Annotated in this window: 81 protein-coding genes and 1 pseudogene (2 of these 82 running past the window's edge); 39 read left to right on the plus strand and 43 right to left on the minus strand. The window is 74.9% G+C overall.

Translation table 11 applies throughout. The annotated features are described in order from the left end of the window. The 5 genes from RVR_RS06850 to cobC form a co-directional block, all read left to right on the plus strand. Positions 1-115: the end of a cobyric acid synthase gene (locus tag RVR_RS06850; protein ID WP_202232990.1), read on the plus strand. 1,391 nt of this gene lie to the left of the window's left edge; 115 of the gene's 1,506 nt are visible here — the last part of the coding sequence; the start codon falls outside the window, past its left edge; the stop codon is at positions 113-115. Between the two features lie 98 nt (positions 116-213). After that, positions 214-2,331, plus strand: a complete 2,118-nt coding sequence (locus RVR_RS06855; RefSeq protein ID WP_202232991.1) for a putative cobaltochelatase — start codon at positions 214-216, stop codon at positions 2,329-2,331. Further along, positions 2,331-2,927, plus strand: a complete 597-nt coding sequence (cobO, locus tag RVR_RS06860; protein ID WP_202232992.1) for a cob(I)yrinic acid a,c-diamide adenosyltransferase — start codon at positions 2,331-2,333, stop codon at positions 2,925-2,927. Before RVR_RS06855 ends, cobO begins: the two co-directional genes overlap by 1 nt. Then, positions 2,924-4,480: a cobyrinic acid a,c-diamide synthase CobB gene (locus RVR_RS06865; RefSeq protein ID WP_202232993.1), complete on the plus strand. Its 1,557-nt coding sequence runs from the start codon at positions 2,924-2,926 to the stop codon at positions 4,478-4,480. The genes cobO and RVR_RS06865 overlap by 4 nt, the downstream gene beginning before the upstream one ends. Further along, positions 4,477-6,459 carry an Rv2231c family histidinol phosphate aminotransferase CobC gene (cobC, locus tag RVR_RS06870; RefSeq protein ID WP_237404608.1) on the plus strand — a complete coding sequence of 661 codons (1,983 nt, stop codon included), beginning with the start codon at positions 4,477-4,479 and terminating at the stop codon, positions 6,457-6,459. The genes RVR_RS06865 and cobC overlap by 4 nt, the downstream gene beginning before the upstream one ends. Here the strand turns inward: cobC and RVR_RS06875 are convergent. From RVR_RS06875 to RVR_RS06900, 6 genes are all read right to left on the minus strand, one after another. Then, positions 6,437-9,616 carry an ABC transporter substrate-binding protein gene (locus RVR_RS06875; RefSeq protein ID WP_202232994.1) on the minus strand — a complete coding sequence of 1,060 codons (3,180 nt, stop codon included), beginning with the start codon at positions 9,614-9,616 and terminating at the stop codon, positions 6,437-6,439. The genes cobC and RVR_RS06875 overlap by 23 nt on opposite strands. Positions 9,617-9,763: 147 nt before the next feature. Beyond that, the gene (locus RVR_RS06880) at positions 9,764-10,954 is read right to left on the minus strand and encodes an SCO1860 family LAETG-anchored protein (RefSeq protein WP_237404609.1); all 1,191 of its coding nucleotides are present in this window, start codon (positions 10,952-10,954) and stop codon (positions 9,764-9,766) included. Between the two features lie 252 nt (positions 10,955-11,206). Then, positions 11,207-12,307 (minus strand): amidohydrolase family protein, encoded by a 1,101-nt coding sequence (locus RVR_RS06885; RefSeq protein WP_202232995.1) that lies wholly within the window; start codon positions 12,305-12,307, stop codon positions 11,207-11,209. A 105-nt stretch (positions 12,308-12,412) separates the two neighbouring features. Further along, positions 12,413-13,756 (minus strand): SGNH/GDSL hydrolase family protein, encoded by a 1,344-nt coding sequence (locus RVR_RS06890; protein ID WP_202232996.1) that lies wholly within the window; start codon positions 13,754-13,756, stop codon positions 12,413-12,415. A gap of 262 nt (positions 13,757-14,018) precedes the next feature. Beyond that, positions 14,019-15,257: an NADAR family protein gene (locus RVR_RS06895; protein ID WP_202232997.1), complete on the minus strand. Its 1,239-nt coding sequence runs from the start codon at positions 15,255-15,257 to the stop codon at positions 14,019-14,021. Between the two features lie 75 nt (positions 15,258-15,332). Next, on the minus strand, positions 15,333-16,244 hold the full coding sequence (locus RVR_RS06900; RefSeq protein ID WP_430393221.1) for a GlxA family transcriptional regulator: 912 nt from the start codon (positions 16,242-16,244) through the stop codon (positions 15,333-15,335). Positions 16,245-16,623: 379 nt separating this feature from the next. Between RVR_RS06900 and RVR_RS06905 the strand changes: the two genes are divergently transcribed. Both RVR_RS06905 and RVR_RS06910 read left to right on the plus strand, forming a co-directional pair. Then, positions 16,624-18,114, plus strand: coding sequence for an MFS transporter (locus RVR_RS06905; protein WP_202232998.1), 1,491 nt, complete (start codon positions 16,624-16,626; stop codon positions 18,112-18,114). A 57-nt stretch (positions 18,115-18,171) separates the two neighbouring features. Further along, a complete protein-coding gene (locus tag RVR_RS06910) occupies positions 18,172-18,546 on the plus strand; it encodes a DUF488 domain-containing protein (RefSeq protein WP_202232999.1) in 375 nt (124 codons plus the stop codon). 169 nt (positions 18,547-18,715) lie between these two features. Here RVR_RS06910 and RVR_RS06915 read toward each other — a convergent pair whose 3' ends face one another. Next, a complete protein-coding gene (locus tag RVR_RS06915) occupies positions 18,716-20,245 on the minus strand; it encodes an aldehyde dehydrogenase (NADP(+)) (protein WP_202233000.1) in 1,530 nt (509 codons plus the stop codon). Between the two features lie 181 nt (positions 20,246-20,426). Between RVR_RS06915 and RVR_RS06920 the strand changes: the two genes are divergently transcribed. The 4 genes and pseudogenes from RVR_RS06920 (at position 20,427) to RVR_RS06935 (ending at position 24,128) form a co-directional block, all read left to right on the plus strand. Beyond that, the gene (locus RVR_RS06920) at positions 20,427-21,197 is read left to right on the plus strand and encodes an IclR family transcriptional regulator (protein WP_202233001.1); all 771 of its coding nucleotides are present in this window, start codon (positions 20,427-20,429) and stop codon (positions 21,195-21,197) included. A 110-nt stretch (positions 21,198-21,307) separates the two neighbouring features. Then, positions 21,308-22,144 carry a class I SAM-dependent methyltransferase gene (locus tag RVR_RS06925; protein ID WP_237404611.1) on the plus strand — a complete coding sequence of 279 codons (837 nt, stop codon included), beginning with the start codon at positions 21,308-21,310 and terminating at the stop codon, positions 22,142-22,144. An 83-nt stretch (positions 22,145-22,227) separates the two neighbouring features. After that, a pseudogene (locus RVR_RS06930) lies at positions 22,228-22,782 on the plus strand (SigE family RNA polymerase sigma factor); the annotation flags it as partial. Between the two features lie 461 nt (positions 22,783-23,243). After that, positions 23,244-24,128: a hypothetical protein gene (locus tag RVR_RS06935; RefSeq protein WP_202233002.1), complete on the plus strand. Its 885-nt coding sequence runs from the start codon at positions 23,244-23,246 to the stop codon at positions 24,126-24,128. A 227-nt stretch (positions 24,129-24,355) separates the two neighbouring features. Here RVR_RS06935 and RVR_RS06940 read toward each other — a convergent pair whose 3' ends face one another. Next, positions 24,356-25,606, minus strand: a complete 1,251-nt coding sequence (locus tag RVR_RS06940) for a hypothetical protein (protein WP_202233003.1) — start codon at positions 25,604-25,606, stop codon at positions 24,356-24,358. A gap of 118 nt (positions 25,607-25,724) precedes the next feature. Next, positions 25,725-26,657: a 5-dehydro-4-deoxyglucarate dehydratase gene (locus RVR_RS06945; RefSeq protein ID WP_202238444.1), complete on the minus strand. Its 933-nt coding sequence runs from the start codon at positions 26,655-26,657 to the stop codon at positions 25,725-25,727. 308 nt (positions 26,658-26,965) lie between these two features. On the opposite strand from RVR_RS06945, the gene RVR_RS06950 reads away from it, so the two are divergent. From RVR_RS06950 to RVR_RS06970, 5 genes are all read left to right on the plus strand, one after another. Beyond that, the gene (locus RVR_RS06950) at positions 26,966-27,907 is read left to right on the plus strand and encodes an NAD-dependent epimerase/dehydratase family protein (protein WP_202233004.1); all 942 of its coding nucleotides are present in this window, start codon (positions 26,966-26,968) and stop codon (positions 27,905-27,907) included. A gap of 168 nt (positions 27,908-28,075) precedes the next feature. Then, complete coding sequence (locus tag RVR_RS06955; RefSeq protein ID WP_202233005.1) at positions 28,076-29,128, plus strand: ABC transporter substrate-binding protein; 1,053 nt, start codon at positions 28,076-28,078, stop codon at positions 29,126-29,128. After that, positions 29,128-33,336, plus strand: coding sequence for an ABC transporter ATP-binding protein (locus RVR_RS06960; protein ID WP_202233006.1), 4,209 nt, complete (start codon positions 29,128-29,130; stop codon positions 33,334-33,336). The genes RVR_RS06955 and RVR_RS06960 overlap by 1 nt, the downstream gene beginning before the upstream one ends. Before the next feature lie 34 nt (positions 33,337-33,370). Next, positions 33,371-34,657, plus strand: coding sequence for a TerD family protein (locus RVR_RS06965; RefSeq protein ID WP_202233007.1), 1,287 nt, complete (start codon positions 33,371-33,373; stop codon positions 34,655-34,657). A 226-nt stretch (positions 34,658-34,883) separates the two neighbouring features. Then, a complete protein-coding gene (locus RVR_RS06970) occupies positions 34,884-35,528 on the plus strand; it encodes an HNH endonuclease family protein (protein ID WP_202233008.1) in 645 nt (214 codons plus the stop codon). A 124-nt stretch (positions 35,529-35,652) separates the two neighbouring features. Here RVR_RS06970 and RVR_RS06975 read toward each other — a convergent pair whose 3' ends face one another. After that, entirely contained in the window at positions 35,653-37,206 is a 1,554-nt protein-coding gene (locus RVR_RS06975) for a hypothetical protein (protein WP_202233009.1), read from the minus strand. 507 nt (positions 37,207-37,713) lie between these two features. Between RVR_RS06975 and RVR_RS06980 the strand changes: the two genes are divergently transcribed. From RVR_RS06980 to RVR_RS38560, 5 genes are read left to right on the plus strand one after another with little or no spacing between them, the layout of a single operon-like run. Then, on the plus strand, positions 37,714-40,821 hold the full coding sequence (locus RVR_RS06980) for an alpha-L-rhamnosidase (RefSeq protein WP_202233010.1): 3,108 nt from the start codon (positions 37,714-37,716) through the stop codon (positions 40,819-40,821). After that, positions 40,818-42,119: an extracellular solute-binding protein gene (locus RVR_RS06985; RefSeq protein ID WP_202233011.1), complete on the plus strand. Its 1,302-nt coding sequence runs from the start codon at positions 40,818-40,820 to the stop codon at positions 42,117-42,119. Before RVR_RS06980 ends, RVR_RS06985 begins: the two co-directional genes overlap by 4 nt. Next, entirely contained in the window at positions 42,116-43,027 is a 912-nt protein-coding gene (locus tag RVR_RS06990) for a carbohydrate ABC transporter permease (protein ID WP_202233012.1), read from the plus strand. The genes RVR_RS06985 and RVR_RS06990 overlap by 4 nt, the downstream gene beginning before the upstream one ends. Next, positions 43,024-43,923 (plus strand): carbohydrate ABC transporter permease, encoded by a 900-nt coding sequence (locus RVR_RS06995; RefSeq protein ID WP_237404612.1) that lies wholly within the window; start codon positions 43,024-43,026, stop codon positions 43,921-43,923. Before RVR_RS06990 ends, RVR_RS06995 begins: the two co-directional genes overlap by 4 nt. Before the next feature lie 9 nt (positions 43,924-43,932). Next, complete coding sequence (locus tag RVR_RS38560) at positions 43,933-48,693, plus strand: glycosyl hydrolase (RefSeq protein WP_202233013.1); 4,761 nt, start codon at positions 43,933-43,935, stop codon at positions 48,691-48,693. A gap of 69 nt (positions 48,694-48,762) precedes the next feature. Here RVR_RS38560 and RVR_RS07005 read toward each other — a convergent pair whose 3' ends face one another. The 3 genes from RVR_RS07005 to RVR_RS07015 form a co-directional block, all read right to left on the minus strand. Continuing rightward, positions 48,763-50,217: an FGGY family carbohydrate kinase gene (locus RVR_RS07005; protein WP_202233014.1), complete on the minus strand. Its 1,455-nt coding sequence runs from the start codon at positions 50,215-50,217 to the stop codon at positions 48,763-48,765. Between the two features lie 181 nt (positions 50,218-50,398). Then, entirely contained in the window at positions 50,399-51,415 is a 1,017-nt protein-coding gene (locus RVR_RS07010; RefSeq protein ID WP_202233015.1) for a 2-hydroxyacid dehydrogenase, read from the minus strand. A 13-nt stretch (positions 51,416-51,428) separates the two neighbouring features. Continuing rightward, positions 51,429-52,220: a DeoR/GlpR family DNA-binding transcription regulator gene (locus RVR_RS07015; RefSeq protein WP_202233016.1), complete on the minus strand. Its 792-nt coding sequence runs from the start codon at positions 52,218-52,220 to the stop codon at positions 51,429-51,431. Between the two features lie 283 nt (positions 52,221-52,503). On the opposite strand from RVR_RS07015, the gene RVR_RS07020 reads away from it, so the two are divergent. Together RVR_RS07020 and RVR_RS07025 are read left to right on the plus strand one after the other, a co-directional pair. After that, the gene (locus RVR_RS07020; protein WP_202233017.1) at positions 52,504-54,009 is read left to right on the plus strand and encodes an FGGY-family carbohydrate kinase; all 1,506 of its coding nucleotides are present in this window, start codon (positions 52,504-52,506) and stop codon (positions 54,007-54,009) included. Then, a complete protein-coding gene (locus tag RVR_RS07025) occupies positions 54,006-54,632 on the plus strand; it encodes a histidine phosphatase family protein (protein WP_202233018.1) in 627 nt (208 codons plus the stop codon). The genes RVR_RS07020 and RVR_RS07025 overlap by 4 nt, the downstream gene beginning before the upstream one ends. A 200-nt stretch (positions 54,633-54,832) precedes the next feature. Here RVR_RS07025 and dapD read toward each other — a convergent pair whose 3' ends face one another. Further along, entirely contained in the window at positions 54,833-55,810 is a 978-nt protein-coding gene (gene dapD, locus RVR_RS07030) for a 2,3,4,5-tetrahydropyridine-2,6-dicarboxylate N-succinyltransferase (protein WP_202233019.1), read from the minus strand. A gap of 144 nt (positions 55,811-55,954) precedes the next feature. Beyond that, positions 55,955-59,263 carry a family 78 glycoside hydrolase catalytic domain gene (locus RVR_RS38565; protein WP_202233020.1) on the minus strand — a complete coding sequence of 1,103 codons (3,309 nt, stop codon included), beginning with the start codon at positions 59,261-59,263 and terminating at the stop codon, positions 55,955-55,957. Positions 59,264-59,594: 331 nt separating this feature from the next. On the opposite strand from RVR_RS38565, the gene RVR_RS07040 reads away from it, so the two are divergent. Further along, positions 59,595-61,790, plus strand: coding sequence for an alpha-L-rhamnosidase-related protein (locus RVR_RS07040; protein WP_202233021.1), 2,196 nt, complete (start codon positions 59,595-59,597; stop codon positions 61,788-61,790). A 169-nt stretch (positions 61,791-61,959) separates the two neighbouring features. Here the strand turns inward: RVR_RS07040 and RVR_RS07045 are convergent, their stop codons facing one another. Continuing rightward, positions 61,960-63,843, minus strand: coding sequence for a DUF2264 domain-containing protein (locus RVR_RS07045; RefSeq protein WP_202233022.1), 1,884 nt, complete (start codon positions 63,841-63,843; stop codon positions 61,960-61,962). A gap of 274 nt (positions 63,844-64,117) precedes the next feature. Between RVR_RS07045 and RVR_RS07050 the strand changes: the two genes are divergently transcribed. From RVR_RS07050 to RVR_RS07060, 3 genes are all read left to right on the plus strand, one after another. Further along, entirely contained in the window at positions 64,118-65,824 is a 1,707-nt protein-coding gene (locus RVR_RS07050) for an MFS transporter (protein ID WP_202233023.1), read from the plus strand. A gap of 280 nt (positions 65,825-66,104) precedes the next feature. Beyond that, a complete protein-coding gene (locus RVR_RS07055; RefSeq protein WP_202233024.1) occupies positions 66,105-67,223 on the plus strand; it encodes a helix-turn-helix domain-containing protein in 1,119 nt (372 codons plus the stop codon). A 490-nt stretch (positions 67,224-67,713) separates the two neighbouring features. Next, positions 67,714-71,877, plus strand: a complete 4,164-nt coding sequence (locus RVR_RS07060) for a carboxypeptidase regulatory-like domain-containing protein (RefSeq protein ID WP_202238446.1) — start codon at positions 67,714-67,716, stop codon at positions 71,875-71,877. A gap of 104 nt (positions 71,878-71,981) precedes the next feature. Here the strand turns inward: RVR_RS07060 and RVR_RS07065 are convergent, their stop codons facing one another. From RVR_RS07065 to RVR_RS07115, 11 genes are all read right to left on the minus strand, one after another. After that, positions 71,982-73,304, minus strand: coding sequence for a ricin-type beta-trefoil lectin domain protein (locus RVR_RS07065; protein ID WP_202233025.1), 1,323 nt, complete (start codon positions 73,302-73,304; stop codon positions 71,982-71,984). Positions 73,305-73,512: 208 nt separating this feature from the next. Continuing rightward, complete coding sequence (locus RVR_RS07070; protein ID WP_202233026.1) at positions 73,513-73,956, minus strand: hypothetical protein; 444 nt, start codon at positions 73,954-73,956, stop codon at positions 73,513-73,515. Positions 73,957-74,266: 310 nt separating this feature from the next. After that, positions 74,267-74,986, minus strand: a complete 720-nt coding sequence (locus tag RVR_RS07075; RefSeq protein ID WP_202233027.1) for a DUF4232 domain-containing protein — start codon at positions 74,984-74,986, stop codon at positions 74,267-74,269. A gap of 274 nt (positions 74,987-75,260) precedes the next feature. Next, the gene (locus RVR_RS07080) at positions 75,261-75,620 is read right to left on the minus strand and encodes a metal-sulfur cluster assembly factor (RefSeq protein WP_202233028.1); all 360 of its coding nucleotides are present in this window, start codon (positions 75,618-75,620) and stop codon (positions 75,261-75,263) included. Continuing rightward, entirely contained in the window at positions 75,617-76,072 is a 456-nt protein-coding gene (gene sufU, locus RVR_RS07085; protein ID WP_202233029.1) for a Fe-S cluster assembly sulfur transfer protein SufU, read from the minus strand. The genes RVR_RS07080 and sufU overlap by 4 nt, the downstream gene beginning before the upstream one ends. A gap of 13 nt (positions 76,073-76,085) precedes the next feature. Further along, positions 76,086-77,336: a cysteine desulfurase gene (locus RVR_RS07090; protein WP_430393222.1), complete on the minus strand. Its 1,251-nt coding sequence runs from the start codon at positions 77,334-77,336 to the stop codon at positions 76,086-76,088. 23 nt (positions 77,337-77,359) lie between these two features. After that, on the minus strand, positions 77,360-78,124 hold the full coding sequence (gene sufC, locus RVR_RS07095) for a Fe-S cluster assembly ATPase SufC (RefSeq protein ID WP_202233031.1): 765 nt from the start codon (positions 78,122-78,124) through the stop codon (positions 77,360-77,362). A 7-nt stretch (positions 78,125-78,131) separates the two neighbouring features. Then, complete coding sequence (locus RVR_RS07100) at positions 78,132-78,449, minus strand: bifunctional 3-phenylpropionate/cinnamic acid dioxygenase ferredoxin subunit (RefSeq protein WP_202238447.1); 318 nt, start codon at positions 78,447-78,449, stop codon at positions 78,132-78,134. An 8-nt stretch (positions 78,450-78,457) separates the two neighbouring features. After that, positions 78,458-79,639 (minus strand): Fe-S cluster assembly protein SufD, encoded by a 1,182-nt coding sequence (sufD, locus tag RVR_RS07105; protein ID WP_202233032.1) that lies wholly within the window; start codon positions 79,637-79,639, stop codon positions 78,458-78,460. 62 nt (positions 79,640-79,701) lie between these two features. Continuing rightward, on the minus strand, positions 79,702-81,123 hold the full coding sequence (gene sufB / locus RVR_RS07110) for a Fe-S cluster assembly protein SufB (protein ID WP_202233033.1): 1,422 nt from the start codon (positions 81,121-81,123) through the stop codon (positions 79,702-79,704). Beyond that, the gene (locus tag RVR_RS07115; protein WP_202233034.1) at positions 81,120-82,016 is read right to left on the minus strand and encodes a helix-turn-helix transcriptional regulator; all 897 of its coding nucleotides are present in this window, start codon (positions 82,014-82,016) and stop codon (positions 81,120-81,122) included. Before RVR_RS07115 ends, sufB begins: the two co-directional genes overlap by 4 nt. 157 nt (positions 82,017-82,173) lie before the next feature. Between RVR_RS07115 and RVR_RS07120 the strand changes: the two genes are divergently transcribed. The 4 genes from RVR_RS07120 to RVR_RS37390 all read left to right on the plus strand — a co-directional run bounded on the left by RVR_RS07120 (position 82,174) and on the right by RVR_RS37390 (position 85,949). After that, positions 82,174-83,100 (plus strand): ABC transporter ATP-binding protein, encoded by a 927-nt coding sequence (locus tag RVR_RS07120; RefSeq protein WP_202233035.1) that lies wholly within the window; start codon positions 82,174-82,176, stop codon positions 83,098-83,100. A 13-nt stretch (positions 83,101-83,113) separates the two neighbouring features. After that, complete coding sequence (locus tag RVR_RS07125) at positions 83,114-83,917, plus strand: ABC transporter permease (protein ID WP_202233036.1); 804 nt, start codon at positions 83,114-83,116, stop codon at positions 83,915-83,917. A 136-nt stretch (positions 83,918-84,053) separates the two neighbouring features. Continuing rightward, entirely contained in the window at positions 84,054-85,745 is a 1,692-nt protein-coding gene (locus RVR_RS07130) for an MFS transporter (RefSeq protein ID WP_202233037.1), read from the plus strand. Between the two features lie 24 nt (positions 85,746-85,769). Further along, positions 85,770-85,949 (plus strand): hypothetical protein, encoded by a 180-nt coding sequence (locus RVR_RS37390; RefSeq protein ID WP_237404614.1) that lies wholly within the window; start codon positions 85,770-85,772, stop codon positions 85,947-85,949. Here the strand turns inward: RVR_RS37390 and RVR_RS07135 are convergent. Continuing rightward, positions 85,927-86,652, minus strand: coding sequence for a hypothetical protein (locus RVR_RS07135; protein WP_202233038.1), 726 nt, complete (start codon positions 86,650-86,652; stop codon positions 85,927-85,929). The genes RVR_RS37390 and RVR_RS07135 overlap by 23 nt on opposite strands. A 177-nt stretch (positions 86,653-86,829) precedes the next feature. Here RVR_RS07135 and RVR_RS07140 point away from each other — a divergent pair, with 177 nt between their 5' ends. Then, a complete protein-coding gene (locus RVR_RS07140) occupies positions 86,830-87,588 on the plus strand; it encodes a GntR family transcriptional regulator (RefSeq protein WP_202233039.1) in 759 nt (252 codons plus the stop codon). An 18-nt stretch (positions 87,589-87,606) separates the two neighbouring features. Here the strand turns inward: RVR_RS07140 and RVR_RS07145 are convergent, their stop codons facing one another. Continuing rightward, entirely contained in the window at positions 87,607-88,899 is a 1,293-nt protein-coding gene (locus RVR_RS07145) for a glycosyl hydrolase family 28-related protein (RefSeq protein ID WP_202233040.1), read from the minus strand. Between the two features lie 297 nt (positions 88,900-89,196). Here RVR_RS07145 and RVR_RS07150 point away from each other — a divergent pair, with 297 nt between their 5' ends. After that, complete coding sequence (locus RVR_RS07150) at positions 89,197-90,195, plus strand: COX15/CtaA family protein (RefSeq protein ID WP_237404615.1); 999 nt, start codon at positions 89,197-89,199, stop codon at positions 90,193-90,195. Positions 90,196-90,339: 144 nt separating this feature from the next. On the opposite strand, the gene RVR_RS07155 is transcribed toward RVR_RS07150, so the two are convergent. The 4 genes from RVR_RS07155 to RVR_RS07170 all read right to left on the minus strand — a co-directional run bounded on the left by RVR_RS07155 (position 90,340) and on the right by RVR_RS07170 (position 96,798). Further along, positions 90,340-91,518, minus strand: coding sequence for an amidohydrolase (locus tag RVR_RS07155; RefSeq protein ID WP_430393223.1), 1,179 nt, complete (start codon positions 91,516-91,518; stop codon positions 90,340-90,342). A 152-nt stretch (positions 91,519-91,670) separates the two neighbouring features. Then, entirely contained in the window at positions 91,671-92,006 is a 336-nt protein-coding gene (locus tag RVR_RS07160) for a hypothetical protein (RefSeq protein ID WP_202233042.1), read from the minus strand. Between the two features lie 352 nt (positions 92,007-92,358). After that, positions 92,359-95,460, minus strand: coding sequence for a GH92 family glycosyl hydrolase (locus RVR_RS07165; RefSeq protein ID WP_237404617.1), 3,102 nt, complete (start codon positions 95,458-95,460; stop codon positions 92,359-92,361). Positions 95,461-95,838: 378 nt separating this feature from the next. After that, complete coding sequence (locus RVR_RS07170; protein WP_202233043.1) at positions 95,839-96,798, minus strand: heme o synthase; 960 nt, start codon at positions 96,796-96,798, stop codon at positions 95,839-95,841. A gap of 295 nt (positions 96,799-97,093) precedes the next feature. On the opposite strand from RVR_RS07170, the gene tkt reads away from it, so the two are divergent. The 5 genes from tkt to pgl are packed head-to-tail and all read left to right on the plus strand — an operon-like array spanning position 97,094 to position 103,721. Continuing rightward, positions 97,094-99,181 (plus strand): transketolase, encoded by a 2,088-nt coding sequence (tkt, locus tag RVR_RS07175; protein ID WP_202233044.1) that lies wholly within the window; start codon positions 97,094-97,096, stop codon positions 99,179-99,181. Positions 99,182-99,216: 35 nt separating this feature from the next. Continuing rightward, complete coding sequence (gene tal, locus RVR_RS07180) at positions 99,217-100,335, plus strand: transaldolase (RefSeq protein ID WP_202233045.1); 1,119 nt, start codon at positions 99,217-99,219, stop codon at positions 100,333-100,335. Between the two features lies 1 nt (position 100,336). Beyond that, positions 100,337-101,881: a glucose-6-phosphate dehydrogenase gene (gene zwf / locus RVR_RS07185; protein WP_202233046.1), complete on the plus strand. Its 1,545-nt coding sequence runs from the start codon at positions 100,337-100,339 to the stop codon at positions 101,879-101,881. Beyond that, complete coding sequence (opcA, locus tag RVR_RS07190) at positions 101,878-102,942, plus strand: glucose-6-phosphate dehydrogenase assembly protein OpcA (RefSeq protein ID WP_202233047.1); 1,065 nt, start codon at positions 101,878-101,880, stop codon at positions 102,940-102,942. Before zwf ends, opcA begins: the two co-directional genes overlap by 4 nt. A gap of 38 nt (positions 102,943-102,980) precedes the next feature. Beyond that, positions 102,981-103,721: a 6-phosphogluconolactonase gene (gene pgl, locus RVR_RS07195; protein ID WP_237405257.1), complete on the plus strand. Its 741-nt coding sequence runs from the start codon at positions 102,981-102,983 to the stop codon at positions 103,719-103,721. A gap of 58 nt (positions 103,722-103,779) precedes the next feature. Here the strand turns inward: pgl and pgi are convergent, their stop codons facing one another. From pgi to RVR_RS07210, 3 genes are all read right to left on the minus strand, one after another. Beyond that, positions 103,780-105,438, minus strand: coding sequence for a glucose-6-phosphate isomerase (gene pgi, locus RVR_RS07200; RefSeq protein WP_202233049.1), 1,659 nt, complete (start codon positions 105,436-105,438; stop codon positions 103,780-103,782). 161 nt (positions 105,439-105,599) lie between these two features. Further along, on the minus strand, positions 105,600-106,364 hold the full coding sequence (locus RVR_RS07205) for a sugar isomerase domain-containing protein (protein WP_202233050.1): 765 nt from the start codon (positions 106,362-106,364) through the stop codon (positions 105,600-105,602). A 292-nt stretch (positions 106,365-106,656) separates the two neighbouring features. Beyond that, positions 106,657-107,832, minus strand: coding sequence for an N-acetylglucosamine kinase (locus RVR_RS07210; RefSeq protein ID WP_202233051.1), 1,176 nt, complete (start codon positions 107,830-107,832; stop codon positions 106,657-106,659). A gap of 58 nt (positions 107,833-107,890) precedes the next feature. On the opposite strand from RVR_RS07210, the gene RVR_RS07215 reads away from it, so the two are divergent. After that, the gene (locus RVR_RS07215; RefSeq protein WP_202233052.1) at positions 107,891-108,778 is read left to right on the plus strand and encodes a MurR/RpiR family transcriptional regulator; all 888 of its coding nucleotides are present in this window, start codon (positions 107,891-107,893) and stop codon (positions 108,776-108,778) included. A gap of 261 nt (positions 108,779-109,039) precedes the next feature. Here RVR_RS07215 and RVR_RS07220 read toward each other — a convergent pair whose 3' ends face one another. The 7 genes from RVR_RS07220 to RVR_RS07245 form a co-directional block, all read right to left on the minus strand. Then, the gene (locus RVR_RS07220) at positions 109,040-109,375 is read right to left on the minus strand and encodes an RNA polymerase-binding protein RbpA (protein WP_073497103.1); all 336 of its coding nucleotides are present in this window, start codon (positions 109,373-109,375) and stop codon (positions 109,040-109,042) included. A 228-nt stretch (positions 109,376-109,603) separates the two neighbouring features. Then, on the minus strand, positions 109,604-109,840 hold the full coding sequence (gene secG / locus RVR_RS07225) for a preprotein translocase subunit SecG (RefSeq protein WP_202233053.1): 237 nt from the start codon (positions 109,838-109,840) through the stop codon (positions 109,604-109,606). A gap of 126 nt (positions 109,841-109,966) precedes the next feature. Continuing rightward, positions 109,967-110,752, minus strand: coding sequence for a triose-phosphate isomerase (tpiA, locus tag RVR_RS37395; protein WP_237404618.1), 786 nt, complete (start codon positions 110,750-110,752; stop codon positions 109,967-109,969). A 6-nt stretch (positions 110,753-110,758) separates the two neighbouring features. Next, positions 110,759-111,973: a phosphoglycerate kinase gene (locus RVR_RS37400; protein WP_237404619.1), complete on the minus strand. Its 1,215-nt coding sequence runs from the start codon at positions 111,971-111,973 to the stop codon at positions 110,759-110,761. Positions 111,974-112,122: 149 nt separating this feature from the next. Beyond that, complete coding sequence (gene gap, locus RVR_RS07235) at positions 112,123-113,130, minus strand: type I glyceraldehyde-3-phosphate dehydrogenase (RefSeq protein ID WP_202233054.1); 1,008 nt, start codon at positions 113,128-113,130, stop codon at positions 112,123-112,125. Between the two features lie 257 nt (positions 113,131-113,387). Further along, positions 113,388-114,365, minus strand: coding sequence for a DNA-binding protein WhiA (gene whiA / locus RVR_RS07240; protein WP_202233055.1), 978 nt, complete (start codon positions 114,363-114,365; stop codon positions 113,388-113,390). Further along, positions 114,356-115,343: the 3' portion of a gluconeogenesis factor YvcK family protein gene (locus RVR_RS07245; RefSeq protein WP_202233056.1), read on the minus strand. The gene runs 32 nt beyond the window's last position; only the last 988 of its 1,020 coding nucleotides appear in the window; the start codon falls outside the window, past its right edge; its stop codon occupies positions 114,356-114,358. The genes whiA and RVR_RS07245 overlap by 10 nt, the downstream gene beginning before the upstream one ends.

Genomic DNA, 115,343 nt, shown 5'->3' on the forward strand with positions numbered 1-115,343 from the left:
GTTGGAGCGGCTGGCGGACCTGGTCGAGGAGCACGCCGACACCGCGGCACTGCTGCGGCTGGTCGAGCAGGGCCCGCCGCCCGGACTGCCGTTCCTTCCGCCGGGGGCGCCGTGAGACCGCCGCCGCCCCCGGCCCCCGGAGGACCCGGGCAGGGAACCGCAGGACCCGCAGGCCCCGCCGTCACGACTTCCGCTCGAAGGAGCGACCCTGGCATGAGTACCACCTACCCCTTCACCGCCGTCGTCGGGCAGGACGACCTGCGGCTCGCACTGCTGCTCAACGCGGTCTCGCCCGCGGTGGGCGGTGTGCTGGTGCGGGGCGAGAAGGGGACGGCGAAGACCACGACGGTGCGCGCGGTCGCCGCGCTGCTCCCGCACGTGACGGTGGTCCCCGGCTGCCGGTTCAGCTGCGACCCGGCGGCGCCGGACCCCCACTGCCCGGACGGGCCGCACGACCCGGCGCAGGACGGTGCCGAACGCGCCACGAAACTGGTCGAGTTGCCGGTGGGGGCCTCGGAGGACCGGCTCGTCGGCGCGCTGGACTTCGAACGCGCCCTCGCGGAGGGCGTCAAGGCGTTCGAGCCGGGGCTGCTGGCCGAGGCGCACCGCGGCGTGCTCTACGTCGACGAGGTCAACCTGCTCAACGACCACCTCGTGGACGTGCTGCTGGACGCCGCCGCCACCGGGGCGAGCTACGTGGAGCGCGAGGGCGTGTCGGTGCGGCACGCGGCGCGCTTCCTGCTGGTGGGCACGATGAACCCGGAAGAGGGCGAGCTGCGGCCGCAGTTGCTCGACCGGTTCGGGCTGACCGTGGAGGTCACCGCCTCGCGCGAGACCGACGAGCGGGTCGAGGTGGTGCGCCGCCGGCTGGCCTACGACGACGACCCGGAGCAGTTCGCCGCACGATGGGCGCCACAGGAGCAGCAGGCGCGCGAACGTATCGCGGCCGCGCGGGAGTTGCTGCCGTCGGTGCGGCTCGGGGACACGGTGCTGCGGCAGATCGCGGCGACCTGCGCGGCCTTCGAGGTGGACGGGATGCGCGCCGACATCGTGATGGCGCGCACCGCGACCGCGCTGGCGGCGTGGGCCGGCCGTACCGGGGTCACGGCCGCCGACGTGCGGCAGGCGGCACTGCTGGCGCTGCCGCACCGCCGCCGGCGCAACCCCTTCGACGCGCCCGGCCTCGACGAGGAGAAGCTGGACCAGGCGCTGGAGCAGGCGCGGCAGGAGGCGGAACAGGCCGAGGCGGAGGGCGCCGGACCCGACGACGGCCCCGAGCCCGACCCTGACCCGGACGGCGGCCCCGAGAGCGGCGGTCCGGACGGTGGGCCCGGCGGCGACGGGCCCGGCGGCGGTGGCGGGGTGCCGCCGCAGCGCGACCCCGCGTCGGACCCCGGCGACGGCTCCGCGGCGCCCGACGCCGGCCCGCAGTCCGCGTCCCCGCCGCCCGGCGAGGGCGCGCAGCCGGGGACGGGCCCCGGCGCGGCCCCCGCCGCGGGCGCCGAGCAGCCGCCGTCCGCCGCCGGGGAGCCGTACCGGACCCGGGCGCTGACGGTGCCCGGACTGGGCGAGGGCGCCGCCGGCCGGCGCTCGCGGGCCCGCACCGCGCAGGGGCGGACGACCGGGGCGGAGCTGCCGCACGGCCGGCTGGCGGCGCTGCACCTGACGGCGACGCTGCGCGCGGCGGCGCCCCACCAGCGGGCGCGGGGGCGCGACGGCACCGGCCTCGTGGTGCGCCGGCCGGACCTGCGGCAGGCGGCGCGGGAGGGCCGGGAGGGCAATCTCGTGCTGTTCGTGGTGGACGCGTCGGGCTCGATGGCCGCGCGGCGGCGGATGGGCGCGGTGAAGGGCGCGGTGCTGTCGCTGCTGCTCGACGCCTACCAGCGGCGCGACAAGGTCGGCCTGGTCACCTTCCGGGGCACGGGCGCGGAGCTGGCGCTGCCGCCGACGTCGTCGGTGGACGCGGGCGCGGCCCGGCTGGAGAAACTGCCGACCGGGGGCCGTACCCCGCTGGCGGCGGGACTGCTGCGGGCCCACGAGGTGCTGCGGGTGGAGCGGCTGCGGGACGCCTCCCGGCGGCCGCTGCTGGTGGTGGTCACCGACGGGCGGGCCACCGGCGGGGTGGAGCCGCTGCCGCGGGCGGCGCGCGCGGCCCGGCTGCTGGCCGCGTCCGGCGTCGCGTCCGTGGTAGTGGACTGCGAGTCCGGCCCGGTGCGGCTGGGCCTGGCGGGCGCGCTGGCCCGGGACCTGGGCGCCGCCGCCGTGACGCTGGAGGAACTGCGGGCCGACACGGTGTCCGCGCTGGTCAAGGACGTACGGAGGGCCGCGTAATGCCGCAGGGACAGCCGAGTGTGGTGCCGGACGACGGGCTGACCACGCGCCAGCGCCGCAACCGGCCGCTGACGATCGTGCACACCGGTCCGGGCAAGGGGAAGTCCACGGCGGCGTTCGGACTGGCGCTGCGGGCCTGGAACCAGGGCTGGCCGGTAGGGGTGTTCCAGTTCGTCAAGTCGGCGAAGTGGAAGGTCGGCGAGGAGCGGGCGCTGAAGGTGCTGGGTGCCTCCGGCGAGGGCGGCACGGTCGCCTGGCACAAGATGGGCGAGGGCTGGTCCTGGGTGCAGCGCGACCTCGCCTCCAGCGAGGAGGCGGCCCGGGAGGGCTGGGCGCAGGTCAGGCGCGACCTCGCGGCGGAGACCTACCGGCTGTACGTCCTGGACGAGTTCGCGTACCCGATGCACTGGGGATGGGTACCGGTGCGGGAGGTGGTGGAGGTGCTGCGGGAACGCCCCGGCACCCAGCACGTGGTGGTCACCGGGCGCAACGCGCCGGCCGAACTCCTCGACCACGCGGACCTGGTGACGGAGATGGGGAAGGTCAAGCACCCGATGGACAGCGGGCAGAAGGGGCAACGGGGGATCGAGTGGTGAGTGCTGGGACCCGTACGGAGTCCGCGGTCCCGGGGTCCGCAGTCCCGGGGTCCGCGGTCCCGAGGTTCGTGGTCGCCGCGCCGGCCTCGCGCAGCGGCAAGACGACGGTGGCCACCGGGCTGATGGCCGCGTTCGCCGCGCGCGGCCTCGCGGTGTCCCCGCACAAGGTCGGCCCGGACTACATCGACCCGGGCTACCACGCGCTCGCCACCGGCCGGCCCGGCCGCAACCTCGACCCGTACCTGTGCGGGGTGGACCGCATGGTGCCGCTGTTCCTGCACGGCGCGGCCGGGGCGTCGCTCGCCGTGGTCGAGGGCGTGATGGGCCTGTTCGACGGTGCCACCGGGCACGGTGAGCTGGCCTCGACCGCGCAGGTCGCCAAGGTGCTGTCCGCGCCCGTCGTGCTGGTGGTGGACGCCTCCGCGCAGGCGCGGTCGGTGGCCGCGCTGGTGCACGGCTTCGCCTCCTTCGACCCGGGGGTGCGGATGGGCGGAGTGGTGCTCAACAAGGTCGGTTCGGCGCGCCACGAGGAGATCCTGCGCGCGGCCCTGGAGGAGGTCGGCATCCCGGTGCTGGGCGCGCTGGGCCGCTCCGACGTGCTCGCAGTGCCGGCCCGGCACCTCGGACTGGTGCCGGCGGCCGAGCGGCGCGCGGAGGCGGTGGCGTGGGTCGGGGCGGTGGCGGACCGGGTGGCCGCGGGCTGCGACCTGGACGCCCTGCTGGCGCTCGCGCGCACCGCTCCCCCGCTGGCGGGCCCCGCGTGGGATCCGGCCGCGGCGGTGGCGGGGTCGGCTGACGGCGTGGCGGCGGGTGCTGGAGAGGCGACCGTCCCCGGCGGCCCGGCGGCGGACGGCCCGGCGAGGGGCGGTCCGGCGACAGGTGGTCCGGCAGACCGCGACGGAGCGGACGGCGACCTGGCGGGCCGGGACGGGCCGCGGCGCACGGGTGCCCGGCCCGTGGTCGCGGTGGCCCGCGGCGCCGCCTTCACCTTCGCCTACCCCGAGCACGAGGAGCTGCTGAGCGCCGCGGGCGCCGACGTCGTCGGCTTCGACCCGCTCACCGACGAGGCGCTGCCGCCCGGTACCCGCGGGGTGGTGATCGGCGGCGGCTTCCCCGAGATGTACGGGCCCGAACTGTCGGCGAACGGCGCGCTGCGCCGCGACGTCGCGCGCTTCGCCGGGCCGGTGGCCGCGGAGTGCGCCGGACTGCTGTACCTGGTCAGGGAGTTGGACGGGCACCCGATGTGCGGGGTGCTCGACGCCAAGGCGTGGATGGGCGCCCGGCTGACGCTCGGCTACCGCGAGGCGGTGGCCGTCGGCGACAGCGTGCTGGCCGCCGCCGGGACGCGGGTGCGCGGCCACGAGTTCCACCGCACCCGGGTCGAACCCGACGCCGGCCCGGCCCCGGCGTGGGGGTTCGTGCGCCCCGAGCGCCGCGTCGAGGGCTTCGTCCACCACCGCGTGCACGCCTCCTACCTGCACACGCACTGGGCCGCCGAACCCGCCCTCGCCCGGCGCTTCGTCGCCTCCTGCGCCGCGCGTCCGCCGCGATGAGCGGGCCCTACTACGTCGGCGTGGGCGCGAGCCGCGCGGCGGACGCTGCCGAGGTCCTGGCGCTGGTGCGGGCCGCACTGACGGAGGTGGCGGTGCTGGCGTGGGCGCGGGCACCCGAACCGGTACCGCTGCCGGTGCCCGCGCCCGCGGCGCCCGGGAACGACGCGGACGCGGCGGGCGACGGCGGCCCGCGGGACCCGTCGAGGGACCTGCCGCACCCGGCGTACCGGCGGGGCGACCAGCGGGGGCCGTCAACGCCCGGCCCGGGCACGGGGCTTCGGCAGGAGCAGTCGCGGGACCGGTCACCGGCCCACCCGGGCGCGGCACGTCCGCGCGTCGCACCGCCCCCGGTTCCGGCCGCCGCCACTGCCACCGGCCCGGACGGCCCGGACTCCGGTGCCGGCACCGGCAGGGACGTCCCCGCCTCCGGCTCCGGGCTCCCCTCGCACGGCGCTCTCCTTGTGGCGGTGCTGGCCACCGCCGCCGGGAAGGAGCGGTCCCCCTCGATCGCCGGCGCCGCCGCACGCCTCGGGGTGGAGGTGGTCGCCTTCGCCCCGGACACCCTCGCGCGGGTGGCGGTCCCGACACCGTCGGAGGTGGCGCTCGGCACGCTCGGCACCCCGTCGGTCGCCGAGGCCGCGGCGCTGCTCGCGGCCGGCCCGGGCGCCGAACTCGCCCTCACCAAGCGGAAGTCGGCGCACGCCACGGTCGCGGTCGCCGTCCGCGGCCCGCGGCGAGCCGTACCGTCCGCTGCCGTCCCGTCCGCTGTCCCGTCCGCCGCCCTGTCGGGCGCTGCCGCCGGGCCCTTGGCCGCCACCCCCTCCCCCGCCCCCGGCGCGTTCCGCGACCGCGGCCCCGCACCCCCTGGAGCACCCGACGTGTACCCCGACGGCCACGACCTGCGGCACCACGGCGACGCGGAGGTGGGCGACGGGCTGGTCGACCTGGCGGTGAACGTACGGCAGGGCACGCCCCCGGGCTGGCTGGTCGAGGTGATCGGCGGGACGCTGTCCGGCCTGGCCGCGTATCCGGACGGGCGGGCGGCCCGGCACGCGGTCGCGGCGCGGCACGGCCGGGCGGACGCGGAGGTGCTGCTGACCGCCGGCGCGGCCGAGGCGTTCGTGCTGCTGGCCCGGGTGCTGCGGCCCCGGCGCGCGGTGGTGGTGCACCCGCAGTTCACGGAGCCGGAGGCGGCGCTGCGGGCGGCGGGCCACGTGGTCGAGCGGGTGCTGCTGGACGCGTCCGACGGGTTCCGGCTGCACCCGGGCAAGGTGCCGGCGGACGCGGACCTGGTGGTGCTCGGCAACCCGACGAACCCCACGTCGGTCCTGCACCCGGCCGCGCTGGTCCGGGAGTTGGCCCGCCCGGGGCGCACCCTGGTGGTGGACGAGGCGTTCATGGACGCGGTCCCGGGCGAGCGGGAGTCACTGGCCGGAGCGGTCGGCCCCGACAGAGCGGTCGGCGGGGCCGGAGCGGCGGGCGGCGCCGGTACGGTGCCGGGCCTGGTGGTGCTGCGCAGCCTGACCAAGACGTGGGGCCTGGCCGGCCTGCGGATCGGCTACGTGCTCGCGGCAGAGGAGTTGATCGCCCAACTGGCCGCCGCGCAACCACTGTGGGCGGTGTCCTCGCCCGCGCTGGCGGCCGCCGGCGCGTGCGTGACGGCGAGCGCGGTCGAGGAGGCGGCGCGGGCGGCCCGGCAGGTCGCCGCGGACCGCGCCCACCTGCTGGCGCGGCTGCGGGAGGTGCCGGGGGTCCACGTGGCCGGGGACGCGCCCGCGGCGCCCTTCGTGCTGCTGCGCACCCCGGGCGCCGACCGGGTGCGCGCGGCACTGCGGGAGTCGGGCTACGCGGTGCGCCGCGGCGACACCTTCCCCGGCCTCGGACCGGACTGGCTGCGGGTGGCGGTGCGCGACCGCCGCACCACCGACGGGTTCGTCGACGCGCTGTGCGCCGTGCTCACTTCACGCCCAGCGCGGTGAGGTCGATCTCGCCGAGCACCTGCTGCTGGTAGACGTTGGTCAGCCGCGGCCCGCGGTAGACCAGGTGGCGGTCGTAGACGATCGGCACCGTCGCGGCGTCGGACAGCACCTGGGCGTCGATCTTGGTCCACGCCGTCTTCGCCGCCGACGGGCTGGTGAGCGTGTCGGCCTGGTCGATCATGCTGTTGAGGGTGCTGTCGTCGAGGGCCGCGTAGTTGGACTCGGAGCCGGGGGCGACGAGTTGCCGCAGGAAGCCGCCCCCGGTCGGGTAGTCGCCGACCCAACCGGTGTACACCATGCCCCACTTGGCAGCCTTGAGCTTCGTGGGCGACAGCAGCGTGTCGTAGAACGCGCCGGCGTCCATGGTCTTGACGGTGACCTTGATGCCGACCTTCGCCAGCGCCGTGGCGATCGCCTCCATGGCCTGCTGGCCCTTGGACGCGCCCGCGACACCGACCAGGGTGGTGCTGAAGCCGTCCGGCTTTCCGCACGCGGTCAGTTCGGTCCTGGCGTACTGCTCCTCGGCCTCCCCGGTGGTGGAGGAGTACATGTTGGCCTTGGGGTCGTGGCTGATGTTGGTGGGCGGCAGCATGGTGGTGGCGATGTCGCCGCCTTCGTACTGCCCGCCGAGCGCGGCCTGCACCTGCTCGCGGTCCACCGCGTAGGCGACGGCCCGGCGGCACAGGACGTCGTCGAAGGGCGCCTGGTCGGTGCTCAGGCTCAGATAGCGGGTGGCGCCGGTGTAGGCGAGGTCCGCGTCGGCCTTCCTGGACGGGTCGTTGATGACCTTCGTCTCGGTGTCGTCGTCGAGCAGCGACTGGGTGAAGTCCAGGTCGGCGCTGCCGTCGAGCACCGCCTGCTCGACGGCCTGCTGCGAGTCGTAGAGCTTCAACTGGTACCCGGTGGGCAGTTGGGAGCGCACCTGGTCGGTGCTGGCCTTCCACTCGGTGTTGCGCACCAGTTGGAGCGACTTGCCGGGGACGTACGCGGACACCTTGTACGGGCCGCTGGCCACCGGGTGCTCCTCGTAGTCCTTGCCGCCGCCGGTGTCGGCGCTCGGCGGCACCACGGCCCCGTCGGCCATGGCGAGGATGTACGGGAAGTCCGCGTAGGGCTTGGCGAGCGTGAAGACGACGGTGCCGTCGTCGGGGGTGGCGACCGACTTCAGCCCCATCCGGCCGGGGTCGCTGTCGTCGTAGGGGCCCGGGTAGTGCTGCCCCTCGTCGAGGAGGTCGGACAGGTAGGTCGAGCCGCTGGGGTGGACGTCCTGGTCGAAGGTGCGCTCGATGCCGTACTTGACGTCCTTGGAGGTGATCGCCGAGCCGTCCTGGAAGCGCAGGCCCTTCTTGAGGTGGAAGGTCCAGGTCAGGCCGTCGTCACTGACGCCGCCGGTGGTGGTGGCCAGGTCCGGCACCAACTGGCGGCCCTTGTCGCCGGGCGCGGGCGCGTAGCTGACCAGGCTGCGGTAGAGCAGCCGCTGGATGTTCCAGGCGCTGGGGTCGTAGGTGTCGGCCGGGTCCAGCAGGGCGTCGGGGAAGTTCGAGGTGGCCAGGTGGACGGTGCCGCCGGTCTGCGTGGACGGGCGCACGACGCCGTTGTTGCCGCCGTTGAACCCCGTGCCCGCCTTGCCGCCGTGGCGCTGGAGGGCGGCCTGCTGGTCCACCGGCGCGGACGTCGGCGGGTGCGGGTCGGGCCCCGGGTCCGGCTTGTCGCCGCCGAGGGCGCCGGTGGCCAGGACGACCGAGACGGTGATGCCGGCGACGGCGAGCCCGGCCACCCCGGTCAGGACCTTGCGGCGCGCGCTCCACCCGGGTGTGGGGGCGGGCGGTGTGTCGGACGGCAGGCCGACGCCCGCGGCGGGGCCGGCCGGCGGGCCCTGCCGCACGGCGGGCCGGTGCAGCGGCGGGGTTCCGTTGTTCACCGGCGGCGGGGTGCTCGGCTGGTACGGCGGGGGCAACGGCACCTGCGGGCTGCGGGAGTAGGCGGGGTGTTCGAGCGGCGCGGCAGCCGGGGTGCCGGCGCCCGCCGGGGTACCCGCGCCCGCCGGGTACGGCCCGGGTATCGGCTGCGCGGGCGGGCCCTGGGCGGGGAGCGAGGGCAGGGCGCCGCCGACTCCGAAGGTGGCGCGCGGGTCGGCGCCGGCGGGGGGCGCCGGCGGGGACGGCTGGGCCGACGGGCGGGCGGACGCGGAGCCGGGCGCGGACCCCGGCGCGGGCGCGGGGGTGGACCCGGGCGCGGGGGCGGCGGCCGGCCTCGGGGCGGGCTTCGCCAGACCGAAGTCGCTCGGGGGCAGCGTGGCCGGCCCGCTCAGGGTGGCGGAGCGGGCGGCGGTCAGCCAGGCCCACAGCCGCGCCCGGTAGACGCCGGCGTCGGCGGGGCGGTCGTCGGGCGACTTCGCGAGCGCGGCCATCACCAGGGCGTCGAGCTCCGCGGACACCCGCGGGTTGCGGGTGGAGGGCGCGGGCGGCGCGGAGTGGACGTGCCAGTACATCAGGCTCAGCGCGCTGCCGTCGTGGAACGGCGGCTTGCCGGTGAGCAGTTCGGTGAGCACGCAGCCGACGGCGTAGATGTCGCTGCGGGCGTCCACGTCACGGCCGTTGATCTGCTCGGGCGACATGTAGCTGGGGGTGCCGACCGAGGAGCCGGCGGTGGTCAGCCGGGTGTCGGTGTCCAGCACGCGGGCGATGCCGAAGTCGGCGACCTTGACCGCGCCTTCCTCGGTGACCATCACGTTGGCCGGCTTCACGTCGCGGTGCACGGTGCCGTGGCTGTGCGCGTGGGCGAGCGCGTCGAGGATGTCGCAGACGATCCGCACCGCCCGCTCGGGCTCGAACGGGGCCTGCTCGCGCACGAGTTCGGAGAGCGTGCCACCGCGGACGTACTCCATGACGAGGTACGGCACCACGGTGTCGCCGTCCCGGTACTCGTCCTGGTCGTGGACGGTGACGATGCCGGGGTGGTTCAGCGCGCCGGCCGCGTGCGCCTCGCGGGCGAACCTGCGGCGGGCGTCGGGGTCCAGCGCCAGTTCCGGCATCAGGGTCTTGATGGCCACGATCCGGCCCATCCGGGTGTCCCGGGCACGGTGCACCCGGGCCATCCCGCCGGAGCCGAGCAGCTCCGCGAGTTCGTATCTGCCCGCGAAAAGCCCGTCGCTCATGCCCGCCCGCCCTGTTGCCCCACCGTTGCCCCACCCGTGTCGTGCCCGTGGCGAGGCCGTCGGCCGTCCCCCGGACGTGGGGACCAGCCTACGGGGGCGGCGCCGTCACCGGTGCCGCCCCCCGCGCTTGTTACCGCCTTGTGGCGGTCACGCGTCACCGCCGGTGGGCGAACCGGCCGCGCGGCGGCGGCGGTTGGCGACGACGAAGGTCAGCGCGCCCGCGGCCACGAGTGCGGCGGCGCCGCCGGCGACGTAGGGGGTGCTGGAACTGGCGCCGGTCTCGGCGAGGTCGCCGGTGGAGGAGGTGTCGGCGACGGTCTGGGCGCCGGAGCCACCGGAGCCGCCCGAGGCGGAGGAACCGGACGACCCGGCGGAGCCCGAGGAACCCGAGGAACCGGCGGACCCGGCGGACCCGGACGACCCGCCGCTGCCCGAACCGCCGCTCGTGCCGCCCCCGTTGCCCGAGCCGCCGGAGGAGTGCCCGCCGGTCGAACCGCCGGTGTCCGCGCCGCCCGTGGACGAACCGCCGGAGGAGCCCGCCGTGGCCGCACCGCTGGACGAACCGCCCGTGGACGCACCCCCCGACGACGAGCCGCTGTCGCCCTTCGGGGTGCGGCAGGTGGCCTGCGCGAGCGTGATGTCGCCGGTCACGTGGGCGACGCCCAGGCTCAGCGGATCGATGTCGACCTTGAGGTGCAGGGCCGTGGCCGCCGCGGTGGCGGAGGTGGTGACGGCGTCGGTCAGCTCCAGGTCCACCTCACCGACGCCGGGGACGGCGACCTTGGTGGTGCCGATCGCCGACAGTTCGGTGCGCCTGCCGAGCACGGTCAGGCCGACCAGGTGCGAGGAGGCGGTCGGCCGGTGCCCGACCTGGCAGGTCGCGGTGGACGTCACCGCGTCCAGCTTGACCACGGACAGCAGCGGCAGCCCGGGCACGTGCAGGTCGGCCCCCACGATGTCGGCGACGCCCTGGGCCTTGTCGGGGCCGGTGGTGGCGTTCGCGGTGGCGGCGGAGGCGCGCAGCAGGTTCACGGCCCGGCCCGCCTCGACGCCGTGGCCGACCGTCACGGTCAGCGCGGTCTGCTTGGCGTCGGCCGGGGCGTGCACGTCGTTCAGCGAGACGTTCACGGGCACGTCCACGGTCCTGCCCAGCAGGGACACGTCCAGGCCCGCGCGCAGGTCCGTGGCCGTGGCGGCGCCGGTGTCGTGCGCGGTCGCGGGCACCGCCTGCACGGCCGGCGCGACGGCCAGCACGGCCCCGGCGGCGACGGCCGTGGCCGCGCCGAGGACGGCGGCCGAACGGCGTGCGGGCAGGCGGAAGTTGATGGTGCGGTACACGGTTGGGAAACCCCCACGTATGGGATGGCGCCCCCGGCGCGCGCTGATTGGGGACAGCCGCCGGGGACATCGACCCGGCAATGTTTACGCACTGAGAGTGAATTGACGGCTACACGACGCCAGTTCACCCAGAAGGGTGGTTTCCGTGCATTTCTTCGATTCCCGGCGTACGGCCGTTCTGCACCGTTCACCTCCGCGGGGGGCGCACTCCGGCTGCCGGTGCGGCGCGGGACCGCGCCGGGTGACGCGGGCTCAGGCCACGGTGCGGCCGCGCAGCACCACGCGGCGCGGCGCGGCGAGCACCCGGACGTCGGCGCGCGGGTCCTCGTCGAGGACCAGGAGGTCGGCCGGCGCGCCCTCCTCCAGCCCGTCCCGGCCCAGCCAGCGGCGGGCGTCCCAGGTCGCGGCGGACAGCGCGGCGGTGGTCGGCAGCCCGGCGCGCACCAGTTCGGCCACCTCCTCGGCGACCAGCCCGTGCGGGAGGCTGCCACCGGCGTCGGTGCCCGCGTAGACCGGCACGCCCGCGTCGTACGCGTCGCGCACGGTCCGGTGGCGGCGCGCGTGCAGCCGCTCCAGGTGGGCCGACCAGCGGGGGAACTTGGCGGCGCCGCCGGCCGCCAACCGCGGGAAGGTGGCGATGTTGACCAGGGTCGGCACGATGGCGACGCCGCGCTCGGCGAAGAGCGGGATCGTGTCGTCGGTGAGGCCGGTGGCGTGCTCGACGCAGTCGATCCCGGCGTCCACCAGGTCGGCGAGGGAGTCCTCGGCGAAGCAGTGCGCGGTGACCCGGGCGCCCTCCTCGTGGGCCGCGGCGATCGCCTCGCGCAGCGCGTCCGCGGGCCAGCACGGCGCCAGGTCGCCGATGCCGCGGTCGATCCAGTCGCCGACCAGTTTGACCCAGCCGTCGCCCCTGCGCGCCTCGCGCCGCACGTAGGCGGTGAGGTCGCCGGGCTCGATCTCGTGGGCGTAGTTGCGGATGTAGCGGCGGGTGCGGGCGATGTGCCGGCCGGCCCGGATGATCCTCGGCAGGTCCTCGCGGTCGTCGATCCACCGGGTGTCGGCGGGCGTTCCGGCGTCGCGCAGCAGCAGGGCCCCCGCCCCGCGTTCGGTCAGCGCCTGCTTCTCGGTGGTGGCCTCGTCCACGGCGCCGTGCGCGTCGAGGCCGACGTGGCAGTGCGCGTCCACCAGCCCCGGCAGCACCCACCCGGTGGCGGTCGCGGTGACCTCGGCGGCGGGCCGCCGGTAGGTGATCCGTCCGCCGACCACCCACAGTTCGTCCCTGACCGACGCGTCGTCCGGCCCGGCCAGCACCCGGCCCCGGACGTGCAGCACCTCGTTCGCTCCGGCTCCCATACCGGCACTGTACTGACCCGGGGCGGCCGCCCGGCAGGCCGCCGGCGCGGGAGCCGTGGCCACCGCGGGGCCGGCCCGCGGCAGGGGGCCGCCGCCGGCCGCGTGTCAGGAGACGAGCACGGACAGGTCGACCGCGTCGGCCATCGCCAGCATCCCCGCGTCATTGGGGTGCAGGTGGTCGCCGGAGTCATAGGCGGGCGCGAGGGCGTCGGGGTTCGAGGGGTCGCGGACGGCCCGGTCGAAGTCGACCACCGCGTCGAAGGCGCCGCTGCTCCTGATCCACTGGTTGACCTGCTCCCGGACCGCGTTCATCGCCGGGCTGAGCCGGCTGTAGGGCAGGATGGTCGCGCCGATCATCCGGACCCCGTCGGCATGGCCGCGGGCGATGAGGGTGCGGTAGCCGTCGATCAGGTTCCGCGCGGTCAGCGGGCCGCCGGCGCTGTTGAGGTCGTTGCTGAGGTCGTTGACGCCTTCGAGCAGGATGACGTCCTTGACGCCGGGCTCGCCGAGCGCGTCGTGGTCGAAGCGCTGCACGCCGCTGGGGCCGCGGTAGATCTCCGGCGCGGTGGTCAGCAGCCGGTTGCCGGCGATGCCGGCGTCGGTGACGCCGAGCCGCTGCCCGCCGGGCGCGCTGGCCAGCCGCCGGGCGAGCTGGTCGGGCCAGCGGCGGTTGGCGCCCGCGGTGGAGTGGTAGCCGTCGGTGATCGAGTCGCCGAAGGCCACCACGGTGGCGTGCGCGGTCGGCGCGACGACGTCGAGGCCGGACAGGTAGTACCAGGAGGTGCGGGTGCGGGCGTAACCCGCGGCGGAGTCGTCGGCGGCGTGGTCGACACCGTCGGTGGAGACGTAGGTCGTCTCGTACGCCTCGCGGTGGAAGGTGGAGGGGCCGGTGGTGCCCGACAGGTAGAGGCTGACCAGCAGGTTCTGGTCGGCGGCGACCCGCATCGGGATGACGTCGCTGTACTCCTCGCGGCCCGCGGCCACCGTGGTGGAGCGCGAGCCGCCGAAGGTCACCCGGTGGTGGGTGCCCGCGACCGCGCGGCCGCCGTCGTACTGCTCGGCGACGTCGGCGGCGCCCACCGTGAGCGGGCGGTCGCTGCGCAGGTCGGAGACCCTGATCCGCAGCCCGGAGCCGCCGATGCTGGTGTGCACCACCATCCGTACCGTCTGGTCGTGGAACGACGGGCCGCCCGCGCTCATCGCGCTCTCCCAGGCGCCGACCCGGCCCGGGTACGTCGCGGCGCTCTGCTGGGTGTCGGTGGCGGAGGAGGTGGCGCGGCCGTCCTGGGCGTCGTCCTGGCGGCCGCCGTGCGCGGTGGACACGAGCAGCGCGCCGACGGTCGCGGCGGCGACCACGCCGGCCGCGGGCGCCAGTACCGAGCGGCGCAGCGTCCGCCCGCGGGTCGCCCATGCGATACGGATACGGGTGGCGCGACGGGCGCGGGACATGCGGGTCTCCCCCAAGGTGGTTCCGTGCGGCCTGCTGTCGGCCGTATCGGACGCCCCGTGCCGGGCGGCGGTCCGTCGCATGTCTACAGCCCTTCCGAAAGCATATGCGGAGAACCGGTGAAGACCACATCAGCGTCCCACGGGCTCCCTCTCCCCACACCCGCGCGCGCCCGCCCCCGCGGGGAGCGGCGCCACCGGAACGGTGACGCGGCGCGGGGCCGTTCCGGTTCCTGCGGGCCCCCGGCCGCCCGGCGCAGGGCGCTCACCGGCCCTCGCCGACGGCTCCGGGGCAGGGGCCCGCGCCTCCCGTGCCGGTGCCTGTGTCCGCCCCCGCGGCGGTGCCCTCGCCCGTGCCAGGTGCGGTGCCCGCGGCGGGGCCCGCGACCGCGGTGGCGATCCCCGCCCGGTCCGCCTGGATCTCGGCCCTGACCAGTTCGAGCAGCCGTCCGGCCCAGTTGCGGCCGGTGCCCGCGTTGTCCCCCCAGAAGCGGGAGTCCATGTCGTCGTAGACCAGGGTCGCGTCGCCGGTGGCGAGCAGGATCTCCGCGAGGTCGGGGTGCTGGGCGTACTTGGCGCGCAGCAGCGACGCGAGGACGGCGGTCCTGGCCAGGTCCCAGCCGTCGCGGCGGGCCGCGCGGGCGGCGATGCCGGCGGCCGCGGAGCCGTTCGGGGCCGCCGCGATCTCGGCGCGGGCGTCCTGGTCGGCGGTGGACAGCGCCCAGTAGGCGTGCGCGGCCGAGGGGTACGCCGCCGCGCCGACCCGCACCGGCGCCGGGTAGTCGTGGCGCAGCGCGAGGTGGCCGGGGTCGGCGACCGGGTCGCGGGGGAAGGAGTGCGGGAGCGCGACCGCGGGCGCGTGCGAGGTGGGCGGGCCGTCGACGTGCTCGCGGGCGGTCCGGACGCCGGCGCCCTGCCGGGCCCGCTCCTCGAAGTAGCGGACGGCGCTGTCGTACTCCTCGGCGGTGACCTGCTCGTCGGGCCACAACTCGCCGCCGGGGCCGGCGATGAGCGCCTGGAGCGGCCAGTCCTTGCGGTCCATGTCGCTCAGCGCGAACTGGCGCTGGTGGGCGGGGATGGCGAGGTAGGCGGCGCGCAGTGCGGCGCGGTGGGCCTCGGTGGGATCGGCGAGGAAGGCGTCGACGGCGGCCAGGCAGCGGTCGGTCGAGTCGGGCCGCCCGTTCAACTCCTCGATGGTGTCGCGGACTTCGGCGAGCAGTTCCTCAGCGGTGAGCCAGGTCAGCGGGTCGGCGAACTTCCACGACGCGAGCATGTGCGCCGACGCCTCGGCGCCTTCGGGGAGTTCGGTCGCGACCCATCCGCTGCTCAGCTTCTCCGCGAACTCCTCCACGGTGACCAGTCCCCAGCAGTCCACCAGCCCGTCGGCGTAGATGAACAGGTCGGTCAGGTAGTAGCCGCCGCCGTTGCGGATGAAGGCGTGCCGCCAGGTGCCGGGTATGCGGACACCGTCCGCGGTGCGGTGAGTGGTTCGGGTGCCGGTCATCCCTCCATTGTGTCGAGTCCGGTGATCGCTCCGACCGGGGCCCGCCTCCCCGGCGGTGCGCCCGGACGGACCGGCTCACCCCGCGGGCAGGCGGGTGAAGGTGGCGCGGTAGTCGGAGGGGGTGAGGCCGACGCGGCGCACCAGGTGCTGGCGCAGCGAGTCGGCGGTGCCCAGGCCGCTGGCGCGGGCGACCTGGTCGACCGGAAGGGTGGTGGTCTCCAGCAACTCGCGGGCGCGGTCCAGCCGTTGGTGCAGCAGCCACTGCAACGGGCTGAGCCCGGTCTCGGCGTGGAAGCGGCGGCTGAGGGTGCGGACGCTGACGGCGGCGTGCCGGGCGAGGTCGGTCAGGGCGAGCGGGCGGTCGAGCCGGGTCATCGCCCAGGCGCGGGTCCCGGCGAGCGACGTGCCGGTCTCGGCGGGCAGCGGCGTGTCGGTGAACTGCGCCTGGCCGCCCGGCCGTACGGGGGCGACCAGGGCGAGGCGGGAGACGTGGTTGGCGACCGCGGCGCCGTAGTCGGTGCGCACCAGGTGCAGGCACAGGTCGATGCCGGCCGCGTAGCCGGAGGAGGTGAGGATGCGGTCGTCCTGCACGTAGAGCACGTCGGGCTGGATGACCACGTCGGGGTACTTCTCGGCGAACTGGCGGGTGTAGGCCCAGTACGTGGTGGCGTTGCGGCCGTCGAGCAGTCCGGCCTCGGCGAGCAGGAAGGCGCCGGTGCAGATGGAGGCGATCCGCTTCCCGGCCCGCCCGGCCTCCCGCAGCGCCCCGAGCACGCGCGGGTCCGGGTGCTCGGCAGCGCCGGTGCCGGCCACGATCACGGTGTCGGCGCGGTCGAGCGCGTCCAAGCCGCTGCGGATCACCACGTCGGCGCCGCCGCTGGTGGCGACGGTGCCGGGGTCGGGCGTGCACATCTCGACCTCGTAGCCGGGCCGGCCGTCCACCTCGACCTTCAGCAGCAGCAGTTCGGGTACGGCGAGGTTGAACAGCGAGACGGGCTCGGAGGCGATGACGGCGACGCGGTGCGGGCGCCGGCAGGTGAACGGCTCGACGGCGGGCGGGCGGACGCGGGCCGCCCCGGCTCCCCCGCCCTCCGTGGCTACCCCGCCCTCCGCCGGGCGCACGGCCGCTCCGGGGAGCACGCTCCCCCGGGACCCGGCGGCCGTCCCGGGCTCCATGGCCGCCCCGGACCCTGCGGCCGCCCCGAGCTCGATGGCCGCTTCGGACTCCGCGGCCGGCACGGACCCCGCAGCCGCCTCGGGCTCCGTGGCTGCTTCGGACGACCCCGTGGACACCATGGCCAGAACCTCCGGGAGTATGGCATTCGGGCCACTACTCTACGCGTCCGGCCCCCGGCACGCTGGGCGCATGCCAGAGGAACTCGTCACACCCGAACCCCCGCCCCCGCCGTGCCGGGAGCAACCGGACACCTCCCGTGCGCCGGCCGCCGACGGCGGCGACGGCGGCGACGGCGGCAGCACGCCGCCGGGTGGCGTCTCCCCCGCGCTGACCCTGGTCGCCGCGCTGATCGGGTTCTTCCTGGTCACCCTCGACGCCTCGGTGGTGAACGTCGCCCTCCCGGCCATGGGCCGCGAACTGCACGGCGGCCTGGCCGCGTTGCAGTGGGTGGTGGACGGCTACACGCTCGCCTTCGCGTCGCTGATGCTGTCCACCGGGGCGCTGTCGGACCGGGTCGGCGCGAGCCGCGCGTTCGCGGCCGGGACGGCGGTGTTCACCGCCGCGTCCGTGGCGTGCGGGCTGGCGCCCGACCTGGTGCTGCTGGTGGCGGCGCGGGTGGTGCAGGGCGGCGCGGCGGCCGTGGTGCTGCCCTCCTCGCTGGCGCTGGTCCGGCAGGCGTTCCCGGACGCCCGGCGGCGGGCGCGGGCCATCGCGGTGTGGGCGGCGGGCGGGTCGGTCGCGGTGGCGCTCGGCCCGGTGGCCGGCGGCGCGCTGACCACGGCGTGGAGCTGGCGGGCGGTCTTCTTCGTCAACCTGCCGGTGGGCGTGGCCGCGTTGGCGCTGTCGGCCCGGGTGGCCCGCTCGGCGAGGCGTCCGGCGCCGCTGGACCTGCCGGGGCAGGCCACCGCGGTGGTGGCGCTGGCCGCGCTGACCTACGCGGTGATCGAGGGCGGCGCCGCGGGCGCGGCGGCGGGCGCCGTCGGCGCGCTCGCGCTGGCCGGGTTCCTGGTGATCGAGGCCCGGCACCCGCACCCGGTGGTGCCGCTCGGGCTGTTCCGCAACGGCGCCGCGGCGACGGCGATCGCCTCGGGCGCCGCGGTCACGTTCGGGTTCTTCGGCGGGGTCTTCGTGCTCAGCCTGTTCTTCCAGCAGGTGCGCGGCCAGTCGGCGCTGACCGCCGGGCTGATGTTCCTGCCGATGACGCTGGTGATCTCGGTGATGAACGTGCTCTCGGGCAGGATCACCAACCGCTACGGCCCCCGGGTGCCGATGCTGGTCGGGCAGAGCGGGGCGGTGGTCGGGCTGCTGGTGCTGCTTCCGGTGGGCGCGGGCACGCCGGCGGTGCTGACCGCGGTCGCGATGGTGCCGCTCAGCCTCGGGGCGGCGCTGGCGGTGCCGGCGCTCACGGCCGCGGCGATGGGGGCGGTGCCCGCCGAGCGGGCCGGGATGGCGGCCGGCGTGCTCAACGCCGGCCGCCAGGTCGCGGGTGCGCTCAGCGTGGCGGTCTTCGGCACGCTGGTCGGCGACGGCACGCACTTCGTGGCCGGGATGCGCAGAGGGCTGCTGATCGCGGCGGTGCTGCTCGCGGGCGCCGCGCTGGCCACCGCGTGCGGCCTGCGCGGCGCGCGGGACGAGCCGGCCGGGGCGGAAGGCCGCAAGCTGGGAGGAGGCCGGGCGTGAGGCCGGGCGGAAGGAAGCGTCCCCGGCCCGGGGGCGCGAGGGCTGAGGAGGTCCGTCATGGCGTCCACCAGCGGGTTCCGGGTGCGCCGGGTCTACGACCCGCCCGAAGCCGACGACGGGACCCGGGTGCTGGTCGACCGGCTCTGGCCGCGCGGCCTGTCGAAGGAGTCCGCCGCGGTCGACGAGTGGCCCCGGGCCGTGACGCCGTCGGCTGGGCTGCGGAAGTGGTTCCACGCCCACGGCGACCGGTACGGCGAGTTCTCCGCGCGCTACCGCGCGGAACTGGCCGCACCGGACCCGGCCGGCGCCCTCGACCGCCTGCGCGGGCTCGCCTCCTCCCGGCCGGTCACCCTGCTGACCGCGGTCAGGGACCCCGACCACAGCCACGTTTCCGTGCTCCTGGAGGCTCTGCGCGGCGACTCCGCGCCGTGAGTGCCCTGAGCGAGGTGAGCGAGGTGAGCGCCGAATGCGCCGTGAGGGCGCCCGGCGGAAAGCGGAGGGCGGGAAGCGGAAGGCGGGAGGCGGGAAGCGGCGCCCCCGCGGACACCCCCGAGGGGCGCGTCCGAGGAGCGCCGCCGCGTCAGCGGCCGCCGCAAAGGCTTCAGGGGCGCCCCGTGACGCGCTGGGGGACCCGGTGCGGGTTGTCGTCGCGCAGCTCCGGGGGCAGGAGGGCCGGCGGGGTGTCCTGGTAGGCGACCGGCCGCAGCCACCGCTCGATCGCGGTGGCGCCGACGGACGTCGACGTCGAGGTGGTGGCCGGGTAGGGCCCGCCGTGGTGCTGGGCGCCGGTGACGGCGACCCCGGTGGGCCAGCCGTTGACCAGCACCCGCCCGGCGAGCGTGCTGAGCCGCGCCAGCAGCGCGGCGGCCGGTCCGTCCGCTGCCGCCGCCTCGTCGGCGCCGAGGTGCGCCGTCGCCGTGAGGTTCCCCGGCAGCCGGTCGAGGACCGCGTCGAGCTGGTCCTCGTCGCCGTAGCGGACGACGACGGTCAGCGGCCCGAAGCACTCCTCCAGCAGCAGGTCGTGGGCTCCCGGCCCGGCCAGCTCGGCGGCGTCGACCTCGACGTAGCCGGGGCGCACGGCGAGCGGGTCGGCGTCGCCGCCGGCGGCCACGGGCGCGGTGACGGCGGGCAGTTCGGCACGGGCGGCGGCGCCCCTGACGAAGTTCTCCCGCATCCGCCCGTCGAGCAGGACCCCCGTGGCGGCGTCCCGCGCGGCGCCGGTGAGCGCGGCGACCAGCCGGTCGCCGTCCGCGCCCCGAGGGGTGAGCACCAGGCCGGGCTTGGTGCAGAACTGCCCGCTGCCGAGGGTGAACGACCCGGCCAGGCCCGCGCCGATCCCCTCCGCCCGCTCGGCCGCCGCGGCCGGCGTGACCACCACCGGGTTCAGGCTGCCCAGCTCGCCGTGGAACGGGATCGGCCGGGGCCGGGCGGCCGCCGCGTCGAACAGCGCCCGCCCGCCGGCGACCGACCCGGTGAAGCCGGCCGCGGCCACCAGCGGGTGCCCGACCAGCTCGACACCGGCCCGGAAGCCGTGCAGCAGCACGACGGTGTCGGCGGGCAGGCCGACCGAGACCGCGGCCTCGCGCAGCAGGCCGGCGGTCAGCTCGGACGTGGCCGGGTGGTCCGGGTGCGCCTTGACCACGACCGGGCAGCCCGCGGCCAGCGCGCTGGCGGTGTCGCCGCCGGGCACCGAGAAGGCGAGCGGGAAGTTGCTGGCGGCGTAGACCGCGACGACGCCGAGCGGGATCTTGTACCGGCGCAGGTCGGGCCGCGGGATGGGCTTCGCGTCCGGGTCGGGGTGGTCGATGATCACGTCGAGGAACGCGCCCTCGTCCACCACGTCCGCGAAGGCGCGCAACTGGAAGGCGGTGCGGGCCAGTTCGCCGGTGAGACGGGGGGTGCCGAGCGCGGTCTCGGCGTCGGCGGCGGCGATCACCCGCTCGGCGTCCCGCTCCAGCAGCCCGGCGGCCGCGCGCAGCAGCCGGGACCGTAGGCTACGGTCCGCGAGGGCGGGCAGGGCGGTGGCGGCGGCGCGTACGGCTGCATCGACCTCGTCCGCCGTGGCCTCGACGGCCACCTGCTCGCGCTGCTTCCCGGTTCGGGGGTCCACGCTCCAGACTGGTACTGCCACCGGATTAACCTCCACGTTCGCCTGTCGCCCGCGTCCTGCCCGCGGCCGGTGCTCTTCGGTCGTCGTCCGTCGCCCGTTGTTCCGGTCTGCCTGTTCTCTATACTGAACAACGTCTTCACATGTGAATCTACGCCGGAGCCTACGTCCACGCGCCCCGGCCGAACAAGAGGGGTCAGACGCGATGGCTGCTGCCGACGGAGCCGGTTCCCAGGTCAAGTCCGCGGTCCGCACCGTGGAGCTGCTGGAGTTCTTCGCGGGCCGCCCCGGCATGCACAGCCTGGCCGCCGTGCAGGAGTCGGTCGGCTACCCCAAGTCGAGCCTGTACATGCTGCTGCGCACCCTGGTCGAGCTGGGCTGGATCGAGACCGACGCGACCGGCACGCGGTACGGCATCGGGGTGCGCGCGCTGCTGGTCGGCACCTCCTACATCGACGGCGACGAGGTGGTGGCCGCCGCCCGGCCCACCCTGGACCGGCTCTCCGACGAGACCAGCGAGACCATCCACATGGCCCGGCTCGACGGCACCAACGTGGTGTACCTCGCCACCCGGCAGTCCCAGCACTACCTGCGGCCCTTCACCCGCGTCGGCCGCCGGCTGCCCGCGCACTCCACGTCGCTCGGCAAGGCGCTGCTGGCCACGTACACCGACGAGCAGGTGCGGGGGCTCCTCCCGGAGACGCTGGAGCCGCTCACCGAGCACACGCACACCGACCGCGAGAAGCTGATCGAGGAGCTGGCGCTCATCCGCGAGCAGGGGTACGCGGTGGACCGCGAGGAGAACACGCTCGGGCTGCGCTGCTTCGGCATCGCGATCCCCTACCGGAGCCCCGCGCGGGACGCGGTCAGCTGCTCGGTGCCGGTGGCCCGGCTCACGCCCGGACACGAGCAGATGATCAAGGACACGCTCTTCGACGCCCGCGACCGCCTCCTGCTGGCCACCCGCCGCCTCTGAGGGCCCGGGCCGTCGCAGGCGGTCGCGGGCCGTCGCGGGCCGTCGCGTGCGGCTCCTTCCGACAGAAGGGGCACCGCGGCCGCGCGATGAGGGCGCCGTAGATTCTCGGTATGGCTGACGACACCGCGGGCGGGTCCCGCACCGAACCGCTCGACAAGTTCTCCCCCGACATGATCGCCACGTTCGCCTCATCCTTCGGCCCGGCGGCGGCCGCGTACTCCCGGCACCGCCCCGACTACCCGGTGAACGCGGTGCGCTGGGCGCTCCAGCCGGCGCTGGACGCCGGGCTCGGCGCGGACGACCGCACCCTGGACGTCCTCGACCTGGGCGCGGGCACCGGCAAGCTGAGCGCGGTGACCGCCGGACTCGGCCACCGGGTGACCGCGGTGGAGCCCGACGCGCGGATGCTCGCCGAACTGCGGGAGTACGCGCCCGGCGTCTCCGCGCTCCAGGGCGGCGCGGAGGAGATCCCGCTGCCGGACGGGTCGGTGGACGCGGTGCTCGTCGGGCAGGCGTTCCACTGGTTCGACCCGGACCGGGCGCTGCCGGAGATCGCCCGGGTGCTGCGGCCGGGCGGCGCGCTCGGCGCGCTGTGGAACACCGACGACGACCGGGTGGACTGGGTCGCCGGCCTCGGCCGGTCCCTCAGCAGCCGGCTCGGCTTCCTGACCTGGTCCAAGGAGCGCACCATCGTCTCCCACCCGGCCCTGTTCCCGGTCGAGGAGGGCTACTTCCCGCACGTCCAGCGGCGCAGCGCCGAGTCGCTCGTCGCGACGATCGCCACCCACTCGCACGCGCTGACCCGCGAACCGGCCGAGCGGGACGAACTGTTCGGGCGGGTGCGGTCCTACCTCGCCTCGCGCCCGGAGACCGCACAGGGCGAGTTCGACCTGCCGCTGATCACCGTCGTGCAGCGCTCCGTACGGCGGGGAATCGCCGGTTCCTGACCTCTGCCCACGGCCTTGTCCCGCTGCTACGCTCTCGCCGCGCCGTGGCGGGGAGGTCCGGGCAGGAAGGGGGAGCCGTGGGCATGTCCGTCGAGCACGGCGACGGGGCCGACGACGCGGCCGCCTTCCACGCCTTCTTCGAACGGCACTACGCCGAACTCGCCCGCCTGGCCCATCTGTTGACGGGCGAGGCGGACGCGGCGGACGACCTCGCGGCGGACGCCCTGGTGGCGCTGTGGCGGCACTGGGACCGGGTGCGGGGCGCCGAGCACCCGGTGGCGTACGCGCGCGGGGTGGTGGCCAACCTGGCCCGCTCGCGCATCCGCAGCGCGGTTCGGGAGCGGCGCCGGGTCGCCCTCTTCTGGTCCCAGCGCGCCGAACGCGTCACCGAGCAGCCGGACGTACCCGCCGTGCTGGACCTGCGGGAGGCGCTCCAGCGGCTGCCGTTCCGCAAGCGCGCGTGCGTGGTGCTGCGGCACGCGTTCGACCTCTCCGAGAAGGACACGGCCGAGGCGCTGGGCATCTCGGTGGGCACCGTCAAGAGCCAGACCTCGCGCGGGGTGGCGGAGTTGGAGCGGTTGCTCGCCCCATCGGGTGAGCGGCCCGCGGCGGCCCGGGGCCGGGACACGGCGGCGGCGCCGGCCGCCGTGGCCGTACGGGGGCCGGCACCCGGCCCGTCCGCCGGCGGTCCGGGGGCGGGGGCTCCGGCGGAAGGCGCTTCGGCGGCCGGCTCCCCGACGACCGGCTCCCCGACGACCGCCTGCCCGGCGGCGGCCCGCGCCGTTCCGGAGCCGGCCCTGGCTCCGGCCCCGGCTCCGGCGGCTCCCCCCGCCCCGGCTCCGGTGCGCGCGGCTGACACCGCGCCGGACACCGGGTTCCCGACCGGGCAGGCGCCCGCGCCCTCGGGCGACTGGGAGCCGGCGGCCGGCGAGGGCGCGGAGGCCGCCGCGGGACGGCAGGGACGTACGGGGGGAAGTGCGGCGGCCGGCGGGAGCGCTCCCGTGGCGGGGGCCGACGCGGAACCAGGCGCGGCGACACGGATACTGGGGTCGACGAATCCCACGACACGCCCGCGTACGCACACGGGACGGGGAATGTGATGGCCCAACTGCCGCATCTGCCGCGACAACTGCGCGAGGCGGCGGACGCGCACCACCCGGACCGGGAGCGGATGCTCGCCCGGGTGGAGCGCGCGATCTCAGCGCCCGACTGCGCCACGACGCTCCCGACCGCCGCGGCCGCCGCCACGCGGGAGCGCTCCCCCGCCCCCTGGATGCGGGTGACCGCGGTGGCCGCGGCCGTGGCCGGCGCGATCGCCCTCGGCGGGCTGGCGGTCGGCGCGGTCGGCGGCGACGGCACACCGGGGCGGGACGCGGTGACGTCCGGTGCGGCGACGTCGGCGACCCCGCGCCCCGCGCCGTCGGCCACCTCCGGCGGGGCGGCCGGGTCCGGCACGGTCGAGAAGCACCCCGCCTCCCGGCCCGTCCACTCGGCGCCGGGCGCCCGGCGCACCCCCGGCCGCGGGGCGGGCACGGCCTCCACCCCGGCGGCCGGCGGCGGCGCGCCCGCGGCGCCCGGCGGCGCCACGCCCTCCGCTCCCGCCGCCGGGGACGGCGGGGTGACGTCGAGCGGCAGCGTCGACCCGAGCAGCAACGCGTACTGGACCGAGGACGACGTCAAGGTCGCCGGGAGCGTGGCGCTGACCTCGCTCACCGTGGAGCTGCGCGTCTCCGGGCAGTCGGGCGAGGTCCAGGACAACAGCAGCTACACCTCGGCGAGCGGGGTCACCACCACGGTGACGTCGAGCGGCGGCGACATCGTCTACCGCTGGACCCTCGACCCGGGCCAGACGCTGCCGCCCGGGACGTACACGTTCGCCGGCCAGTTCGACCACGCCTCGCGCGAGCGCACCAGTGCCGCCGACCGCTACACCGTCACCGCCCGCGGCGCCGCCGGATCATCCTCCTCAGGCGGCGGGTTCTGACCACCCGCGCGCCCCGCCGCGCCCCCGCTCCGGCGCGGCCGGAAATTTTCCGCGCCGCCACGGCAACCCCTCGCGCCCCGGTGGCGACTTGGGTACGCACCGACCCTTCCGCCCCAGCGCGGGCGGAGGTTCCGGGGCGCGGCGGTACCCCCATGATCGCCGCGCCCCGGGGTGCCCGGGGCGCGGCGCGGGCCATGGGCGCCGGGTCGGCGGTGTCCCGCCGCGCGTCACGGCCGCAGGGCCTCCCGCACCGCCGCCAGATCCGCCTCGCCGGCCAGGCCCGCGTGGTAGAGCCTCAGTTCGGTGGCGCCCAGAGCCGCGGCGTGGGCCGCGTCGGCGGCGAGGGTGCCGGGGCTGCCGCCCATGCCGGCCACCACCGTGAAGTTCGCGGCGAGCACGGTGTCCTCGCGCCGGTGCGCGGCGAACGGCGTGAGGACCGCCTCGCGGGCGGCCGGGCCGCCGGTGCAGGGCAGCACCAGGCCGTCGGCGTGGCCGAGGATGTGCGCGGGATCGACCCCGGCGTTGGCGCCGCAGCGGTACGGCACGGGGTCGGCGTGCATCAGCACCTGGAAGCCGGGCGCGGCCGCGGCCCGGACCGCGGCGATCGCCTCGGCCTGGAGCGAGCCGGCCGTGCGGACGCGCCAGTCGAGGGTGAGCGCGGCGGCCTCGGCGCCGAGCAGCCGCTCGATGCCGTCCATGCCACCGCCCCCCGCGCCCGGCCCGCCGCCCGCCGCGCCGCCCGCGCCGCCGGTTCCGGCGCCGTCCGCCGTCCCGCCGTCCGCCGCCCCGGACCAGACGGGCGCCAGCGCGGCGCGCACGGCGGCGGCGAGCCGGTCCGGGTCGGCGCCGAGCCCGGCGTAGCCCTCGCGGCAGTGCGGGCAGAAGCAGAGCGACATGAGGTAGGAGGCCGCGTCGCCGAGCGGTACCCCGCCGATCTTGTCGTGGGCGTGCAGGTGCGCCAGGCCGTACCAGCCGAGGGACTCAAGCTCGGTGCCGAGGGCGCCGGGTCGGGGGGCGGCCTCCACGGCCAGCTCCACCAGGTAGGCGCGGACGGCCGGTTGGGCGATGCAGGGCGCCCAGGGGTAGCGGTCGCCGTAGGCGTTGACCACGCTGGTGTCCGGATGTTCGGCGCCCAGGCGGGAGTTGTGGGCGAGCACGACCCAGGTGTGCACGTCGAGGCCCGCGGCCGCGAGCGCCGCCGCGGCCGTGCCGTAGGCGTCCTGGTCGCCGCCGGTCCACTCGCCCGCCGGGTACGGGCGCAGCGCGTGGCGCCGCCAGCGGCCGGGGTCGGGCGGGTAGAGCACGGCGGCGTGCGCCGCGGTGACCACGCGGTGGCGCGGGTGGCGCGGGGTCAGGGCGCGGGTGGAGTGGTAGGCGGCGGCGAGGGTCACCTGCCCGACGCCGAGGGCGGCGACGCGGTCGGCTGCGGCGGGGTCGCCGACGACGTCCCAGGGGTAGAGGAAGGCGGAGGTCCTCATGGCGGCGGCCGGACGGGAGACGGGCCCGGTGGCGGAAGCGGAAACGGAAACCGGAGCGGCGGACGCGGATACCGGAGCGGTGGCGGCGGACGCGGACGGCGTCTGCTCGGCGCCCACGTCAGTGCTCGCCGAGCAGCGCCAGGCCGCGCTCGATGAGTTCGCCCAGCTCCTTGACGTGGGCCGGGGCGGGTTCGGACAGCGGCGGCCGCACCTCGCCGACGTCCAGCCCCCGCAGCCGCACACCGGCCTTGACCAGCGAGACCGCGTAACCGCGGCCCTGGTTGCGGAGGTTGACCAGCGGCCGGTAGAAGCCGTCGAGCAGCTTCCGCACGGTGGCGTCGTCGCCCGTGGTGAGCGCGCGGTGGAAGGCGAGCGCGATCTCGGGCGAGAACGCGTACACCGCCGAGGAGTAGAGGGTGACGCCGATGCCGCGGTAGGCGAGGCCGGTGAGTTCGGCGGTGGGCAGGCCGTTGAAGTACAGGAAGGGGTGGCCGGGCAGCTCGGCGCGGACGGTGCTGATGATCCGCTGCATGAGGTCGAGGTCGCCGACGCCGTCCTTGAGGCCGATGATGTTCGGCACCTTCGCGAGGGCGACGACCGTCTCGGGGGTGAAGACGGCGTTGTCGCGCTGGTAGACGATGACGTCCAGTCCGGTGCCCGCGGCGAGCGCCGTGTAGTGCCGCAGCAGGCCGTCCTGGTCGGCCACCACCAGGTAGGGGGGCATCGCGAGCAGGCCGTCGGCGCCCGCCCGTTCGGCCACGGCGGCGTACTGGAGCGCCAGGGCCGTGCCGTACCCGGCGCCGGCCACCACCGGCACCCGGCCGGCCGCCTCCTCGACGGCCGCGGCCACGCAGGCGCCGAACTCCTCGGGGGCCAGCGCGTGGAACTCGCCCGTGCCGCAGCAGACGAAGGCGGCCGCCGCCCCGGCCTCGATGCCCGCGCGCACGTGCGCGCGGAAGGCGTCGAGGTCGAGCGAGCCGTCGGAGTCGAACGCCGTCACGGGAAAGAACAGCAGACCGTCAAGTCGCTCGGCGAGCGCGGGCGAGGTCATCGGGTGTCCCCCTCGGAGCTGGTCGGCGCGGGACGCGCCCTGGTCATTCATGTCCATATTCCACGTCCATATTCGTGAACGCTGCCACGCTAGGCGAGGTGCCCGGTACGGGTCAAGCGGACGAACCATCCCTCGCCCGCCCGCATACCACCGATACATGTCTATGTATCTGAATAACATTCACGGATATACTCGTCCAGCCCCGTCCGCACCGCACGCCCCACCCGTCCGGCCCCCGCTCCGTCCCGCCCGCTCGGCCCGCCCCCGCGAGACCGGGTGCGGGCCGGCCGCCGCACCAGGAGGAACCCATGACCGCACCCCGCACCATCCTGCTCACCGGCGCCGCCGGCGGGCTCGGCACCCTGATGCGCGACCTGCTGCCGCCGTACGGCTACGACCTGCGCCTGCTCGACATGCGGCCGATCAAGCGGACGGCAGGCGAACGGGCGGCGGACGAGCGGACGGCCGACGAGCGGACGGCCGACGCGGACGGCGCCGCCGACGCGAACACCGTGGGCCGGGAGGCCGAGACGGGCCAGGCGGGCACCCGCCGGGTGATCACCGCCGACCTCGCCGACCGCGACGCGCTGCGCGAGGCCGTCCACGGAGTGGACGCGGTGCTGCACCTGGCCGGCATCTCCGTGGAGTCCACCTTCGACAAGATCCTCGCGGCGAACATCCAGGGCACGCACAACCTCTACGAGGCGGTCCGCGAGGAGGGCGTCCGCACCGGGGGCGCGCCGCCGCGGGTGGTCTCCGCCTCCAGCAACCACGCGGTCGGCTTCACCCCGCGCCCGCGCGGCGGCGACCCGCTGATCCCGATCGACACCCCGCGCCGCCCCGACACCTTCTACGGGCTGTCCAAGTGCTTCGGGGAGGACCTCGCCCAGCTCTACGCCGACCGGCACGGCATCGACACCGTCTCGGTCCGGATCGGCTCCTGCTTCCCCGAGCCGTCGAACGTGCGGATGCTGTCGGTCTGGATGAGCCCCGCCGACGGCGCCCGGCTCTTCCACGCCGCCCTGACCGCCGGCACCACCGGGCACACCGTCGTCTACGGCTCCTCCGCCAACACCCGGCTGTGGTGGGACCTCGCCCCGGCGCGGGCGCTGGGCTACGAACCCCGGGACGACTCCGAGGTGTTCGCCGCGCGGCTGATCGCCGAGCAGGGCGAGCTCGACCCGGACAACCCGGCCCACGCCCACCTCGGCGGCGCCTTCTGCACCGACCCGCCGATGTGGCCGTACTGACGGCGGGTAGCGCCGGACGGACAGCGCCGACGAGTGGAGGGCGGCGGCGGGCGGGCGGCGGGCGCCGGGAGCGCGGACAGAGTGTGTCGCCAGCCGGACAGGCGCAGGCGAAGGGACGGCGTCTTTGGTTAGGCTCACCTAACTTCCCGACTCCAAGGAGCGCCGCCCGTGAACGCCCGCCCCCGAAGCACCGCCAAGGCCCCTGTCCCCAGCTCGCGGCGCGGCGTCCTGTTCGCGGGGGCCGCGCTGGCCTCGGGCGCCGCTCTGACGCTGGCGGGCTGCGGCTCCGACAAGAAGAGCGACAAGCAGGACAGCGCCAAGGACACCACGAGCGCCGCCGCCGGCGCCTTCCCGGTGACGGTGGCGGGCCAACCCGGCTCGCTCACCGTGAAGTCGGCGCCCAAGCGCGTGGCCGCCTACGGCAACGGCCGGGACACCGACCTCGCGCTGGCGCTCGGCGCGCCCCTGGTGCTGGCCAGCCGCAACAGCAGCTTCGCCGACGGGCGTTCGCCCTGGGCCCGCCCCGGCAGCGACGTGACGCTCGCCGACTCCACCGACGGCCTGCCGCTGGAGAAGATCGCCGCCGCCCGCCCGGACCTGATCCTGGCCGCCGACGACTACGCCCTCCAGGACGACTTCGCCAAGCTCAAGGCGATCGCGCCCACCCTCGGCGTCAAGTCCGGCATCGGCAAGGACACCTGGGACGTGATGGCGCAGCGCGCCGGCGAGGCGCTGGGGCAGCGGGCCAAGGCGGACCAGTTGGTGGCGCAGGTCAAGGCGAAGATCGCCCAGGTCCGCACCGAGCACCCCGAACTCGCGGGCAAGACCTTCACGTTCGGCCCGGTGACGGCCGGACAGGTGTACACGATCAGTAGCCCGGCCGACGCCTCCGCGATCTTCTTCAGCCAGCTCGGCATGACGCTCGCCCCGCAGGTGACCAAGCTGCCCGCGAGCAGCACCCCCGGCCGCGCCCAGATCTCCAGTGAGCGGCTGGACCTGCTGGAGGCCGACGTGCTGATCCTCACCTACCCCAACCCCAAGGACCAGGCGGCCTTCGAGAAGGGCGCGCTGTTCCGCAACCTCAAGGCGGTCAAGCGCGGCTCGTACATCGCGCTGGACTTCAAGACCGCGATCGCCGTCGCCTTCCCGTCGGTGCTGAGCATCCCCTACGGCCTGGACAGCGCGGTGCCGCAGCTCGTGAAGGCCGTGGCGGCCGCCTGATGGGCCGCGGGCGGCAGCAGGACGGGGAACAGGCCGAGGCGCGGCGCGATCTCGCGGGCATCCAGCGGCCGGTACGCGGCCGGGTGACGGCCGCCGCCGTCATGGAGGCGCTGGCCGCCGCGCTCGCGGTGGCGCCGATGGTGGCCGTCGTCGAACTCGCCCGGCGGCTGCTGGACGGGGTGGACGCGCACGGCCGCTGGAGCGGCGACTCCGGCGGCCTGTGGACCGTCACGTGGTGGGCGGCCGGACTGCTCGCCGCGCGACTGGTGCTGTCGCTGCTGGCCGCGCTGGTCAGCCACCTCGCCGACGCCGACCTCGCGATCGCGCTGCGCCGGGCGCTCGCCGACCACCTCGCGGTGCTGCCACTGCGCTGGTTCGCCGGCGGGGTGTCGGCCCAGGTCAAGACGGTCGTGCAGGACGACGTGTCGGCGCTGCACCACGCCGTCGCCCACGCCAGGGGCGACCTCGCGGCGGCCGTGGCGGGCCCGGCCGTCGTGGTCGGCTACCTGCTGTGGGCGGACTGGCGGCTGGCGCTGCTCACCGTCGCGCTGGTCGGCGGCGCGCAGACGATCCGGATGCGGCTGGCCGCCAGGACCGCGGCGCCGCTGCGCCGGATCGGCGCGGCCCGCCTCGAACTGTCGGCCGCGACGATCGAGTTGGTGCGCGGTATCGCGGTCGCGAAGGCGTTCGGCGGGCAGGGCGCGCCGCGCCGCTTCACCGAGGCAGCCGCCGAGTACGCCGACGCGGGCGAGGAGGCGCAGGCCGGTTTCGCCAAGCAGCGCGGTCTGACCCGGGCCACGGTGGCACCGACCACGGTGCTGCTGCTCGTCACCGGCTGCGGGATCGCGCTGGTCGGGGCGGGCTGGACCGACCCGGTGCGGGTGATCGCGTTCGTGCTGCTGGGCCTGGGCCTGTTCGAGCAGCTCACCCCGATCTACGCGGCCCGCGACCAGGCCCGCCGGGCCCGCGCGGCCGCGCACCGCGTCGCGGGCCTGCTGCGCGAGCCGGCCGAGGCCGTGCCCGCGCACCCGGCGGCCCTCGCGCTCGCCCCCGGTGCGGCGCCCACGCTCACCTTCGACGGCGTGCGCTTCGGCTACACCGAGGACCGCGAGGTGCTGCACGGCATCGACGCGGTGCTGCGGCCCGGCACCGTGACCGCCGTGGTCGGGCCGTCCGGCGCCGGCAAGTCCACGCTGGGGCTGCTGCCCGCCCGGTTCCAGGACGTGACCGGCGGCGCGGTGCGGCTGGACGGCACCGACATCCGCGAGTTGGACCGGGCCGAACTCCACCGCCACGTCGGGTTCGTCTTCCAGGACGTGGTGCTGCTGCGGCAGTCCGTCCGGGACAACATCGCGCTCGGCGACCCCGGTGCGAGCCCCGAGCGGGTCGAGGCCGCCGCCCGCGCGGCCGCGATCCACGACCGCGTCCTGCAACTCCCGCGCGGCTACGACTCCGTGATCGGTGAGGACGCGCGGCTGTCGGGCGGCGAGGCGCAGCGCGTCTCCATCGCCCGCGCGCTGCTCGCCGACACCTCGATCGTCGTCCTGGACGAGGCGAGCGCCTTCGCGGACCCCGAGTCCGAGGCCGCGGTGCAGGACGCCGTGGCGCGGCTCGCCGCCGGCCGCACCCTGCTGGTCATCGCGCACCGGCTGCGGACCGTCGTGGACGCCGACCAGATCCTCGTGCTCGACGCGGGCGAGGTGGTCGAACGCGGCACCCACCGCGACCTGCTGGCCGCGGACGGCGCCTACGCCCGCATGTGGCGGGCCCAGCACCCGCCCGAGAGCGCCCCGCCGGCGCCGCGCCCGGCCGAGGAGGCGGGGAGGACGGCCGTACCGCCGTCGGCGGTCGGCACGGCCGGCGGCGCGGCGGACGCCCCGGCGTCCGCCGACGGCACCGGTCTGCCCGCGGCGGAGGCCGGTTCGGACGCCGCCGCCGTCCATCCGGCACGCCCGGCCGGCCCGGGCGGCGTGACGGCGTCCGTCGGCGCGGACGGCGACGAGGCCGCCGCCTCCCGCGCCGCGGCGGCGGAGGGCACGGCAGACGCCCCGGCGTCCGCCGCCTCCCCCGCGCCGCGGGCCCCGGGCGAGGCGGCTGCGACCGCGCCGGCGGCGACCGCGCAGGCCGGTGCGAAGACGGCCGGTGCGAAGACGCCCGACGGGAGGGCGTCCGACGGGAGGGCGTCCGACGGAAGGGCGTCCGACCCCGCCGCCCCGCAGGGCATCCTGCGGATGCTCGGCCGGGTGCTGGGCGACAGCCGGCGGCGGCTGGTGGCCGGCTACCTCGCCGCCACCGCGCTGTACGCGATCAGCGAGGGCGCCGCGTTCGGCCTGCTGGTGCCGCTGCTGACCGCGCTGCTGGAAGGCGACACGAGCCGGGCGGCACTGTGGCTGCCGGCCGAGGCCGCGGCGGTGGTGGTCGGCTGGTTCGCGCACTACGCGATGGAGATGCGCGCCCTGCGCCTGTCGGCGACCTGGCAGCGCGGCCTGTACGAGAAGCTGGGCGCGCACGTGGTGCGGCTGCCGCTGGGCTGGTTCGACGAGCGCAGGACCGGCGAACTCCCCCGGCTGATCGGGCCGGGCGTGGAGACGGTGACGCTCGGCGTGCGGCTCGCGCAGGTGCTGATCGGCGCGCTGGTCACGCCGGCCGTGATCTTCGTGTTCCTGCTCTGCTACGACTGGCGGATCGCGGTGTCGGTCCTGGTCACCGTCCCGGTGGTGCTGGCCGTGTTCGCGGTCGCCCGGCGGGTGACGGACCGGACGGAGGCCGAGCACGACGCGGCGGCGTCCGAGGCGGGTGCCCGGCTGGTGGAGTTCGCCGGCGCGCAGCCGGTGCTGCGGGCCTACGGGCGCGACGCGGCGGACCGCGGCCTGCTGGGCGAGGCGCTGGAGGCGCAGCACCGCGCCGCGCGGCGCGAGGTGCTGGGCGCCCTGCCCGGCCAGAACCTCGGCCGGCTGGCGATCCAACTCGCCTTCACCGCCGTGCTGGTGGTGGGCATGCGGCTGGCGACGGGCGGGGACGTCGGGGCGGCGCGGCTGGTGGCGCTGCTGGTGCTGGGCGTGCACTTCCTCCAGCCCTTCGGGGTGGTGGCCGGCGCCGCCAGCGGGCTGCGCGCCACGCGGGCGGCGGTGGCGCGGGTGGCCGCCGTCCTGGACACGGCGCCGCTGCCGGAGCCGGCCGAGCCGGCACCGCTGCGGACGCCGGACCGCCCGGGGCCGCCCTCGGTCCGGCTGACCGGTGTCCGCTTCGGCTACGGCGACACGTCGGCGCCGGAGTACCGCCCGGTGCTGGACGGCGTGGACCTGGAGGTGCCGGCGGGCCGCACGGTCGCGCTGGTGGGCCCGTCGGGGGCGGGCAAGACCACCGTCACCAAGCTGGTGGCGCGCTTCTTCGACGTGGACGGCGGCCGGGTGGAGGTCGGGGGCCTGGACGTGCGGGAAGTGGCGTCGGCGGAGCTGACCGGCGCGGTGTCGCTGGTCTTCCAGGACGTGTACCTGACCGACGGCACCATCGAGGAGAACATCCGGCTCGGCCGCCCCGACGCGACCGACGAGGAGGTCCGGACGGCCGCCCGGCGGGCCCGGGTGGAGCCGATCGCCCAGCGGCTGCCGGACGGCTGGGCGAGCCGGGTCGGCGAGGGCGGGCGGCTGCTGTCCGGCGGCGAGCGGCAGCGGGTGGCGATCGCCCGCGCGCTGTTGAAGGACGCGCCGGTCGTGCTGCTGGACGAGGCCACCTCGGCGCTCGACGCGGAGAACGAGGCGGCCGTCCACCAGGCGCTCGCCGAACTCGGCACCGGCCGCACCCTGCTGGTCGTCGCCCACCGCCTGACCACGGTGGCCGGCGCGGACCGGATCGCGGTGCTCGACGACGGCCGGGTGGTCGAGGAGGGCACGCACGCGGACCTGCTTGCACGCGGCGGGCGGTACGCGCGGCTGTGGGCGGAGCACGAGCGGGCGCGCGGCTGGCGGATCGCGTCGTCGGCGGACCCGTCGGTCCCGGGCGCGGACGCGTCGCCCGCGGTCGCGTCGCCCGCGGACGAGTCGCCCGCGGACGAGTCGCCCGCGAACGGCAGGGCAGCGAACGGCCCTGGCACGGACGGGGCCGGCGGTGCGGGCGGCACCGGCGGTGCACACGGGGACGGTACGGCCGAGGCCGCAGGTGCGGGGGGTCGCGCGCCCCGGTCCGGCGGCGCCGGAATGGAACCGTGACGCCGGATCTGTCGTTACCTACAGCATGACCGCAATGACGCCTGGCTCGAACGTGCCGCTCTCCGTGCCCCGAGTGGTGGTGGACGTCTCCGCACCGGTGCGGCTCGACGTGTCGGGCCTGCTCCTCACCGCCGACGGCAAGGTGCGTTCCGACGACGACTTCGTCTTCTACAACCAGCCCGAGGGCCCCGGGGTGAGCCATCACTCCGGCGGCCGCTCCGCGCCGGACTCGATCGAGGTGGACACCGCGGCGGTGCCCGCCGAGATCGACAAGATCGTGGTGACCGCCAGCATCGACGGCGGCGGGGTCTTCGCGGGCACCACCCCGGCCGCGACGGTCCGCGGCGGCGACGGCTCGGTGGTCGCCACGTTCGAGCCGACCGGGCTCGGGCCGGAGACGGCGCTGGTGGTCGTGGAGATCTACCGGCGCGGCGGCGCCTGGAAGGTCCGCGCGGTCGGCCAGGGGTACGCCAACGGACTGGCCGGTATCGCCACCGACTTCGGGGTGAGTGTCGAGGAGCCCGCGGCACCGGCCGCCCCGGCCGCCCCGGCCGCGCCCACGCCCCCGCCGGCGCCTCCCGCCGCTCCCCCGGCCGCGCCCTTCGGCGCTCCCCCGGCCGGACCGCCCGCCGCGCACCTGCCGCCGCCCCCGCAGGGCGCCCCCGCCGCGCAGTTCCCGCCCCCGCCCGGCGCCGTCACCCCGCCCGCGCCCCCGGCGCCTCCGGCCGCCGCACCCGGCGCCGGCAGGATCAGCCTCGACAAGGGCCGGGTGAACCTCCAGAAGAACCAGTCGGTCTCGCTGGTCAAGGGGGGCCGCCCGGTGCTGTCCCGGGTGAAGATGGGCCTGGGCTGGGAGCCGGCCTGGGGCGGCCGCTCGATCGACCTGGACGCCTCGGTCATCGTCTACGGGCCGCAGCGTGAGCACATCACGACCTGCTACTTCGGCCGGCTGACCGTCCTCAACGGCTCGATCCAGCACTCCGGGGACAACCTGACCGGGGCCGGCTCGGGCGACGACGAGGTCATCACCATCGACCTGGGCACGCTCCCGGCCAACGCCACCGGACTGGTCTTCACCGTCAACTCCTACAGCGGCCAGAAGCTCAACAAGGTCGCGAAGGCGTTCTGCCGGCTCTACGACGCGGCCACCAACGAGGAGATGGTGCGCTTCGACCTCACCCACGGCGAGGCCAAGCGGGGCGTGTTGATGGCGAAGATGATCAAACAGAACTCGGGCGAGTGGGAGATGACGGCGCTCGGCGAGTTCGCCGACGGGCGCACCGCCAAGGACATGGTCCGCCCGGGCGCGGCGGCGCTCTGACCGCTCGCCGCCGGGGGCGGTCCGCCCCCGCGCGTCACGCCGCCGGTTCGAACACGCGGCCCGGTTCCCGTACGGGACCGGGCCGCACGCGTGCCGCCACCGAACAAAATGTCATGGTCACCTAAAATTTACCGTTGACTGTCTACCCGCATAGACCGGAGGCCGGGAGGCTGGAGGGGCAACTCCCCAGCACCATCCGACCCTCTAGTCACGGGAGCGCTCAGTCATGCCCGAAAACCGTCTCCTGCACGGCATTTGCGCGTCAGCCGGGGCAGCTCTGCTCGCGGCCGCGATCCTGCTCACCGGCAGTGGCACCGCCCAGGCCGCACTGCCGACCCCCATCGCCGCCTCCACCGCCCGCACGTACCTCTCGGGGATGACCGCGACAGCCGAGACGCACGCCTCGACGTACGACCGGGACCTGTTCCCGACCTGGATCACCATCTCCGGCACCTGCGACACCCGCGAGTACGTCATCAAGCGCGACGGCTCGAACGTCGTCACCGACAGCTCCTGCAAGGCGACTTCGGGCGGCTGGACCAGCCCGTACGACGGCGTCACGACCACCGACCCCTCGACCTTCGACATCGACCACCTCGTGCCGCTCTCCGAGGCGTGGGACTCCGGTGCCTGGGCGTGGACCACCGCGCAGCGCCAGGCGTTCGCCAACGACACCACCCGGCCCCAACTCCTGGCGGTCTCGGCGCACTCCAACCGCTCCAAGGGTGACGACGACCCGGCGGAGTGGCTGCCGCAGGCGTCCTACCAGTGCACGTACGCGCGAGCGTACGTGCAGGTCAAGCACTACTACGGTCTGACCGTGGACAGCGCCGAGAAGTCCGCGCTCAGCTCGGTCCTCAGCGGCTGCTAGCCGAAACGGTCCCGCACCGGGGGAACTCCGGCCGAGGACACCCGTCCCCGGGACACGGCCACGGGCGGGCGGTCTCCTCCGCCCGCCCTCCCCGGAGGCGGGGCGCACGGCGGCCGCCGGACGGTCAGTGGCGCGAGCGGGCCTTGAAGGCGGCCTTGCGGGACGCCTTCGCCGTGGGGCGGTCGGGGTGCAGGCGGCCGATGGCCTCCAGGACCGCGGCCGTGGCGGGGTGCTCGACGCGCCAGGCGTCGGCGAAGAACTCCTCGTGGCGCGCGACGAGTTCGGTGACGAGTGAGGCCAACTCACCGGCGTCCTCGTCGGCCGCGAGCTGGGCCGCGATCGTGTCGATGGTCAGCCAGTACACCATGTCCGTGGTGGGTGCCGGCACGTCCGGCGCGTTCCGCTCGCTGAGCCAGACCCGGGCCAGCCCGCCGAGCCGGGGGTCGTCGAGGACGTCGCGCACCGCGGGCTCCGCCTGCGCCCCGAGCAGCGCCAGCACCTGCTGGCAGACCAGCCGCCGGGTCGGCCCGTCGGCGCCGTCCCCCTGCGCGGCGGCGAGCAACTGCGCGGCCGCCTTGCCGGGTTCGCGCCGGGCGAGCCACGCCTCCGCCTCGATCCGCACCGCGTGGTCCGGGTAGGAGCCGAGCGCGCCGAGCAGGTCGTCGGCGTCCGCGCCCGCGAGGTCGCCGAGCACCGGCGCGGGCACTCCCGCGTCGGTCAGCCGCTCCCGCACGCCGTACACGCCGAGCGGGGTCAGCCGGACCGCGCCGTACCGCGCGATCTCCTCCTCGTCCGGCTCGTCCGGGCCGCCGCCGAGCGGGACCGCGCCCTCGTCGTCGGCCTCCTCGACGAGCGCGTCGTCCATCGGCGTGTAGGCGACCAGCCCGGTGGCCTCCAGCAGCCGGAAGTGCTCGTCCAGCCCGAGCATCACCGCGGTGACCTCCTCCAGCACCTCCTCGCTCGGCTGCTCCGCCTCCTCCTCGGGCAGCACCAGGGAGGCGGCGAGCACCGGCAGCGGAACCGCCGGGCCGCCGTCCGTGCCGGTCCCCTCGCCCTCCCCGGCGCCGTTCGCGCCCTCTTCCGCCCGGCCGTCCTCCATCGCCGACAGCGCGTAGAGGTTGACCAGCGCCGCGTCGAGGAGTTCGGCCTCCGCCTCGGCGTCCCGGTCCGCCTCCTCGGCGCTGACCGCCTCGCCGTCGCCGTCCGGGTCACCGGGCAGGTTGTCGTAGTCGGGCGCGGTGGCCTCGGCGAGGGCGCACTCCAGCGCGCCGAGCCACAGGTCGAGCACGTCGTGCGGGTCGGCCCCGTCCCCGCTGCCGTCCGCGCCGATCCGCGCGTACAGCTCGCCGGGGACCGCCCGCCCGGCCGCCTCGCCCGGCGGCGTGGACTCCTCGGCCTCCTCCTCGATCTCCAGCACGAGCAGCCCGGTGTCCACCGCGACGCCCCACGCCTGCGCGGCGTCGGCCGTCGCCTCGTCGCCGGTGAGCCCCAGCACCTCGACGGCTGCGGCGAGTTCGTCGTCCAGCAGTTCGCCCATGCCGTCGACGCGGCGCTCTTCCCCGGTCCACCGGGTCAGCCGCAGCGCGCGGTCGAGCAGCGGCGCGGCCAGCGCCTGCCCGGCGAGCACGTCGGCGGGCAGCAGACGTACCGGGGGCAGGGCGAGGGGACTTGCGGGCATCGTGCGGGCTCCCATTCGGCTGAGGGGGCGAGAATACGGGCACGGCGGCCGCCGCGCGGACCGCCGTGACGGCCCGCACCGGCCGCCGCCGGACCCGGCGGCTGCGACTGCGGCACGCAACGGCCGCACGGGACCAGCGTATTGCGGCCCCGCCACCTCCCCGCCCGCCCGAACGGGTGGATCCGGAACGGCCCGCAGTATTCATCCATCCGCAGGACGCCGTTCACCCCGCGACCGGGCCGGGCCGGCGGTTCGGCGCGCCCCGCCCGGCAGGGATTTCACGCCGGGGATGTGGTTATCACGCCGTCGCTCCCACAGCGCCGGCCGGCCCCAAGAGGGCACCAAGCGGGTGGATCGGGTGTTCGAGACCGCACCGCCACGCCCGGACGGGGCTATTGACACCCGTCACAGGGGGCTCATAGTCTCCACGCCACGCAAGGGCCGTTGGTTTTCACATCCTGAGTGATCGTCTTCACGCGGTGGATGGTGTGAAAGGAGGACGTGCCGGTGACCGCACTGCGTCCGTACGCCCTGCGCTGCGACCACCGCACCACTCCCCTCGGCATCGACGAGCCGGCCCCGCTGCTGTCATGGCGGCTGGCGTCGCCGGTGCGGAGCGACGCCCCGTCCGCGTACCGGGTCGTGGTCGCCGAGCCGTCCGCGGAACCGGGCCCGGGTGCCTGCGCGGTCCGCTGGGACAGCGGCCGGGTCGAGGACCCCTCGGCGATCGGCGCCGTCTACGCCGGACCCCCGCTGCGCGCGCGGACCCGCTACCGCTGGCGCGTCGAGGTGTGGTCGGCGGCGGCCCCGGGCGCGGCGCCCGCGGCCGCGTCCTCCTGGTTCGAGACCGGCATGGCCCCGCACTCCCCGGACCAGCCCGCCGCCGAGGCGGACGCGCCGGGCTGGCGCGCGTCCTGGATCACCCACGACCCGCATCCGATCCCGGTCATGGACGCGCCCACCGAGGGCGAACTCGCCCTCGACGACCACGGCCTGGCGCCCTGTCCGCTGCTGCGCCGCTCCTTCCCCGGCCGTTCGGCCCACGGCTCCGCCGGGCACTCGGGCGGCGGTCGCCACGACGACGGCGGCAACGGTGCCCGGGACGACGAGGGCGGTGGGGACCACGACCCGATCGTCCGCGCCCGGCTGTACGTCAGCGCGCGCGGCCTGTACGAGGTCCATCTCAACGGCACCCGCGTCGGCGACGCCCAACTCGCCCCCGGCTGGACCGACTACACCCGCCGCGTGCAGTACCAGACCTACGACGTCACCGCGTTGGTCGTCCCGGGCGAGAACGTGCTGGCGGCCACGATCGCCGACGGCTGGTGGAGCGGCTTCGTCGGCTTCGAACCGCGCCGGGCCGGCGCCCACTACGGCACCGCGCCGCAGTTCCTCGCCGAACTGCACCTCACCCACGCCGGCGGCGCCGTGCGCACCGTGGTCACCGACGGCGACTGGGTCACGCGCACCGGCGCCATCCGGTACGCCGACCTGCTGCGCGGCGAGTGCCACGACCTGCGACGGGCCGCCGACGGCTGGGAACTGCCGGGCTACGACGCGTCCGGCTGGTCGCCCGCCCTGGTCGTGGACGCCGAGCACCGGCTGCTGGTCGCGTCGGTCGACGAACCCGTGCGGGCGATGGCGGAGCTGCCCGCGCTCTCGGTCACCCGCACCGGCCCCGGCACGCACCTGGTCGACTTCGGCCAGAACCTCGCCGGCCGCGTGCGCCTGGCGGTCTCGGGCCTCCCCCGCGGCGCGCGGTTGACCGTCCGGCACGCCGAAGTGCTCGACGGGCAGGGGCGCCTGTATACGGCCAACCTGAGGACGGCCGCGGCCACGGACGTGCTGGTCGGCGACGGCCGCGACCGCGTCGAGTTCGAGCCGCGCTTCACCTACCACGGCTTCCGCTACGCGGAGGTCAGCGGGCTGCCGGAGCTGTCGGCGGCCGACGTGGTGGCCGTGGCCCTGCACAGCGACACCGCCTGGTCCGGCTCCTTCGACTGCTCGGACCCGGACGTGCGCCGGCTGCACGCCTGCGTGGAGTGGGGCCAGCGCTCCAACTTCGTGAGCGTGCCCACCGACTGCCCGCAGCGCGACGAGCGGCTGGGCTGGACGGCCGACGCGCAGGTCTTCCTCCCCACGGCGGCGCTCAACGCCGACGTGGCGGCCTTCTTCACCAAGTGGCTGCGCGACGTCGCCGACGCCCGCACGCCGGACGGCGGGTTCCCCAACGTGGCACCGCGGCTGGCCGGCGTCGCCGACGAGGGCGCGCCCGGCTGGGCCGACGCGGGCGTGATCGTGCCGTGGCACCTCTACCGCACCTACGGCGACGAGCGGTTCCTGTCCCGCGCGCTGGACGGGATGCGCGCCTGGGTCGCCCTGGTCCGCCGGCACAACCCGGACCTGGTCTGGCGGCACCGGGTGGGCCCGCACTTCGCGGACTGGCTCGCCCCCGGCGTGCCCACCCCGCGCGAGGTCGTCGCCACGGCGTACTTCGCGCACAGCGCCCGCCTGACCGCACTGGCCGCCGAGGCGCTGGGGCGGCTGGACGTGGCGGCCGAGCACCGCGAACTGGCGGCGGCCGTCCGGGCGGTGTTCGCGGCGCGGTTCGTCACCACGGGGCCGCCCGGGGCGCCCGAGCGGGGGGACGGTGACCCGCCCCCGGGCTCCGGCCCCCTCCCGGACGGCGGTCCACCCCCGGGCTCCGGCCCCTTCCCCGACGGCGGTCCGCGGCAGGTGCGGATCGCGGGCGACACCCAGACCGGGTACCTCCTCGCGCTCGCCTTCGACCTGCTCCCGGCGGACCTGGTGGAGGCCGCCGCCCGCCGGCTCGCCGAACTCGTCGAGGCGGCCGGCCCCGCCCTGAGCACCGGCTTCCTCGGGGTGGCGCTCGCCGCGCCCGTCCTGGACGCGCACGGCCGCGCGGACCTCGCGCACGCGCTGCTGCGCCGTACCGACGTGCCGTCCTGGCTCTATCCGTTGCGGCACGGCGCCACCACCATCTGGGAGCGCTGGGACGGCTGGACCCCGGAGAACGGCTTCCGGGCACCGGCGATGAACTCCTTCAACCACTACGCGCTCGGCTCCGTCGGGGAGTGGCTCTACCGGGGCGTCGCCGGGCTCGACCAGGCCACGGACTCCGTCGCCTACCGGCGGCTGCTCGTCCGGCCCCGACCCGGCACCCTCGACCACGCGAGCGCCCGCTACGAGTCCGCGCGCGGCACCGTCGCCGTGTGCTGGCGGCGCGAGGGCGACCGCATCAGCCTGCGGGTGCAGGTGCCGCCCGGCGCCACCGCCGACGTGTTCGTGCCCACCACCGATCCGGACTCGGTCCGCGAGACCGGCGCCGCGCCCGACGCCGGCGGCCGCCCCCCGGCGTCCCCCGCACTCCTCACCCCCCGCGCCACCGCCACCGTCGCCACCGCGGACCGCCCGGACACCGCCACCACCGCGGACCGCCCGGGCGGCGCGGGGAACACCGGTCCCGGCGCCGCCCGCGAGGACGTCACCGGCCACGTCCACCGCCGGGTGGCCTCCGGCACCTACCACTTCACCGCCGCGTTCCGCCCGGCGGCGCGCCCGCCCGCCGGTCCCCCCGAGGAGGACACACCATGAGCACGGGTTCCCGCAGCCTGCCCGGCCAGGGCGCAGTGAGCCGCCGAGGACTGCTGCGCGCCGGCGGGGGGCTCGCGGCCGCGACCGCGCTCCCCGCGGTCCTCACGGCCTGCTCCGGCTCGGGCGGCGGCAAGGTGCGGCTCGTCGGGGTCGCCGACGAGCAGCAGCCGGTCACGAAACTCGTCGCCGCCTACCGCAGGAGCCGTCCCGGGGTCGGGTTCAGCACCTCCTTCGCGCCCACCGACCAGGTGCAGACGGTGGTCCGCACGCAGCTCGCCGGCGGCAACGCCCCCGACGTGCACGTCCTGTACCCCGGCAGCGGCAGCGCGATGTCCATGGTCGAACTGGCCAAGGCGGGCCTGCTGGCCGACCTCGACGACCAGGCGTGGACCAAGACCATCCCGAAGAGCTTCGACGCGGCCTACCGCCGGGACGGGAAGACGTACCTCTACTCGGCGGGCAGCAGCGTCATCGGCGCCGTCTACAACAAGCGGGTGTTCGCCGAGGCCGGCGTGCGGCCGCCCGGCACCTGGTCCGAACTCCTGCGCGTGTGCGCCACGTTGAAGGCCAAGGGCACCGTGCCGATCGCGCTCGGCGCGCAGACGCCCTGGGTCACCCAGCTCATCACGTACGCCCTGGTGCCCAACGCGGTCTACGCCGCGAACCCGCGCTTCGACGACGAGATGGCCGCCGGGAAGGCGACGTTCGCCGACTCCGGGTGGGCCGACGCGCTGGGCAAGTACCAGGAGTTGCAGAAGCGGGGCTTCTTCAACGACCACCCCGACGGCACCACCTACGAGCAGCAGACCTCGATGGTCGCCACCGGCAAGGCGGCCATGGCCGTCCAGGTCTCCTCGGTGCTCGCCAACTTCCGGCAGGCCGCCGCGTCCCCGGACGACCTGGGCATGTTCCTGTTCCCCGGCGGCGAGGACGCGTCGAAGCTGTGGATACCGGCCGGCATCGTGGTGGGGCTCGGGGTCTCCTCGCGGGCGAGGAACTCCGCCAAGGGCCGGCAGTTCGTGGAGTTCCTCGGCCGGCAGGAGAACCTCAACGCCTGGGCGGCGGCCGTCTCGGCCATCCCCTTCTCCCGCGACTCCACCACCCGGCTCGACCCGGTGCTCACCCCGTTCCTGCCCGTCATCGACGCGGGCCGCGCCGTGCCGTTCATGGACCAGCGCTGGCCCAACGCCGAGGTCCAGCCCGCCCACTTCGCCGCCGTGCAGGACCTGCTGGCGGGCCGGACCGACGTGAAGGGCGCGCTGGCGCAGATGGACGAGGCGTACGGGAAGACTTCGTGAGGGCGCCCCTGAACCCGCTGCGGCGGACCGGGCGCCGCGACCCCACGGTGCCGCCCCGGATCTTCGTGCTGCCCGCCCTGGCCGTGTACGCGCTGGTGGTGCTCTACCCGAGCGCCGCGGGCGTCGTCTACGCGTTCACCGACTGGACGGGCGTCGGGTCGTTCTCGTTCGTCGGCCTGGCCAACTTCCACACGCTGCTCGGCGACGACCGCGCCGTGCACTCCATCGGCAACACCCTGCTGCTCACCGTCGCCGTCGTGGTGGCGCAGAACCTCGTCGGGCTGCTGCTGGCGCTGGGCGTCCACACCGGCATCCGCTCCCGGGCGCTGCTGCGGGTGGTCTTCTTCGCCCCCGCCGTCGTCAGCCCGGTGATGGTGGCGTTCCTGTGGAAGTACGTCTACAACCCGGACAGCGGCGCGGGGCTCAACGGCGTCCTCGGCGCCGTCGGACTCGGCGGGCTGCGCCAGGACTGGCTGGGCGACCCGTCGCTCACGCTGTGGTCGGTGGCCGCCATGGTGGTGTGGCAGTACGCCGGCTACTCGATGGTGATCTTCCTTGCCGGGTTGCAGGACGTGCCGCCCGAACTCCAGGAGGCGGCGCGCATCGACGGCGCCGGCACCTGGCAGCGGTTCCGCTACGTCACCTGGCCGCTGCTGGCGCCCGCGCTCACGGTCAACCTGATGCTGTCGACCATCGGCGGCCTGAAACTCTTCGACCAGGTGTACGCGGCGACCGACGGCGGCCCCGGCACGGCGAGCGAGACGCTGTCGACGGTGCTCTACAAGGAGGCCTTCGTGTACGGGAAGTTCGGCTACAGCACGGCCGTGGCGCTGGTGCTCGCGCTGTTCGTGGCCGCGGTCTCCCTGGTGCAACTGCACTACCTGCGCGCCCGCGAGGTCGCCGCGTGAGCGCGGCGACGGCCGGCCGGGTCGACGCGGACGCCGAACGGCCCGCGGGGCGGCCCGCGACCGCGGGCGGCAGGCGCCGGGCGGGGTACGGGCGCTACCTGCTGGAGCTGGTGATGATCGCGGCCGCCGTCGCGTTCCTCTTCCCGGTGTACGCCCTGGTCACCCTGGCGCTGAAGAGCCCGGCGCAGATCGCCGACTCGCCGCTGTCACCGCCGACGTCGCCCGACTTCGGCAACTTCGGCGACGCCTGGTCGTCGGCGTCGCTCGGCTCGGCCCTGGTCAACAGCGCGGTCATCACCGCCGCGAGCCTGCTGCTGCTGGTCGTCGTCGGCTCCACGGCGGCCTACTACCTCGCCCGCTGCGCGAGCGGCCTCGGCTACGGCCTGTACGTCCTGTTCCTGCTCGGGATCGTCCTCCCCTTCCAACTCGGCATGATCCCGCTGTACAAGCTGGTCGACGACCTCGGCTGGCTCGGCACCTACCAGGGCATGATCCTCTTCTACACCGGCATCCAGATGCCGTTCACCGTCTTCCTCTACACCGGGTTCGCCCGGGCGCTGCCGCGGGACTACGCGCAGGCGGCGCTGATCGACGGCTGCGACCACCGGCAGGCGTTCACCCGGGTCGTCTTCCCGCTGCTGCGGCCGGTCACCGGCACCGTGGTCATCCTCAACGCGGTCTTCGTCTGGAACGACTTCTTCACCCCGCTGCTGTACCTGGGCGGTTCGGGCCGGGAGACGGTGCCGGTGGCGGTCTTCTCCTTCGTGGGGCAGTACGTCTCGAACTACGGCCTGGTCTTCGCCGGGCTGGTGCTCGCCGCACTGCCGGTCCTCGTCGTCTTCCTGCTCCTCCAGCGCTACGTGATCAAGGGGTTCGCCGGTGGCCTCAAGGGCTGACGGCGCGTCATGACCGCCGACCCGCGGGCCGTCGACTGCCTCCCCGCCGAGATCGCCGCGGTCCTCGCCGACCCGCCGCGGGCCTTCTCGCCCACCGCGCTGTGGTGGTGGAGCGGCGAGCGCCTGGACCGGGACCGGCTGCGCGCGCAGCTTCGACGCTTCGCCGAGGGCGGCGTGTTCAACCTGGTGATCCTCAACCTGGCGCCCTCGGGGCCGCTGTTCGGGTCCGACGCCGACGACCCGGCGTTCATGACGGACGCCTGGTGGGCGCTGCTGGACGGCGTGTGCGAGGACGCCGAGACACTGGGCGTCCTCCTGTGGTTCTACGACCAGTTGGGCTTCTCCGGGGCCGACCTCCAGGCCCGCCTGGTCGACGAGCGGCCGGTCTACGGCGGGCGCGCGCTGGAGCGGGTCCGCGCCGACGTCGACGGGGACGGCGTGCTGCGCTGCCCCGCGCACGGACGGCCGGTCGCCGGCCACGCCGTACCGCTGGACGCCGCCGGGCACGCGGCCGGTCCGCCGGTGCCGGTCCCCGTCGCCGGCCGCGCGGTGCGGCCGCCGGGCCCCGGGCGCTGGCGGCTGACGCTCCACCACCATGTGGCGCGCGGCTTCGACTACCTCGGCGCCGAGGCGTGCGCCGCGCTGCTGGACCGCGTGCACGGCGCGTTCGAGCGGCGGCTGGGCGACCGGCTCGGCCGTGTGGTCGCCGGCTCGTTCCAGGACGAACTGCCGTCGCTGCCCACCTGGTCGGAGCGGTTCGCCGAGCAGTTCCTGCGGCGGCGCGGCTACGACCTCCGGCCGCACCTGCCCGCGCTCCACGACGACGCCGCCCCGGGCCCCGACGTCTCCCGGGTGCGGCGCGACTACCAGCTCACCCGGGCGGAGTTGGCCGAGGAGGCGTTCTTCCGGCCGCTGGCCGGGTGGCACGACCGGCACGGGCTGCTGGTCGGCTGCGACCAGCAGGACCCGGCCCGCGCGGGCCACCCGGTCGGCGGTGTCGCGCTGTACGCCGACTACGCCCGCACCCACCGCTGGTTCTCGGCGCCGGGCAGCGACCACCACGGCGACGCCCGCGTCCACTCCTCGCTGGCCCACCTGTACGGCCGCCGGCGCACCTGGATCGAGGCGTTCCACTCCACCGGCTGGGGCGGCACGCTGGAGGAGACCTACGACTGGCTGCTGCCCTGGCTGCGCGCCGGCGCGACCCTGTACAACCCGCACGCGGTGTACAGCACCACGAAGGGCGGGTGGTGGGAGTGGGCACCGCCGGGCACCGACTGGCGCCAGCCGTACTGGCGCCACCACCGGGTCTTCGCCGACGCGGTGACCCGGCTGTGCGCGGTGCTGAGCCTGGGCCGCCACCTGTGCGACGTCGCGGTCCTGGCGCCGACCACGACCGCGCAGGCGGGCACCGCGCTGGACGGCGTCTCGGCGGACGCGGCGCGCGCGCAGGCGGTGTACCTCGAACTCGTGGGCGACATGGCCTGGTTCCGCACCCGGCCGGGGGTCCTGGACCGGCTCGGCCGGGACGCCGACGTGATCGACGACGCCTCCCTCGCGCGGGCACGGGTGCGCGGCGCCGGACCGGACGGGCCGCGGCTGTGCGTCGCGGAGGAACGGTACGCGACGGTGCTGCTGCCCGCGTGCACCGTCCTGGAGGCGGACACCGCGCGGCGACTGGCGGAGTTCGCGTCCGCCGGCGGCCGGGTCGTGGCGGTCGGCGCGGTGCCCGAGGAGGTCGTCGGGGCGGGTGCCGTCGAGGCGCTCGGCGCGCTGCGGGCGTGTTTCTTGGACGGGCGGGCCGCCTTCGTGCCCGGCGCGGACCGGTTGGCGCGGGCGCCGGCCGGACCGGGGCCGGTCGTGCAGGCGGCGGTGCCCGTGCTGGCCCGGCGGGTGGCCGGCGCGACCGTCGTGTTCCTGACGGCGGCGGCCCCCCGGGCGACCCGTGCGGCCGTCGGCGCGCCGGACGCGCGGGGTGCCGCGCTGGGCTGGCTCGACGCGCGCTACGACTTCGACCCGGGTCGCTACGCCCGCACCGCGCGGGTGCGGGTGCGCGCCGGCGACCTGCCCGGCGCCGCGCTGCTGCTCGACCCGTTCGGCGGCCCGCCGCGCGCCCTGCCGGTCGCGGAGGTCCCGGGCGACCCGGACCACCGCGAGGTCGAGGTGCCCTTCGACGCCGGCCCCGCCGCCCTGCTGGTCCTCCCGGCGGCCCCCGCACGCCCCGCACCTCCCCTGCCGGTGCCGCCGGCACGGCCCGGCGCCCGGCACGGCACCCCGGCGATCCCCGCAGCGGCCACCACCGACCCCACCGACGGCGGGAACACACCGCCCGACCCCACACCCGACCACCCACACCCCACCCCCGCACAAGCCCACCGACCCGCACCCGGCCCTGCACCCGCACCCGCACCCGCACCCGCACCCGCACCCGCACCCGGACGACCCAACGTCTCCGCCCCGAGCCCGACCACCACCACGCTCAGCACGCCCACCGACCGCGAGACCACACCACCCGACCCCACACCCGACCACCCACACCCCACCCCCGCACAGGCCCACCGACCCGCTCCCGCTCGCCCCGTGGCCCCGGCCGCCGCCACGGGGCGCGCGACGCGCCGTGCGGGGACCTGCCCGGATGACGCGGCCGCGCCGACGGGCGAGCGGCACGAGTCCGCCTCCGGACCGGGGCCCGGGGCCGGGGCCGGGGCCCGAGACCTGGTGGTGGTCGCCATCGCCGACGACGCGGAGTGGGACATGGTCCTCGTGCCGACGGCCGACAACACGTGGGGCGACTTCGACCGCCCGGCGAACGGGCCGGGCGAGGGCCCCGCGCTCACCGCACTGCACGCGTTCCGGCACCGGGCGGAGGGGCCGGGCGAGGACGGGCTGCGGGACGGGTGGGCCGAGCCGGGCAGCGCCGCGGTGCCGGAAGAGGCCACCGTGCACGCCACCTTCGGACCGCACGCGCTGCTGCGCGGCGCGGACGGGGAGCCCGCCGCCGTCCTGGAGTGGTCCTCCTCCCGGGGCATCCGCAAGGACCCGGTGCACCGGGCGGTGCTCGGGCCCAAGGGCCACGTGCCCGAGGAGTTCGTCCACGTCGGGCCGACCCCCGCGGGCACGACCCGGCGGGTGGCCCTCGACCTGCTGCTGGCCGCGGAGTTCGACGGGTACCTCGCGGTCGGCGCCGCCGCCGCGAAGGCGGCGCGGCTGGACGGGCGCCCGGTCGCGTTGGCGGACGGCGGCCACCTCGCCTTCGGCCGGCTCCGGTCGGCGCCCGGCCGCCGGTCGCTGGAGCTGGACCTGACGCCGGATCAGGACGTCGACCTGCGCGCGCACCTGGCGCTGGTGCACGACGCGGAGCCCTACCGCCGCCCCGAGTGGATCGCCGCGTCCGCCCTGCCGGCCACGGCCGAGGCCGCCACGGCGAAGCCCGCCACGGCAGAAGCGCACACCTCGGTGCCGGCGCCGGCGGAGAGAGGCACCGCGGAACCAGCCACGGCAAAGGCGGGTACCGCAAACGCGGCCACTCCGGACGCGGGCGCGGTGAAGGGGGACACCGCGCAAGCCGCCGGCGCCGAGACGGACACGGCAGGACCGGCCACCGCGGAGGCGGGCGGCAACCCGGTACGCGTGGGGACGGTACTGGCGCTGGACCGGCCGCCCGCGCGCGCCGTGGTGCAGGTCGCGTCGCGCGGCCGGTGCGTGCTGCGGGTCAACGGCCGGACGGTGGGCCGGCAGGGCGGGTTCGACCCGTACGTCGAGCACGCGGTGCCCCGGGTGCGGCGGCATGACGTGGCGGCGGCGCTGCGGGCGGGTTCCAACCAGATCGTGGTGGAGGGCGAGGGCGGCGACGAGCTGGCCGTGCTGGTGGACGCGGTCTGCCACGACGCCGCCTCGGCGGTGGTCGCGGCCGCGCACAGCGACGCCACGTGGTGGGCGGAGCGCGACGGCGTACGGGTGCCGTCGGTGGTGCGCCGCGCGCCGGAGGGCGACCCGGCGGCCCTGCACCTGTGGCGGCGCCCGCATCCGCTGCCGGGCGCGGCCTGGCTGGATCCGGAGGCGGACGACGGCACCGTGCTGCCGGTGGGGTTCGCGGTGCCGGGCCCCCGGCCGCGGGTCGAGTGGCTGTGGTGCGAACTCCCGCCCGGCGCGACGCGGTTGACGCTGGAGGTGCACGGCGGCGCCACGGTGTTCGTGGACGGCGAGGAGTGCGGCGGCACTCCGGGCACCACCGGACGCCACACCCTGGCCGTCCCCCTGCCGGGCGGTGCGGTGCCGCCCGGCGTGCGCCGGGCCGCGCTGCGGCTGACGCCGGACCCGGGCCACGAGGGCGGCGCCGCCCTGGCCGGCCCGCCGCGCTGCGAGGTCGGCCCGGGCCGGATCCTGGTCGGCGACTGGGAGGCCCGCGGTCTGGCCGGCTACAGCGGCGGGGTCCGCTACCGCCGGGTCGTACGCCTGCCGGCCGCCGCCGCGTCCGGCCGGGTCCGCCTCGACCTCGGCCGGGTGCGGGGCACGGCGGAGGTGTCGGTCGACGGCGCCCCCGCCGGGGTGCGGATCTGCTCCCCGTACGTCTTCGACCTGACCGGGGCGGCGGGCCCCGGCGAGCACACCGTGGACGTCACGGTGTTCGGCACCCTCGCCCCCTGGCTGGACTCGACGAGCCCGACCCACTTCGTCTTCCCCGGCCAGCGCGTCTCGGGACTGCTGGGCCCGGTCCGGCTGCTCGTCGACCCGCGGCCGCCCGCCGACGGCGGCGGCCCCGGCGGCTGACCGCCCCGGCGCGGCGGAGCGCGGCACGGGCGCCGGGGCGACCGCGACGCGGGGACGGCCGCAGCCCGCTCAGGGGCGGCCGGACACCGGTCCCCGCCAGCGGTCGCGGGCGTGCGCGACCCGGAACAGGTAGTCGGCGTAGGCCTGTTCGTAGTAGGCGACGCCCGCCGGGTCCGGATCGACCACGGCCTCGGGGGCGGTCCACCGCGCCACGTCCACCTCCCGGCCGATCGCGGCGCCGTGGGCCGCCACCCCGGCCAGCACCGCGCCGCGCGCGCCGGGTTCGGGGCCGCGCGCGACCCGTAGCGGGCGCCCCAGCACGTCGGCGAAGAGCCGCAGCCACCCGGAGGTACGGGCGCCGCCGCCGCAGACGGCCAACTGCCCGGCGAGGCCGGCCGCTTCGAGGCAGTGCCGGGCGGCGAAGGCGATGGCCTCGCACATCGCGCGGACCAGGTCCTCGCGGGTGGCCCGCAGGTCCAGCCCGGTGAACTCGCCGCGGGCGGTGGGGTCGACGAAGGGCGCGCGCTCACCCGACGGCGACAGGTAGGGCAGCGCGGCGACGCCCCGGGCACCGCGCGGGGACGCGTCGAGCAGGTCGGAGAGCTGGTCGTGGGTCGTGCCGGTCAGCCCGAGCACCCAGTCGAGCGCCACGGTGCCGGTCATCGCCGGCAGCGCCCGCAGGTGCCGGTCCGCCCGGGCGGTGGCGAGGTGGAAGCCGACCGGGTCGCCGTCGAGGTCGACGTGCTCCACGACGACCTGGCAGGCCAGGGTGGTCCCCACGATGAGCAGCCCGTCGCCCGGCTCGGTCACCCCGGCGCCCGTCGCACAGGCTGGCAGGTCGTAGGGGCCGCAGGTGACGGGGGTGCCGTCCGGCAGGCCCGCGGTGTGCCCGCGTGCCTGCCCGTACGGCAGGGTCGCGGCGATCGGCGCCAGCAGCCCGGCGCGGTGCTCGACGCCGAGGGCGGCGAGCGCGTCGGGGGCGTAGGTGCGGGTGCGCGGGTCGAGGAAGGGCACCGACGCGTCGGACAGGTCGGTCCCGCGCTCGCCGGTCAGCCGCAGGTGGAGGACGTCCTTGCAGCAGGCCGCAGTGGCGGCGGCGTCGAGGGCGTGCGGTTCGCGGCGGTCCAGCCAGGCGAGCAGCGGCCCGGGCGAGCCGGGGAAGAGCACGTTGCCGGTGCGGCGGTAGAGCCGGTCGGCGGTGCCGTCGGCCATCCAGCCGGCCACCAGGCCGCCGGCCCGCCCGTCCATCCAGGACATCGCGGGGCGTACGGCCCGGCCCTCGGCGTCCACCAGCCACAGGCCGTCGCCCTGCCCGGTCACGGCCACGAGCGCGGGCGGCTGCCCCTCGGTGACGGCGCCGATCACGCGGGTGGCGGCGCGCACCACTTCCTCGACGTCCTGCTCGACCGCCTCGCCGCGGCCGCCGAGCGCGATGGGGACCGATTCGACGCGCAGGGTCGTGCCGTCATCGGCGAAGGCCGCCGCCTTGGCGACGGATGTTCCCATGTCCAGTCCGACGAACACCGTGTGTCCCTTCCCTCGGCTGGAAGGCCCCCGACACGGCGGCCTTCGGCGGAATCAGCCGCACAGGACGCGAACGCCACGTGCGGGAGGTGCGGAGGAGCGAGCCGCCGCCGCACCGGTCCGGGGCGGCGGCTGGGGCGGGGGCTTGGGCTGGTGGGGCGGGGCGGGGCGGGGGCGGAGCCTAGGCGACGCGGTGGGCGAGCGGCTCGCCGCGCAGGAAGCGCCCCACCTCCGCCGCCGCGATCCGCGCCGCGTTGTGCGCGACGGAGGTGTTGGCGCCCGCCAGGTGCGGCGTCATGACCAGCCGGGGCGCGGACCGCAGCCGCGAGTGCGGCGGCGGGGGCTCCACCGCGAACACGTCGAGCCCGGCGGCCGCCAGCCGCCCGGACTCCAGGGCCTCGCAGAGCGCGTCCTCGTCCAGCAGCGCGCCGCGCGCGCAGTTGACGACGACCGCGCCGTCCGGCAGCAGCGCCAGCTCCCGGGCACCGAGCAGTCCCCTGGTCTCCGGCGTCAGCCGCGCGTGCAGCGACACCACGTCGGAGCCGCGCAGGAGGGCGTCGAGGTCGGCGACGGGCTCGCCGGACGCGCGCAGCACCCGCTCGTCGGCGTACGGGTCGTACACCCGCACGCGGGCGCCGAGGGCGGTCAGGGCGCGCGCCACCCGGCTGCCGACCGCGCCGCAGCCGACGAGCCCGACGTTCGCGCCGTCGAGGCCGGGGCCGCAGTTGTCGTAGGTGTAGTACTCGCCGGCCCAGCGCCCGGCGGCCAGCGCGGCGGACGTCTCGGGGATGCGGCGCATCGCCGCCAGCATCATCCCGACGGTGTACTCGGCGGTGGCGGCGGCGTTCCGCCCGGGGGCGTTGCAGACCTGGACGCCCCGCTCCTTCGCAGCGTCCAGGTTGACGTTGACCGGGCCGCCGCGGCCGATGACCACCAGCCGCAGGTCGGGGGCGCCGTCGAGGATCCTGCGGGTCACCGGCCCCATCTGGGTGACGCAGACCTGGGCCCCGTCCAGCGCGGCGAGCATCGTGTCCTCGTCGCCCGACGCCTCGTCGACCTCGGCGACCGGGCCGAACGGGGTCAGCGGCCACGGCAGCCGCAGCCGCTCGACGTGGTGCTGGGCGCCGATCTCGGCCGCCAGTTCCCGGGCGAACAGGTCGGGCGCGACGAAGTGGTCGCCCGCTGCGAGGATTCTCATGGCCGGGTCTCCTTCATGCTCCGGTCGGAGCGATCTCGTAGGGGACGCCGCTCTCGTCGAGGGAGCGCAGGACGTCGGGCGGGGTGCGGTCGTCGATGACGACGAGGTCGAAGGTGCTCAGCGGGGCCAGCCGGTGCAGGGCGGTGCGCCCCAGCTTGGAGTGGTCGATCATCAGGACGCTGCGGTCGGCCGCCTTCAGCATCGCCCGCTTGACCGCGACGATGCGCTGCTCCTGGTGGTAGGCGTGGTTGCCGTACACCGACGAGGTGGACACGAAGCAGAGGTCCACCCGCAGCGCCTCGACCGCCTCCACGCAGGGCACGCCGAGGAAGGAGTCGTGCAGCCGGTCGTAGTCGCCGCCCAGGGCCATCAGGTGCAGCCCGCGCTCGTCGGAGAGCAGGTTGAGCACTTCGAGGAAGTTGGTGACCACGGTCAGCGGTTCCACGCCGGGCAGCAGCCGGGCCAGTTCCAGGGCGGTGGTGGAGTCGTCGACCATCACGGACATGCCGGGTTCGACGAGTGCGGCCGCCTTCGCCGCGACGGCCTCCTTCTCGGCCCGCATGGTCTTCTTGCGGAACGCCACGTTGCTCTCGAACACGCCGGACGGCTGGACGGTGACCCCGCCGCGGAACTTGCGCAGGATGCCCTCCCGCTCCAGTTCGTCGATGTCGCGGTAGATGGTCATCAGACTCACCCCGAACCGCTCGGCCAGGTCGGACGCGGAGACCGAGCCCTCGGCCAGCACGTGGTCCGACAGCTCGCGTCGGCGCTGGGAGGGCCCCCGGCGGTTCTTGTCCTGTGACATCCCTGCGGTCCCGTTCCGATCCGTCGACCGACCATAACAGTCTGCGTTGTGGATATAACATTCCTGACTGAGGTAGCGTTCGGCAGTGTTCACCACGTGCGGCGGCCGGGTCAACCCGTCGAGCGGTCCGCCGGATCGCCTCTCACCAGGTGGGAGGCGGGATACCGTCCCTTACGGACGGTGCGGGCGGGCGCGGGACCCGACTGTGGTCGGGGTGTGAAAACCCCGGGGTGCGCCCAGCCCGCCGCGGCCACCGGACGACGAGTGAGAGGACCGCAGCCCCGTGACGGACACCTCCGCGCAGGACCTGTGGGTGGGGATCGACCTCGGGACGCAGGGCGTGCGCGCCCTCGCCGTGACGGGCGACGGCCGGCTGCTCGGCCGCGGCTCCGCTCCGCTGGCCGGCCACCGCGACGGCGACCGGCACGAGCAGTTCCCGTCCGACTGGTGGGAGGGCGCCTGCGCCGCGCTGCGCGAGGCGCTGCGCGCCGTGCGGCCCGCCCGGGTGCGGGGTGTGGCGGTCTGCGCCACCTCCGGGACGGTGCTGCTCACCGACGCCGGCGGCACCCCGCTGACCCCCGCGCTGATGTACGACGACGGCCGGGCGGCCGCCGAGGCGCGCACCGCGCAGGAGGCCGGCGCCGACGTGTGGGACGCGCTCGGCTACCGCATCCAGCCGAGCTGGGCGCTGGCGAAGCTGCTCTGGCTGGTCCGCCGGGCGGACGGCGGGGCGGGGGCGCTGCGCGGCGCCCGGGTCTGCCACCAGGCGGACTTCGTGACCACCCGGCTGGTCGGGCGGCCGGTGCCCACCGACTCCAGCCACGCCCTCAAGACCGGGTACGACCTGCGCGGCGGCGGCTGGCCGCACGCGGTCCACGACGAACTCGGGCTGGCCGCACTGGACTTCCCGGCGGTGGTGGCACCCGGCAGCGTGCTCGGCACCGTGTGCGCGCGGGCGGCGGCCGTCACCGGGCTGGCCGAGGGCACCCCGGTCGTCGCCGGCATGACCGACGGGTGCGCGGCCCAACTCGGCTCCGGGGCCTGGGACATCGGGCAGTGGAACAGCGTGCTCGGCACCACCCTGGTGCTCAAGGGCGTCACCGCACGGCCGCTCACCGACCCGGCCGGGGTGCTGTACAACCACCGCGCGGCGGACGGCAACTGGCTGCCGGGGGGCGCCTCCAGCGTCGGCGCGGGCGCGCTGGCCAGGGCCTTCCCCGGGGCGGACCTGGCCCGGCTGGACCGCGCCGCCGCGGCCCACGAACCGTCGGGCGTGCTGTCCTATCCGCTGGTCTCGCGCGGCGAGCGCTTCCCCTTCCTCGCACCCGACGCCGAGCCCTTCACCCTGGGCACCCCGGCCGGCGACGGCGACCTGCACGCCTCGCTCCTCCAGGGCGTCGCCCACGTGGAGCGGCTGTGCCTGGCGTACGTCCGGCAGCTCGGCGCGCGGATCGAGGGTCCGGTGGCCTTCACCGGGGGCGCGACCGGCAGCGCGTACTGGAACCAGTTGCGCGCCGACGTGCTGGGCCGTCAGGCGGTGGTCCCCGAACACGCCGACCCGGCGCTGGGGATGGCGGTGCTCGCCGCGCACGGCGTCGGTCCGGCCGACGGCGCGGGGCCCGCGGCGTGGTCGGACCTGCGGCCGATGGTGCGGGTCCGTACGACACTCGACCCGCGGCCCGAGGTGAGCCGGCGCTTCGACGAGCCCTTCGTGGCGCTCGTGGACGCCTGGGAGCGGCGCGGCTGGCTCCCCGCACCGACGGCCGCCTACGCACGGGAGCACGGATGACCGACACCCCTTCCTCCGGGGCCGCGACCCTCTTCCTCGCCCGGCACGGCGAGACCGTCTGGCACGAGGAGAACCGCTACACCGGGGTCAGCGACATCGCGCTCACCCCGCGGGGGCTCGACCAGGCCGAGGCGCTGGGCGCCTGGGCGGCCGGGGCCGGTCTCGACGCCGTCGTCACCTCCCCGCTGTCGCGCGCCCGCCGCACGGCGGAGCCCGCGGCGCGCGCCACCGGGATCGCGCCCGACGTCGAACCGGGCCTGAAGGAGGTGGACTTCGGGATCGCCGAGGGGCGCACCCTGGACGAGCTGCGCGCCTCCCACCCCGAGGCCGCCGCCGCCTTCCTCGCCAACCCCGCCGCCCATCCCTTCCCCGCCGGGGAGGACCCCTTCACGGCCGCGGCGCGCGGGGCGGCCGCGCTGCACCGGGTGGCCGCCGCCCGTCCCGGCCGGCGCGTGCTCGTGGTCGCCCACAACACGCTCTTCCGGCTGGTCCTCTGCCACCTGCTCGGCATCCCCGAGAGCCGCTACCGCCAGGTCTTCCCGGCGCTGCGCAACTGCGCGACCACCGAGGTACGGCTGTCGCGCGCGGGGGCCGCCCTGCTCAGCCTCAACGTCCCCACCTGACCGGCGGCCCCGCACGGCGGCCACCCCGGGTGGGCCCGCAGGCCGCCACGGCCGCCCGTGCACCCGCCCGTCCCGTCCGGCGGAGGGACGGGACGGGACGGGACGGGACGGGACGATGGGAGACGGTGCCGCCCCGCACCCCGGCCCCGAACGTCGGCCCCGCGCCCCGGGGCCGAACCCCGAGGCCCTTGGGACCGAACCTAGTTGTGGGAGTGCAGGGCCGCGTTCAGGCCGCCCCAGGACCCGGTGCGCTGGAGGACCTCCACCTTTCCGGTGGTGGAGTTGCGGCGGAAGAGGAGGTTGTCGGCGCCGGACAGTTCGACCGCCTTGACGATCTGGCCGTCCGGGAGCGTGACCCGGGTGCCCGCGGTGACGTAGAGCCCGGCCTCGATCACGCAGTCGTCGCCGAGGGCGATCCCGAGCCCGGACTCCGCCCCGAGCAGGCAGCGCTGCCCGACCGCGACGCGCTGGGTGCCGCCGCCGGAGAGCGTGCCCATGATCGAGGCGCCGCCGCCGACGTCGGAGCCGTCGCCGATCACCACGCCCTGCGAGATGCGGCCCTCGACCATGGAGGTGCCCAGCGTGCCGGCGTTGAAGTTGCAGAAGCCCTCGTGCATCACCGTGGTGCCGGCCGCGAGGTGGGCGCCGAGCCGGACCCGCCCGGCGTCCGCGATCCGTACGCCCGCGGGAGCCACGTAGTCCGTCATGCGCGGGAACTTGTCCACGCCGAACACGCTCAGGTGGGTGCCCTCCGCCCGCGCGGCGAGCCGGGTCCGCTCCAGGCCCGCCACCGGCACCGGCCCCAGCGAGGTCCACGCCACGTTCGCGAGCAGCCCGAAGACGCCGTCGAGGTTCAGCTCGTTCGGACGCACCAGGCGGTGGCTGAGCAGGTGCAGCCGCAGGTACACGTCGTGCGTGTCGAGCGGCTTGTCGTCGAGCGAGCCGATCACCGTGCGGACCGCGACGACCCGCACGCCCCGGCGCGGGTCGGGGCCCAGGGCCTTCGGCGCGGCCGCGCCCAGCAACTGTGCGGCGCGCTCCTCGGTGAGGTGCTCGGTCCCCGCGGGGCCGGGCTGCCCGGACAGCTCCGGGGCGGGGTACCAGGTGTCCAGGACGGTGCCGTCGTCGGCGACGGTGGCGAGGCCGGCGGCCGCGGCACCAGGGCGGATGTCAGTCATGCCCAGCACGCTAGCGGGTCGCCGCGAGGCGGGGCGAACCCGCCCGGCCGCCCGGCCCCGTCGGAACGGGACCCGACGGGGCCGGGGCGGGTCGGTACCGGGGCGGAGCGGGGCCGGGGCGGGCCGGAGGGGTCGCCCGGCGGGTCAGCCGTCCGTGACCGTGAAGGTGTAGTCGCCGGAGCCGACGGTCATCGTCAGGGTTCCGCCGCTCGCCTCCCCCACGGTGACCCCCGGGTCGGACTGGGCGGTCCGGCCCGGCGCGTGGAGGGTCCGGCCGTTCTCGCGGACGGTGGAAGCCGTCCCCCCGAGCAGCGGGAGCCGGACCGTCGCGGTGCTGCCGACGGGGACGACGGCGTGGTAGGTGAGGTCGTCGCCGTGCCGCTGCCAGGAGCTCTCGACGGTGCCGCGCACGGTCTGCTGGGTGGCCGAGACGTGCGTGAGGTCGCCGACCACGCTGGGCGCGAGCGTGAGGTCGCCGTAGCCCGCGCCGGCGCCGGTGGCCTGCCCGCCGGGCTGGATGCCGGCGAGCTGCTGGTAGAACCACTGCCCGATCGAGCCGCCGAGCCCGATGTGGTCCTTCGACGAGGTGCCGTCGGGCGCCGAGGAGTCCGGCCACTTCTCCCAGATCGTGCCGGGCCCCTGGTCGACCATGTACCCGAAGCTCGGGTAGTCCTCGCGCTCGGCGAGGGCGAGCGCGACGTCGTTGCGGCCGTACGCGCCGAGCGCCTGGTAGACGTACGTGGTGCCGACGAAACCGGTGGTGACGTGGTCGTCGTGCGCGGTGATGTCCTGGACGAGCCTGTCGAGGGTGGACTGCTCGTAGCCGGCCGGGACGAGGCCGAGCACGAGCGGCATCGCGTAGGACAGTTGCGAGCCGTTGCCGAACACGCCGGTGGCGGGGTCGAAGTAGCGCGACAGGAAGCCGGTCCTCACCTGGTCGGCGACCGCGTCGTAGTGCGCCGCGTCGGCGGTCCTGCCGAGCACCGCGGCCATCTTCGCCAGCAGGGACGCGTCGAGGTAGGAGAAGGCGGTCTGGAAGTAGTCGTGCGGGGTGCTGACCGTGGACAGCCAGTCGTCGCCCCAGGAGGTCGGGGAGGCGACCACCACGTGGTCGGCGTCGCTGATCGTGGCGAGGTAGTCCACCCACGCCTTGACCTGCGCGTAGTTGGCGGCGATCGGCCGCGGGTCGCCGTACTGCGTGTAGGTGTCCCAGACGATCTGCGGGTAGGCGCTGCCCCAGGCCGGGTCGGTGGCCCAGGCGCCCTGCCCGCCGTTGGCCGGTGCCACCGAGGGGATGCTGCCGTCGGCGTTGGCGCTGGTGGAGATGTCGCCGAGCCACTTGGCGTAGAACGCCTGCATGTCGTAGTTGCTCATCGCCTCCTGGTCGCTGTCGCCCGCGTCGCCGAGCCAGCCGTGCCGCTCGCGGGTCGGGCAGTCCATCGGGATGGACTCCAGGTCGTTGAGCTGGGTCTGCGCGACGGCGTCCTGGATCTTGTCGAGCAGCGGGTCGGAGGTGCTGAACCGCCCGGTGGTGGCCACGTCGGAGTGCACGACCTGCGCGGTCACGGTCACCTTCGCGTCGTCGGGCAGGCCGGTCAGCTCCGCGTAGCGGAAGCCGGCGTAGGTGAAGTGCGGCGCGTAGCTCTCGGTGCCGGAGCCGGCGAAGGTGTAGTGGTCGGTCTGCCGTGGCGGGTCGGCGGCGGAGAAGCTGATGTTGGAGGTCGTCACCCGGCCGTTCGCGTCCAGGATCTCGCCCTGGGTGACGGTGGCGGTGGTGCCGGCCGGTTCGGCGGCCGCGAGGGTGATGCGGCCGGTGCGGTTCTGGCCGAAGTCGTAGACGCGCACGCCGTCGGCGGGGCGGGTCTCCTTGACCGGGTCGAGGGTCTGGACGACGCGGGTCGGCGGGGAGGTGTCGGCCTGGAGCGCGGTCATGGTGTCGTAGCCGGTGGCGGGACGGGCGCCGTAGACGCCGAGTTCGGCCAGCCGGAAGGTGCAGCCGGCGCTGGTGCAGGGCAGCTTGGTGGCGGTGACCCGGACGTAGCGGGCGGTGGTGTCGGTGGTGAGGGTCACCGGCGTGGTGCCGGGGCTCGGCTGGTCGGCGCCGGTGCGGTCCACGACCGTGGTGGCGGTGGCGAACGTCGGGTCGTCGCTGACCTCGACCTTGTAGCGGACGGGGAAGCCGGCGGCGATCAGGTCGCCGGAGGTGTCGTTGGTGGGGCGCGCCGGGAAGAGCGTGAGGGTCCGCAGCGGCTGCTCCGAACCGAGGTCGGTCTGCACCCACTTGGTGGTGTCCGGGGTCGTCTCGATCTTCGAGTGGTAGCCCTCGGAGGCATCGGTGGAGTTGTCGGTCCCGTCGGTGAGCGCGGCCGGCGACCAGCCCGCGGTGGTCGTGGTGTCCAGCGCGGTGACCGGTCTCCCCTGGGCCAGGCTCACCGGGTGCGCGACCGGGAAGAGCGCGTGCACGGCCGTCCACCCGGTGTCGTCGTGGCCGGGGGCGTCCCAACCGGGCGCCGCCTTGCGGGCGTCGTAGGTCTCGCCGTACCAGAAGTCGTCGCCGGTCACCGGGCCGGCGGTGGTCCGCCAGGACGGGCCGGTGCCGAAGGTTGCGGTGGAGCCGTCGGTGTAGGTGATGTCGAGTTGGGCGGTGAAGACCGGCTGGCCGCCGTACTGGCCCCGGCCCGCCATGAACCCCAGCGTGTTCGCGCCCCGGCGCAGTTGCGCGGTGACGTCCAGGTCGCGGTAGAGCACGCGCGCGTCGTAGTCGGTGACCGAGGAGTCCAGGACCTCCGACGGCTGCACGAGGGCGCCGTTCAGGTGGGGTTCCACGATGCCCTGCGCGCCGAAGTACAGGCGTGCCCGGGCGACGGGCCGGGTGACCTGGAAGTCGCCGCGGGTGAGGGCGCCGTCGTCTGCGCGCAGCCACCAGGACGACCAGTCGGTGGCGGCGGGCAGCCCGGTGTCGAAGGTGGCCGGCGCCGACCAGGCGGACGCGGCGCCCTCCTTGTTCCAGGTCCTGACGGTCCAGGTGTACGTCCGGTCCGCGACGAGCGCGGGGCCGGTGTAGGGCACGGCGGTGGCGTTCGCGGACCGCACCCGGCCGGTGTCCCACCCGGCCGCCGGCCGGCCCTTCCCGCCGCTCGCGGTGGCGGGCGCGACCCGCACCTCGTACCCGGTCTGGGCCTCGGCGCGGCCGGTGTCGCGGACCGTCCAGGCGAACGACGGATGGGCGGTGTCGGTGACGACGTCCGTCGTCCGGCCGTCGAGCCGCAGCCCGGTGGGGGCGAGCGGGCCGCCGGAGGCGTGCCCGCCGGGCGCGGTCGCCGACGCGGTGGTCGGGGCCGCCAGCGCGGTCGCGAGGAGCGCGGCCAGCGCCGCCGCCCGGCTCCCGCGGCTCCTTCCGCGGCCTCCCGGGGGTCCGGTGGGACGGGCGATGGTGCGTGCGAACACGGTCATGCGGCGTCTCCCTACGGGGAACCATAACGTTTCATGCGCGCCGCCACGTCCTACCGGCAATCCCCTCCCGGGGACAAGGGCCCCGGCACGGATCAGTACGCGGCGCCGCGCGCGGGCGAGCGGTTATCGACCGTATTGCGGGGTTAAGTTCCCTGGCGGCGCCGCGAGTTGTCCGAAAACTGGTCGGCGCACGACTGTTGCCGCGCCGGGGCGCCGTGGATAGCGTGTGCACCGTTCAGAGCTGAAACATTTCAATCCGGTGCGCCGATCGCGGACAGCGACCGTCTCCGAGCCCCCTCGGGCCACCTCGGCGCCGCGACAGGAGCGAGCCATGTCGAACAGCACGGAACCGGGCCCCGGGCCGAAGCGGAGGATGGTGCTCCGCGCGGGTGCCGCCTCGGTGGTCGCCGCCGCGGCGATGCGCGGGGTGACGGCCGAGGCGGCGGCACCGGCCGCCGGGTCGGCGCCCGCGGGGGCGCGGGGTGTGGCGCCCGCCGCGGCGTCGTCGGCCGGCGGGACGTCCGGCGCGCACGCCGCCCCGAGCGGCCGCTGGGACGCCTTCAAGCTCTCCCCCGCAAGCCGTACGGTCGCTCCCGTCGCCGTGCACGCCACCACCGGCGGCGTCGGCGCGGCCGGGGATCTGGTGCGCAAGCCCGGTACGGCCGCCACCCGGCTGAGCGGCGAGGGCGCGTCGGTCACCCTCGACTTCGGCAAGGAGGTCGGCGGCCACGTCACCCTCACCCTGGGCGCCGGCACGGACGCCGACCAGCTACTGGGGCTGACCTACAGCGAGCTGTCCACGTACGTCAGCACCACGTCGAGCGACGGCTCCAACGGCGGCAGCAACGACGAGCCCCCTGTCTGCTACACCGCCCAGCCGGCCGGCCGGATCAGCACCCGGACCTCCGTGCCCGTCTCCGGCACCGACGCCGCCGACGACCCGGCGAGCCAGTTGCGGGGCGGCTTCCGCTACCTGACGGTCGTCAACCAGGGCGCGGGCGCGGTGGAACTCGCCGGCGTGACCGTGGAGATCGCCTTCGCCCCCAACACGGCGGACCTGCGCGCCTACCCCAACTACTTCTCCTGCGACGACGACCTGCTCACCCGCATCTGGTACGCGGGCGCCTACACGGTGCAGACCAACATCGTGGCGAACAACCAGGGCCGGGTCTGGGGCCCGCCCGCGGTCGGCTGGAACAACGGCGCCCGGATCGGCGAGGCCGGCGACACCGTGCTCGTGGACGGCGCCAAGCGCGACCGCACCGTGTGGCCGGGCGACCTCGGGATCTCCGTGCTCACCGACTACGTGTCGCTCGGCGACATGCGGACGGTGCGCGACTCCCTCCAGACGCTCTACAACCACCAGGCCGGCAACGGCGCCCTGCCCTACGCGGGCCCGGCCGTCGACTTCATCGGCAACTCCGACACCTACCACCTGTGGACGCTGATCGGCACCGCCTCCTACCTCCAGTTCACCGGCGACACGGCCTGGGCGACCGGGATCTACCCCCGGTACAAGGCCGCGCTGGACTACGTCACCGCCAAGATCGACGGCGACGGGCTGCTGGACGTCACCGCGAGCGCCGACTGGGCGCGCACCGACTCCGACGGCAAGAACATCGAGGCCAACGCCATCATGTACCGCGCGCTGGTCACCGCCGGCCCGCTCGCCCGGGCGGCCGGCGACACCGCGACCGCCTCGGACAGCACTGCGAGGGCCGCCGCGCTGAAGTCCGCGGTGGAGGCGGCCGGTTACTGGGACGGCGGCGCGGGGCTCTACCGCGACAAGCCCGGCTCCACGCTCTACCCGCAGGACGGCAACGCGCTGGCGGTGTGGTTCGGCCTGGTGCCGGACGCGGACCGGGCGGCCGCGGTGAGCAAGGCGCTCGGCGCGCGCTGGACGCCGGTCGGCGCGCTCACCCCGGAGAAGAGCGCGCAGTCGGTGCACCCCTTCCCCGGCGGCATGGAGGTGCACGCGCACTTCGCCGCCGGCCGCGACAGCACCGCGCTGGACCTGGTCCGCCGGGAGTGGGGCTACATGCTGGACGCGCCGCAGGGCACCGCCAGCACCTTCTGGGAGGGCTACCGCACCGACGGCAGCTCGGACTACACCGGCTCCTACATGAGCGCCGCGCACGGCTGGTCCACCGGGCCGACCTCGGCACTGACCTTCCGGCTGCTGGGCATCGCGCCCGCCGACGACGGCACCGCCGGCTACCGCGTCGCCCCGCACCCGGGCGGAGTCGGCCGCGCGGAGGGGCAGTTGACGACGCCGGCCGGGGTGATCGCGGTGTCTTGGCGGGACCGCGGCCGCGGTGAGTTCGACCTGACCGTCACCGCCGCGAGCGGCGCCGTCGGCGAGATCGCGGTCCCGGTGGCGGCCACCGGGTCCTTCGTGGTGAAGGTGGACGGCAAGACCGCCTGGGACCGCACCGCGCGCGCCTACTCCGCCCGGGCGCAGGCCGGTTACGTCGTGCTCACCGGCGTACCGGCCGGCACCCGGACGGTCACGGTCCGCCGCGGCTGACCCCGACGGAGACCGTGTACGGCCGTCGGCGGCCGTCGTCTCCGGGCCCCCGGACCGCTCCGCCCTGCCGCGGCCCGGCTCCGGGGGCCCGGTCCGCGGAACCGGTCGCGCGGGGCCGGTCGGGCGGGGCCGGTCGCGCGGGGCCGGTCGCGCGCGGCGGCCGCCGGCGTCAGTGCGCGGGCGGCGGCGGGACCGGGCCGTCCCACGCCCCCGCCTGCTCCGGCCCCGCGCCCAGGACCGCGCAGCGCAGCCAGTGCTCGCCCGGCTCCAGCCGGACCGTGAGCACGGGCAGCGCGGTGCGCCGGGCCAGCAGGTTGGTGCCGGGCAGCGGGTTGACGACGCGACCCTCCCGGACCGGGCCGCCGCCGATGTCCCGCAGCCCGCTGAGGTCGCCCGCCGCGGACACCGCGACCGCGCTGCCGGCCGCGCTCTCGAGCCGGACCGGCCCGCCGTCGCGGTCGACGGCGAAGCTGCCCTCCGCGGTGAACAGCGGCCGGGCGGTGCGGACGCGGTGGGTCCGCAGGTGCCAGGGCGCCGACGCGTCGAGCCAGGTGGTGATCTCCACGTCGGGCCAGGGGTGCCAGGTGCTGCGCACGCCGCCGTCGGCCGTGGTGCTCGGCTCCTCGCCGGCCTCGCGGACCCGGAAGTGCACCGGCTCCGCCTCCGGGCCGTCGTCGCTGACGGCCAGCACCGAGTCGTACGCCCCGTGCGTCAGGCCGGTCTCACCGGACGGGACGCTGAAGGCGAAGCGGGTGGAGTAGGCGAACTTGGCGTACTTCGCGGCGCCGGCCCGCGCCCACATGCCGTGCTGGAGCCCGCTGAGCGCGGTCACGTCGCCGCCCGAGCGCATGAGCACGGCGCCGGGGTGCGGCTGCGCGGACACCCGCGCAACGGTCCGCGCCCCGATCCGCGCCCCGTCGGCCACGGCGCCTTCCCCGGTGCCGGCCGCGGCGCCTTCCCCGGCGCCGGCGGTGGCACCTTCCGCGGCCGCGTGCGGCTCCTCCGCCGCCGTCCAGAACGCGTGGCCGGCCGGCAGCGCCAGCGGCAGGAACGCCTTCATCGCCCAGTACGGCGACCCCGGCCCGTTGTACTGCTCGGCCATCAGCGGCTGCGGGTAGCCGTACCCGATCGACAGCACCCCGTCGGGCGCGATCCGCTCCTGCCGGGCCCGCCACCAGCGCAGGTGCCGCAGCAGCAGGCCCTTGACCTCGCCGTGGGAGAGCGCGTCCACTCCGGCGTAGGGCAGCGCGCCCCAGAAAGAGCCCTGCGCGAAGCGGTAGGTGAGGCTGCGGCCGAAGGGCACCGCGGCGCCGTCGTCGGCGAACCAGTGCCGGAAGTCCGGGGCGAAGTCCGCCGCGCGCTGCCGGAAGCGCTCCGCCCGCGCCGGGTCGGCCTCGCCGGCGAGCGCGGCGTAGATCAGGCCGTAGAAGTGCATGGCCCACGGGACGTAGTAGTCGCGCTGCGCGGTGGCGCCGTCGCCGTACCAGCCGCCGCCCAGGGCGTACGACTCCAGGGTGTCCAGGCGGGCGTGCCGCGCGTCGCGGTCGTGCGCGTAGCCGACCCGGTCCAGGCCGAGGCTGACCATGACCGGGAAGAAGTTCCAGTTGTTCGGCGGGGTCGCCCGGGGCAGCGACGCGGCCAGCCAGCGGCCGACCCGGTCGCGCGCCCTGCCGTCGAGCGGGTCCCAGAACCGCTCGGGGGCCAGGGCGAGGGCGAAGCCGATCGCCGCGGTCTCCACCTGGCGCTGGTCGACGTCGCCGATGCCGCCCCAGTACTCGGGGTGCTCGGGGTCGGTGCCGGCGTCCAGCCCGCGCGCCCACAGCTCCCAGTGCGCGAAGTCGCCGCCGCCCGCGGCCAGCGGGGCCAGGCCCCACAGCGGCCGGGCGTACCCCTCCAGGTCCGCCGCCGCGTCGTCGTGGTGGGTGAGGTTCACGCCCGGCCTGATCCGCGCGCCGTGCGGGCTCGCGTACGGCACCAGCGCGGCGGCCAGCTCCCCGACGTAGGTCTGAAGGTCCGCGCGCGCCCGCGCGCCGCCGCCGATCCCGGTGGTCATGGGTGCCGCCTCTCGGTGAAGTTGCGATAATTTTCGCAACTCCGCCACGGCCCGTCAACGCCCCCGCGCGCAGGGCGCGGCAGGCCGCGGCCGCCTCCCCGTCGCCGGAGCGGCCTCGCGCGCATCCCCTAGGCATACCGACCGGTCGGTACTACCCTCACCGCAATCTCGGCCGCGCCCCCCGACCCGCGCCGTGCCGTACGCGACGCGCCGTGCCCGCGCGCCGCGCCCCGCCCCGCGCGCACCCCGGGCCCAGCACCCCAGGAGGAGCCGTATGTCCGCCCACCCGACCTCGTTCCCCACCGGCAGACCCGGCCCCGGCGCACCCGGCGCCGGTGCCCGCGGCGCGCTCGCCCGGCTCTACCGGCGCGACCTCGCCGGCTACCCGCCCACCGCGCGCCGATGGAGCTGCCTGGCGATCGTGGTGCTCACCACGGTCGTGCTCTACTACATGCTCTACGTGCAGTACGCCGTGGCGACGTCGATCATCACGCACTTCGGGATGACCTACCGCTCCTTCGTCTGGGTCTCGGTCGTCGGCAACGCGGTCGGCGCGTTCGCGTCGCTGCTGGCCGGTCTCGCCGACCGCTGGGGCCGGGCGAACATGGTGGTCTACGGGCTGCTGGCCGCGTCGGCGCTGGTCTGCTTCGGACTGCCGAACGCGGGCGGCGCGACCGCGTACCTCGTGCTCTTCGCGCTGGTCAGCTTCGTCGAGGGCGTCGTGCTGGTGGCGACCCCGGCGTTGATCAGGGACTTCTCGCCACAACTCGGCCGGGCCACGGCGATGGGGTACTGGACGATGGGGCCGGTGGTGGGCAGCCTCGTGGTCACCATGGTCACCAGCCACACGCTGGACGGTTCGAGCTGGCAGGACGAGCTGCGGTACTCCGCGATCGCGGGCTTCGCGGTCTTCGCGGTGGCGCTCGTGGCACTGCGCGAGCTGGCGCCCGCCGTGCGCGACCAGGTGATGGTCAGCCTGCGGGACCGGGCCCTGGTCGAGGCGCGGGCGCGGGGCGTCGAGCCGACCGCGTCCCGGCGCGGCGAGTGGCGGCGCGTGCTGCGGGCGGACGTCGTGGGCTCGGCGCTGGCCGTGGCGCTGTTCCTGCTGCTGTACTACGCCGCCGTCGGCAACTTCGTCGTCTACTTCTCCACCACCTTCGGCTACGACGAGCAGCGCGCGAACGCCCTGGCCAACTGGTACTGGGCGGCGAACGCGATCGCGCTGGTCGCCGTCGGCGTGCTGTCGGACCGGCTGCGGGTCCGCAAACCGTTCATGGTGGTCGGCGCGCTCGGGTCGATCGCGTTCACCGCGGTCTTCGCCTCCCGCGCCACCCACCCGGCCACCGGCTACTCCACCTTCGCCTGGCTGTTCGTCGGCATCGGCGTGTTCAGCGGCATCGCGTACGGGCCGTGGATGGCCGGCTTCACCGAGACCGTCGAGAGGCGCGACCCCGCGGCGACCGCGGCCGGACTCGCGGTGTGGGGCTGGACGGTCCGGGTGGTCGTCGCGGTCTCCACGGCCTTCATCCCGGTACTGGTCACCTCGGTGACGCCACTGGTCGAGCACGGCGCCCAGGTCGCCGCGGCCTCCCGGACCGCCGCCCCGGCGCTGGCGATCGTGGAGCAGCACCCCCGGCTCTTCGCCGAACTCGACCGGTATCCGGCGGGCAAGGCCCCCGCGGCCCTCACCGCGCAGGCGGTCGCGCAGGTCGGGCCGGACGACCTGGCGGTGGTGGCACGGGCACGGCCCCAGCTCGCGGTGCTCGACGCCTACGGCGCCAAGGTGCGCGAGGCGTCGGCCGACGGGCCCGGGCAGTGGCGGGACTGGTGGTGGATCTGCGTCGGCGGGCAGGTGCTGTTCCTGCCGTTCGTGTGGGCGATGGCCGGACGCTGGCGCCCGAAGCGGGCCCGCGAGGACGCCGAGGCCCACGAGCGGGCGGTGGCGGAGGAGTTGGCGGCGCTGGCGGCCGCCCGGGAGTGAACGCGCCGGCCGCGGCGGGTGCTTCGGCCCGCCGCGGCCGGTCCGCCGCGCGTCTCCCGGGCCCCGTGCCCGCTTCCGCGGCCCGCGCCCCTGCCCCCGGCCGGCGCCGCCGCCGTGGACACGGACGGTCACCCGCGAACTCCCTTGCGTACGTGACCTCGGGCGATGCGCGCCGATCCGGGCAGGTGGCCGTGTTGCGATCAGGGGAATCGGGCGTTCGGCTCGGAGACGGGGACTACAGTTCACGATCATGGCCGAACGTCCGTTTGAAGCAATCGGATTGAGCGCCCATGCCGACCGGGTCTACCCGCTGCTGGTGGCGACCCGGGGAATGGCGGTCGCCGAACTGGCCCGGCAGGCCGCGCTGCCCGCGGAGGCGGCACGCGCCGCGTGCGTGGAACTGGCGGTGCGCGGGCTGGCCCGGCTCGGACTGGACGACCGCTGGTATCCGCTGCCGCCGCACGACGGACTGCTCCCGCTGCTGACCCGCGCGCAGGAGCAACTGGTGCGCGGCCGCGAGCTGTTCGACCGGCTCGCGGTGGAGTACCAGCGCGTCCACGAGGGCCACCGGGTGGAGGAGGTGGTCCAGGCCGTGCAGGGAGCCGACGCCGTCAGGTCCCGGCTGGACGCCGTCCTGCGCGGTGCCCGGACGGAGTTGCTGGTCTTCGCGTCGGGCGGCCCGGATCCCGCCGAGCCCGAACTACCCGGCGGCCGCGCCGTTCCGGGTGGCCGCGCGGGAGGGGGCGGGCGGCCCGGGCACGGCGGCGCGGGCGAGCCGGGCGGCTCCCGCGGCGCGGGGGGCCTGGAACGGCCGGGCGGGCGGGCCGGCCCGGCGCACCCGCCGGGCCCGGCGCACCACCCGCCCGGTTGGGCCGGCGCGGCCGGCTTCTTCCGGGCGGTCGGCTCCGGCGTCCCCGACGTCCGGCGCCGCGTGGTCGTCGAGCGCGCCGCCGCGCAGAAGGACCCCGACGGCGCGCAGGGCGCGCTCGACGCGCTGCCGCCCGACGCCGACGTCCGCGTGGTCGACCGGCTGCCGGTCCGGATGTGCGTCGCCGACCACGCGGTGGCCCTGGTGCCGCTGGGTGCCGACGCCCGGTCGCCGGAGCCGGCGATGCTGGTGATCGGGGCGAGCGGGCTGCTCGACGCGCTGGTGGCGCTCTTCGAGAGCGTGTGGTCCGGCGGGGTGCCGCTCGCCCGGCCCGGCGCCGGCGCCGGCACGCTCCAGCAGCGCATCCTCGCGATGCTCGTCATGGGCAGCACCGACGCCGCCATGGCGCGCTCGCTCGGCGTCGCGGTGCGCACCGTACAGCGCCGGATCGCGGCCATGCAGCGCACCGCGGGCGTCGACAACCGCATCCAGCTCGTCTGGCACGCGGCCCGCAACGGCTGGCTGGACTGAGGCCCCGCGCCCCGAACCGGAGGCCGCGTCCGGGCCGCGCCCGCGCGCGCCCGCCGCGCGGCCGGAACTCGCCGGCGCCGTACCGGAACCGGCCCTCGCCCCTTGCGCACCCCACCCGGCGGGCCGTCCCCGGCCCGGGTGCGCCCCGAAGCGGAACCGCCCTGCTCATCGCGGTGGCGCCGGCACCGGCGGCCGGAGGCGGCGGAGCCGGAACCTCCCGGGTCAAGGGCCGCCCGGTGTGGGCGCGGTGACGGTCCGCGGCTTTTGTGGTGAGGGTGGTGTGTGGGCGCGGTGGGCCGGGTGGCGCGAACGCGACGTTCCCGGAGGGGGCAACGATGTCAGGTATCCGTCAACACGTAAAGGATTCCCATGGGGTGGGTGATGCACAGGTATACGCCAGCGGTTCGATCGGGCCGCAGCCGGCGCATCACCCGGCATCAGGTCACGCCCAAGGAGACCCACCTTGCGCATACCGTCCCTCAGACGCGGCGTGGTCGCCGCGCTCACCACCGCCGCGCTCGCCGCGCTGGGGCTCCAGGTGCCCCTGGCGGCCACGGCATCGGCCGCCCCGGCGGCCGCCAAGTCCGCCAAGTCCGCCACCGACGTGGTGCACGCCTGCGGCACCGCGAAGCCCGGCCAGTTCTCCTGCTTCGCGCTGCGGCGCACCGACGTCCCGGCCAAGAAGGGGGTGCAGCCGCTCGCCGCCACCCCGAACGGCTTCGGCCCCGGCGACCTCCAGAGCGCCTACGCGCTGCCCGCCGACGGCGGCGCCGGCCAGACCGTGGCGATCGTCGACGCGTACGACGACCCGAACGCCGCGGCCGACCTGGCCGTCTACCGCGACCAGTTCGGGCTGCCCGCGTGCACCGCGGACAGCGGCTGCTTCACCAAGGTGAGCCAGCGCGGCGGCACCGACGACCTGCCCTCGCCCGACCCGGACTGGTCCGGCGAGATCTCCCTCGACGTGGACATGGTCTCCGCGGTCGCGCCGAACGCCCACATCCTGCTGGTCGAGGCGGACTCGGCGAACTTCGAGGACCTGGGCGCCGCGGTGGACGAGGCGGTCGCGCTCGGCGCGAAGTACGTCTCCAACTCCTACGGCACCGGCTACGACTCCTCCCCCGGCAGCGGTGAGGACCCGTCCGAGCTGACCTCCATGGACCCGTACTACGACCACCCGGGCGTGGCGGTCGTGGCGTCCTCCGGCGACGGCGACTACGGGGTGAGCTACCCGGCCGCCTCGCAGTACGTCACCTCCGTCGGCGGCACCGCGCTCGCCAAGGACACCGGCACCAGCCGCGGCTGGTCGGAGTCGGTGTGGCACAACGCGTACGGCGGGCCGGGGTCGGGCTGCTCGCTCTACGAGCCCAAGCCCTCCTTCCAGACCGACACCGCCTGCGCGAACCGCACGGTCGCCGACGTCTCCGCGGTCGCCGACCCCGAGACCGGCGTCTCGGTCTACCAGACCTACGGTGGCGGCGGCTGGTCGGTGTACGGCGGCACCAGCGCGTCGTCCCCGATCATCGCGGGCGTCTACGCCGCGGCCGGCACCCCCGCCGACGGCACGTACCCCAACGCGTACCCGTACGCGCAGACCGGCGCGCTCAACGACGTGACCAGCGGGAACAACGGGAGCTGCACCCCCGCCGCGCTGTGCACCGCCGGCACCGGGTACGACGGCCCGACCGGGCTGGGCACGCCCGACGGCCTGGACGCCTTCCGCAGCGGCCCGCACGGCGTGATCACCGGCAAGGTCACCGACCACGCCAGCGGCGCCCCCGTCTCCGGCGCCACCGTCAAGGCCGGCGACCACAGCGCCACCTCGGGCACGGACGGCACCTACACGCTCGACGTCCCGCCGGGTTCCTACGACCTGACGGCCTCCGCCTACGGCTACGCGGACGGCTCGGCGAGCGGCGTGCAACTCGACGACGGCGCCACCGTCACGCAGTCCTTCGCGCTGGACCCGGTGCCGACGCAGACCGTCTCCGGCAAGGTCACCGACGGTTCCGGCCACGGCTGGCCGCTCTACGCGAAGATCACCGCGGCCGGCGTGCCCGGCGGCCCGGTCTTCACCGACCCGACCACCGGCGACTACTCCCTGACGCTGCCGCAGAACAGCTCCTACACGCTGCACGTCACCGCCGACTACCCCGGTTACAAGGCCGTGGACCAGACGGTCGCCGTGGGCACCGCCGACCGGACGGCGAACGTGTCGGTGCCGGTCGACCCGGCCTCCACCGACGCGCCCGGCTACTCCGTCACGCTGAGCGGGTCGACCGAGCCCTTCACCTCCACCACCGGCCCGCCGGACGGCTGGATCGTCTCCGACGCGGACGGCACCGACGGCGGCTGGACCTTCGACGACCCGGGCTCCCGCGGCAACCTCACGGGCGGCGAGGGCGGCTTCGCCATCGTCGACAGCGACCACCTCGGCCAGGGCGCGAGCCAGGACACCTCGCTGGTGTCGCCGTCCTTCGACCTCAGCTCCGCCGCCGGCCCGCTGCTGAGCTTCGACACCGACTACAAGCCGTACACCGGCTCCACCGCCGACGTGGACGTCTCCACCGACGGCGGCAGCACCTGGTCCACGGTGTGGAGCAGGACCAGCACCGCCGCCAACGGCCACGTCGAGGTCGCGCTGAGCGACGCCGCGGGCAAGAGCGACGTCGAGGTGCGCTTCCACTACACCGGCGACTGGGCCTACTGGTGGCAGGTGGACGACGTCTTCCTCGGCCAGCGCAGCTACGACCCGGTGCCCGGCGGCATCGTGGTCGGCAACGTCACCGACGCCAACACCGGGGACGGTGTGGACGGTGCCACCGTCACCAGCGGCGACGCGCCCGACGACCACACCACCACCGTGGCCACCCCGGACGACCCCGCCGTGGGCGACGGCTTCTACTGGCTGTTCTCGCACAAGACCGGCAAGCACCCGCTGACGGCGGCGGCCTCGCACTACACCTCCGCCACCGCGACCGCCAACGTGCCCTCCGACGGCACGGTGGACCGCGATCTCAGCCTGAAGGCCGGGCAGTTGAGCGTGACGCCGGCCTCGATCGCCAAGACCGCGGCGTGGGGCGCGACCGCCACGCAGAAGCTCACCGTGAAGAACACCGGCACCGCGCCGGCCACCCTCACCCTGGGCGAGACCCCCGGCGGCGTCACGGTGCAGGCCAAGGGCGCCCCGCTGAACCTGGTCAAGGGCGACTACTCGCCGCTGTCCCTGGCGAAGCACTCCCGCTCCACCGCCAAGTCCGGAGCGGACGCCGCGGGTTCGAGCCCGGCGGGCGCCACTCCCGAGGCCGCCACCGCGGCGCAGGGCGCGGCCGGTGACGCCTGGCAGCCGGTTCCCGACCTCCCGGTGGCCACCGGGGACAACACGGTCGACAGCTGGCAGGGCACCGTCTACTCGGCGTTCGGCTTCACCGGCGCCACCGACACCAGCGACCTGTACGCCTACAGCGCGGACAGCGGCGCGTGGACGAAGCTGGCCCCGGCCGCCGACACCCGCGAGTCGCCGGCGCACGGCATCATCGACGGCAAGCTGTACGCCGCCGGCGGATGGGGCCCCGACGGCTCGCCCGACGCCAAGCTGGAGATCTACGACATCGCCGGCAACACCTGGTCGACGGGTGCGAACGCGCCCAAGCCGTACGCCGGTTCGGGCACGGCGGTGCTCGACGGCAAGCTGTACTCGGTCGGCGGCTGCACCGCCACCGCCTGCGGCACCACCGACGTGACCGCGTACGACCCGGCCAGCGACTCCTGGTCGACCCTCGCGTCCTACCCGGAGTCGGTGGCGTGGGAGTCCTGCGGCGCGATCGCGGGCAAGCTGTACTGCTCCGGCGGCACCACCGACGCCGGCAGCATCAGCCACGCCTACGTCTACGACCCGGCGGCGGACTCCTGGTCGCCGATCGCCGACCAGCCCACCGACGCGTGGGGCTCCTCCTACGCGGCGGCGAACGGCCTGCTGCTGGTCAAGGGCGGCGCGATCAACGACGCCGCCGCGCTGACCAACCAGACCTGGGCGTACGACCCCACCGCCGACTCCTGGACCGCGCTGCCGAACGCCGACTCCTCGCTGTACCGGGGCGGCGGCTCGGTCGGCTTCTACTCGGTCGGCGGTCTGGTCGGCAGCACCCCGGACGGCACCTCGGAGGTGCTGCCCGGTTACGACCAGGTCGGCTCCACCGACGTCACCTGGCTGTCCGAGAGCGCCGACACGGTGACCGTGCAGCCCGGCAAGAGCGCGAGCGTCACGGTCACGCTCGACGCGTCGGTGCCGGAGATCACCCAGCCCGGCACGTACACCGCCTCGTTGAACCTCGCCGGCGACACCCCGTACCGGCTCACGCCGGTCGGTGTCTCGTTCACCGTCAAGCCCCCGGCCACCTGGGGGAAGATCGCCGGCACCGTCACCGCCTCCGGCGGCGCCCCGCTCGCCGGCGCGACCGTCCAGATCGACACCTGGGCCACGCACTACACCCTGAAGTCCGCCAAGGACGGGACCTACGCGCTCTGGCTCGACGTGCGCAACAACCCGCTCCAGGTCATCGTGGCGAAGGACGGCTACCAGCCCACCGTGGCCACCGAGAAGCTCAAGAAGGGAGCCACCACGACGGCGGACTTCGCGCTGCTGAAGGACTGACCGGGCCGCCGTCCCGGGACCGGGACGGGCCACGGCCGGGGGCGGGTGCCGCGCGCGGCACCCGCCCCCCTCGTTCCCGGGTCGGCGGGCGGACCCGCCGCGCGTCAGCTCGGCAGCGTCCAGTGCTGCGCGCCGGTGCCGTTGCAGTCCCAGATCTGCAACTGCGTGCCGTCGGCCGTCGAGGCGTTCGGGTCGTCCAGGCAGCGCCCCGACTCCGGGTTGACCAGGGAGCCGTTCGCGCCCGGCAGCCAGCGCTGCGCGCCGGTGCCGTTGCACTGCCACCACTGCACCAGGGTGCCGTCGGCGGTGCCGCTGCCGCTGACGTCCAGGCAGCCGCCGAGCGCGCGCAGCGTGCCGCCCGCGCCGGGCACCGCCGTCCACTTCTGCGCGCCGGTGCCGTTGCACCCCCACAGTTGGACGTGCGTGCCGTTGGTGGTCCCGGAGTTGGCGACGTCCAGGCACTTGCCCGCGATCCCGGCGGCGACCGGACCGGTGGCGGTCTGGCCGGTCGAGGCGAGCGCGGACTCCACCAGCGCGGCCGCCCCGCTCATCCCGGCCTCGTTCGGGTGGTACTGCGAACGGCCGGCGGCGGGCGTGTACGTCTCCACCCACGGGGTGGCCGCACAGGCGTCGTGGCCGTGGCTCGCGGCGGCCAGGTCCACCAGGGTGGCGCCGGTCGCGGCGGCGGCCGTCGCCGTCGCGTCCACCAGCCGGGACGCGATGCTGCGCTCGTAGGCGGCCTGGTCGGCGGTGAGCGGCACCCCGGTGCACACCCCGGAGTCCGGCAGGATGGTGAAGTAGTTGACGAACAGCACCTTCGCCTGCGGGGCGGTGGCGTGCACCGCGGTGACCACGTTCTCCAGCCGCCCGGCCAGCACCCCGAAGGTCTGGTCGATCGACGTGCGGTCCACGCTGCCGCAGTTGGAACCGCCGCCGGTCTGGCAGGAGTAGGAGTCGATGCTGCCCAGGTAGTCCACGTCGTTGCCGCCGATGGTGACGGTGACGAGTTTGGTGGAGCTGGTGACCGCGTCGATCTGCGGCGGCTGGCCCGCCTGGTCGGTGGTCAGCACGTTCGCCGTCGTCGCCCCGCTGCACGAGGCGTCGGTGAGGTTCGCGCCGATGTCGCGCGCCACCTCGCTGGCGTAGTTGTTCTGCGACCGGGCGCAGGCCGCCGCGCCGGTGCCGGTCTGGCTCGGCGGGATGCCCGGGCCGGCCGCGAACGAGCTGCCCATCGCCACGTAGTCCAGCCCCGCGGCGGTCGCCGCCGGGGTCACCGCCCGGCCCGCCGAGGGCGCCGCCGGGGTGCCGGCGAACGCGGCGGGTGCCAGGAGCACCGCCGAGGCCGCCAGCGCCGCCGCGACGCCGGCGGGCACCCACACCCGCCGCCGCCCGGCCGCCGGCCTTCCGCTCTGCCGAGAAGTTCCCATGCCACCTCCAACCATGGGGAGCCGCACCGCGGCTCCGAGGACACTGCGCGCCGTGCTTGTGCTCGTGCTCCGTGCTCCGTGCTCCGTGCTCTGCGAACTGCGCACTGCACACCGCGGACCGCGGACCGCGGACCGTGCTTCGTGCGCCTGACTCGCCGCGCACCGGGGCCTGGCGGCACCCGGTGCGCGGGAGAAGGGTGGGCGGCCGTCAGCCGCCGAGGACGGCCCCCACCGTGTGGCGGCCGGTCGCGCCGGCGGGCAGGGGCGGGGCGGGGCGGCGGCCGTCCACCGCGCACGCGTGCACCCGGGTGCCGGACCCGCGCGGTGCGACGTCGACGGGCGCGCCGCGGTACGGCGGCCCGGAGAGGGGCGCCCGCCCCCGGCCGGCCGGCAGCGGCGGCGAAGGCCGCGGGCCCCGCTCGGTGCGGTCGGCCCCGCTCGGCCCGGCGAGGACCGTCCGCCGGTCTCCGGTCGCCGAGCACGCCTGGTCCGGCTGCGAGGCGGGGTGGGAGGCGGTGCCGTCGCCGCCGGTCCGCGGGCCGCCGCCCACCGCGCGGGTGCAGGCGGTTCCCAGGACACCGCGTCCGGTGGGGTGGTCCGGCCCGCGTCGTGCTCCGCGCCCGGGCTCCCGCGCCGCCGTGACCGACTCCATGGCGTCCACTCCTCTCGCCCCCGGGCCCGCCGGAGCGGCACCGGCGGCGTGCCGGAACGTGACCAGTGATGGCAACGTTGTCAAAGTGTCAAGGGGGAAGCTAGCAGCCCGCGTTGACACCGCCAAGGGGTCCGACACCACCTCCTGGGGCGCGTCCCGCACAGTCCGGTCGTGCGCCCGGAGGGCGGGCCAGGGGTTATCTGGTGCTCCCGCACACCCTCCGGCTGGGAGGCACCCCGAGCGCCGCCGGCCGGGCGGGCTGTGCGGACACGTCCCGGGGGCCGTCCGGCGGACGGGTCCGCCGCGGCCTCTACTTGTTGCCGTGCACCGGGCCGACCCGCAGGTTCTGCACCGAGGAGCCCACGCACTCCTGCTTGTTCCACGGGATGTCGAGGGACGCCTTCTGGTTCGGCGGGTAGACGCGCAGGGACGGCACGGTGGTCAGGTCGCAGGTGCCCGCGGAGTAGCCGCCCTCGCCGTTGACGGTCTGCACGTCGGCGTAGGCGTGCGCGTTCGGGATGAGGGTGACCCGGGTGGCGGGGGTGTCGGCGGTGCGCGTGGCCGCCTTGCCGAGCTGCACGTCGTGGGCCTTCACGAAGGACACCCCGGGGTAGCCCGAGAGGGTGCAGGGCGAGGAGCCGGTGTTCTGGAAGACGATCTGGAAACCGGTACTGCCCGCACCGGTGGAGAAGTTGGCGGTGGTCGCCTTCAGCTGGCCGGTGGCGCAGCCGGGCACCGTGGTGCCGGCCGAGGCGGTGCTGCCGGACCCGCCGCTCGTCCCGCCCGACCCGCCGACGGCCGTCGTACCCGCACCGCTGCCGCCGACGGTGGCCGGCTGGGCGGTCTGCCCGTCCGCCGAGTCGTCGCCGGGCGGAGTGCTCGTCCCGGACGGCGCCGAGGCACTGGCGGAGGACGCGGCGTCGGAGGTGTCGGACGCGTTGCTGTCGTCCGGTCCGCAGGCCGCGAGCGCGAGGCCGGCGGTGGCGAGCACGACGACGAGGGTTCCGGTCCTGACGGTCCTGGTGCGCATGGTCCTTGCCTTTCCTGTGCGGTCACTGAGGCGTGTGGTGCGCCTCCGTTGATCGTGTACCCACAGATTCGGCATGTCAGCGGCCGTCCGGGTCTCGTTACACAGCGGGGACACAACGGGGCATCCGCCGCGACATCCCTCCGGCCATCGTGACGGAAGCGGACGAACCGGCGCCGCCGGGCCTCCCCGGGGACGACGAACGGGCGGTCGCCGCGTGTTCACGCGGCGACCGCCCGTCACCGAGGTCGCGGGCCGACGGGGCCGGCCGGACGGATCAGACGTTGAAGCCGAGGGCGCGCAACTGCTCGCGGCCGTCGTCGGTGATCTTGTCCGGGCCCCACGGCGGCATCCAGACCCAGTTGATCTTGAGGTCGCGCACGATGCCCTCGGTCGCCGAGGTCGCCTGCTCCTCGATGACGTCGGTCAGCGGGCAGGCCGCCGAGGTGAGCGTCATGTCGAGGGTGGCGACGTTGGTGTCGTCGATGTGGATGCCGTAGATCAGGCCGAGGTTGACCACGTCGATCCCCAGCTCGGGGTCGACGACGTCGTAGAGCGCCTCGCGCACCTCCTCCTCGGAGGCCGGGGTGGTGCTCAGGCCGTTGGGTACCGTGTCGGGCACGGCGTTCTCGGTCATGCGGGCTTCCCTTCAGCCAGCGCCTGGGCGGTGGCGTCCTTCCATGCCATCCAGCTCAGCAGGGCACACTTCACGCGGGCGGGGTACTTGGAGACGCCGGCGAACGCGACGGCGTCCTCCAGCACCTCCTCCATCGCGTCGTCGGGCTCGATGCGGCCGCGGGACTGCATCAGCTCCAGGAAGGTCTCCTGGATCTTCTGCGCCTCGGCGATCTCCTTGCCGACCAGCAGGTCGTTCAGCACCGAGGCGCTGGCCTGGCTGATCGAGCAGCCCTGCCCCTCGTAGGAGATGTCCCCGATCACGCTGCCGTCCAGCCGCACCCGCAGCGTGACCTCGTCACCGCAGGTGGGGTTGACGTGGTGCACCTCGGCCTGGCCGTCGCGCAGCCCGCGGCCGTGCGGGTGCTTGTAGTGGTCCAGGATCACGTCCTGGTACATCGAGTCGAGTTTCACAGCAGCACCGCCATCAGCCGAAGAAGTTCCGGACCTGCTCCAGCCCCTCGACCAGGGCGTCGACCTCGGCCGGGGTGGAGTACAGATAGAACGACGCTCGCGTCGTCGCAGGAATTCCGTACCTCAGGCACACCGGGCGGGCGCAGTGGTGGCCGACCCGGACCGCGATGCCCTGCTCGTCCAGCACCTGCCCGACGTCGTGCGGGTGGATGTCGCCGAGCGTGAAGGAGATCGAGGCGCCGCGGTCCTCACCGGTGGTCGGCCCGATGATCCGCAGGCCGGGGACCTCCAGCAGCCGTCCGAGGGCGTACTCGGTGATGGCGTGCTCGTGCGCGGCGACGTTCTCCATGCCGAGCGCGTTGAGGTAGTCCACGGCCGCGCCGAGGCCGACCGCCTGGGCGATCGGCGGCGTGCCCGCCTCGAACTTGTGCGGCGCGGGCGCGTACGTGGAGGAGTGCATCGAGACGGTCTCGATCATCTCGCCGCCGCCGAGGAACGGCGGCAGGTCCTCCAGCAGCTCCTGGCGTCCCCACAGCACACCGATGCCGGTCGGGCCGAGCATCTTGTGCCCGGTGAAGGCGACGAAGTCCGCGCCGAGCGCCTGGACGTCCAGCGGCATGTGCGGCGCGGCCTGCGAGGCGTCGATGAGGACCAGCGCGCCGACCTGCTGGGCGCGGCGCACGATCGCCTCGACCGGGTTGACGGTGCCGAGGATGTTGGACACCAGCACGAAGGAGACGATCTTCGTCTTCTCGGTGATGACCTGCTCGATGTCCGACAGGTCCAGCCGGCCGTCGTCGGTCAGGCCGAACCACTTCAGCTTCGCGCCGGTGCGCTGCGACAGCAGTTGCCACGGCACGATGTTGGAGTGGTGCTCCATCTCGGTGATGACGATCTCGGTGTCGCCGTCCACGCGGTAGGGCTCGTCGGCCCAGCCCAGCATGTTCGCCACCAGGTTCAGCGACTCCGACGCGTTCTTGGTGAAGATCACCTCGTCGCGGCTGGGTGCGTTGACGAAGGCCGCGATCTTGTCGCGGGCGCCTTCGTACAGCGCGGTGGCCTCCTCGGCGAGCACGTGGACACCGCGGTGCACGTTGGCGTTGGACCGCTCGTAGTAGGCGCTGAGGGTGTCCAGCACCTGGCGCGGCTTCTGCGAGGTGGCCGCGTTGTCGAGGTAGACCAGGCGGCGGTCGTCGTGGACCAGGCGGTCCAGGATCGGGAAGTCCTTGCGGATCGCCTCGGTGTCGAGGAGGCCGGCCGGCACCCTGCCGGCCGGCGAGGTCGAAGTCACGCGGCAGCGCCACCCTTCACGTAGGACTCGTAGCCCTCTTCCTCCAGCTTGTCGGCGAGCTCGGCGCCGCCGGACTCGACGATCCGGCCGGCCGAGAAGACGTGCACGAAGTCGGGCTTGATGTAGCGCAGGATGCGCGTGTAGTGCGTGATCAGCAGGGTGCCGACCTCGCCTTGCTCGCGGACCCGGTTGACGCCTTCGGAGACGATCCGCAGCGCGTCGACGTCGAGGCCGGAGTCGGTCTCGTCGAGGATCGCGATCTTCGGCTTGAGCAGTTCGAGCTGGAGGATCTCGTGGCGCTTCTTCTCGCCGCCGGAGAAGCCCTCGTTGACGTTGCGCTCGGCGAACGAGGGATCCATGTGCAGTTGCTCCATGGTCTCCTTGACCTCCTTCACCCACGTGCGCAGCTTGGGGGCCTCACCGCGGATGGCGGTGGCGGAGGTGCGCAGGAAGTTGGAGACCGAGACGCCGGGGATCTCGACCGGGTACTGCATGGCGAGGAAGACGCCGGCCCGGGCCCGCTCGTCGACGCTCATCGCCAGCACGTCCTCGCCGTCGAGGGTGACGCTGCCGCCGGTGACGGTGTACTTGGGGTGCCCGGCCAGGGAGTAGGCCAGGGTGGACTTGCCGGAGCCGTTGGGGCCCATGATGGCGTGGGTCTCGCCCTGTTTCACCGTGAGGTCGACGCCCTTGAGGATCTCCTTGGTGGCGTTGTCGGCTTCGACGGTGACGTGCAGGTCGCGGATTTCAAGCGTGGCCATGGGTGACTCAGGACTCCTGGGTGACGGAGACGAGCACGTCGTCCCCAACGATCTTGACGGGGTATACGGGAACGGGCCGGGTGGCGGGCAGCCCGGACGGCTTGCCGGTGCGCAGGTCGAAGCTGGAGCCGTGCAGCCAGCACTCGATCTGGCAGTCCTCCACCTCGCCCTCGGACAGCGAGACGTTGGCGTGCGAGCAGATGTCGTTGATCGCGAACACCTCGCCCTCGGTGCGGACGACCGAGACCGGCACACCGTCGATCTCGACGCGGTGCGGGGTGTCGTCCTCCAGCTCGCTGAGCGCGCAGGCGCGGACGAAGGGCACGGTGCTGGTCATCCGACCGCCGCCTCGAGTTCCGCGTCGATCTTCGCCATCAGCCGCTCCTCCAGGTCGGGCAGTCCGATCTGCTGGACCAGCTCGCCGAAGAAGCCGCGCACCACCAGGCGGCGGGCGTCCTCGGTGTGGATGCCGCGGCTCATCAGGTAGAAGAGCTGCTCGTCGTCGAAGCGGCCGGTCGCCGACGCGTGTCCGGCGCCGACGATCTCGCCGGTCTCGATCTCCAGGTTGGGCACCGAGTCCACCCGGGCGCCGTCGGTGAGGACGAGGTTGCGGTTCAGCTCGTAGGTGTCGGTGCCCTCGGCCGCGGCCCGGATCAGCACGTCGCCGATCCACACCGCGTGCGCGTCCTGGCCCTGGAGCGCGCCCTTGTACGCCACGTTGGACCGGCAGTGCGGCGTGTCGTGGTCGATGAACAGGCGGTGCTCCTGGTGCTGGCCGCGGTCGGTGAAGTACAGCCCGAACAGGTCGGCCTCGCCGCCGGTGGCGCCGTAGACCACCCGGGGGTGCAGCCGGACCAGGTCGCCGCCGAAGGTGACGACCACGGACTTGAAGCCGGCGTCGCGGCCGAGCAGCGCGGTGTGCTGCGCGGCGTGCACGGCGGTGTCGGCCCAGTCCTGGACGGAGACCACGGTGAGTTTGGCACCGTCGCCGACCAGGAACTCGACGTTGGCCGCGAGCGTGGTGTCGCCGGTGTGGTCCAGCACCACCACGGCCTCGGCGAACGCGCCGATCTCCACGACCTGGTGACCGTAGGCGACGCCGCCCTCGCCGTGCACGGCGATCCGGACCGGCTCGGTGAGCACGGTGTCCTTGGGGACGCTGACCACCGACGCCTTCTCGAACGCGCTGAACGCCTGGGCGGCGACGCGGTCGACCGGCTTGCCGGCCTTGCCGATCCGCGGGTCGGTGCGGTCCACGGTCTCCACGACGACGCCGTCGGGCGCGGTCACCTCGACGCGCAGCGAGCCGGTCGCCTCCGCGGTGCCGTCGTGCAGGCCGCGCAGCCGGGCCAGCGGCGTGAAGCGCCATTCCTCCTCGCGCCCGGTCGGCACGGGGAAGTCGGCCACGTCGTACGACGGGGCGGCGCTGACCCGGGCGTCGGCGGGCTGCTCGGTCGGCTGCCCCACCGTGATGGCACCGTCCGTGGTGCTGCCCGCAGGGGTGTTCTCGGCCATAGCTGTACTGCTGCTCCTCGTTGGATTGCTTCGCTCGGTGCGGGGGTGGCGGGCGGCCCGGGTCAGCCGACCGCGCCCTCCATCTGCAGCTCGATCAGCCGGTTGAGTTCCAGGGCGTACTCCATCGGCAGCTCCTTGGCGATCGGCTCGACGAAGCCCCGCACGATCATGGCCATGGCCTCGAACTCGGTCATGCCCCGGCTCATCAGGTAGAAGAGCTGGTCGTCCGAGACCTTGGAGACGGTCGCCTCGTGGCCCATCGACACGTCGTCCTCGCGCACGTCCACGTACGGGTACGTGTCGGAGCGGGAGACGGTGTCCACCAGCAGGGCGTCGCACAGCACGTTGGACTTCGCGCCGGTGGAGCCCTCGCCGATCTCGATCAGGCCGCGGTAGGAGGTGCGGCCGCCGCCGCGCGCCACCGACTTGGAGACGATGTTGGACGACGTGTTCGGCGCCATGTGCACCATCTTGGCGCCGGCGTCCTGGTGCTGGCCCTCGCCGGCGAAGGCGATGGACAGCGTCTCGCCCTTGGCGTGCTCGCCCATCAGGTAGACCGCGGGGTACTTCATGGTCACCTTGGAGCCGATGTTGCCGTCGATCCACTCCATGGTCGCGCCCTCGTAGGCCACGGCGCGCTTGGTGACCAGGTTGTAGACGTTGTTCGACCAGTTCTGGATGGTCGTGTAGCGGCAGCGGCCGCCCTTCTTGACGATGATCTCGACCACCGCGGAGTGCAGCGAGTCCGACTTGTAGATCGGCGCGGTGCAGCCCTCGACGTAGTGGACGTAGGCGTCCTCGTCCACGATGATCAGGGTCCGCTCGAACTGGCCCATGTTCTCGGTGTTGATCCGGAAGTACGCCTGGAGCGGGATCTCCACGTGCACGCCCTTCGGCACGTAGATGAACGAGCCGCCCGACCACACCGCCGTGTTCAGCGAGGCGAACTTGTTGTCGCCGGCGGGGATGACGGTGCCGAAGTACTCCTGGAACAGCTCCGGGTGCTGCTTGAGCGCGGTGTCGGTGTCCAGGAAGATGACGCCCTGCTCCTCCAGGTCCTCGCGGATCTGGTGGTAGACGACCTCGGACTCGTACTGCGCGGCGACGCCGGCGACCAGGCGCTGCTTCTCCGCCTCCGGGATGCCGAGCTTGTCGTAGGTGTTCTTGATGTCCTCGGGCAGGTCCTCCCAGGACTCCGCCTGCTTCTCGGTGGACCGCACGAAGTACTTGATGTTGTCGAAGTCGATGCCGGTGAGGTCGCTGCCCCAGGTGGGCATCGGCTTCTTGCCGAACAGCCGCAGCCCCTTGAGCCGCATCTTCAGCATCCACTCCGGCTCGGACTTCTTCGCGGAGATGTCGCGGACGACCTCCTCCGACAGGCCGCGCTTGGCGGCGGCGCCGGCGGTGTCGGTGTCGGCCCAGCCGTACTCGTAGGTGCCGATGCCTTCGAGCTCCGGGTGAGTGGTCTCCGTGGGAGCAGTCATGCGGGGTTCCTCCCGGACGTGCTGACTGGTGCGTGGTCTGTGCGTGCTGGTGCTGCGGGTGGTGCGGCGGCCGCCGGCACGGCGGGCTCCGCGGGGGTCGCGGGCGCCGCGGCCGGATCGGCCGGTGCTGCGGGTGGTCGAACGGGTGGTGCGGGTGCCGCCGGCTCGTCGGGGGACGCGCCGGCCCGCGACTGGTGGGCCCGCGGGATGAACGTGGTGCACACCCCGTCGCCGTGCGCGATGGTGGCGAGCCGCTGGACGTGCGTCCCGAGCAGGCGGGAGAAGACCTCGGCCTCCGCCTCGCAGAGCTGCGGGAACTGCTCGGCGGCGTGGGCCACCGGGCAGTGGTGCTGGCACAGCTGCTCCCCTGCCGGGCCGGGGGCGCTACGCGCTGTAGCAGCGTACCCGTCCGCGCTCAGTGCGCGGGCCAGGGCCTGCGCCCGCTCCTCGGGCGCGGCGGCGTCGACCAGCTCGCGGTAGCGCTCGGCCTGGGCGGCCACGCGGGCCCGCGCGAACGCGGTGACCGCGGCCTCGCCCTGCTCGCCGCCGCCCGCGGACTGGGCGATCCAGCCCAGCGCGTCCGCGGCGAGCTGGTCGTACGCCTGGTCGAAGGCGTCCCGGCCGCAGTCGGTGAGCGCGAAGACCTTCGCGGGGCGGCCGCGGCCGCGGCTGCCGTAGACCCGCTGCTGGCGGGCCTCCACGATGTTCTCCGCGACGAGCGCGTCCAGGTGGCGGCGTACCGCCGCCTGGGTGAGGCCCAGCCGCTCGGCGAGGTCCGCGGCGGTGGAGGGCCCGTGGCCCAGGATGGAGCTGGCGACGCGGTTGCGGGTGCCCCGCTCACCGGTCGTCGGCTCCTCCGCCGCCTTGGGGGCAGCACCGCCTACGTATTTCACAACGCCATTGTTGCTTAATTCGGCGAGCGGGAGCAAGCTCCACCCCTCACCTGCACGGTGGGCTGCATCACTTAGGGTCACCTCACTTCCTTCGCCCGCCCGGCCGGCTTCCGCCCTGCCGCCCGCGCTGCCTCCCGCCCTCCCTAGACTCGTGGCCATGCGAAACGAGCCCGCGGTCGAGGTGGCCGGTCTGGTCAAGCGGTACGGCGCCAGGACCGCGGTCGACGGCCTCGACCTGACGGTGCCGCGCGGCAGCGTCACCGCCGTGCTCGGCCCCAACGGCGCCGGCAAGACCACCACGGTCGAGGTCTGCGAGGGGTACCGGCGGCCCGACGGCGGCACCGTCCGCGTCCTCGGCCTCGACCCGGTCACCCAGGGCGCCGAGCTGCGGCCCCGGATCGGCGTGATGCTCCAGTCCGGCGGCGTCTACCCCGGCGCCCGCGCCGAGGAGATGCTGCGGCACGCCGCGACGCTGCACGCCGACCCGGTGGACCCGGCCCTGCTGATCGAGCGGCTCGGGCTGGAGGGCTGCGGCCGCACCGCCTACCGCCGGCTGTCCGGCGGCCAGCAGCAGCGCCTGGCGCTGGCGATGGCCGTGGTCGGGCGCCCGGAGCTGGTCTTCCTCGACGAGCCCACCGCCGGCCTCGACCCGCAGGCCCGGCACGCCACCTGGGACCTGGTCCGCGAGCTGCGCGCCGACGGCGTCACCGTGGTCCTGACCACGCACTTCATGGACGAGGCCGAGCAGCTCGCCGACCAGGTGGCGATCATCGACGCCGGCCGCGCCATCGCCGCAGGCACCCCCGAGGAGCTGTGCCGCGGCGGCGCCGAGAACACCCTGCGCTTCTCCGGCCGCCCCGCCCTGGACCTCGCCTCGCTGCTCAACGCCCTGCCCGCCGGCACCCGCGCCGACGAGCTGTCCCCCGGCTCGTACCGCGTCGAGGGCACGGTGGACCCGCAGCTCCTGGCCACCGTCGCCTCCTGGTGCGCCCAGCACGGCGTCATGCCCGACCACCTGGCGGTGGAGCGGCGCACCCTGGAGGACGTCTTCTTGGAACTGACCGGCAGGGAACTGCGGGTTTGAGGGAGTTGCCGGTATGAGCCTCACCACCGACACCGCGCACGCCACCGGGGCGGGCGCCGGGGTCTTCGCGCCCGCGCCCGGTGCGGCGCCGCTGTCCCGGATGATCCGCGCGCAGGCGCTGCTGGAGACGCGGATGCTGCTGCGCAACGGCGAGCAGCTCCTGCTCACCGTGGTCATCCCGACGCTGCTGCTGGTGCTGTTCAGCGCGGTGGACGTCGTGGACACCGGCCCCGGCAAGTCCGTGGACTTCCTCGCCCCCGGCGTGCTCGCGCTGGCGGTGCTGTCCACCGCGTTCACCGGGCAGGCCATCGCCACCGGCTTCGAGCGCCGCTACGGCGTGCTGAAGCGGCTGGGCGCCTCGCCGCTGCCGCGGTGGGCGCTGATGGCCGCGAAGACCTGCTCGGTCCTGGTCACCGAGGCGCTCCAGACGGTGCTGCTGGTGGTGATCGCCTTCGCCCTCGGCTGGTCCCCGCACGGCGACCCGGCGGCCGTGCTGCTCCTGCTGCTGCTCGGCACCGCCGCGTTCTCCGGGCTGGGCCTGCTGATGGCCGGCACCCTGAAGGCCGAGGCCACCCTCGCCGCCGCGAACCTCGTCTTCCTGCTGCTGCTGGTCGGCGGCGGCGTGATCGTGCCCATGGACAAGTTCGGCGGGCCGGTCCGGCACGTGCTGGAGCTGCTGCCGATCTCGGCCCTTTCGGACGGCCTGCGCGACGTGTTGCAGCACGGCGCCGGGGTTCCGTGGTCCGACCTGGGCATCCTCGCGGTCTGGTCGGTCGTGGGCCTGGCGGCGGCGGGCCGCTGGTTCCGCTGGGAGTAGCGGGGAGCAGCGGGAGCAGGGGCGAACACGTGGGAGCGGGTCCGGGCCGCCGCGGGTCCCGCCGGGATGACGGCGGTCCGTCCGGTTCCGCCGCGAGTGGCTACGCCATGGCGTACCGAGAAGGAGAGAGCACGGCATGACGGCGCAGGCGGAACCGCGCGGGGGCGGCGCGGACGGAGGCGGCACGGGCGGGGGCGGCACGGGCGGGCGTACCGGCGGGAACGGCCCGGACGGGGGCGGCGGCAGCGGGCAGGGCGCGGACTCCTCGGCGTGGGCGCCCCTGCGCCTGCCGACCTACCGCACCCTGTGGTGCGCCCAGCTCGGTTCGAACGTCGGCACCTGGATGCAGACGGTCGGCGCCCAGTGGATGCTCGTCCACCAGCCGAACGCGCCGACGCTGACCTCCCTGGTGCAGGCCGCCTCCCTGCTCCCGGTCCTGTTCCTGTCGCTGCCCGCGGGCGTCCTCGCCGACGTCCTGGACCGCCGCCGCCTGCTGGTGGCCCTGTCGATCGCGATGACGGCGGTGAGCGCCGCGCTGGCGATCCTCACCGCGGCCGGGCTGACCACCCCCACCGTGCTGATCGCCCTGGTCTTCCTGATGGGGTGCGGCAGCGCGCTGACCGGTCCCGGCTGGCAGGCGATCCAGCCCGAACTCGTGCCACGCGCGCAGATCCCGGCCGCGGCCGCGCTCGGCAGCCTCAACGTCAACCTGGCGCGCGCGGTCGGCCCGGCCGTGGCCGGCGTGCTGGTCGCCGTGACCGGCCCGGACGTCGTGTTCGGCATCAACGCGGTCTCGTTCCTCGGGGTGGTCGCCGCCCTGACGGCCTGGCACCGCGCCGCGCCGCGCACCGCGGGCGCCCCCGAGCGGATGCGCCCGGCGCTGTCGGCGGGCACCCGCTACGTCCGCAACGCGCCCGGGGTGCGCCGGGTGATGCTGCGCGCGGCCCTGTTCGTGCTGCCCGCCTCCGCGCTGTGGGGCCTGCTGCCGGTGGTGTCCTCGCAGCGCCTGCACCAGGGCGCGGGCGGCTACGGCCTGCTGCTCGGGGCACTGGGCGTGGGCGCGATCGCGGGGGCCGTCAGCGTCAAGCGGGTGCGCGCGGCCGTGGACCGCAACGTGCTGCTCGCACTGAGCAGCGCCGCGTTCGCCGCCGGCAGCGCGGTCGCCGCCGTGGTCACGCAGCCCGTGGTGGTGGCGGTGGTCCTCGTGGTCACCGGCGCCGGCTGGCTGTACGCGCTGTCCACGCTCAACACCACCCTCCAACTCGCCCTGCCGGCCTGGGTCCGGGCCCGCGGCCTCGCGGTCTATCTGATGGTCTTCATGGGCGGCCAGGGCATCGGCTCCCTGGTGTGGGGCCTGGTCGCGAACGCCACCAGCACCCGCGCCACGCTGCTGGCCGCCACCGCACTGCTCCTGCTGACCGCGCTGTCGCTCGCCGTCTGGCCGATGCGGGCCCGCACCGGCACCTTCGCGCGCGACGTGGTGGCGCCCTGGCCGGAACCGATGCTGGCGTTCGACCACGACCCGGAGGACGGCCCGGTCCTGGTCGAGGTGGCCTACGACGTGCCCGACGACCGCCTCGCCGACTTCCGCGCGGCGATGGCCGCCCTCGCGGTGTCCCGCCGCCGCACCGGCGCCTCCCACTGGGCGCTGTACCGCGACGCGGAGCACCCCGCGACCTGGGTCGAGACCTTCCAGGTCCCCTCCTGGCAGGAGCACCTGCGCCAGCACGACTCCCGTCTCACCGCCTATGACGCCGAACTGGCCGCCCGCGCCAGCGGCCTGTCCCGCACCGACCCCCGGGTCCGCCACCTCCTCTCCCCCGGGTAGCCGGCCACCGGGCGGTCGGCCCGGGTGGTCGGCCTGGCGGTCGGCCCCGGAGCCGGCGAACGGTCCGCCGCCGGGGACCGGCGGCTCGGCACCGGGACCCCCCTCGTCTCGGCGTCCGGCCACGCCCGCCACGACGACCAGGCACGCTTCGACCGCCAGCTCGCCACGGTCATCGCCGGAATCAGCCAGCGCCCGCCCCCCTGACCCTTCCTCCCCCGCCCACCCCGAGGCCCCTCGCCCGGCACTCCGCCTCCAGGTCGACCGTCCTGAAGTCCTCCAGGCGCATCATCAGCTGGGCCGCCTGGACCCCTGGCATGCGGTCGTCGCCGAAGTCCACGGCACCCACGTCCTGGGGCACGGGCCGCGGAAGGCCCGGCCGGTACAGGACGCCGTGCACGCCGCTCGGCACGAATCGGCGTACGCGCACAGCCGCGTAGCCCCCGCGCAGATGGGGGCAGGCCCGCACCGACTGCCACGCGCACGGAAGGCACACCGGCGGGTGCCCGGTGACCACCTCCTCCGACCACGTCCCCGGGTCGTCCCGAAGCAGCCAGAGCACACCGTCGTCAGCGGCGGCGTCCTCTCGCGCGGAGCAGCCGCAGACCTGGCAGAGGAGCCCGTCCATCGCGAGTCGCTGGCGCAGGAAGTGCACCTTGCCGTACTGCGGCCTGCCCCGGCCCGGACTGCTCGGCACGCGGCGCCAGAGGATGCCGTTGCTGTCGCGGTCGTACGGACGTTCCGCCACGTAGGCCAGTCGGCCTCGCCGCATGGTGACCTCAGGTTGTTCCGCGGCCTCCGAGGACCAGGACGCCACGAAGGGGACGCGCTCCGTCGGCGCGAACGCCCCGAAGCGGCGTCGGTCGGCCCTCTGCCGAGCGTCGTTCTCTCGTGCGGGGATGGCGGTCACGGGCATGTCCTTCCGGGACGTGCGGCAGTCAGGTCGTCCACGAGACACCGCTACTTCTCTAGACATCCCGATTCTGGACAACATCTCTAGAGATGTCAACGGAGCTCTTCCGGCCCGAACAGGCGCTCCAGGCACCACGCTTTATGCTGTCTAGAGAGGACGAGGGACGGGAGGCGCATGGGCGGCGAAGGCGGGCGTGGTCGGGCGAAGTACCGGCGGATCGCCGATGATCTGCGCGAGGCTGTCACGCGCGGGCGATACGGTCCCGGCGACCGGCTGCCGGGGGAGAACGACCTCATGGCCTCGTACGAGGTGGCACGGATGACCGCTCGGCAGGCGCTCGGCGTGCTCCAGAGCGAGGGGATCGCCGAATCCCGCAAGGGCGCCGGGGTGTTCGTCCGCACCTTCCGACCGCTGCGGCGGCGCGGCATCGAGCGGGTGGCCGAGAACCGGTGGGGCCACGGGCGGTCGATCTGGGCCGCCGACACCGAGGACCGGGAAACGGTGGTGGACCACCTGCGGGTCACCGAGGAAGCCGCGCCCGCCGGCATCGGCGGCGTACTGGCCCTCGCGGCCGGCGACACGGTCTGCGTGCGCAGGCGCCGGTACGTCCTCGACGGCAAACCCGTGCTGCTGGCCGCCTCGTACCTGCCGGCGGCACTCGTCAGCGGGTCGGCCGTCACCAGCGCCGACCCCGGCCCCGGTGGCATCTACGCCCGGCTCGCCGAACTCGGCCACGCCCCGGCCCACTTCCGGGAGGAGATCCGCTCACGGATGCCCTCCGCCGACGAGGCCGATCGGTTGGAACTCGGCACCGGCACCCCCGTGATCCTGGTCTGCCGCACCGCGTTCACCGCGGACGGCAGAGCCGTCGAGGTCAACGAGATGACCATGGACGCGGCCTCCTACGTCCTGGAGTACGACTTCGACGCCTGAGGGGCGGGCGGGGTGGGGTCAGGCGGGGAGGCAGGAGGCGAACGTGGCGAAGTCGCGGTCCTGGTGGGCGTCCAGGGCCAGGAAGGACGCGCTCGGGTGGGAGGCGAGGCGGCACATGTCGTAGCGGACGCAGGACGGCGGGGTGGCGCCGGAGGCGGTGCGGTACTGGTGGGTGCCGACCAGTTGGCAGGAGTCGTAGCGGACGAGCGGGCCGTTGTCCGTGAGGGTGTAGCGGTGGGCGCGCAGGGCGTCGGAGAAGGACTTGAACGCGTGCGCGGTGTCGTCGCAGTCGTTGAAGTGCACGGTGCCGCGGTTCCAGGCGCAGTCGATCACCACGACCGCGTCGTCGCGCAGTTCGAAGCGGATGTCCTCGGCGTGGAAGCGCTGCACCCCGTCGAAGTGCGAGGGGCGCGGGAAGCGGAAGAAGGCGCTCTCGAAGCCGTAGTCGGGGTGCGCGGTGGGACGGCGGCCGGTGACGATGTAGCTGCCCGAGCGGCAGGTCACGGAACCGCCGTAGGGGAACTCCAGGAAGTTGCCCCACTCGTAGGTGACGTTCATGTCGGTGAACCAGTAGTTGAGGAACTGGTCCTGCTGCTCCCGGTCGGTCGAGTGCAGCGACAGCCCCGCGTACAGGAACGCCTTGCGGTACGCGCCGCCCACCCGGCACGCCTCCCACCGCATCTCGGAGTTGGTGTTGCTGCCGTCGAGCGCGATGCCGTACTCCCACTCCCCCATCCACTCGCAGTCCGAGAAGCGGTAGTTGGCCGCGCCGCCGGTGGAGTAGGAGTAGAAGAACGAGGCCCCCGGGGTGCCGGAGGTGAAGCGCAGCCCCTCGAACGAGACGTTCTGCCACGTGTCGTTGTTGCGGCACAGGTAGCTGCCGCCGTCGGGCCCGTCGGTGGTGGCGGGCGCGAAGACGATGTCGCTGATCCGCAGCCCGGCGCCCACGAAGCGCAGCCCGTTGACCTGGTGGGTCGGCGAGTCGGCGGCCAGCAGCGCGCCGGGCTTCGTCACCCGGTACTGGCCGGGCGGCACCAGGATCACGGTCCGGCCGGTCCCGCCGGCCGCCCGCTTCTCGGCGTACGCGTAGGCCGCCTCGAACGCGGCGCTGTCGTCGGTGGTGCCGTCGCCCTTGGCGCCGAAGTCGGCCACCACGTCGGCGTACCCGGGGTGCTGCGGGGGGACCGCCCCGGCCGCCGGCGCCTCCCACGCGCCGGACGCCCAGGCCGCCGCACCGGTCCCGGCCAGCGCCGCCGCGCCTCCGTACAGCAGCCGCCGACGGTTGACGGTGTCGCGGTGCTCGCCGGTCATCCGGGCCCCTCCCCTTGAGCGTGTCACCGATGATGCTAGGGGGCGACGAGCCCGGGTTGCGGGCCTTTTCCCGGGATGTACGCCCCACCCCGCCACGGCGTACGTCCCGTGGCGCACGCTTCCTACGCGCCGCCCGTCGGCGCGCCTCCTCCACACCGGCCCCGCGCGCCCCGCCCGCCCTCCGGCGCGCGCCCAGCCGCGCACGAGGGGCGCGGGGCCGGGGCCGGCACGCCCCGCGACATCCCGCCCCGCACCCCTCGTGAATCCGTGCACAAAGGGTGCGCCTACCATGGCTGGGTGCCGAAGCTGCCCGACATCGTGCGAAACCCGCTCGCGTTCATCGCCGCCCGGTGGACCCCGTCTCCCGCGCTGGTGCGCCGCGCCGTGCTCGCCGCGCTGGTGATGTCCGTGGTGATCGTGGTCACCGGCGGTGCGGTCCGGGTGACGGCCTCCGGCCTGGGCTGCCCGACCTGGCCGACCTGTAGCGGCGACAGCCTGCTCGGCACCCGCGCGATGGGCGTCCACCACGCCATCGAGATCAGCAACCGCATGCTGACCTACGTGCTGTGCGCGACCGTCGGCTGGGCGATCATCGCGATCCGCGCGCAGGCGCCGCTGCGGCGCGGCGTGTACCGGCTGGCGTGGGCGCAGTTCTGGGTGGTCGTCCTCAACGCCGTGTGGGGCGGGCTGACGGTGCTCACCAAGCTCAACCCCTACGTCGTCTCCTTCCACTTCCTGCTGTCGGCGGCCCTGATCACCGTGGCCGCGCTCACCTGGCACCGCATCGGCGAGGGCGACGCCTCGCCCCGCCCGCTGGTCGGCAAGCCGGTACGGCAGCTCGGGCAGGTGCTCGTCGCCGCCTCCGCGGTGCTCATCGTCGTCGGCACCCTGGTCAGCGGGGCCGGCCCGCACCCCGGGGAGTCCACGGGCTCGTACAAGGTGCAGCGGATCGACGTGGACTGGCGGACCGTCGCCCAGCTCCACGCGGACTTCGCGTGGGTGGTCGTCGGCCTGACCGTCGCCCTGTGGTTCGTGCTGCGCGCGGTCGACGCGCCGGTCGGCCCGCAGCACCGCGTCCGCGACCTGTTCCTGGTGCTGATGGGCCAGGGCGTCATCGGCTACGTCCAGTACTTCACGCACCTGCCGGCGGCCCTGGTCGACCTGCACATGTTCGGGGCGTGCCTGGTCTGGATCGCGGTCCTGCGGGTGCTGCTGTCCTTCCGCGAGCGCCCCTGCGCCGAGCCCGGCGCGTCGGTGCCCTCGGCCGCGGCGGCGCCCGCCCGCATCTCCTTGTAGGCGAGCCGGGCCCCGCGGCCCCGTCAGACCCGCGAAGTACGCCCGGACCGCCCGCCGGCGGACGGTTCCGCGCGCCCTGGCGGCGCATCTCCCACGGGAAGCGCCGCCACACGGAGGCGGCGCGGGGAACTTCCGGTCCGGCGGTCACCGGGCCGACGGCCGGACCGGACCGCAGGAGGCAGGACCGCAGGAGATCGGGCCGCGAGGGGCCGGACCGCAATCGGCCGGACCTGCGGGCGCCGCGCTGCGGGCACCGCCCCCCGCGCTCCGGGCGCCGCCCTCGGCGAGCCGGAAGACCCGGAGCGCGTTGTCCGCGGCGACCAGCGACGTCACGTGGCGGCCGTCCGCCGCGGACCACTCGCCCGCGCGGACGCGCTCGGCCACGGTCCGCCGCAGCTCCGCGAGGAACCCCTTCGCCGCCGACACGGCCAGCTCGGGAAGCCCGCTCACGCCGCTCGCGTAGAGCACCTTGCCGAAGGGCGTCCGCCCGAGCACCCCGGCGGGGTCCCTGCCGACGCCGACGTAGACGTGCGGGAGCGCGGCCGCGAGATCGGCGGCGGCCGCTTCATGGGGCTCGGCCGGCAGCAGGACGACCTCCGCGCCGAGCCCCGCGGTGGCCCGCAGGAAGTCCCCGGCGGCCGCCGGACCCTCGCCCGCCGGCCGGTACCGCAGCAGCAGTGGCAGCCCGGTGGCCACGGCGTGCCACCGCAGGTGCCGCAGCAGCACGGGGTGGTCGGGCCGCTCCCCCACCGCGCGGGCGGACAGCCAGGCCACGGCGGCCTGCCGCACCTCCACGGGGCCCGGCGGCCTGGCGTCGCCGCCGTGCCGCGCCGCGTCGTCGCCGGCGCAGGAGAAGCCCGCCGCGCCGAGCGCGGCGCCGTGCACCGCCTCCGCGAGGTTCGCCAGGAAGGAGCCGACCGTCCCGGAGGTGTCCGCGACCTGCTGGGCGAGCGGTTCGAGCCGGACCGTCTCGACCACGGGCGCGCCCGCCGTCGCCGCGAGGTCCTTCGGCGGGGTGAGGTCGCCGGGCTCCCCGGTGTCCAGGACGTACGCCCTGATCCCGGCGCCGCGCAGCAGTCGCCGGGCGGACTCGTAGGCACCCAGCTCACGGCGCCTGGCGAGGTAGCGGGCCGGCGGGCAGTGCGGCTCCAGGCCGAGCAGCGGCGGGCACCAGCGGCGCAGCGCGAACCCCGAAGGGCTGTCGAAGAGCGTGGTGCCCGGGGCCGCGGTGCCCGGCAGCCGCGCCTCGAAGGCGCCCAGGCCCAGCTCACCCGGGTACACCCCGTGGCAGTGTGCGTCCACCAGGTGTGCCTGTGCCGCCAGGTGTGCCTGTGCCGCGCCGGCCATCGCCCGCACCGTCCCGTCCGTCGTCGCGGACCCGTCCGGGTCCTCGGTCCTGCCGCGGACCCCGCCGAAGCGGGCGGCCCGCACAGGGCCTAACGACCCGGGAGGTGATGGGGAGCGGAAAGGCGCCGTCACGCGGAGGCGCGACCACCGATCTGGATGCCCGCCATCCGGGTCCATTCGTACGGCCCGGTCCGCACCTTCGCGGCCAGTTCGCCGTCGAACGCCTCGTGCACGCTCAGCCCCGACGCCTCCACGGCCCGCCGCGCCAGCTCGTGGGTCGGCGCGACCAGGTCGCCCCACGCGCCGTCCTCCCCGACCAGCACGATGCGGGCGCCGCGCTCCCCGAGGTACGCGATCTGCGCCTCCGCACCGCCGTGCGCGCGCCCGAACGCGTGGATCTCCCTGGTCAGCCGCCGCACGCGCCGCTCGGCCCTGGGGTCCTTGTCCGCCTTGCTCTCAGCCATACCCCCACCCTACTCACCGGTAATCCTCCGGCGGAAGGTGCCGGCCGTCCGGCTCGTGCGGGGAGCAGCGGCGGCTCGTGCGGGGGCGCCGCGAGAGGGCTCGTGCGGGGCGGGCGGCGGCTCGTACGGGGAGCGGCGTGGGCTCGTGCGGGGAGCGGCGAGGACACCGGCACGCGGTGATGCGGCGGCCCGGCGGGGACGGGGAGGAGCCCGGCGGGCGGTGGACCCGGTGGCGGCAGCGAGAAGCCCGGCGGGGACCGGGCCTGGGACCCGGTCCCCGCCGGGGGGACCGGCCGGCCGACGGTTCCGCCGAACCATCGACCGGCCGGGGCCTGTCAGGCGGCGCGCCGGTTCACCCGAGGCCGACCGAGAACACGTGCAGGTTCCCGTTGTCCGGCAGCGTCACGCTCGCCACCTGCTTTCCCTGCGGCACCGCGAACGGCGTGGTGGCGAAGACGTACGCGGCCGGTCCCGCTCCGCCGGACTCGTTGCGGTGGTCGGTGGCGGCCACCAGCGTGTTCCCCAGCACCGGGGTCGAACCGCCGCCGGGCTTCGTCCAGTCGCCGAAGGACAGGTCGGCCTGCGCCGTGCTGCCGTCGGTGAACGTCACCCGGGCGGTGGCCTGCTGGTCGCCGTTGGTCGCGGTGCCCACGAAGAGCAGACGGGTGGCGCCCTTGGCGCTGTCCCCGAGTTGGACGGTCTGGCCGTCGGCGACCACGTTGTCCGGCCGCCCCACGGGGGCGTCGGGCCAGACGAAGGTCGTCCCGGACACCTGCCCGCGCGCACCGCCGTCGAGACCCGCCGCGGCCAGCGCCTCGCGGGAGAAGGTGCTGCCGGCGCCGTCGAGGTCGCCGCCGGCGTGGTCGCCGTCCTGCGTGGCGCCCACGTTGTCGTAGTCCGCGGCCAGGCTGTCCTTCGCCGCGACCAGGACGATCGCGCCGAGCCGCACCTGCGAAGCGCCCGCGCCCTTGCCGCGCACCGTCAGCGGCACCTCGTAGTAGCCGTCGGGGGTGCCGGCGGCGGCCCGCACCGCCAGCTCCGCCGTGCCGGCGCCGGTCTTCGCGTCGAGCACCACCGGCGTGCCGGCGGGTGTGACGGCGAGGCCCTCGGGCGGGGCCGCTGCGACCGACACGGCGTTCGCGTGGCCGGCCAGCCGCTGGACGTGGACGGTCAGGTCGGCCGGCGCCCCGCCGGCCGCCACCACGGACTGGTTGGGTGTGGCCGTGGCCAGGAAGTCGCGCTCGGCCGTGCGGTAGGAGGGCGACGCGTCACTCGGGGAGGCGGCCCAGTGCGTGTCCGGGGTGGTGGACAGCGTGAAGTCCAGGCGCCCGCCGTGCGACACGACCGACGGCGGCAGGTAGGTGCGCGCCCAGGTGTGCCCGTCCAGGGTGAGCTTGTGGACGTAGGGGGCGTCGTCCGCGGCCTGGGGCGCGCGGATGTCCAGGTCCGCGGCCTTGCCCGGCAGGTCGAGGACCACCCGCGGGAACATCGGGCTGTTCAGGGTGAGGTCGGCCGTGCCCGGAGTCGCGGGGTACATGCCGAGCGCGGCCCACACGTACCAGGAGGACTGCGCCCCCAGGTCGTCGTTGCCGGGCTCGCCGTCGGGGGTGGGACTGAAGAGGGTGGTGGCGATCTCGCGGACCGTCCGCTGCGTCTTCCACGGCTGGCCGACCTGGTTGTAGACCCACGGCACACCGAAGTCGATCTCGTTGCCGGCCCACATGTAGGGGGCGTTCGGGCCCGCGTTGAGCTGCGAGAAGAACGTGTCGAGGCGCTGGGCGGCCGCACCCGGCCCGCCCATCGAGGTGATCAGGCCCGCCATGTCCTGCGGCACCAGCCAGTTGTACTGCGCGGCGTTGCCCTCGTCGTAGCCCTCCTGGCCGAACTGGCCGTCGCCGGGCGTCTGGAAGCCGGTCGCGTCGGGGAACCGGCCGTCCTCGCCGCGCGGTTCGAGGTAGCCGCTGGCGGGGTCGAGGATGTTCTGCCAGTTCTGTCCGCGCCGGCTGAAGGTGCCCGCCACCGCGTCCTGGCCGGCGGCGCCGGCGAGTTGCGCGATCGAGAAGTCGTCGACGGCCCACTCCAGGGTCTCCGAGGCGCCGACGTGCCCGTGGTCGCCCTTGGCGGCGTCGTCCTCGGGCGCGTAGCCGCGCTCGACGTACTCCTGGACGCCGGGCCGCTCCTGGTAGGCACCCGCGGTGGCGTCCACCGTGGTCGCGCCCTTGACCAGGTACTTCAGCGCCGTCTTGAGGTCGAAGTCGCGCGCGCCGTACGCGTACAGGTTGGCGATGAGCGGCACCGAGTTGTCGCCAGTCATCTGGCCGGTGTACGCGTTGGCCAGCGGCCAGCGCGGCCACCAGCCGCCCTGTTCGGCGTCGTTGACCAGGGACTGGGCCATGTCGCTGGCCTGCTGGGGGAAGAGCATCGCCTGGAGGGGCGCGAGCGAGCGGTAGGTGTCCCAGTCGGAGAAGTTCGTGTACTGCGCGTGTCCCCCGGCCAGGGTGCGCACCTTGCCGTCGAAGCCGATGTACCGCCCGTCGGCGTCGTTGAAGGTGTTCGGGTGCATCAACGAGTGGTAGAGCGCGGTGTAGAACGTCTTCAGCTCGTCGGTGTCCCTGCCCGCGACGCGTACCTTGCCCAGCGTCCGCGTCCACGCGTCACGGGTCTGCCGGTGCAGCGCGTCGAGGTCCCAGCCGGGCACCTCGGCGGCCATGTTGGCCTGCGCCCCGGCCACGGACACGTAGGACATCGAGACCTTGGCCCGCACGGTACGGCTGCCGCCGTCGCCGAAGGTGAGGTAGGCGCCCGCCCCGGCGGCGCTGGCGGAGTCGCCTCCCGCGGTCACCGACCTGCCGTCCCAGGTGCCGTGCGCGGTGAAGGGCTGGTCGAAGGTGATCGCGTAGTAGACCGTGTACTGGTTGCCCTTGCCGCAGAAGTCGCCGGTGGTCGCCGAGCCGGTGACCTCGCGGTCTCCGACGACCCGCACGTCGGCGTCCTTGTCGCCGTCGAGGCTGCCGCCGGCCTTGACCAGCAGTTGCGCCGCGGCGGAGCCCTCGGGGAAGGTGAAGGCGGCCAGGCCGGTGCGGGTGGACGCGGTCAACTCGGCCCGCACGCCCGACGCGTCGAGGGTGACCGCGTAGTAGCCGGGCTCGGCCTTCTCTCCGGTGTGCGTGAAGTGCTCGGTGAGGTTCCAGGGGGTGGCGCCGACGTCGCCGGTCACCGGCAGGATCGGCACGTCGCCGAAGGCGCGGCAGCCGACGGAGGCGTGGTCGAGGCTGAATCCGCGGATCTGGTCGTCGTGGTACTGGTAGCCGGCGTAGGAGCCCGAGGTGTCCGGGGAGAACTGCATCATCCCGAACGGTGTGGACGGGCCGGGGAAGTCGTTGATCTCACCGACGGTGGAGCCGCCCCGGCCGGTGCCGACGAGCGGGTCCACGTAGCTCGCCGGGTCGGACACGAGCGCCGGACCCGCGGCGGAGGATGACAACGTTGTCTGATTGTTGGACAACGTTGTCATATCGGCGGAAGCCGTTCCCGCGGCCACCAGGGTCGCCACCGCACCGAGCACCGCCACGAGCGTGCCACGCAGCATGCGCGGACTTCTCACACGTACCTCCCGATGGACTGGTCGACGGGACCAGCACATCTTGGAGGCTGCCGACGCCCAAAGCAACAGTCCCGCCGGGTTCGCCGATCGGCCCGCGCCGATTGTCCCGGTGTGGGCCGGCACGACCGGTTCACGGCGGACGGAACCGATCCGCGCACGATCCGGGAACGGGTCCGCGCGGGTTCCGGAAGGTGCGGCCGGCGGCCGGCGGACGGGCGCGGCGGCCGGTCAGTGCAGGAAGGGGTCGATCGCCACGGCCACGAACAGCAGCGTGGCGTAGGTGATGGACCAGTGGAACAGCCGCATCTCCTTGAGCTTCGCCCCCATGACGCCGGCCTTGGCGCGGGCGTGCAGTCCGTGCGCCTCCTTCAGCCAGAACGCGCCGAGCAGGCCCGCGACCACCGGGTAGAACCAGGAGGTGTCGCCGAGCGGCCACCACAGGGTGAGCGAGGTGAGCACCATGACCCAGCTGTAGAGGACGATCTGCCGGGCGACGACCTGGTTGCCCGCGACCACCGGCAGCATGGGCACGCCGACCCGGGCGTAGTCGTCCTTGACCTTCATCGACAGCGGCCAGTAGTGCGGCGGCGTCCAGAAGAAGAGGACGAGGAAGAGCACGAAGGGCGCCCAGCCGAGCTCGTCGCGCACGGCCGACCAGCCGATGAACACCTGGAGGCAGCCCGCGACGCCGCCCCACACGATGTTCTGCGCGGTGCGCCGCTTGAGCCACAGCGTGTAGACGAAGACGTAGTACAGGATCGCGGCGAGCGACAGCGCCGCCGACAGCGGGTTGACCAGCAGCGCGAACCACGCCGTGGACACCACCGACAGGACGATGCCGAAGACCAGGCCCTCGCGCGGCGAGACCATCCCGGTGACCAGCGGGCGCTGCTCGGTGCGGTGCATCAACGCGTCGATGTCGCGGTCGATGTACATGTTCAGCGCGTTGGCGCCGCCGGCGGACAGGTAGCCGCCGACCACGGTCGCCACCACCCGCCACAGGCTGGGCACGCCGCCGGCCGCGAGGAACATCACCGGAACGGTCGTGATGAGCAGCAGTTCGATGATGCGCGGCTTGGTCAGCTCCACGAACGCCATGACCCGGGCGCGCGGCGGCCGGTGCCCGGAGTTCGTCTGTCCCGAGCCCGTCCCGATGACCCCGGCGGGTCGGGATTCGACGGCTGTCACGAACACCCCACGAGAGATGAGACCAGCAGGGCCCGGCTGCCTGCCCTCCGCGATGCGGCGGCGGACCACGGTCCCTGCGCGTACCACGCCACTCTAGACGTAGGGAACACCCGGCTTTCCGCCGGGGTGCCCGCGGGCGGGGCGTGTCCTCGCGCGTCCGGGGGGTACGCGGTTGTCCACAGAAGCAGCAGCGTGGTCGAAGGCTCGTGCGGCTGCGGCGGTAGGCTCGGCAACGTCGGATAGGCACCAGTCACCGGCGCTTTTCAACTTATGTGGAGAGGAGCCCTGACCCAGGGTGAGCAAGCAGCCGACGACCACAGACCTCGAGTGGACCGATCTGGACGAGCGGGCCGTGGACACCGCCCGAGTTCTCGCCATGGATGCCGTGCAGAAGGTCGGCAACGGCCATCCGGGCACGGCCATGAGCCTGGCTCCAGCGGCCTACCTGCTGTTCCAGAAGATCATGCGGCACGACCCGGCGAACGCGGACTGGACCGGCCGCGACCGCTTCGTGCTGTCCGCCGGCCACTCCAGCATGACCCTCTACACGCAGCTCTACCTCGCCGGTTACGGCCTGGAGCTGGCCGACCTGGAGGCTCTGCGCACCTGGGGCTCCAAGACCCCCGGCCACCCGGAGTACGGCCACACCCGCGGTGTGGAGACCACCACCGGCCCGCTCGGCCAGGGCGTGGCCAACGCGGTGGGCATGGCCATGGCCGCGCGGTACGAACGCGGCCTCTTCGACCCGGACGCGGCGCCCGGCACCTCCCCCTTCGACCACACCGTCTGGGCGATCGCCGGCGACGGCTGCCTCCAGGAGGGCATCTCCGCCGAGGCGTCCTCGATGGCCGGCCACCAGAAGCTCGGCAACCTGGTGCTGCTGTGGGACGACAACCACATCTCCATCGAGGGCGACACCGAGACCGCCGTCTCCGAGGACACCGTCAAGCGGTACGAGGCGTACGGCTGGCACGTCCAGCGCGTCGCCCCGAAGGAGAACGGCGACCTCGACGTGCACGCGCTGCACGCCGCGCTGCTGGCGGCCAGGGCCGAGACCGAGCGGCCGTCGTTCGTCGCGGTCCGCTCGATCATCGGCTGGCCCGCGCCGAACAAGCAGAACACCGGCGCCGCGCACGGCTCGGCCCTCGGTGAGGACGAGGTGCGCGCCACCAAGGAGGTGCTCGGCTTCGACCCCGAGCGGCACTTCGAGGTGTCCGACGCCGTCATCACGCACACCCGCGCCGTCGGCGACCGCGGCCGGGACGCCCGGGCGCGGTGGGAGAAGTCCTTCGCCGCCTGGCGCACCGCGAACCCGCAGCACGCCGAGCTGTTCGACCGTGTGGAGGCGGCCGAGCTGCCGGAGGGCTGGCAGGAGCGGCTGCCGCAGTTCGAGGTCGGCGCCTCGCTGGCCACCCGCGCGGCCTCCGGCAAGGTCCTGGAGGCGCTGGGCGAGGTCATCCCCGAGCTGTGGGGCGGCTCCGCGGACCTCGCCGGGTCGAACAACACCACGATCGACAAGAACTCGTCGTTCCTCCCGGCCGGCAACCCGCTGCCCGGCGCCGACCCGTACGGCCGGACCGTGCACTTCGGCATCCGCGAGCACTCCATGGCCGCGGAGATGAACGGCATCACCCTGCACGGCAACACCCGGGTCTACGGCGGCACCTTCCTGGTGTTCTCCGACTACATGCGCAACGCGGTCCGGCTGTCCGCGCTGATGCACCTGCCGGTGACGTACGTGTGGACGCACGACTCGATCGGCGTCGGCGAGGACGGCCCGACCCACCAGCCGATCGAGCACCTGGCCTCGCTGCGCGCCATCCCGGGGCTGAACGTGGTGCGCCCCGCCGATGCCAACGAGACGGCGATCGCCTGGCGCGAGATCCAGAAGCGCTGGACGAAGGAGATCGGCAAGGGCGCCCCGCACGGCCTGGCGCTGACCCGGCAGGGCGTGCCGACCTACCCGGTCCACGAGGAGGCCGCCCGCGGCGGTTACGTGCTGTTCGAGGCCGAGGGCGGCCCGGCGCAGGTCGTCCTCATCGGCACCGGTTCCGAGGTGCAGCTCGCCGTGGGCGCGCGCGAGGAGCTCCAGGCGGCCGGCATCCCGACCCGGGTGGTCTCGATGCCGTGCGTGGAGTGGTTCGAGGAGCAGGACGAGGCCTACCGCGAGAGCGTGCTGCCGTCCACGGTGAAGGCGCGGGTCGCGGTCGAGGCCGGCATCGCCCTCACCTGGTACCGGTACGTCGGGGACGCCGGCCGGATCGTCAGCATCGAGCACTACGGTGCCTCGGCCGACGGCAAGCTGCTCTTCCGCGAGTTCGGTTTCACCGCCGAGGCCGTGGCCGCCGCGGCCCGGGAATCTCTGGCCGCCGCAGACCGCTGACGCTGGTACACGACATTTCAGGAGATGCAGATCCCATGACAGACGCACTCAAGCGCCTCTCCGACGAAGGCGTCGCGATCTGGTTGGACGACCTGTCGCGCAAGCGCATCACGTCCGGCAACCTGGCCGAACTCATCGACCAGCAGCACGTGGTGGGCGTGACCACCAACCCGTCGATCTTCCAGAAGGCCATCTCCGAGGGCGATGGATACGAAGGTCAGCTCAAGGACCTCGCGGCGCGCCGGCTGACGGTCGAGGAGGCGCTGCGGATGATCACCACCGCGGACGTCCGCGACGCGGCCGACATCCTGCGCCCGGTCTACGAGGCGAGCGACCACCAGGACGGCCGGGTCTCCATCGAGGTGGACCCGCGGCTGGCGCACGAGACGGTGGCGACGGTCGCCGAGGCCAAGCAACTGGCCTGGCTGGTGGACCGCCCGAACACGCTGATCAAGATCCCGGCGACCGAGGCCGGCCTGCCCGCGATCACCGAGGTGATCGGCAAGGGCATCAGCGTCAACGTCACGCTGATCTTCTCGCTGGAGCGGTACCGCGCGGTGATGGACGCGTACCTGTCCGGCCTGGAGAAGGCGAAGGCGGCGGGCCTGGACCTGTCCGAGATCCACTCGGTCGCGTCGTTCTTCGTCTCCCGCGTGGACACCGAGATCGACAAGCGGCTGGAGAAGATCGGCTCCGACCAGGCCAAGGCCCTGAAGGGCAAGGCCGCGGTGGCCAACGCCCGGCTGGCCTACCAGGCGTACGAAGAGGTCTTCGGCTCCGACCGCTGGACGGCGCTGGAGCGGGCCGGTGCCAACAAGCAGCGGCCGCTGTGGGCCTCCACCGGCGTGAAGGACCCGGCCTACCCCGACACCCTGTACGTCACGGAGCTGGTCGCGCCGAACACGGTGAACACCATGCCCGAGGCCACCCTCCAGGCGACCGGGGACCACGGCGAGGTCACCGGCGACACCATCCGGTCCGGTTACGCGCAGGCGCAGGCGGACATCGACGCGCTGGCCGGCGTCGGCGTGTCGTACGACGACGTGGTGCGGGTGCTGGAGGACGAGGGCGTGAGCAAGTTCGAGGCGTCCTGGAACGAACTGCTGGACTCCACCAAGGCCGAACTCGAGCGGCTCGCCCCCTCGGAGGCGTGAGGTGGCATCCGACGACCAGACGCAGACGGCCGGCAACCCGCTGCGCGACCCGCTGGACCGGCGGCTGCCGCGCATCGCGGGCCCGTCCGGCCTGGTGATCTTCGGGGTCACCGGCGACCTCTCCCGCAAGAAGCTGATGCCGGCGGTGTACGACCTGGCCAACCGCGGCCTGCTGCCGCCGGGCTTCGCGCTGGTCGGCTTCGCCCGCCGCCAGTGGGAGAACGAGGACTTCGCCCAGGAGGTGCACGACGCCGTCAAGGAGCACGCCCGCACCCCCTTCCGCGAGGAGGTCTGGCAGCAACTGGCCGAGGGCTGCCGGTTCGTCCAGGGCGACTTCGACGACGACAAGGCGTTCGAGCAGCTGAAGTCGACCATCGAGGACCTGGACAAGGCGCGCGGTACCGGCGGCAACTTCGCCTTCTACCTGTCCGTGCCGCCGAAGTTCTTCCCGAACGTGGTGCAGCAACTGAAGAAGCACGGCCTGTCGCAGGGCAGCGGCGACTCGTGGCGGCGCGCCGTCATCGAGAAGCCGTTCGGCCACGACCTGGCCAGCGCCCAGCAGCTCAACCAGATCGTGCACGACGTCTTCCCGCCCAACGAGGTCTTCCGGATCGACCACTACCTGGGCAAGGAGACCGTCCAGAACATCCTGGCGCTGCGCTTCGCCAACACGATGTACGAGCCGATCTGGAACCGGTCGTACGTCGACCACGTGCAGATCACCATGGCCGAGGACATCGGGATCGGCGGCCGCGCCGGGTACTACGACGGCATCGGCGCCGCGCGCGACGTCATCCAGAACCACCTGCTCCAGCTACTGGCGCTGACCGCGATGGAGGAGCCCGGCTCCTTCCACCCCAAGGCGCTCACCGCGGAGAAGCTGAAGGTGCTCGGCGCGGTCGTGCTCCCGGACGACCTCGGCCGGTACACCGTGCGCGGCCAGTACGCGCACGCCTGGCAGGGTGGCGAGGAGGTGCTCGGGTACCTGGAGGAGGACGGCATCGACCCCCGCTCCAAGACCGACACCTACGCCGCGGTCAAGCTGGAGATCAACAACCGCCGCTGGGCGGGCGTGCCGTTCTACCTGCGCACCGGCAAGCGGCTCGGCCGCCGCGTCACCGAGATCGCGGTGGTCTTCAAGCGGGCCCCGTACCTGCCGTTCGAGTCCGGCGCCACCGAGGAGCTGGGCGAGAACGCGCTGGTCATCCGGGTGCAACCGGACGAGGGCGTGACCGTGCGGTTCGGTTCGAAGGTGCCGGGCACCTCCACCGAGGTGCGGGACGTCACGATGGACTTCGCCTACGGCGAGTCCTTCACCGAGTCCAGCCCCGAGGCGTACGAACGGCTCATCCTGGACGTACTGCTCGGTGACGCGAACCTCTTCCCGCGGCACCAGGAAGTCGAGCTGTCCTGGACCATCCTCGACCCCATCGAGCAGTACTGGGACAAGCACGGGAAGCCGGCGCAGTACGCGTCCGGCACCTGGGGCCCGACCGAGGCGGACGAGATGCTCGCACAAGACGGCAGGAGCTGGCGCAGGCCATGAGAATCGATCTGACGGACACCACGTCCTCGAAGATCAACGCCGGGCTGATCCAGGCGCGGCGGGCGATCGGGACCCCGGCGGTCGGCATGGTGCTGACCCTGGTCATCGTCACCGACGAGGGCAGCGCCTACGACGCGTTGAAGGCCGCGCACGAGGCGTCCAAGGAGCACCCCTCCCGGATACTGGTGGTCATCAAGCGTCCGGGCCGCTCGCCGCGGGACCGGGCGCTGGCCCGGCTGGACGCGGAGGTCGTGGTCGGCGACGAGGCGGGCACCGGCGAGACCGTGGTCCTGCGCATGCACGGCGAGCTGGCCCACCACGCCGAGTCGGTGGTCCTGCCGCTGCTGCTGCCGGACGCCCCGGCGGTGTGCTGGTGGCCGGACAAGGCCCCGGAGGACGCCGCCGAGGACCCGCTGGGCCGGCTGGCGGCGCGCCGGATCACCGACTCGGCCGCGGCCGAGGACCCGGTCGGTTCGCTGGCACTGCGGGCGAAGACGTACGTGCCCGGCGACACCGACCTGGCCTGGACCCGGATCACCCCGTGGCGTTCGATGCTGGCCGCCGCCCTGGACCAGAAGCACGGCAAGATCGAGAGTGCCGCGGTGGAGGGCGAGGCGTACAACCCGAGCGCGGAGCTGCTGGCCCTGTGGCTGGCGGACCGGCTCGGTGTGCCGGTGGAGCGCAAGGTCACCGGCGGTCCCGGACTGACCGCGGTGCGGCTGGTCACCTCCGACGGGGACATCTGCCTGGACCGGCCCGAGGGCGGGCTGGCCGAGCTGGCGGTGCCCGGGCAGCCGGACCGCCACGTGGCGCTCAAGCGGCGGGAGACCTCGGAGCTGATCGCCGAGGAGCTGCGCAGGCTCGACCCGGACGACATATACCGCGCCACGGTGAAGTTCGGGCTGCGGCACCTGCTCAGCTCGGGCGGCTCCGGCAGCGACTCCGCCGAGGCGTCCGGGTCCACCGGCGCCAGTTCCGGGGCGAAGCCCGCGGGGACGGCGAAGTCCGCCCCGGCGAAGAAGGCCGCGTCCGGGTCCGGCAAGGCGGCGACGGAGAAGTGAGCACGCCGCAGGTGGTCGTCCACCGGGACAAGGAGCTGATGGCGCGGGCCGCGGCGGCCAGGCTGATCACGAAGATCGTGGACGCCCAGGCCGCCCGCGGTTCCGCCTCCGTGGTGCTCACCGGCGGGCGGAACGGGAACGGGCTGCTGGCCGCGCTCGCCGAGTCCCCGGCGCGCGACGCCGTGGACTGGGCGCGGCTGGACCTGTGGTGGGGCGACGAGCGGTTCCTCCCCGAGGGGGACCCGGAGCGCAACTACACGCAGGCCCGGGAGGCGCTGCTGGACGCGGTGCCGCTCGACCCGGCCCGGGTGCACCCGATGGCGCCGTCCGACGGCGGCTACGAGTCCGACGTGGAGGCCGCCGCGGCGGCCTACGCGGCGGAGCTGGCGGCCGCGGCCGGCCCGGAGGACCACACCCGGGTGCCGTCCTTCGACGTCCTCATGCTGGGCGTCGGCCCCGACACCCATGTGGCCTCGCTCTTCCCGGAGCACCCCGGCACCCGGGAGGACGTCCGCACCGTCATCGGTGTGCACGGCTCGCCCAAGCCCCCGCCGACCCGGATCTCGCTGACCTTCCCGGCGATCCGCTCGGCGCGGGAGGTGTGGCTGCTGGCCGCGGGCGAGGACAAGGCGGGCGCGGTGGCGCTCGCGCTGTCCGCGCCGGGCGAGGTGCAGGCGCCCGCCTCGGGTGCCTACGGCCGGGCCCGCACGCTGTGGCTGCTGGACCGCGCGGCGGCCGCGAAGATCCCCGCGGAGCTGTACCCGGCGGCCTCCTCGTAGCGGAGGACGGCGGCACGGCACGGCGCCTCCCGGGCGCCCGGCGGATCCGCCGGGAGGGTCAGCGGCCGCGCAGCTCGCGGTACTTCGCCACGAGCGCCTTCGTGGACGGGTCCAGCCCGGGCACGTCGGCGCCCTCGGTGAGCGCGGGCTCGACCCGCTTCGCCAGCACCTTGCCGAGCTCGACGCCCCACTGGTCGAAGGAGTCGATGTTCCAGATCGCGCCCTGGACGAACACCTTGTGCTCGTAGAGCGCGATGAGCTGGCCGAGCACCGACGGGGTCAGCTCGGTGGCCAGGATGGTGCTGGTGGGGTGGTTGCCGCGGAACGTCTTGTGCGGCACCAGTTCCTCCGGCACCCCCTCCGCGCGGACCTCGTCGGGGGTCTTGCCGAACGCCAGCGCCTGCGTCTGGGCGAAGAAGTTCGCCATCAGCAGGTCGTGCTGCCCGGCGAGCGGGCCGAGTTCGGGCAGCGGCCGGGCGAACCCGATGAAGTCGGCGGGGATCAGCTTCGTGCCCTGGTGCAGCAACTGGTAGTACGCGTGCTGGCCGTTGGTGCCGGGGGTGCCCCACACCACCGGACCGGTCTGCCAGTCCACCGGCTTGCCGTCGCGGTCCACGGACTTGCCGTTGGACTCCATGTCGAGCTGCTGGAGGTAGGCGGTGAACCGGCTGAGGTAGTGGCTGTAGGGCAGCACCGCGTGCGACTGGGCGTCGTGGAAGCCGCCGTACCAGACGCCGAGCAGGCCCAGCAGCAGCGGTACGTTATGCTCGGGGGGCGCGGTCCTGAAGTGCTCGTCGACCAGGTGGAAGCCGGCCAGCATGCTCCGGAACGCCTCGGCGCCGATGGCGATCATCAGCGACAGGCCGATCGCCGAGTCGAAGGAGTAGCGGCCGCCGACCCAGTCCCAGAACTCGAACATGTTCTGCGTGTCGATGCCGAACTCCGCGACCTTCTCCGCGTTCGTGGACAGCGCCACGAAGTGCTTGGCGACCGCCTCGTCGCCCGCACCGAGCCCGCCGAGCAGCCACTGCTTGGCGGAGGTCGCGTTGGTGATGGTCTCGATGGTGGTGAAGGTCTTGGAGGCGATGACGAACAGCGTCTCCGCCGGGTCCAGGTCGCGCACGGCCTCGTGCAGGTCGGCGCCGTCCACGTTGGAGACGAAACGGACCGTCAGGCCGCGGTCGGTGTAGGAGCGCAGCGCCTCGTAGGCCATCGCGGGGCCGAGGTCGGAGCCGCCGATGCCGATGTTGACGACGTTCCTGATCCGCTTGCCGGTGTGGCCGGTCCACTCGCCCGAGCGCACCCGGTCGGCGAAGACCGTCATCTTGTAGAGCACGGCGTGCACGGCCGGCACCACGTTCTGCCCGTCGACGGCGATCGTCGCGGACTGCGGGGCGCGCAGGGCCGTGTGCAGCACCGCGCGGTTCTCGGTGACGTTGATCCGCTCGCCGGCGAACATGGCGTCGCGCAGCTCGAACACCCCGGTCGCCGCGGCGAGTTCGCGCAGCAGCCGGAGGGTCTCGTCGGTGACGAGCTGCTTGGAGTAGTCCAGGTGGAGGTCGCCGACCTGGAGGGTGTAGCGGCTCCCCCGGTCGGGGTCGCGGTCGAACAGGTCCCGCAGATGGGTGCCGGACAGTTCCCCGCCGTGCTTGGCGAGCGCCTGCCACTCGGGGCGGCGGTCGAGCCGGGGGGTGCCCTGCGCGTTCGTTTCGGACATCAGTCCACTTCTCCTCGTCCTCGCTGCGACACCCAAACTAATTGATGACGTGGCGGAACGAGATCCGGCACCCGGGTGTGCCGCGCACCGGCCGTGACGGCACCGGGGCGGCACCCCGGGTGGCGGACGGCAGGTCGGCGCCCCGGGTGGCGGACGGCGGGTCAGAAGCCGCCGCGGTGGATGCGGCCCGCGTAGCGCTCCTCCAGCACCGCGTTGCGCTCGTGGCCGCCGGGGAGGTTCGCGGAGACGTAGACCGGGGCGTCGCGGCCCTCGGCGGCCAGCAGCCCGACGGCCTCGGCGACGACCATCTGCACCAGCAGCGCCGAGGTGATCGTGGACACCCCGCACAGGGCGCCGCCGTCCGGCAGCGGCAGCAGCGCGTCGCCGGCCGGGGCGCAGTTGTCGAGCACGGCGTCCGCGAGGTCGGCCAGCCGCTTGCCGCTGGCGTGCAGGGCGGGCACCGCGCGGGTGTGGGCGAGCGAGGTGAGCGCGATCAACGGGTGGCCGGCCTCCTTGACGTGCAGCGCCATGTCCACGATCGAGTTGTTCACGCCGGAGTTGGAGACGATCACGAACACGTCCTGCGGGCGCGGCGTGGCCAGGTCGTACAGCCGCCGGGCCAGGCCGGGGGAACGCTCCAGCAGCGGGTCGGCGAGCACCGAGCGGTCCTCGCCGCCGCGCAGCACCAGGTCGGTGAGCCCGATCCGGTTGGTGGGGATCAGGCCGCCGGCCCGGCCGACGAGTTCCAGCACCGTGGCCTGCGAGTGACCGGTGCCGAAGCCGTGGACCACGCCGTCGGCGGCCACGCTGTCGGCGAGCAGCCGGCCGGCGGCCGCCACGGACTCCTTGTTCGCGGCGATCGCCCGCTCCACCGCGGCGCGTCCCTCGTCGGCGAACGTCGCGGCGCTGATCTGTCCCTCGGCCATGCCCGGGTCCCCTTTGCGGAAGTCCTGCTGCGGAAGTCCTGCCGCCGGACGGTTCGGGTTGATCGAACCAACCGTCCGACGCTTCGATGAAACATTGAACCAGCTCCGCCCGTCAAGGCACCCGGGTGCCGGACCCGCCGCCGCGGACCGGTGCCGGGACGGGGCTCGGGCCGGCGCCGGACCGGGCCACCGATCGCCGTCCCCTGCCGACTGGCACAGGCCGGGCTGGGGCCGGTGCCGAGGCCGAGGCCGGGGCTGGGGCTGGGGCCGGGCCGGAGCCGGTAAGTGCCGCTCAGGTGCCGGCCGGCGTCCCCCGGAGCAGGTCGCAGGCGAGCGCGGCCGCCCCGGTGGAGCCGTCGGCCACCGGGAAGATCCGCAGCCCGCGGTCCGCCAGCCGCTCGGTCACCCGCGCCAGCAGCGGTCCGCCGGGCGCCAGCAGGCCGCCGGTGACCACCAGCGGCTCCCCCGGCCGCGGTCCCAGCGAGCGCACGGTCGCCGCGAGCAGTCCGGCCGCCGTGTCCAGCAGGCGCCGCGCGACCTGGTCGCCGCGTTCCGCCTCCTCGGCCACGGCCGGGCTGAGCGCGCCCAGCCGGGCCGGTGCCTGCGCGTACGCCCGCGTGACGACGAGCTCGCCGAGCAGGTGGCGCGCCACCGGGTCGCTGGACGGCCCGACCTCCAGGGCCCGCCGCAGTGCCTCGGCGCCCACCGGGCCCTCGGTCCCGACGCCCTCTCCCCCGGAACCCACAGCGGCGTCCGCGCCCACCCCTGCGCCCGCACCCGTGCCCGCACCAGCGCCCAGGAAGTGGGCCACCACCCGCGGCACCAGCGCCGTCCACGGGCCGCGGCCGTCCAGCGCCTCCAGCGCCGCCCGCGTCCCGTGGTTGCCCAGCCAGAACCCGCTGCCCTCGTCCCCGAGCAGCCAGCCGTGCCCGTCGGACACCGCGGCGCGGCGGCCCCCGGCCAGCCGCGCGGCGATCGCGCCGGTGCCCGCGATCAGGACCAGCCCGTCGCGGGGGGCGCCGGGCGCCGCGGCGAGTGCGACGTCGGCGTCACCCCCGACACCGACCGGCACCCCGGTGACCCCGTGCTCGGCCAGCGCGTCCCGCAGGCAGGACACGGCCAGGTCCTCCCCGCGCTCCGGCCCGGCGCCCGGCGCGGCGCCCGCGAACCCGCCGAAGGCCGCGCCGATCCGGCCCCGTGCCTCCGGGTCGGCCGGCAGTGCCCCGGCCAGGGCCTCGCCGACGGCGGCCGCGAGGTGGCGGGTCAGGTCGGCCCGCCCGACGCTCAGCGCGTTGCCGGGGCCGCCGCAACCCCGCCCGAGTACCGGCCCGCCGGGCACGCCCACCGCCAGGCAGGCCCGGCTGCGCGTGCCGCCCGCGTCGATCCCCACGACCAGGGGCGGCCGGACCGTACCGGCCGTGCCGGCACCCCTGCCGTCGGCCGCCGGGTGGTTGTAGGTTTCCGTCATCACCACGCATCGTGGTTGACGGATTCACCGGCGCACAACCCCGACGGGACGGGTCGTCATGATCACCGCACTGATCCGCACCGAACTTCCCCGGATGTCCGGGTCGCTGCGCAAGGTCGGCGAGGGGGTGCTCGCCGACCCGGTCGCCGCCACGCACGGCTCCGCGGCGGAACTCGGGCGCCGCACCGGCACCTCGCAGGCGACGGTGACCCGGTTCTGCCGTGCGCTGGGCCTGGAGTCCTACCAGCAGCTCCTGATCGAGCTGGCGCAGGAGCAGGGGCGCGCCGAGGCCGAGCCGCGAAGTGCCGCGCTGGGTCCCCGGATCGGGCCGGACGACGATCTGGAGCAGGTAATCGGCGTGGTCGCGGAGGCCGACCTGCGGGCCCTGCGGCACACCGCGGAGCAGTTGGACCGGGAGGCGCTGGAACGCGCCGCCCAGGCCCTCGCGCGGGCCCGCAGGATCGACGTCTACGGGGTCGGCGGCTCCGGCATCGTGGCCCACGAGACGCAGGCCCGGCTGTTCGGCATCGGCTGCGCCGCCCACGCCTGGACCGAGGTGCACGCCGCGGAGACCTCGGCGGCCCTGCTGACGCCCTCGGACGCCGTGGTGGCCGTCTCGCACTCGGGCGGCACCCGCGAGGTCCTGGAGCCCCTGCGGACGGCCGCGGACCGGGGCGCGGCGACCGTCGCCGTCACGGGCGACCCGCGCTCGCCCGTCGCACGGGCCGCGGACGTCCACCTGACGTCGTTCTCCGGCGAGACCAGCTTCCGGCGGGGCAACTTCGGCACCCGCCACTCCGTGCTGCTGATCGTGGACTGCCTCTACGCCCGCGTCGCGCAGCTCACCTACGAACGGGCGACCGCGTCCATCGCGCTGACCGCGCACATCGCCGGGACCGGCACCGGCAGGAAGGCCCCCGGCCGTCGGGCCGGCTCAGGAGGCTGAGCCGGCCCGACGGCCGGGGGCCGACGGCGGCCGGGACCGCGGCCGCGCCCCGGACCCCGCTGCTCCACCCACGGAGAACCGGACGAAAGGCCCTAGGGCCTGTCCGGCGGATCGTGCCGGTCGAGCTCGCGGCGTCCGGTGCCGTACATCGCAAGGCGGAGAAACATCCTCGTACCGGGTCGTACATGGATGATTCGACAACGCAGGGAGGTGCGGTGCCGGACGCCGCGAGCTCGACCGGCAGGATCCGCCGGACAGGCCCTAGATCTCGCCGCGCAGCTTCGCCAGCGCCTCGGCGAGGATCGCCTCGCCGTCGGCGGCCGACCGGCGTTCGCGTACGTACGCGAGGTGGGTCTTGTACGGCTCGGTGCGCGGCGGCGCCGGCGGGTTCTCCTCGTCCTGCCCGGCCGGGAAGCCGCAGCGGGGGCAGTCCCAGGTCTCCGGGATCTGCGCGTCGCTGGCGAAACTCGGCTGGGTCTCGTGTCCGTTGGAGCACCAGAAGGAGATGCGCAGGCGCGGCGCGGACTCGCCGCGCTCGGCCTCTCCCATCGGCCCCGCTCCGACCCGACTGCCACGGATCGCGTTGCCACTTGCCACGGTCGTAACTCCCTGCGTGATGGTGCTGCGAGGTCGCCCATTCGACGGAGACCGGTTCGCCCCCGCACCTGGCGGGAAAGGGCACGGTATCCCAAGACGCGCGTCCATGATAAGTCGTGGACAAGTCGTCTTCACGACGCGGCGTCAATTCGCCGTGAACCGGCGGTAGTCGGACGGGGTGCGCGCGTCACCCGCGCGGGTGGGCCGGCAGGGCCCTTGCGGCTCCCGCTAGTTGCTCGTCTTCATGACGATGCCCAGGGTGACGATGCACGCGAACCAGAGCAGGCCGATCACCACGGTGATCCGGTCGAGGTTGCGCTCGGCCACCGACGAACCGCCGACGGACGACTGCATGCCGCCGCCGAACATGTCCGACAGGCCGCCGCCCTTCCCCTTGTGCATGAGCACGAGCAGCAGGAGCAGCATGCTGAAGATGATGAGGGCGATGGAGAACCCGATGACCACGGCTGGACCAACTCTCTCGACTACACGACGGCAGTACACGGTTACGGCGCGGGGCCGGAGGCGGTGCGATCACACCACTCCGGCCCCGACAGGGTACTTCACGCGACCCCCGACTTCACCGGTCCGTCACTGGTCGCGGAAGCGCACGATCCTGACGAACTCCTCCGGGTCCAGCGCCGCGCCGCCCACCAGGGCGCCGTCCACGTCCGGCTGGGCCATGATCGCGGCCACGTTGCCCGCCTTGACCGAGCCGCCGTACTGGATGCGGACGCCGTCGGCGAGCTCCTGGTCGTACAGCTCCGCCAGCCGGCCGCGGATCGCCCCGCAGACCTCCTGGGCGTCCTCGGGGGTGGCGACCTCGCCGGTGCCGATCGCCCACACCGGCTCGTAGGCCACGACGATCCGCGCCGCCTGCTCCGCGGGGACGTCCTTGAGGGCGCCGTCGAGCTGGGCGAGGGTGTGCCCGACCTGGTTGCCGGCCTTGCGGACGTCCAGGCCCTCGCCGACGCACAGGATCGGGGTCAGGCCGTGCGCGAAGGCGGCCTTCACCTTGGCGTTCACGACCTCCTCGTCCTCGCCGTGGTACTGGCGGCGCTCGGAGTGGCCGATCGCGACGTACTCGCACTTCAGCTTGGACAGCATCGGCCCGGAGATTTCGCCCGTGTACGCACCGTGGTCGTGCGCGGACACGTCCTGCGCGCCGTACTTGATCCGCAGCCGGTCGCCGTCGACGAGGGTCTGCACGGAGCGCAGGTCGGTGAAGGGCACCAGGACGGCGACCTCGACCGCGTCGTGGTCCTTGTCGGTGAGGCCGAACGCGAGCTTCTGGACGTGCGCGATGGCCTCGAGGTGGTTGAGGTTCATCTTCCAGTTGCCCGCCATCAGCGGGGTGCGGGTGCTCTGCTCACTCATCGGGGTTCAGTTCTCCAAAGCGGAAAGGCCGGGCAGGGTCTTGCCTTCGAGGTACTCCAGGCTGGCGCCGCCGCCGGTGGAGATGTGGCCGAAAGCGTTCTCGTCGAATCCCAGGATGCGGACGGCCGCGGCCGAGTCGCCGCCGCCGACCACGCTGAACGCGGGGGCGTCCACCAGCGCCTGCGCCACGGCGCGGGTGCCGTCGGCGAAGTCGGGGTGCTCGAAGACGCCCATCGGGCCGTTCCAGAAGATGGTCGCCGTGTCGGCGAGCTTCGCGGCGAACAGCTTGCGCGACTCCGGGCCGATGTCCAGGCCGATCAGGTCGGTCGGGATGGCGTCCACCGGAGCGGTGACCGGCTCGGCGGGGGCCTTCGTCTCCAGGTCGGGGAAGCTGGTGGCGCCGACCACGTCGACCGGCAGCACGAACTCCACGCCCTTGGCCCTGGCCCGCTCCAGGTACTCGGTGACGACCGGGATCTGGTCCTCCTGCAACAGGCTCCTGCCGATCTCGTGGCCCTGGGCCTTGAGGAAGGTGAAGACCATGCCGCCGCCGACCAGGATGCGGTCGGCCTTCTCCAGCAGGTGGTCGATGACGCCGAGCTTGTCGGACACCTTCGAGCCGCCGAGCACCACCGCGTACGGGCGGGCGACCTCCTCGGTGAGCTTCCTCAGCACCCCGACCTCGGTCGCGATCAGGCCGCCGGCGGCGTGCGGCAGCCGGGCCGGCAGGTCGTACACCGAGGCGTGCTTGCGGTGCACCGCGCCGAAGCCGTCCCCCACGTAGGTGTCGGCGAGGGCGGCGAGCCGGTCGGCGAACGCGCCGCGCTCGGCGTCGTCCTTGCTGGTCTCACCGGGGAAGAAGCGCAGGTTCTCCAGCAGCACCACGTCGCCGGCGGCGGCGCCGTCCAGCGCCTGCCGGGTCTGGTCGCCGACCGTGTCGGTGCCGAAGAACACCTGCCGGCCGAGGAGTTCGGCCAGCCGGTCGCGGACCGGGGCGAGCGAGAACTTCGGGTCGGGTGCGCCCTTGGGGCGCCCCAGGTGCGAGGCGACGATCACCGTGGCGCCGGCCTCGGCGAGCCTGGCGACGGTCGGCACCGCGGCCCGGATACGGCCGTCGTCGGTGATGGTGGTGCCGTCCAGCGGCACGTTGAGGTCGGCGCGGACGAACACCCGCTTGCCCTCGACCTGTCCCTCGGCGATCAGGTCGTCGATCGTCTTCATCTGTCGGGTCTCCTGTGAGTAGGTCCGGCACCGGACACGACGCGAACAGGGCCCGGACGGCGCGTCATCGCGCTCGTCCGGACCCTGTCGCTCGCATCGCGGTGCGGTGGCTGACGGAAACGGCTACGCGGCCGCGGTTCCGGCGTGCCTCAGAGCTGGCCGCCGACGAAGACCGCGAGGTCCACCAGGCGGTTGGAGTAGCCCCACTCGTTGTCGTACCAGCCGATGACCTTGACGGTCCTGCCGCCCTGCACCATGGTCAGCTTCGAGTCGAAGGTGCACGACGCCGGGGTGTTGACGATGTCCGAGGAGACGATCGGGTCCTCGGTGTACTCCAGCAGGCCCTTGAGCTGGCCCTCGGCGGCCTGCTGGAAGGCCGCGTTCACCTCGTCCTTGGTGACCTCGCGCTCCAGGTCCACCACCAGGTCGGTGACGGAGCCGGTGGGCACCGGCACCCGCATGGCCATGCCGTCCAGCTTGCCGGCCAGCTCGGGGATGACCAGCGCGGTGGCCTTGGCGGCGCCCGTGGTGGTCGGGATGATGTTCTCCGCGGCGGCACGGGCGCGGCGCAGGTCCTTGTGCGGGAAGTCCAGGATGCGCTGGTCGTTGGTGTACGCGTGCACCGTCGTCATCAGGCCCTTGACGATGCCGAAGTTCTCCAGCAGCACCTTCGCCATCGGCGCCACGCAGTTCGTGGTGCAGGAGGCGTTGGAGATGATGTGGTGCGACGCCGCGTCGTACGCGTCCTGGTTGACGCCCATGACGATGGTGATGTCCTCGTCGGTGGCGGGCGCGGAGATGATGACCTTCTTGGCGCCGCCGGCCAGGTGCTTGCCCGCGTCGGCCGCCTTGGTGAAGATGCCGGTGGACTCGATCACGATGTCCACGCCCAGCTCGCCCCACTTGATGGCGGCGGGGTCGCGCTCGGCCAGCACCTTGATGGTGTGGCCGTCCACGGTGATCGTGTCGGCGGTGTGCGTGACCTCGGCCTTCAGGCGCCCGAGGATGGTGTCGTACTTCAGCAGGTGCGCCGTCGTGGCGGTGTCACCCAGGTCGTTGACGGCCACGATCTCGATGTCCGCACCCTGTTCCAGGATGGCGCGGAAGAAGTTACGACCGATGCGGCCAAAGCCGTTGATGCCTACCCGGATCGTCACGAACCGATCTCCTCGCTCAGTCGCCGGAGTCCCTCTCCGGCTGCGAAATATGGGATGTCCCCGACCACCCCCGACCCTACCGTGTCGGCACCCCCACCGCGGGCGCGGGGCGCTGCGGCGGGAAACGTTCACCTTCCGGGGCCGCGGGGAGCGGACGCGGAGAACGTGCACCCCCGAGGGGTGGCCGCCTTCCGCGCAGGGACCCCACCCCGCCGGGGCCGGCGTCAGCCGGGGGCCGGCGTCAGCCGGGGGCGGCGTCAGCCGACCATCTCCTCCGTGAGGTTCGCCTCGGTGCCGGGCATGCCCAGGTCGGACGCGCGCTTGTCGGCCATCGCGAGCAGCCGCCGGATCCGCCCGGCCACCGCGTCCTTGGTCAGCGGCGGCTCGGCGAGCGACCCCAGTTCCTCCAGCGACGCCTGCTTGTGGTCCATCCGCAGCCGCCCGGCCGCGGCGAGGTGCTCGGGCACCTCCTCCCCGAGGATCTCCAGGGCGCGCTGCACCCGGGCCCCCGCGGCGACCGCCGCCCGCGCGGACCTGCGCAGGTTCGCGTCGTCGAAGTTGGCGAGCCGGTTCGCGGTCGCGCGCACCTCGCGCCGCATCCGGCGCTCCTCCCAGGCGAGCACCGAGTCGTGGGCGCCCAGCCGGGTCAGCAGCGCGCCGATCGCGTCGCCGTCGCGCACCACGACGCGGTCCACGTTGCGCACCTCGCGGGCCTTCGCCGGGATCTGCAACCGGCGCGCGGCGCCGACCAGGGCGAGGGCCGCCTCGGGCCCGGGGCAGGTCACCTCCAGGGAGGAGGAGCGGCCCGGCTCGGTCAGCGACCCGTGCGCGAGGAAGGCGCCGCGCCAGGCCGCCTCCGCGTCGCAGGTCGCGCCGGAGACCACCTGCGGGGGCAGCCCGCGGATCGGGCGGCCGCGCCCGTCGACCAGGCCGGTCTGCCGGGCGAGCTGGTCACCGCCGGCCACCACCCGGACGACGTAGCGGCTGCCGCGGCGCAACCCGCCCGGGGCCATCACCACCAGGTCGGAGGCGTGCCCGAAGATCTCCAGGATGTCCTTGCGCAGCCGACGCGCCGCGATCCCGGTGTCGAGCTCCGCCTCGATGACGATCCGGCCGCTCACCAGGTGCAGTCCGCCCGCGAAGCGCAGGATCGACGAGACCTCCGCCTTGCGGCAGCAGGTCCGGGTGACGGGAAGCCGGGAGATCTCGTCCTTCACCGCTGCCGTCATCGCCATGGGCCGATCCTTCCACGCATACGAAAAATCCGGTCATACGCGGCCGCCAACGACTCGGGGTCGTGCCGCGGCCCGTCGGGGGCGGCGACCCGGGCCAGTTCGACCGTAGCGCCCAACTTCTGGGCGGCCTGTTCCAGGCTGTCCCGGTCGGGTACGGCGGCTTCGTCGGCGAGAACCACGTCGATGGTGAGTTTAGGGGCGTGTCGGCCCAAAACCTCCAAGTGACGCTGCGGAGAAAAACCCTCGGTCTCTCCCGGCTGCGGCGCGAGGTTGAGCGTGAGCACCCGGCGGGCCCGGGTCTGGGCCACCGCGTCGGCCAACTCCGGTACCAGCAGGTGCGGGATGACCGAGGAGAACCACGAACCGGGGCCGAGCACCACCCAGTCGGCGTCCATCACCGCCTGCACCGCCTCGGGCACCGCCGGCGGGTCGGCGGGCACCAGGTGCACCTCCTGCACCTCGCCGGGCGTCAACGCGACGGTGGCCTGTCCCCGAACGGTGGACACCGTGTCGGGCAGCTTCGGGTCGTGGCCGCGGACGATCGCCTCCAGGTCCAACGGCACCGCCGACATCGGCAGCACCCTGCCGTGGGCGCCCAGCAGCCGCCCCACCCACTCCAGGGCGGCCACCTCGTCCTTGAGCTGCTCCCACAGCGCGACGATCAGCAGGTTGCCCACCGCGTGGCCGTGCAGGTCGCCGCCGCTGACGAACCGGTGCTGGAGCACCCGCGACCAGGTCTGCCCCCACTCGTCGTCCCCGCACAGCGCGGCCAGCGCCTTGCGCAGGTCGCCCGGGGGCAGCACGCCCATCTCCGCGCGCAGCCGGCCGCTGGAGCCGCCGTCGTCGGCGACCGTCACCACCGCGGTGAGGTCGCCGGTGATCCGGCGCAGCGCGGCCAGGGAGGCGGACAGGCCGTGGCCGCCGCCCAGGGCGACCACCTTCGGCGGTACCCCGGACCGGCGGCCCGCGACGGCGTCC

Source organism: Streptomyces sp. SN-593 (assembly GCF_016756395.1).
GTDB lineage: Bacteria > Actinomycetota > Actinomycetes > Streptomycetales > Streptomycetaceae > Actinacidiphila > Actinacidiphila reveromycinica.

Excerpts from the sequence above, each read along its gene's own strand:
- RVR_RS06855 (WP_202232991.1), top strand. The coding sequence starts at position 214 with ATGAGTACCACCTACCCCTTCACCGCCGTCGTCGGGCAGGACGACCTG.
- cobO (WP_202232992.1), top strand. The coding sequence starts at position 2,331 with ATGCCGCAGGGACAGCCGAGTGTGGTGCCGGACGACGGGCTGACCACG.
- cobC (WP_237404608.1), top strand. The coding sequence starts at position 4,477 with ATGAGCGGGCCCTACTACGTCGGCGTGGGCGCGAGCCGCGCGGCGGAC.
- RVR_RS06875 (WP_202232994.1), bottom strand. The coding sequence starts at position 9,616 with ATGAGCGACGGGCTTTTCGCGGGCAGATACGAACTCGCGGAGCTGCTC.
- RVR_RS06885 (WP_202232995.1), bottom strand. The coding sequence starts at position 12,307 with ATGGGAGCCGGAGCGAACGAGGTGCTGCACGTCCGGGGCCGGGTGCTG.
- RVR_RS06890 (WP_202232996.1), bottom strand. The coding sequence starts at position 13,756 with ATGTCCCGCGCCCGTCGCGCCACCCGTATCCGTATCGCATGGGCGACC.
- RVR_RS06895 (WP_202232997.1), bottom strand. The coding sequence starts at position 15,257 with ATGACCGGCACCCGAACCACTCACCGCACCGCGGACGGTGTCCGCATA.
- RVR_RS06905 (WP_202232998.1), top strand. The coding sequence starts at position 16,624 with ATGCCAGAGGAACTCGTCACACCCGAACCCCCGCCCCCGCCGTGCCGG.
- RVR_RS06910 (WP_202232999.1), top strand. The coding sequence starts at position 18,172 with ATGGCGTCCACCAGCGGGTTCCGGGTGCGCCGGGTCTACGACCCGCCC.
- RVR_RS06920 (WP_202233001.1), top strand. The coding sequence starts at position 20,427 with ATGGCTGCTGCCGACGGAGCCGGTTCCCAGGTCAAGTCCGCGGTCCGC.
- RVR_RS06925 (WP_237404611.1), top strand. The coding sequence starts at position 21,308 with ATGGCTGACGACACCGCGGGCGGGTCCCGCACCGAACCGCTCGACAAG.
- RVR_RS06935 (WP_202233002.1), top strand. The coding sequence starts at position 23,244 with ATGGCCCAACTGCCGCATCTGCCGCGACAACTGCGCGAGGCGGCGGAC.
- RVR_RS06940 (WP_202233003.1), bottom strand. The coding sequence starts at position 25,606 with ATGAGGACCTCCGCCTTCCTCTACCCCTGGGACGTCGTCGGCGACCCC.
- RVR_RS06945 (WP_202238444.1), bottom strand. The coding sequence starts at position 26,657 with ATGACCTCGCCCGCGCTCGCCGAGCGACTTGACGGTCTGCTGTTCTTT.
- RVR_RS06950 (WP_202233004.1), top strand. The coding sequence starts at position 26,966 with ATGACCGCACCCCGCACCATCCTGCTCACCGGCGCCGCCGGCGGGCTC.
- RVR_RS06960 (WP_202233006.1), top strand. The coding sequence starts at position 29,128 with ATGGGCCGCGGGCGGCAGCAGGACGGGGAACAGGCCGAGGCGCGGCGC.
- RVR_RS06965 (WP_202233007.1), top strand. The coding sequence starts at position 33,371 with ATGACGCCTGGCTCGAACGTGCCGCTCTCCGTGCCCCGAGTGGTGGTG.
- RVR_RS06970 (WP_202233008.1), top strand. The coding sequence starts at position 34,884 with ATGCCCGAAAACCGTCTCCTGCACGGCATTTGCGCGTCAGCCGGGGCA.
- RVR_RS06975 (WP_202233009.1), bottom strand. The coding sequence starts at position 37,206 with ATGCCCGCAAGTCCCCTCGCCCTGCCCCCGGTACGTCTGCTGCCCGCC.
- RVR_RS06985 (WP_202233011.1), top strand. The coding sequence starts at position 40,818 with ATGAGCACGGGTTCCCGCAGCCTGCCCGGCCAGGGCGCAGTGAGCCGC.
- RVR_RS38560 (WP_202233013.1), top strand. The coding sequence starts at position 43,933 with ATGACCGCCGACCCGCGGGCCGTCGACTGCCTCCCCGCCGAGATCGCC.
- RVR_RS07010 (WP_202233015.1), bottom strand. The coding sequence starts at position 51,415 with ATGAGAATCCTCGCAGCGGGCGACCACTTCGTCGCGCCCGACCTGTTC.
- RVR_RS07015 (WP_202233016.1), bottom strand. The coding sequence starts at position 52,220 with ATGTCACAGGACAAGAACCGCCGGGGGCCCTCCCAGCGCCGACGCGAG.
- RVR_RS07025 (WP_202233018.1), top strand. The coding sequence starts at position 54,006 with ATGACCGACACCCCTTCCTCCGGGGCCGCGACCCTCTTCCTCGCCCGG.
- dapD (WP_202233019.1), bottom strand. The coding sequence starts at position 55,810 with ATGACTGACATCCGCCCTGGTGCCGCGGCCGCCGGCCTCGCCACCGTC.
- RVR_RS38565 (WP_202233020.1), bottom strand. The coding sequence starts at position 59,263 with ATGACCGTGTTCGCACGCACCATCGCCCGTCCCACCGGACCCCCGGGA.
- RVR_RS07040 (WP_202233021.1), top strand. The coding sequence starts at position 59,595 with ATGTCGAACAGCACGGAACCGGGCCCCGGGCCGAAGCGGAGGATGGTG.
- RVR_RS07045 (WP_202233022.1), bottom strand. The coding sequence starts at position 63,843 with ATGACCACCGGGATCGGCGGCGGCGCGCGGGCGCGCGCGGACCTTCAG.
- RVR_RS07050 (WP_202233023.1), top strand. The coding sequence starts at position 64,118 with ATGTCCGCCCACCCGACCTCGTTCCCCACCGGCAGACCCGGCCCCGGC.
- RVR_RS07065 (WP_202233025.1), bottom strand. The coding sequence starts at position 73,304 with ATGGGAACTTCTCGGCAGAGCGGAAGGCCGGCGGCCGGGCGGCGGCGG.
- RVR_RS07070 (WP_202233026.1), bottom strand. The coding sequence starts at position 73,956 with ATGGAGTCGGTCACGGCGGCGCGGGAGCCCGGGCGCGGAGCACGACGC.
- RVR_RS07075 (WP_202233027.1), bottom strand. The coding sequence starts at position 74,986 with ATGCGCACCAGGACCGTCAGGACCGGAACCCTCGTCGTCGTGCTCGCC.
- RVR_RS07080 (WP_202233028.1), bottom strand. The coding sequence starts at position 75,620 with ATGACCGAGAACGCCGTGCCCGACACGGTACCCAACGGCCTGAGCACC.
- sufC (WP_202233031.1), bottom strand. The coding sequence starts at position 78,124 with ATGGCCACGCTTGAAATCCGCGACCTGCACGTCACCGTCGAAGCCGAC.
- sufD (WP_202233032.1), bottom strand. The coding sequence starts at position 79,639 with ATGGCCGAGAACACCCCTGCGGGCAGCACCACGGACGGTGCCATCACG.
- sufB (WP_202233033.1), bottom strand. The coding sequence starts at position 81,123 with ATGACTGCTCCCACGGAGACCACTCACCCGGAGCTCGAAGGCATCGGC.
- RVR_RS07120 (WP_202233035.1), top strand. The coding sequence starts at position 82,174 with ATGCGAAACGAGCCCGCGGTCGAGGTGGCCGGTCTGGTCAAGCGGTAC.
- RVR_RS07125 (WP_202233036.1), top strand. The coding sequence starts at position 83,114 with ATGAGCCTCACCACCGACACCGCGCACGCCACCGGGGCGGGCGCCGGG.
- RVR_RS07130 (WP_202233037.1), top strand. The coding sequence starts at position 84,054 with ATGACGGCGCAGGCGGAACCGCGCGGGGGCGGCGCGGACGGAGGCGGC.
- RVR_RS07140 (WP_202233039.1), top strand. The coding sequence starts at position 86,830 with ATGGGCGGCGAAGGCGGGCGTGGTCGGGCGAAGTACCGGCGGATCGCC.
- RVR_RS07145 (WP_202233040.1), bottom strand. The coding sequence starts at position 88,899 with ATGACCGGCGAGCACCGCGACACCGTCAACCGTCGGCGGCTGCTGTAC.
- RVR_RS07160 (WP_202233042.1), bottom strand. The coding sequence starts at position 92,006 with ATGGCTGAGAGCAAGGCGGACAAGGACCCCAGGGCCGAGCGGCGCGTG.
- tal (WP_202233045.1), top strand. The coding sequence starts at position 99,217 with ATGACAGACGCACTCAAGCGCCTCTCCGACGAAGGCGTCGCGATCTGG.
- opcA (WP_202233047.1), top strand. The coding sequence starts at position 101,878 with ATGAGAATCGATCTGACGGACACCACGTCCTCGAAGATCAACGCCGGG.
- pgl (WP_237405257.1), top strand. The coding sequence starts at position 102,981 with ATGGCGCGGGCCGCGGCGGCCAGGCTGATCACGAAGATCGTGGACGCC.
- pgi (WP_202233049.1), bottom strand. The coding sequence starts at position 105,438 with ATGTCCGAAACGAACGCGCAGGGCACCCCCCGGCTCGACCGCCGCCCC.
- RVR_RS07205 (WP_202233050.1), bottom strand. The coding sequence starts at position 106,364 with ATGGCCGAGGGACAGATCAGCGCCGCGACGTTCGCCGACGAGGGACGC.
- RVR_RS07210 (WP_202233051.1), bottom strand. The coding sequence starts at position 107,832 with ATGACGGAAACCTACAACCACCCGGCGGCCGACGGCAGGGGTGCCGGC.
- RVR_RS07215 (WP_202233052.1), top strand. The coding sequence starts at position 107,891 with ATGATCACCGCACTGATCCGCACCGAACTTCCCCGGATGTCCGGGTCG.
- tpiA (WP_237404618.1), bottom strand. The coding sequence starts at position 110,752 with ATGAGTGAGCAGAGCACCCGCACCCCGCTGATGGCGGGCAACTGGAAG.
- RVR_RS37400 (WP_237404619.1), bottom strand. The coding sequence starts at position 111,973 with ATGAAGACGATCGACGACCTGATCGCCGAGGGACAGGTCGAGGGCAAG.
- whiA (WP_202233055.1), bottom strand. The coding sequence starts at position 114,365 with ATGGCGATGACGGCAGCGGTGAAGGACGAGATCTCCCGGCTTCCCGTC.